Below are 115,343 nucleotides of genomic sequence, written 5' to 3'. Positions count from 1 at the left end.
GATTTTAAGTGGCGGCTTTATAACTACCCGGTCAACCAGATGTATGGTGGCCATTCAATGGTGGCTTCATTCCTAATTAATCAGCACCAGATTGGCTCAATCGATGATGCGATCGCCTATATCAGTAGGTTAAATGGGGTACCCAAATATTTAGAACAACTTCAACAAGCATTGGAAGAGCGGGCTGCCGCTGGCATTATTGCGCCTAAATTCGTCTTTACTCATGTACTATCTGACAGCCGCAACATCATCAGCGGAGCTCCCTTTGATAGCCAAAAAGACAGCGCATTATGGGCTGACTTTCAACGTAAAGTAGATAAACTCGATGCCAGTGCTGATAAAAAACAGCAACTATTAAGCCAAGCCAAACAAGCACTAAGTAACAAAGTGCTGCCAGCTTATAATAGACTGATTAGTTACATTGGCAATCTTGAACAACGCGCAGGAACGCTCGATGGTGTATGGCGCTTTAAAGAGGGCAAAGCCTTTTACGATAATGCCTTAGCTAGAACCACTACGACGTCAATGACAGCAGAACAGATACATAAACTTGGCTTAGCAGAGGTTGCCCGTATCCATCAAGAGATGCGAGCAATTATGAAGCAGGTCAATTTTGAGGGCGATCTGCAAGCCTTCTTTAAATATATGCGCGAAGATAAGCAGTTTTACTACCCAGCTTCAGATGAGGGCCGTGACGCCTACCTGAATGACGCCACAGCTCTCATCGATAACATCTCATCTCGGCTTGATGAAGTGTTCTACGTTAAGCCCAAAGCTCCCATGATCGTTAAGCGTGTCGAAGCATTTCGAGAAAAATCTGCAGGCAAAGCTTTCTATAACCAACCATCACCCGACGGCAGTCGTCCTGGTACCTATTATGCGAACCTCTACGACATGGAAGCTATGCCTAAGTATCAAATGGAAGCACTGGCCTACCATGAAGGAACCCCGGGTCACCATATGCAAATTGCTATCACTCAAGAGCTCGAAAATGTCCCTAAGTTCAGAAAATTTGGTGGCTATACCGCCTATATCGAAGGCTGGGGCTTATACAGTGAATTCTTTCCTAAAGAGATGGGACTTTATCAAGACCCCTACTCAGATTTTGGCCGTTTAGCGATGGAACTATGGCGTTCATGCAGACTTGTGGTCGATACAGGCATCCACGCCAAGCAGTGGACCCGAGAGCAAGGCATCAACTATTACGTTGAGAATACGCCAAATGCTAAATCTGATGCGGTAAAAATGGTCGAACGCCATATTGTGATGCCATCTCAAGCGACGGCCTATAAAGTCGGTATGTTGAAGATTTTGTCCATTAGAGAGCAAGCTAAACAAGCTATGGGCAACAAGTTTGATATACGCCAGTTCCACACCTTACTGCTCAAAAACGGGCCTTTACCATTGGATGTTCTTGAACAAGAGATAATGCAGTGGGCACAACCTAATAACGCCTCTTAATTTAGCCTACATACAACAAAGTCACCGCAAGGTGGTTTTGTTGTATTTCCAATCAGCCTAGTGCAAATTGGGCTACTCACACTTTGAGTAAAAAATGTCGCTACACGCTGGAAAATCAATCAAATTAATGACTTTTAGAGAACACTGAAATGAGAGTAGTGCGAAGAAAAATCACCCCAGCAGAATTTGCTGGGGTAAACCAAAACTAGGATGATGGTTTTAAGGCTAGCATTGTTTTAGTTCTTAAACCGTTGCCAGCATTGAATCAAGATTGCAGTAACGCCAACCCGAATAAGCTAAATTAAGAGGGGTCATTCTTAACTAACTTATCTGTTTCAGGTTATCCCAAATCAACTGCAACCATTGTATTAAATTAAGAACGAACTGCAACGTGAATTGTTTTTAATTATTAGCCCAAGCTAAATAAGCCATTGATTTAAGAAATAACAAAAATTATACAAGTAGCTGTAATAAAAAGAAAAAGCCCGAGAATGTTAAATTTTCGGGCTTATCGTCTCTAAAACAAAACAATGTTTTTAACTTTTAGATAACTCATTGATTGTTAATTGACCAACAATTTAAGTTAGGAACAGTTTATTGTTGCTCACCATCTACTTTCTTTGAGCGTAAAGCGATGCATAAGGGGCATCCCAATAGGGTGGTGAACCAATATGGTCTTTAATAAAGTCGATAAATGCACTGACCTTAGGCGCCAAATGCTTTCTACGAGGATAGACTGCTTGTAAAGGCAGATGATGAGTTAACTGCCACTCTGGTAGCAACGGCACTAAGGTGCCTTTGTCTATCTCATCTTCTAACAAATAGCTGGCAAGATAGACAACACCAAGGCCACTTACTGCTGCAGACTTTAATGCTGGTGCGTTATCAACCCTAAAGTTACCGGCAACCCCTATTTCACAATAGTCATCGCCCTTTTTAAACTGCCACACACTGTGCTCATGCCACTCACCTTGGTACACCAAACAGTTATGGTCAACCAATTGCTCTGGACGATCTGGATAGCCATGCTTAGCGACATATTCAGGTGAAGCCGCTAACAAAAACTGGCACTTCATCAGCGGTCGAGCCACCATCCCCAGTGGAAGTTGCTCAGACATGGTTAATAACAGATCTAAGCCTTCACTAACGACATCGACTTTGTGATCTAACAGGCTGACCTGCAACTCAAGTTCAGGGTGCTTTGCCATAAACTCAGGCAACGCCGGAATGATGTGCATGGTACCAAAAGACTGTGATATGCCGACTTTCAGCACACCTCGGGTCGCATCATTGAGATTATGGACGCTAGCGACCGCTTGTTCTGCATCGCGAAGAAGCTCCTCTCCCTGAGCATATAACAGCTGCCCAGCCTCAGTTAAACTCAAACTACGCGTGGTACGCTGGATAAGTTGAACACCTAACTTATGCTCTAAATCAGCCACCTGAGTACTAACCTTAGATTTAGATATCCCCAACTTTCGCGCAGCGGAACTGAAGCTCCCCGCACGAGCAACATGAGTAAAAATTGCAATAGGTTCTAAAAGTTCTAACATTTGAATAGCCTTAAGGTGTTTGCGACCCTATATATACTAATTATAAATCAAAGAGTTAATGTACTAAAAGCACTTCTTTGACAATTAATGATTTTTCTAAGAGTAGAGTCAGACTGGTGCCCATTTCTAAATCGAAATTTCGTCAGCATTGTTATTATTTTTTACAAGTATACCAAAGATTTGCACTTTGATTCTAATACCTATTTTTTAGCTACTATACACGCTCTTAATAAAAGAGGAAAAGTAATCGCTGAACTGCGGAGATCTGTAACGAAAAAAGCCCTACACCCAAGGAAAGTGTAGGGAAATTGCTGGTTGGTTAAACCTAACAGGGAGAGTGTTACACGTATAAACTATTCAAGCAGTTGTTGCTTCGGTGCTTTAATTAATGGGTACTTATCTAACTCTGGAACTTGGGCACGGAGTTTCGTTTCTAATGCCACCAGCTGTTGAAAGTTATCACACAGCTTGTCCGCTCTCGCTTCAAGATCTGCAGATTGTTGTTCCAACTGAACCTCAATGTCTTTCCCCACATTGTCCATTTTAGCCGCGAATGACTCCATTTTCTGCTCAAATGAATCACCATCACCGCTCATCATCTGACTGCCTAGCGTCATCATCATGTTGCCAATAGAGCTTTGTACTAATTGCTCCATCTCCTGCTCAAACTCTTGGCCGAATGTATCTTCCAAAGAAGACTCTGTCGCACCTAAATAGAACTTATCGCCATGTTGATACGCAACATTGTCGATACGGTCACTTAGACTCGCCATCATTTCATCAATTTTGGCTCCACTGGTGTCACCGAGAAGCGGGGTAAGCGCCATACTTACGGCTGTGGACGCAATATCGACTGCATCATGGACCAAATCGATAACTTCAGGAAGTTGAGCTGAAACCTCATTAGCATATTGATTAACAATCACTTGCTGCTGATTATTTAAACTCACCTGTTTACCGTCGATATACAACTCACCGAGTTCAATACGGTAAACTTCTTTTTTTGATTCACTAATGGTGAGTTTCTTAGGCTCTACAGCCACATCATAATTTAACGAAACTTCACACTGATGCCCGTCACTGCCAAAAGAGAGGTGATTATCATCATCGCCACCATGGGCCCATGCTGAACTGGTCGTTGCTAATACTAATGCGGTTAATCCTAACGAAGCGGCTGTCTTTTTCATTTTAATCATCCTTTATGACTTATCTGTTATCCGCATTACTCCATAAGACTACAGCATGCGATATAAACAATAGGAGTACACTTATCATGCCAATGTTAAAATTAGAAGCAAAAACAATAACTAACACCAATATCGCTCTAAAGTAAAGAATAGAGAGTGGTCACTTCTGCTAGATGTTAGCCTAAATCACCACTGAATGAGGTTAGAAAATAGAACGCCCTAAGGACTGAGATAAGATTTCTAGCGCAGCAGTACCTGCCAATGAATTACCATTTTTGTCCAGCTCTGGGGACCAAACACATACGCTCATATCGCCCGGAATCACAGCAATAATACCGCCACCGACACCACTCTTACCGGGCATGCCCACTCGGTACGCAAACTCGCCCGCGCCGTCATACAGACCCGATGTCGCCAATAACGCATTAAGCTTGCGAGTTTGTATTGGCGATACGATTAAGTCACCAGATAGGCTCTTACCGCCATTAGCTAAATAAAGCATCGCTTTAGAGAGATCAGCACAACTCATTCGCAGAGCACAGTAATGAAAATAGTTTTTGAGTACTTTATCAACATCATTATTAAAGTTGCCAAAAGACTTCATTAAGTATGCAATGGCCGCATTTCGGGCACTGTGTTGATACTCTGATGCTGCAACTTTTTTATCGTAGACAACATGGCGGTTATCGCTCAGTGCGCGAACCACTTCGAGCATGCGTTGTTTTGGAGCCCCTAACCTTCCTTGAAGCAAATCCGCAATAATAAGTGCGCCAGCGTTAATAAACGGATTTCTGGGAACGCCTCGTTCCAACTCTATTTGCACCAAAGAGTTAAACGACTGACCAGAAGGCTCTTTGCCAACCCTAGACCAGATCTCATGTTCTTCATATAAAGTCAGCGCCAGCGTAAGGCTAAAAACTTTTGAGATACTCTGAATTGAGAAAGGTTCGAGATAGTCACCCGCGCCAACGGTCGTGCCATCAACGGAAGTAACCGCTATACCGAATTTATTAGGATTAACTTCAGCAAGTGCAGGAATGTAATTGGCAACCTTCCCCTGACCAAGCAGGGGCGAACTTGCTCCACCACCTGCTCAAGCAGTGCCTTTTCAGGCATTAGTTCCACCAAATATCGTACAGCTCGCTAACGGTTACGTTAGAGGTTGGTTGCTGTTTCCAAAAGGCACTAACGGCTTCACGATCTTCTTCGGTACATTTGCCAATAGTTTGGGTGGCGATAATGCCTTCCCACTCTTTATGGCCACCACCATGAAAACCTAGTTTTCTGGCGTCGATTACATCTAAGATAAATTGATCAACGATTGCATCGATCTGCTCTTCAGAAACCGATTCATTAAAAGTCCAATTGACGTCAAACCCAAATTCTTGGAATTCATCAATACGTAATTTCTTGCGAAGACGACGGCTACGTGTTGCCATGTTTATACCCCATTTATTAAATAATTAATTTTATTCAGTTCTTTCAAACATCAAGTCCCAAACACCATGCCCTAACCTATGACCACGTGCTTCAAACTTAGTTAGCGGACGGTGATCTGGACGAGGCACAAAATCACCCGCCTGCGACTGGTTCATATAACCTGGCGCCGCACTCATCACCTCTAACATATGCTCACTGTAGTTTTCCCAATCTGTTGCCAAATGGAATACACCACCGATCTTTAGGCTATTACGGATCATTTGAGCAAACTCGGGCTGCACGATACGACGCTTATGATGACGCTTTTTATGCCATGGATCGGGGAAAAACAGCTGCACCCTTGCAAGAGAGTTAGGTAAAATACTATTTTCTAACACCTCAATTGCATCATGATGAAAAACCCGTAGGTTAGTAACCCCCGCTTCAGCGGCTTCGGCCAAACAAGCCCCTACTCCAGGCTTATGCACTTCAATACCGATGAAGTTTAATTCCGGTGCTGCCTTAGCCATCGCGACTAATGAAGCGCCCATGCCAAAACCGATCTCAAGTACCGTATCGGCTTCTCGACCAAAGACTTGGGTTAAGTCGAGTGGCTCAGGCGAATAATCAAGCCCCATTACTGGCCACTGCTGCTCCATTGCAACCGCTTGCCCTTTAGTTAAACGCCCTTCTCGTAAGACAAAACTTCTCACTTTACGAAGGTATTTACCCTCTTCATTAAATTCAGCGGTTGTAACGTCGCTCATTATCTTTGCCTCAATATCTACCATAGCGGGCCATATAGCATCTAAATAGCCGCGGTTTGAGGTCATATCAAGATGACGCCTCCCGAGCAAAAGACCAAATATGGCCCAGATACTTATATGATTGGATTTATAAAAAGAAGGGCATTATCCAAAGTTAATGGAGCAGTGCAAGCCCTATTGTTGCCAAAGTATACCAATAATCCTCACAGGTGCGAGCAAAGCGATAACGATAAGCCTATTTAGGTTGAGAATTCCTAGGCTGATGGCTACACTGGCGCGATGAAAACAGCACTATTTAGCCAGCGGATCACCGACTGGTATGCCCAATCAGGGCGAAAACACCTCCCTTGGCAACAAAAGAAGACCCCTTATAAGGTTTGGGTATCTGAGATCATGCTACAACAAACGCAAGTCAGCACCGTGATCCCCTACTTCGAAGCCTTTATGAAGCGATTCCCAACCATTGCTTCATTGGCTAATGCCCCACAAGATGAAGTGCTTCACCACTGGACAGGTCTTGGTTACTACGCACGCGCCAGAAATCTACACAAAAGCGCTCAACTGATCTGCAGCGAACACGAAGGTGATTTTCCAATTCACTTCGAACAGGTGTTAGCCTTACCTGGTATAGGTCGGTCTACCGCGGGTGCTGTGCTGTCGCTTTCTCTTGGCCAACACCACCCAATACTAGATGGCAATGTTAAACGAGTGCTTGCTCGCCACGGTGCCATTGAAGGGTGGCCGGGTAAGCGAGACGTTGAGCAACAGCTTTGGCAGCTGACTGAATCGTTGACGCCAAAACAGGGTGTAGAACAATATAATCAGGCAATGATGGATATTGGCGCAACCATCTGCACCCGTAGCAAACCTAAATGCGAATTATGCCCAGTTGCGATAGATTGCAAGGCCCAGTTGATGGGGCGTCAAGCAGAGTTCCCCGGCAAAAAACCTAAGAAAACCATCCCTGAGAAGCAAGCCTTTATGCTAGCGGTCTTAGATGATAGTGGACAGACATTAATGACTCAGCGACCGCCCACTGGGATATGGGGCGGACTCTGGTGTTTCCCACAATTTAACAGCCTAACAGAGCTACACGAATATGCGGAAACCCACGGCATAGCTGTTCAGGCCGATGATGCTATCAGCTGTTTTCGCCATACCTTTAGCCATTTCCATCTCGATGTGACGGCAATAATTGGTTCAATTGAGATAACTAAAGCCCGAGAGATCATGGAAGATAGCGCATCACTCTGGTATAACATAGCCAATCCACCTAAAGTTGGTTTGGCTGCGGCAACGGAGCGCATTTTATCTAGCTTAGGTTCTGTATTAAATAAGGAGTAATCATGGCTCGTACCGTTAACTGCCAATACCTAAAAAAAGAAGCCGCTGGTTTAGGTTTTCAGCTTTATCCAGGTGAACTAGGTAAGCGCATTTTTGACAATATCAGCCAAGAAGCTTGGTCTCTTTGGCAGTCAAAGCAAACCATGCTTATTAATGAGAAAAAACTCAACATGATGAATGTTGACGACCGTAAGTTCCTCGAAGAGCAGATGATAAACTTTCTGTTTGAAGGGAAAGATGTCGAAATTGAAGGATATGTTCCTCAAAAAGATGACCAGTGATCTGAGTTAGCTGGTGAGTCATTAATAAAAAAGCGCCAATGGCGCTTTTTTATTAATTAAGGTAGAGAGGTATACCTATTGCTTAATGCCTTCAACCACAAGATCAAGCGTGACATGACTAGATGCAGGTCCCAGGTCCATCTGAATATCAAAATCTTTTAGCGCAAATTGAGTGTGCCCGACAAAGCCAACGCGATATCCACCCCAAGGGTCTTTACCTTCACCAATATAGTCAGCATCAATTGCCACAGGCTTAGTCACACCGTTTAATGTTAAATCGCCATTTAGCACAAACTTACCATCCCCTTTATCAACCACTGACTTAGAAACAAAGTCAGCTTGAGGGAATTTGGTGACATTCAAGAAGTCAGCACTGCGCAGATGCTTATCACGTTCAGCATGATTAGAGTCTAAGCTTGCCGTATCAATAGTGACATTAATCTTACTTGCCTTAATATCGTTTTTGTCGAAGCTAAATCCACCTTCAAACTGATTAAAACGACCGACAACGAAGCTGTAGCCTAAATGGCTTACTTTAAATTGAATTGATGCGTGTGCACCTTTAGTATCGATGACATAATCTGCGGCATTGACACTGCCAGCGACCAACATCACTCCAGCAATTAAACTCCCTAGCAAACGCTTTTTCATTTTATCTCCTTTATCCTAGTCATTCGAATTAATGTTAAATCTTTATCGATGAAATGATGCTTCATTGCACCAAGTGCATGTAACAGCACCAACCCCATCAAACTGTATGCAAAATACTGATGCACCAATCCTGCGATGTCAGCCTGATCATCAAACAACAGCCCTAAACTCGGCACTTCAAACCAACCAAAGACTTCAATGCCGCGATCATCTGCAGTTGATATGAGGTAGCCACTGACCATGATACTGATCAGTAGTAAGTAAAGTGCTTGATGGACTAACGCCCCGATTCGCTGCTCCCAAACTTTATGGTGCGCTAACGCTTTTGGTTTAGGATTTAACTTCCCCCATATCAAGCGAATTAGCGTGGCAACAAACAGCAACACACCAAGGCTCTTATGGATATCGGGCGCTGTCTTGTACCAACTGCTATAATAGGTCAGTTCAACCATCCAGAAACCTAGTCCAAATAAGCCAAACACAACCAAAGCAGATACCCAGTGCATTGCAATGCTGGTGAGTCCATATTGGTTTTCGCTATTTCTAATCACGCTTTTACCTCTTCAATCTGTTCACTACACGATAGTTTCGATTTAAGTTGACGTATATCGTTAAATTTAGCCCATAAGGTTCTATTTTTTAGAATATGAAAGCTTTGGCACTGCTTACATACCAGTTAACAGCGGTAACTAGGTTTAAAAAGAGAGGAAATACGACTTAAAATAAGTGGCAAACGGCTAATCATTGTTGGGTTATTACTCACCCCAGACAAATTTTAAACTTTTTGCACATTAACTAACCATGCAAACCAATTTATCTAAAAAAGCACTTGCAGGATAAATATCATCGCTATATTATACGCGCACTCCAGACGAGACGGGTCACATAAGACCTAGTTTGAAGTAGATTGTTAAACGCTTAGTTTAGCTGCCCGAATAGCTCAGTCGGTAGAGCAGAGGATTGAAAATCCTCGTGTCCCTGGTTCGATTCCGGGTTCGGGCACCACTATTTAGATATAAAAAGTTAAGCCGGCATAGCTCAGTTGGTAGAGCAACTGACTTGTAATCAGTAGGTCCCGAGTTCGACTCTTGGTGCCGGCACCATATAAAATAGCCTCGACATTGTCGGGGCTTTTTTATATCTGCAATTCAACAACAGCCGATGCAACAATTACAGTATGTTATGGCTCGGTCAGCCGCAGTGGCATTAACATCACAGCGAACACCGCTCCCGCCTAAACGTTTATTACAGACTAACGATTAAAAACTAACTATTAGAGGCTAACTGAGTATTCCTCTATTTTATTGTGCGCAGCATCGCTAACCTATGCCTAACGATTAACCCTGTTGCATAGTCTCATTGGCGGGGCATAAATCGCTGAATGCGTCTACCAAAGTAAAACCGTTTTTCATTTGCAGCACAGCTTTATGGGTTACAACGCTCTATACAAAAAGAAAATCTCACCTGCCAGCCAACTTTGAAAAAAAAATTAAGCGCTACAGCTCAATGTGGTCATGCACCCTGTAATAAAAAATACTCACCTATTGCAGACAAAAAAAGGAGCCAATAGGCTCCTTTTTTAATGGCGGGTTTGTATTACTTCCAGCTTCTCATTTTATGACCCTTGACGGCATAAAATAGGATAAATAGGTAACATGGGAGCATCACCATGTAGCCCCCTTGCTGGCCTAAAGAAGTTGCTGAACTGGTTAAACCCCAGAACAGAGGTCCAAACGCACCGCCAGCAATACCCATTACCAATAGCGCTGAACCTGTACTGGTCAATTTCCCCATACCCGATAACGCTAGCGGCCACACTGCGGGCCATACGATAGCGTTTGCAAGGCCAAGGAATGCAATCATCAACAAAGTGTCTGGTAACATAGCACCACCAAACGGCACCAATAATACATTCGCAATCGCATAAGAGTTATTATCGCCAAATAGAATCCCTAAGGTCAGCAACAGGCCCAATATCGCCGAAATCATTAGCGCCGTTGGTTGAGAAATAAAACGCGGGATAGTTAAAATACCTAAGGTATAACCCAGCACCATACATATCATGGTGTAAGACGTCATAACACCGTAATTCTCAACCCCTAATGACAATGCAAAGGTGCCAATGGTATCACCGGCTATGACTTCGACAGCAACGTAGAAAAATAATGCCACCACCCCCAATGCGAGGTTTGGATGCGACAAAGCTTCACGGGTATGGCCTTTACCCCCTTCAACTTGATCATCTTCCTTTTCAAGTTCAGGTAATGGTGACTTCTTCACTAAAATCGCTAAGAAACCGATAAATAGCGCCATGCCCATATAAGGATAAACTAAGCTATTAGCCATCTCATCGATTTGAAGTTGAGAGAGTTCCATACCAACACGGTCTTTAAAACTATCCAAAATCAATGCGGTAAATACAAGAGGAGCGATAACCCCAGCCCCTTTATTTAAAATGCCCATCACACTGACACGTGCAGCCGCTGACTCTTCAGGGCCAATACGCACCACATAAGGGTTAACGGCCGTTTGTAGCAACGTTTGCCCAGCCCCCATCACAAGTTGAGCGAACAGAAACAACCCAAAGACCTGGGTTTTAGCCGCTGGAATAAAGAGTAATCCGGCAACCATCATAATGCCCATTCCCAGCGCCATACCTGTCTTGTAACCCACTTTACGTATTACCCATGCCGAAGGCAGTGCGGTAAAGGTCACAGCAATATAAAAGGAGAAAAGGATGAGAGAGGCTTGAAACGGAGTGAGCTGAAGGATCTGTTTAAGGTATGGCATCAAGGAGCCATTTAGCCAAGTTGCAAACCCTAAGATGAAAAAGAGCCCTGCAACGATTGCCATGGGGATCACGCTACTGCGCTTAGATTCACTATTTAATGTCATTTCCATAAGCCTGTTTTCTTATAGTAATTAATATATTGATATCAGGTTGGCTGACATCGGCTTTATCTTATAGTGGTACAAAACTCAACTGAGCAGGTTTCCATTTAGTAATGAATTTAGCTCCGTTGTTTCACTGATGTTAAAACATAAAACCCAAAAAGACAACGCTGTCATTTTGGGTTTTACATAAAATTCAGCTAACTTGCAGATTTAGCTGGTCAATTAGTTGCTCAAACATTGCAAACTAAACTTAAACCTTAATGAATATGTTACGTTTATACATCCAATAGAGTAACAACCACTGCACGGTTAACAGTGCAAGAGTACCCGCCAAAAGGTGCATAGACTCAGGCAACGCTTGGATAAAACCACCAAATATACTGCGAGCGACATAGCTCCAATTTACTAGACTCGATGCCAAATAGATAATGATCGCATTGCAGCCAATTACCACAAAAACAAATGCCAAACGTTGTAGTTTAAGCACATCAATCAAGGCATAAAAAACACCAAGTAATAATAGGCTCCAACCCGTCGTCACCAACACAAATGAGCTGGTCCAAAGGTCCTTATTGACAGGTAAGAAACCGTCGCACAGCCAACCGATCGCCAATACAGCTGCACCAGCTAGCATCAATATACCGACTTTAACCCAATCCCCTTTAGGGTGTTGCTTAACAATAAAATGCCCTGTAAATACCCCCGCGAGGGCATTCACGACAGCTGGTAAGGTCGATAAAACACCTTCAGGATCGGTAGGTTGACCTTGGTAGCTAATGCCGGGTAAGAGGTGACTGTCCACATAAGCGTTGATTGAGCCTGCCATCGACAAGTCACCCGCTACGCCACCGGGTACAGGCATGAATAACTGCAAAAACGCATAACCCACTAATATCAAAATAGCGATAATAATCTGCGTACGTAAAGCTGTGTGCCAAACTAACATGGCAGCAAAAAACCAAGCGAAAGCAATACGTCCTAATACGCTGGCATAACGTAGTTCGTCAGCGGCAGCTGGTGCGCCAACACCCCAACCATGGTTATAAAGTACACCAAAAATTAACAGCAAGCCCAATCGCTTAAATGAATGACGATAGAGAGGCAAGCGTGCTGACATAGGAAGTTTATCTAACCGCTTGGGTGATAAACCCAAAGCGACACCAGACAAGAAAATAAATAACGGAAAAATAAGATCATAGAACGTGAAACCATGCCATACGCTGTGTTTCATCTGTGCATCAGCAATTTGCCACCCGTGCCAACCAGTCCAAGCCAATAAGCCAACAAACAGTGCTTCGCCTCCTAAGATCCAAAACATATCAAAACCACGCAGCGCATCGAGTGACATCAACCTAGGCTTGCTGATTTTTGGTTGGTTTGCATCCATTTAAACGATTCCTATTTTTATTGTTTTTATTAAACCAAAGCCCCAAAAGCGAGGCTTTTAGGGCTTTTTCTTTAATCGACGTTAGGCTTCATAGACCAGCGCACCGCCTATATAGGTACGCGCCACACGGCTGTGTTGGTCAAGCAGCACCATATCCGCCTGGCAACCTAACGTAAACGCCCCACGTGTAGCCTCATGGCCAAGAAACTGCGCAGGGTACAATGCCGCCATTCGTAACGCTTCATCCAAAGATAAACCAAGCATATTAACGCTATTGTTTACAGCGCCAACCATGTCGAGTACACAACCAGCTAACTCTCCCGTTACCGCATTGAGCCGGTCTCCTTGGCGAACGACCTGGGTGCCAAATAGCTCAAAGCTCGCATCTTGTGCCATGCCAACGGGTGGCATGGCATCAGTGACCAACATCACCTTACCTCGTGGTTTTGCGTAAATCGCGACTTTCGCCGATGCAGCATGAACATGATGGCCATCCACAATCAGACCACACCATGCATCCCGACTTTCAATCGCCGCACCAACCATACCAGGATCCCGCGAGCCCATTGGCGACATGGCATTAAACAGATGAGTAAAGCCTGTCGCCCCCGCCTCTAACGCTGCCACAACCGTTTCATAATCGGCATTTGAATGACCCAAGCAAACCCTTACATCCTCTGCCACTAAGGCTTTAATAACCTCTACAGATACGTTTTCTGGTGCAAGAGTAACCACTTTAGTGCCTAAATCTTTGCGACAAAAAATCGCTAATTCCGCATCTGAAATGCGGCGAATATGCGATTGAGGATGAACACCTTTTTGGGGGACTGAAAGATGTGGACCTTCGAAATGAACTCCAAGTACTCCAGAAGCCCCCACATCAATCGCTTTAGCAACTGCATCAGCGGCAGTTTGCATCACATCAATATTGTCGGTAATCAGCGTGGGAAGAAACCCTGTGGTGCCAAACTGTGCGTGCGCCTTACCTATCGTTTCAATACACTTAACGCTGCGGTCAGCATTTAACAATGCACCGCCTCCACCATTGACTTGCACATCGATAAACCCTGGTACTAGTGTGCCGCTCACTTGCTGTGGCGTCACACCTGCGACACAGTCAAAGGCAACTATTCGGCCATCTTCAAAGGTGATTGGTAGTTCACGATGAAATTTTTCACCATCAAATACCTGTTCTGCGATCAAGGTTTGTTTCATCACTCTCTTTCCTAATCCCCTTTAAGCATTTACAGCATAAAGGATTACAGTGGACAGTATTTCCCGAAGGTTTTATTAATTACCTATAGCTAGCTGTTGCCTTGCATAATATACGGCACCCAACTCTGGTGGCGCTAAAATTGGAGAGATTTTGCTAACAACATCGGTATCTAACCATGCTGCCAATGGCTCAGCAAGCCCACCTATCATTGAAAATCTTGGTGGGGCTACTTTAAACAGTTTACGGGCAAGCTCGCTAATATATGCAGCGCCTTCCACGACAATCGCTTTAGCCACCGCGTCTTGCTCATTGGCGCACTCAAGCACCAGCCTCGCTAAGCTTGCATAGCAACTTGAAGACTTACCAGCTAAGTGTTCAACAATGCCCATCGCATCGTGCACATTAAAATGATTAAGCAAGCGCTCTGTGAGCGCTGTTGCGGGGGCGAATCCGTCGAGGTGCAATAACACTTGCTCGGCAGCCTTTAATCCTAACCAAGCGCCACTGCCCTTATCACCCAATGCAAAACCATGACCACCAAGACACAGATGACTCTCGCCAACATGTGCATAGCCGCAGGAGCCCGTTCCTGTGATGATCACGGCACCATCACCGCCACGATGGGCACCAATGCAGGCAGTATGCAGATCAGTGGTGACATACATTTTGGCGAATGGATGAGCCCAATTGCTAATATCTTGATGTAGGCGTGGCACATTCACCCCAGCTAAACCCAATCCGGCTATGAGCAGCTTGCTATCACCAACTGTTAATCCAGCATCTCTTAGTGCAAGTTCAGTAGACTGCTGAATCGACTCGAAAGTTTGCGCTAAGCCATGAAGCGGGTTAGCCCGCCCAGCAACGCCGGTACCAATGACGGTATCGTCGCTAGCATAGATGGTTGCACGACATTTACTTCCGCCACCGTCGATGCCAATAAATAGGGGGGTTTCCTTTGCCTGGTTTAATCCCATGACCGACCTCTTCCACAGTTCTATTATCCAGAGCAATGAGGTAACACTCTTTGCCCTGTCTACTGAATTAAGTTAACTCTATGTTACAATATAAATGACAGCGTTGTCATTTATATTTTCATCACTGTTGTTTTTTAGCTGAGAGCTAACTCATTGCTGCCAACGACAGGGGCCAAAGAGGCTGCTAATCAATAAGTTAACGGCCGCCTCAATATTAACTAGCTGTTAGTTAACGAACAAACTTCGCCCTTTACGCAGACCATCTGCCGCCACAGCGCGAACTTCAACCTTACCATTAACTTTTACCGTCTTACTGTAAGGTTGCCATTGTCCACCATTGACACGGTACTCCACTGCTAAGCCAGGATAGATAACATTGGTGTATAAGCTGCCTTCGTGAATATGTGCACCGACCGTTGGCACACGGTAGGCGATATTGGCACGATCTAGCTTGAGCAACTCTTTATGCCCTAAAGTATTAGCAAACTGCGCCCATTGCTCGGCCTGTTTTGCACGCATATCTTGGGTAAAGTAACCACTGTCTTGATTGTAAATAGCGCCTTGATAATTGTATTGCACCTCCCAATCCGCCTGATGCCAAGCGCGTTCAGCCAACACTAATAACCTTGGAAAAACCATGTATTCGACAACATCGTCACTACGAATGGTCTCGCTCCATATCTGTCCTTGGATGCCAGTAAACTGAACATTCTTTGCCAGTGGTCCGCTAACCTGTTTGCCCGCTTTATCTAACTTAATAGTGTCATCCGCCTCAAATGGGCGTCCTTCAATGTCGGTCCATTGTTCTGCGTTAGCCGGTAAGTTAGCCGACATAAAGCTATACAGATGTCGCTCGTTGCTCGCTCTGCTAGCCCAATAATAACCATGCTCTTTAGGGTCGGCCTCATAGGGAAAATCAAAGTAAAGTACCTCAGGGTTACTCAATACCGCATCCCAACCTAAGTTAGCTTGGCTATGGGCACGTTTAAACCCATCATGCGATACGACATCCCAAATATTGCTCTGGTTAATTTCAGGCATACGCTCTGGACGAGTGTGGCTCATACCATCACTCCAACCAGCTGCTTCTATCCCTTTCTCGGCCAGTAGGTTTGAAACTCGTTCAATAAAATACGCGCCATACTCTTTCTCATCGCTCACGCCATGCTCATTATTTTGCAAGAATGCTTGGCAGATTGGCGATTCAATCCATGCTCCCGCAGTTTCATCGGCCCCAATGTGGTACACGTTTAATGGCTGCCCGGCTTGATGATGTAACGCGGCAATCTCATTAATCACTTTGTCTACAAAGTGGAACGTTGATTCCATGCACACGTTAAGCGTGTTGTCATCATAGTATTGAATAGAGGCATACTTTGTTTTGTCCTCTGGGTCGATTAGACGATACTCCTGCGCAGCAGCCTCATCCCCCTTTGCACTCAATGAACGGTAACGTGCTTCCATCGCTTTGATTGCAGCGCGCGAGTGACCAGGCATATCCATCGACGGGATCACTTGAATTTGGCGCGCACTTGCATAGCGTAATATCTCGATATAATCGGCTTTGCTGTAGTAACCATCAACCTTAGCATTGGCATTTGGTCCACTGCCCAGTTGCGGTAACAGGCAGGTATCTTCATTGAGATCGTGACAGCGCTTACTCCCTATATCGGTTAACTCTGGCAGGCCATCAATTTCAAGGCGCCAGCCCTCATCGTCAGCCATATGTAGATGCAGTTTATTCAGCTTATAAGCCGCCATTTGATCCAGCAGATTTAACACAAACTGTTTACTGTGGAAGTTGCGTGCGACATCCACATGCATACCTCGGAAATCGTAGCGTGGGGCATCGGTAATGGTCATGGTATTAAGTGTTAAGTCATTAAGACTTACCAAACTGGCTAACGATGACAATCCGTAGGAGTAGCCAGCATCATCAGACGCTTTAATTACAATCCCTTTCACATCGACCATTAACTCATAACCACCAACAGCTAGTTGAGTGTCTGCCGGCAACAAACTTAATGACACGCCAGTTTCAGAGGCTTTCACGCCCAAACGCGCTAGACGATTCAACGCCGCTTCGACCTTTATGCGCTCAACATTACCTAAGGCCAACACATAACCGTCGCTGAGTGACACGGGTCTACCTGTTGAGGTAACCGTTTGCATTTGTGGCGTTGGAATAATGGTATCAATGGCTAATTCTGGTTGAATATCTACCCCTTGATTGGCTTGGAAGAGCACTTCAGGTTTTGCCCACTGCAATTGATCTGTGACGCTGCGACGATATTGAGTCCTTGCATCGGTAAACGATTCAACATAGGGACGCAACTCCATCCCTGTTTCGGCATCTTTGCCAACCATGGTGCTTTTTATCACCACAGGTTCAAGTCCATCGGCAACAATGTAATAGTTCGGCATTGCATCCGTTTCAGATAACTGCCAGAGCTCACCAAGAAAATCGATCACCTTTGCTTCATTCTGCTTAATGCCTGTGAACGCATCGGTTGGGCTAATCTTATGCAGATCGCCTTTTATATGGGAAATGGAGAACTCTTTAGATAACACCTGTTTAACGGGGCGCATCTGACTGAAATAGATAGACCAGTTGTTATCTTTAATGTCGATGGGAGACAATAGCTCTATTTGCGCCTGAAAACAGCGGCCATCAACACCTGAAGTCGTGCACTGTTCAGGATAATTGGTAACGGTACGGTAAGTGATGGCTAACGAATGACCAATGCTTGTTAAAGTCGCCTGAGAAAGTGACTGTGCACTTGAAGGATCGTCAACCGAAGTAGGTACTGACTTACTGCATGCTGTGCCTCCCAGCAAAACCAATACCGCGACTGCCACAAGATTTCTATTCATTACATTCCTCTTAATCTTTAATCTATTAACCTTATTTTATTGAAGGTTAATTAAGGTGCCGCAGCCTTCCCCCAAGCAACGTCAGTAAATGTTTTCATTACTGAATCTAGACAGTGGCTTTTAATCATTTTAACAACTAGGAGCTGAGTGACTTCCACTGCGCCCCACTATAATCAATCTTTACTCACCCCAAACCAACCTAACCTATGTTTAGCTAAGCGGTAGCTAAAACTTAAGACTCTGTCGACACAACCAGTCTGTTGCAAATAGCGTTAAGTACTTTAGCATCAACGAATTGAGAGAAACAGAGAGTGTGAAAAATTGACTAATGATATGAATACAGCTCTCTGCGTACAACGCTTAATCGTCGAGCGTTTAAGATACTAGACAACGTATGGTTAATAAGTTGCTTTGAGATTATCCATCCCCCTTTCAGGTAAAAAAAAGGCCAGGTGCTTTGTCTATCAATCATTAGATAAAACACCTAGCTATCTCTAGTTTCTGGGGAGAGACTATTGGATAAATCAAACACAGTTGTACATCAATCCTCGATGTACAACTGCCAAGAGCATGAATTAGGAGACCTCTTCCTAACAATGCAAACCTTACAAAACAACCGCGTCACACAAGCAAATGACAACGCTGTCATTTGCAAACATACACAAGCACGAACAGAATATCTACATTTTTTTGACAAAAAACAGAATTTATTTTGAGCGAAAAACTTCCAAGCCTCAATGTTAGCCCCTCGCAAGTAAGCGCGCACTAACGTCCAAAATCGAACAAATGACAACGCTGTCAACAACTGGTAACATCCTAGCTAAATTCGATAGGCACACATGCAGAAAACGATTACTATCTAGCCTAATGATTAAAACAATTGCGAAAATAAAACAACTTCCAGCTAAATACCAAGTGCTGATTCTGCTGCTCATTACAATGTGGGGGATTTGGCTATCACGCTATCCAGACACCTTTGGGCTATTAAGTAATTACTTGCAGTACAGTCTGCTCGGCATAACGGGCGCTATTTTCGCCAACGCCACAGGTGCCGGCGGTGGTGTTATCTTTATCCCTGTGTTTAATAACCTCTCTTTTTCAGCAGAGCAAAGCATTGCCACCTCTTTCGCTATTCAATGCTTTGGTATGACAGCCGGTGCATTGACCTGGCGACACCACTATAAAACTTTGCAGCAAACATCAAACCTATGGTCTCAGTTGCCAACACTCCTTTTACTATGCACTCCGCTATCAATCATGGGACTATGGACGACGTTAACATTTGAGCTTCCGCCCCCCAGTACCTTAGAACATAGCTTTAGCCTGTTTTCGATTATATTGGGGCTAGCGATAATCTATAGCAGTAGCAAACTAAAACCCAACGCCTGCTACCGTCGCCTCGGCTCATTAGAACTCGTCATACTCGGCGTATTTACTTATCTCGGTGGAATCATTACCGCTTGGCTATCGGTAGGCGTCGGCGAAATCATCGTGATCTATCTCATGCTAAGACGAGTCGACCCCACCCTCGCCGTTGCCACAGGCGTCATTGTGACCGCCATGACGGTGTGGACAACAAGTTTCATCCACTTTGGCGAGCACAGCGATGCCTATTTTAATGTAGTTCTATTTGCAGGGCCAGGTACTGTGATCGGCGGCATACTGGCTAAAAAATTGGCTCTATATCTGCCTGTTAAACGATTAAAATTATTTTTTGCAAGCTGGATTATATTATCTGGGGTTGCAATGTTACTCATTCAGTAAGAGGTCACCATGAGCGATAAACCAATCAATTCAATTACAATTGTCGGCGGTGGAAGTTCGGGTTGGATGACCGCAATGTACCTGCAAAAGCTTTATAATCAATCTGGTGGCGATGTTAAAATCACCCTAATAGAAAGCCAAGATATCGGCACCATAGGCGTGGGTGAAGCAACCGTACACACTATTCGCTTCTTTTTCGCAGCAATGGGACTTGATGAGGCTGAGTTACTTAGAGAAACTAATGCAACACTAAAAAGTGGCATTATGTTTCGTAACTGGATGAAACCTAAAGTCGGCAACACCCATGAATATTTTCACCCCTTTGAGCAACAACGCCCATTGGGCCCCATCGACAACGCCAGTACTTGGGTCCACAGTCCTGAGGCAGAGTTAAGCTATGCTGATGCCACCAGCATCTCGGCTGAACTGATAAAACATCAACGTTGCCCTAAAGCCCCTAATTCTCCGCCCTACCAAGGTGTAGTACCTTACGGTTATCACCTCGATGCAACGTTGATGGGTCGATACCTCAGAAAGAAAGCTTGCGAAGCGGGAGTGATTCATGTGGAAAGCATAGTCACTGATGTCAACACCGATGGCGAGAGCATCACCTCAGTGACCACCCCAAAGGGAGAGTTTAGCTCAGACATTTTTATTGATTGTACGGGTTTTAAAGGCTTGCTAATTGAGAAACTGCGCAGCGATAACTGGCAATCATTTGAAAAAGAGTTACCCTGCAATAAAGCGGTGGCGATTCAACGTAAATACCCGCAAGACATGCCGCCTAAGTCTTACACTGTTGCTACCGCATTAAGCAACGGCTGGGTTTGGGAGATAGATCTGTCAAACCGCCAAGGGACAGGCTATGTTTACGACGGTAATCGCTTAACAAAAGAGCAAGCTGAAGCTGAGTTAAGGGCACACTTAGGTGATGAATTAGAGATCCTACGTACCGTACATTTAGATATGCGCATTGGTTGCCGCAAAGCGTTTTGGGTTGGTAACTGTATTGCAATTGGACTGTCTGGTGGGTTTATCGAACCATTAGAATCGACAGGGTTGCATATCGTTAATGTTGGCGCTCGCTTACTGGCCACCCACCTTTCAAGCGCAAATCCACCTCAGGCAGTAAGAGACTCCTATAACCGCACCTTAAATGGCGTTTATGAAGATTTACGTCAGTTTATCATTCTCCATTACTGTTTAACCGACCGAGACGATACTGAGTTTTGGAGGGAAGCGGCAAAGACCGCAAAGTATGCCAAAGGGCTACAAGACAGAATCGATATATGGAAACATAAAACCTGCGAATATATGGATTTAGCAGGCAGCTTCAATACGATTTTTACCGATGAGAACTACCGCTTTGTATTGTACGGCATGGACCATGTTCCCGCCATTACCCTACCAACAACCAGAGAAGCGCTCACCGCAACGCTTGCTCGGCTTAAAGCACAGCAACAGCAAGCACTTGATGCATCAATGTCTCATGAGGCCTTTTTAGCTAAACTGGCAAAGTAAACACGCTCAAAACAAAAAACCGCCTATTGGCGGTTTTTTGTTGCCGAAAATATGTGTGGCGCTACACCTTAGAAATACCATACTGCTTAATACGTGCAATCAACTCCCTATGCGGCAGTAGTTGTTTACGTGCCGCTTGGACATATTGCTGCAACTGAGCTTGTTGAGCTTGGTATTTAGATTGCTGCGCATCGGTTACTGTCCAAGGTGCAATGTCAGTGTCAAAGTCCATTCCATATAGAACATAGAGATAGTTTTCTAAATTAAAGATCTCCATGGTAGAGGCAAACTCATATCGGCTAGGCAGTTGATAGCGCCATAAAGCCAACTTTTGCTGCAGCGACTCAGGGATGGTGTTAGTTTGCCGATTATCTAACCAAAATTGGCTATCACTTCTTTTAGATGCCACATAATGCAGCTTAATAAAATCAATCACTTTATCCCATGTGTGGGTGATCCGCCGGTTAAACTGCTCAGCAACTAATGGCATGGCATCGCGATGTGCAGGAAAGCACTCAGCAAGCATTCTTGATGTCACATCAAAGACCAGTAACCCCGTCGCCTCAAGTGGTTCAACAAACCCAGCTGATAACCCGATGGCGACACAGTTTTGATGCCAAGCGCGTTCTCTATAGCCAATACGCATTTCAATCTTGCGCAACGCTAACTTATCGCCCGCTGTACCTAAATACTTCCTTAAGACCTGCTCAGCCTCAGCTTGAGTACTATGACGACTCGAGTAGACATAACCTACCCCCCTACGCTCGGTTAAACCTATGTCCCAAATCCAGCCCGCCTCTTGTGCTGTTGACAGCGTAAAGCAGGGAATTGGCGTATCACTTTGCTCGTAAGGCACTTGTACTGCAAGCGCTGTATCGACAAACAGCACATCGCCCTTATCAACAAAGGGCACCTCGCAGGCTTGCTCGATTAAGCGCGCACTAAACCCGGTGCAGTCAACATAAAGATCGGCTTCTAATACCCCATGGTTAACTGTTGTTACAGACTGAATCTGTTTCGCATCATCCACCAGCACATCCGTGACATCATCAAGGATATGACTAACACCAAAACGTTTAACCGCATTGTCACGCAATAATACTGAGAATTTATTGGCATCAAGATGATAAGCGTAGCTCGTTTCACCTTGATACTGAGGTTGGGTCATCGTCTTAGGCCCTAAGCCCAAGTCAGCAAAGTAACCTTGAGGGGAGACACTGTTTGCGTAGCTGGTCGATTCTGCCGACTCGTTCAGCCACATCAACGCTGAATTGTCCCATTTAGGATAGTCGAATAGGTGGTGATAATAGGTGGGATTATCTGGCTGTGGATTATCAGTCCAGTTAATAAACTTAATGCTCTGTTTAAAGGTCGCATCGGTTTGGCGTATAAAGTCGCCTTCATCAATCCCCAAATAACGCAATGTATCGCGCATCATTGGAACTGTGCCCTCACCCACGCCAATATTAGGAATGTTAGGGCTTTCGATTAGCGTGACCTCAACACTGAGACCCTCTGATGCTGAAAACTTCTTGCCTAGATGGTTGGCGGCCAACCATCCCGCTGTACCACCGCCAACAATTAGCACTTTCATCGGCCGCTTACTATTATCAGACATCAAACGGTCTCCTATCTTACTTTAGCCTAGAGTTACGCTGACGCCTCTGCGCGAGCTAGACGGTGTACCTGATGTTGTGAAGTTAGGTGACCATAAATAGGGCCCAACAAACCACGCTTGCGTAAGTCGAGAAAGTCTTCATCTGACAGTTCATTAAGCTTGGCCTCACTGATCATGTACAGACCGTTAATGTTGCGCTGCTCACCATTGACATTGATGGTAAGTGCTTGCTGCACGAACAACTCTTTTTTCGCTAAGAGTTGTAAAATCGCCTTACTGGCTTGGTCTTCTTCGAAGTGCCTGACAATCGCTTCACGGCGCTGAGTGAAAAAAGGTGTTTCTTCGCCATTAGCAAACAGTGCTTCACCCTTTTCTGTGCCCACTTGTGGACAATTCTCGCGAATACCGATCCAAATTTTATCTGGTTGATCGGCATTAAGCACGACACCCAACGGATAATCTTTTGCCACGTTAGGCACATATTGGCCCAACCACAGGCCTTCAGCCACACTTAAGTTTTGCCCTGGTTTTAAACCAAGCATAACAACAGCCTGAAACTCACCAGTTTCAGCATTCTTAACAAAGACAATGGGGTATTCGGTCGCAGCACGGGCAAATTCATGTAAAGAGATAGGTAAGATGTGCTGTTCGGCTAGATGATTAAAATCGGCATTACCAATTTTTAGGTCTGCATGTTTACTTGGATCTAACAGGGTTATTTGATTTGACATAGATAAAAGGTCCTTGGGGGCTTCTTATTAAAATCATTAAATTTTTGATATAAAAAAGAGGAGATAAACTCCTCTTTTTTTATACAGTAAATCCTATCAAATTAGAATCTGAAACTTGCACCTAATGTTATGCGGCGAGCCATTTCATATTCATACAATGGGAAACCTTCGACGAAGCCGCTATAGCTAGTTGGATTTTGGTTATTACCAAATTGCTTAGAAGACTCTTCAAGTAAGTTATTACCATCAAGTTTGATATCGATGTTTTCAGTTACATGCCAAGTAGCACTTAAATCTAAGCTACCGTAGTCTTCGTGTAGACGGTTACCGTATGAACCAGACTCACGTAACATGTACTCACTACGCCAGTTGTACGCAAGACGCACTTGGAATAGTTCGTTTTCAAAGTAACCAGTTAAGTTATAAGAATGCTTAGAGCTATCACTGAGGAATGGATTTCCATCGGTGAACGTATCAGCATCTGTTTCTGTATCTGTGTAGGTATAGTTAACAACAGAGCCGAAACCATTACCGTAATCTTGTTGATACTGAAGCTCTAAACCTTGAATGAGTGCAGACTTACCGTTGTTCTTCTCTTGAACAGTCCAGCCATTAGCAGCTTCATCAGGTGGCAGAGGGAAATCAATTTCATCTGACGTAGCATGGTACTCACTAATGGTTACGAAGTTTTTAACATCCTTCATAAATAGTGCAGCAGATACTAGTGAATCAGAGTTGAAATACCATTCGATACCAAGATCAATTTGGTTAGCCACAAAAGGCTTAAGACCGATATTACCTGTCACCCAGTATTGGTTGTTTGGTGTATCGTCATTAGCACCCAATACATTTGGGTTAACGTACATATCAACATATTGCGGACGAGCCATAACACGGGCAGCAGAAGCACGCATAATGACATCGTCAGCAAGGTCAAAAGCAACGTTTAAGCTTGGTAGCCATTCAGCATAATCGGCATCAGTAGAGGTTTTCTTGCCTTCAACATAGTAGGTTGAAGATGCATTAGTACCTGCATAACGTACACCGAAGTTACCGCGAATACCGTCGCCAGAGAAATTTGCCATCACATAAGCAGCATAGTTATCTTCTTCGATTTCACTGTAAGAGCCAAGGTCCTCATGCTCACCAGTTATGCTGCTACGTGCCCACGCTTTAAGCGCTTCTGGATCGAACTTAGCGATTTGGTAATCACCTGCACCAACATCAATGGTACCAGCGCCAATATCCGCAGTTGAAATACGTGTATCGAAGTTTGCATCTTGCTCATATTCAAACTTACGGCTGGTCGTATTGTGTTTAGCATACTTAATACCAGTCTTAACTGAATCGATTACGCCCCAATCAACGTCAAACTTGATATCAGCTTGTGCATAGGTTTCATCATCAGTTTTTGGCGTACGGTTGAAGTTTGAACCTGTACCCATAGTCAATGAACCTGGATCATAAGTGGCCATATCGAAGCCATTTGTATCCCAAGTTTGTCCGCCACCGGTAAAGTCGTAGCTTCCGCCAGGAATTGGTGTACCACCAGTTCCGTCATCTACAACCATTTCAAAATCAGTACCACCAGATGAAGTGGTATCACCGATTTGCGCACTAAAGTCATAACCGTTACCCGCGTATTCCATTTTTAAATCGAATACTTGTGACTTCATGGTCGCTTCACGAGGACGAGCCTGCCAATATGCTACATTTAGCGGACCTTTAACCTGAGTACCTTGGTTGGTAATGTTTCCGTCAGCGTCAGTCGTTTGACCTAACCACTCTTCAGTAACGCCGCCACCCCATGAGGTATCAGCTTGCGTTAACCATAAAGCATAGTTAGTGTTATTTGCTTTCATTTGCATATCCATCGCATTGAAAACAAAGTTTAATTCGTCTGTTGGTGCATATTGGAAAGTTGCGGTTAGCGCTGAACGCTCACGCTCTTGCTCAAATGCAACAGGGCCTGCACCCCACTCCCAAAACGCTTCATTACCTTGGCGCTGCAGGCTACGCTCTTGCAATACGCCAGAGACTAAAACACCGAATGTTTCAGAATCATTCTTCCAGCTAGCAAGACCTGAGAATTGTGGGTCGGTTTCTTCAGAATCTGATTGGTACTGACCTTCTACAGACCCGTAGAAAGAGAGTGAGTCCATATCGAGAGGCTTACGAGTGTTAACGATTACCGTACCACCCACACCACCTTCAGCGATATCGGCTTGTGAAGATTTGTAAACTTCGAGGTCACCAACCAACTCAGAAGGAAGAAGCTCGTAGTTAAAGGAACGCTTGGCAGGCTCCAGAACAAACCAGCCAGTAGACGCTACGTTCTGGCCGTTAAGTGTTGTAAGGGTCAAGTCTTGCCCAGCACCACGGATCGATACACCTGCACCTTCGCCAAATTGGCGCTGAATGGTGACACCTGGAATACGCTGCAGAGATTCAGCAACGTTTTTATCAGGGAACTTACCAATATCTTCTGCAGTAATGGCATCAACGGTACCATCAGAGAAACGCTTGGCATTTAAGTTCGCCTGTTGTGAGGCACGGATACCGCGCACTTCGATTTTTTCGATATTATCTGTATTGACGGCTTCTGCCTCTGCTGCAATAGCAGAAACAGACATTGCACCACTCATGAGTAACGCAATATTTGTAGCTAGTACACTTTTCTTAAAAGTAGATGGTCGCATCTCGTTTCCCTTCCATAACTTTATTATCGTTTTATTTTCCATGCCCATTCCTTCAATCAGGAATGACAACGCTGTCATGTGAGGTTAAAGATTACACAACAATTAACAGATGCGCCACAACAAAATAACCAAAAAGGAGAAAATAGACTTAATTTTACACCTAGGCAACAGTGTTAGCCAATTGCGCTAAGTAGATAACCAACTGTATTTTAATAACTAAAATTACAAATAGATTTTTTCAAACTAAAGTCAGCTTTTCTAAATTAACTGAATAAATTAATTTGGTGATTGCTTAATGGGTTAAAAGTTAGCAATATTGTCGCCAGGGGAAGCGTGATTTGCTGGGTATTTATACAGCATGTCGTTTGAATGATGTTAAGTTTTGTAGTTTGTCTAGCTGACAGCTACCACAACGAGTATCCGCTAGATGAAAGTAACCATTAATGATGTCGCAAAGCATGCTGGAGTATCCATAAAAACGGTCTCTAGAGTGACCAATAAAGAGCCTTCAGTAAGACAAACCACTATCGACAAAGTCAATGAAGCTATTGCGGCATTAAACTACCAACCCAATGTGGCAGCAAGAAATTTAGCAGGCACTAAATCCTATGTCATCGCATTTGTTTATGACAACCCTAATGCTTACTATGTCATTGATATGCAAAACGGTATTTTATCCTCCTGCAAGCAGCGAGGTTATGAGCTGCTGATCCATCCATGTGATGCTAAATCAGATAGCATCTGTGAGGAACTTGTCGATCTGGTTCGTCATGCAAGGCTATCAGGGCTGGTACTTACTCCACCACTATCTGAAGACCCGAATGTACTTGCCGCATTAGATAAAATTAACGCCAATTACGTGCGAATTATTGCTGGCGAAGCAGCCGATCAACATGGCGGACTATCGGTATTGGTGAACGATAAGCATGGCGCCATCTCAATCACGCAGCACTTAATTGATTTAGGCCACAAGGAGATCGCTTTTCTCGCTGGTGATCATCAACACGAATCGACTAAAGAGCGCCTAGCTGGATTCCGGCAGGCTATGCTAGCGAATCAACTCAATGTAGATGAAAAATATATAATCAGTGGTGAATATTCATTTGAATCTGGTGTGAGCGGAGCAAAGAGTTTACTTAGCAACTCAAACAAACCGACAGCGATTGTAGCCTGTAACGATGAAATAGCCGCGGGGGCACTTTTTGCCGCCAGATTAGAAGGTGTACAAATTCCAGCTGAACTCTCTATTGTTGGTTTTGAAGATAGTCCATTTTCGAGACAAACTTGGCCAAAACTCACCACCGTACATCAACCGAACCAAAAAATTGCACAAATTGCCACTGAACTGCTCATTGCCAAACAAAGTAAAAGTGAAGACAACCTAACAGATCAGGTGTTTATACCAGAGCCAGTGATTAGAGACTCGTCATCGGCCCCCGATTTAGTCAAACACAATTAATGACAATACAAACAAAATAAAAAAGCCGTTGATATGATTCAACGGCTTTTTTATTTTTAATTGTTTAAACAGCTTCTTCGTTCTCTTCACCAGTTCGTATGCGGATAACTCGCTCGACTTCGGTTACAAATATTTTGCCATCACCAATTTTCCCGGTTCTGGCAGTATCGACTATCACTTCCAACGCTTGCTCGAGAAGTTCATCTTGAATAACCAGTTCAATCTTAACCTTAGGCAAGAAATCAACCATATATTCAGCACCACGATACAGCTCTGTATGCCCCTTCTGACAGCCAAAACCTTTGACTTCAGAAACCGTCATGCCAGTGATACCAATTTCTGCCAGAGATTCACGCACATCATCTAACTTAAATGGCTTAATAATGGCCTCAACCTTCTTCATCAAACGCTCCCTTTAAAATAAAACTGTAATTGTGTTTAGCTTACCATGCCATCAGCGTGCACAGAAGTTGATTATATCAAGATGTAAACAGAAGCATTATTCATAGAGCAGAACAATATAAAAACCTAACGCTAGCCACAGCACAGCTTACTATAATTGGATATTGCGAGGTGATATTCCTCTCAAATTGCTTGCAGGACGCGAGCGATAAATTAGATCAAGGGACGAGCCATGAAATACCATTACGGATTTACCTTAGTAGAGTTAATGACAACATTAGTCGTTGCTACGACACTGATTAGTATCGCTGTACCGAATCTTTCAAGTCTTTATGAAGCCCAACGCGCTAACTCCAGCATACGAGTTATTCAACAAACACTGCAATTTGGCCGAAATGCCGCCATCAGCTATGGCGTGAGAGTCACTGTGTGCCCAGTAAAAGATAATCAATGCGACAGTAACTGGGGAAATGGATTAACAGTCTTTACCGATAGCGGTGACAGAAACCAGTTAGATGGTAATGATGCGATTTTACTGCAAACCTCTCCATTCAACTCAAAAGATATCGTCAGCTATAACCGCTCTGCGGTGAGATTTCAGCCTGATGGCCTAGCCTCTGGCACCAATGGTACACTAAGGTACTGTCCGAATTCGGCAACCAGCTCAAACTCAAAGGCTGTCATCGTTAATCAAGCAGGAAGAGTTCGGTTTTCAAATCAAAAAACGATTTATTGTTCCAATTAGCGCATCGTTAAGATGGTGTCAAACAACCATTATTAGCCATTATATTGGCTATAAAAAGAATAGCTTATATATACTGAAATCCGTCTGTATCTCGCATATACTTACTCAAGGCTTCGCGAGGACAAAGAAACATGCGTAAACATTTACTAGGATTCACCTTAGTCGAAATGATGGTGACAATTGTGATAGCAGGAATTCTACTAACAGTAGGGGTTCCCTCAATGGTGTCTATGTATGAAGGGTTCCGAGCAAACAGTAATGTCGAAAAAATCCATAATATCTTAGCGTTCTCACGCAACCAAGCCATAAGCTATGGGGCTACGGTTAATGTCTGCCCATTTGCGAGTGCAACCTCTTGTGGCACAGGAACAGACTGGAAAGGTGGCATTAGAGTCTTTATCACCGATGCAGATGACAACGATCATGAATTACGGGCTATAGACAGCTTTCACAGCAATGACAAAGTTAAGGGTCCCTCGGGCACCATCACCTTCTCCCCAGAGGGATTATCATCTGGTGGAACTCTTATCTACTGTCCTGGCGGAAAAACGGCTGAGTCTCAAAGCGTCGATATTAGCACTAGCGGAAAAGTCTCCTATGGTGTCGATGGTGGCTCTTGCTAAACCTTACAGCATCCAAATTTAACCTCCAGAGCTCCAATATGACAAAAAGCCCTGCATCGCAGGGCTTTTGCTTTACTATCTATAAGAGCGACTTAAACCGTCATCTTAAGGTTTGCTTATCTTTCGCCTTTGCCCGCTTACTACTAAACTCTTGGCTCAAGGGAACACATTCTTCCACTTCTTTAATGAAGTACTTCTTGCCCTTTTTATCAGTCAGCTGCTTACCAGGTAAACTAGCCGCTCTTAAGCGAGCATCTTTTTCATCCCAGCGATAAAACACCACTTGCTCGCCCTTTTTAGTACTATTGATATAGCATTTATAGTCTTGCTTTGCTGCCAAAACTGGCATCGAAAAGCTGTATAAAACGACGCAAGATAAAGCACATATAAATTTCATCATTTCCAACACTCCGTAGAGGGGCCTTTAACCCCCGCAGATGTCATGGTAATTGTCGCGCATATCGAATCACGGGCAGCTTGGCTGCCTTGAGCTGTAGCTGTAATCGTAAAAGAGCTAGTCCCAGCCGAAGCAACACTGTAATGACCATGCTCTGTAACAAAGGGATTAGCAAGACCAAGTTTAGACATGTCGGTCGCATAAGTACGATTATCCAAATAGTATTGCTCTTGCAGGTTTGCCACCCGCATAACAGCCGCAACCCCCTCAGAGCGACCACTCTTAGTGATGTAATCGATGTAAGAGGGATAGGCAATCGAAGCCAAAATCCCAACAATTGCTACAGTTATCATCAATTCTATTAGGGTAAAGCCGTTCACTTTTTGCATTACTAATTATTCTCATCTTGATGATAGTAAAGTTTATTGGTGTTTAAACAGGCATCAAGGTTAATGGTTCCTGTACAATTAAATCCATTGTCATCACAAATACCTTTACCAATGATCAACATAATCTGGCTTTCGCAATCAGGCTCAGGAGGTTTTGGACACTCCTCTCCTTCACAAGGTTTTGGACACTCCTCTCCTTCACAAGGTTTTGGACAATCCTCCCCCTCGCAAGGAATCGGCTTATCTACTGGCGGAGTGATAATTTTTGGAGGTTGCGGAATACAATTATCACATACGTCAATAACATACTCTTCAGAATAACGAGCCCCTTTATGTAGATCTAATGTATACAATCTACCAACAGAAGAAACGGTACATACATCTTGATCAGCCGCTGGTTGTGTCGGAATAAAGGACGTAAAATAAACCTTTCCTTTAATGATGATTGAAGGCGATAAACTTTTTTCCCCTGCAACGGGAAAGTCATAATACCAACCTTTCTTAGTGCCAAATTCGATATTTTCAGCTTCTGTAGTCGGTGATGCTGATGTCACATTGTAGAGATTCGAAAAAGTAATCGCTTCAGGTACGGCCGAACCTCCAGAACCAAACTGTTGAGTAATTACGTTCCTATCTTGTAAGACATAAAACATATCATTAGTTGTTCGTTCTAATGGTTCTGCCCTATTACCTGTTCCTATAGTCACAGCATCATAAGGAACATTTTGATAGGCGACAGTTGATGTCGTACCTGACGCATCGGTAACAGTGACTTTAGTCGTGTTAGTAAAGTAGGTTTGGGCAACAATTGGCTCATAAAAGAAACGACGATCGTTACTTAATGTACCACCCAAATCAGCAAACTTAAATCCACTCCAAGTACTCTTATCATCAGATGGCATATCCATGCGCCAAACTTTACCGCCCAAATCGGATGCATACAATCTATCTGTATAGCCGTCACTATCACTATCCAACGTCGCGATAGATCCAACGACGGAATCTTCGATACCACTTAATATGGTATTACCACTCGCTCCAAATTTATGCACTAATGAGCCTGTTTCTGCATCAACAATAAAAACAGCACGTCCGTCGGAGTTTTCTCCCGTACCAGAATCATAGCCATTATTATAACCACCGCCGAAAATTACTACTGGTTTGTCAGAACCAGGGATTCTAGTCACAACTGGGGTTGACCAAGTTTGTCCTAAATCGGTGAATCCATCGGTACTATTAGACACTTTCCACAATAATTTGGGTTGAACTGAAGGATCTGTCACATCAAACGCAAAGTATGTTTCACCACCTCTTCGCATACCAATAAATAACCACGCTTTAGTTATTGCACCACTAGAGTTTCTCTCTAAATACGCGACAGGTGAGCCATCCATTCCATACACACTATGACCTAGAGCATAATTATTCCCTCTAAGAGTCGTGACATTGGGAAGCAATTGATAGGGCATAAATGCCCAGCTCTCAGAAACTGATGAACCTGTATCTTTAAAGGCGTGAAGCATCCCATGATTTGTCCCAAAAAATATAACCACATTTGAACCATCACCGCCGTAGTCAATGGCTAGAGGTTGCGAATGCAGCGGATCCCCCACAATATCCCCTCGAACGCCAGCAAAGTCTTCGGATGTGAATTCCCCATCATCAGCTTTATCAACGTTGTTACCTTTAATCCATTCAAACGCTTTAGTTAAGTCAGCAGTCGAATCTGGCAATGACATGTATGTCGCTAAGGAGCTCGTTCCTCCAGCATATGATGTCGCATTAGCCACAGAGAAGGCAGTAACTGAGCCACCGGAGCCGATATCACTGTATAAGTTACGTTTGTCGGGAGAAATAGTTCTAGCGGCCCCTCCAAGAATAACATCATTACCATCAGGTGTTCCTGCACAATCACTCCAAAAACTACAAGCAGTTTCGGAAATCCCCCCAGAGCTATCAATCGCTAACTTACCTTTTGCATCAACGAGAGCTCCACTTGAGTTAACCTTCAATTTTTTGAGATTACCAGCCCACTTTGGACTTTGAGAAGGGCGAAAGAGTGCATAATATGCAGAATCCAATGTTCTTGTAGGGTCTGCGTTACTAAAAGCCACACCAGGAGCGGAAAAGCGCTGACCTGTCTTGGTGATTTCATCAACTATATTACTAATTTTTTCTTGTAACTGTGCGGTATCATTAGCAGCAAAGTACTTACCACCACCGCGTCTAGCAGTTTCAATCAATAATGGCTCAGCTTCAGAGCCCTCTGCTAAACTAAAACCAATTGAATGAGTAATAACTCTTTGAAAATTATCTACATTAGGCAGGATATCATTGTTATACATATATCCTGCTAATGCAGGTAAATAGCTAGACCTATTCCTAACGGTGTCATATTCATATGGTGCATCATTTAATGCTTTTATAAAGTCATCCGCACTGGTGTCAACCGTTGGCGCTCCATCTGTAATATAAATCACGTACGCAATTTTAGCGCACTCAGTCAATGGAGATTTATAACTACCATTCACTTCAATGCTTGAGTCATAGGGCGGCCTGTTAGCTCGGTACCAATTCGAATATTTACTATCAGAATGCCCAAAGGTAACTCCCCCTCCGCTAAAATACTTATAAGCCTCAAATAAGGTTTCACACAAAGGAGTATTTGTTTCAGCGGGTATATTCTCAACTGTACTAATCAATAAATCTTTTTCAGCACTTGTTCTTTGCTTAATGCCCGCGACAATACGCCCGCCATCTCTATCACCTTCATCAGGATAGTTTAAATTAAAAAGAGCCAAACCAAAATCGACAGAGGGGATAGAGCTAATCACACCTGTAATTGCACTCTGCGCCATTTCTAGCCGAGTTGGTGGAGTTTCGTCGGGTGGCAGCAAACCACCTTTATACAGTGTGTACCAACGTAGATAATTATCAGTATATAGACTCACTAACTCTCCGGTGCCGAAGCCTATAGCTTTTGCCGTATCTTGCGCAGCAGAGTCTGTAGCACCATAGGGGATATAAGTATTGCCAGATTTAACACTATCCTGGGGATAACCAAGTTCATACCCAGTTAAACTCTTATTATTATCAGTTATGCCCGCTTCAATATCTTCACCACAGTCTACTGGGTTGTTTTTTTCAGCACCGCTATTTTCTTTAATTTGCTGCCATGTGCCTTTACCATTCCCGGTAAACTTAAACTCACGAATATAGCCTGTAAAACGACCATATTTATCCAATGCTGTTTTTGCCGCAGCACAACCATTGATTAATTCATTAAATCGCCGAGATTCAGAAGGACTATCTGGCACTGGTAATGAGGACTCGTCCATCCCTGTGCCTACAGTAAAATAGATCATTCGTCCTTGATACGAATTAGAGCTACCAACAGCAGGGTAAGTTACGGTAGGGTCATAGCCCTTTTGCGCCCCCTCAACCTCTGCATCCATACTGCCAGAGTTATCAAATATAATTAAAACTTTACTACGGTTTTGAGTTAACTCTGGATTTAAATACAAATCGGTATCGTCAGCCAGTGATTGCCCCGGCAGTGTCAATGCAGCAACAAGGCTTGCACATAATATTTGACTAAGCTTCATATTCCACCCCTTTTGAGCACTTCCTGCTCAATACCTGTAACCACTGTAAGTTGACCTAAATTATCCCGACCAAAACTTACCGTACTAGATATCTCAATACGTCGACATTCCAAATTCGAGCTGATCAACTTAGTACGTTGACAACTCACATTTTTAGGCTCCACCTTAAGACCACCAGCCCCATCATCGACTAAAGGAAGTGGTACTAATACCTGTGTTCCGCCAGATAAAGCATTGCTGTTGTCGATATCAGACATGGTTGCTAAAAATGCTGGAGTCTTATTCAACAATACGGCAGCCACACCGCCATCAGCTAAAGCCTTGGCCTCTATTCGCTCAGTTCCAGCACCAGCCATACGCAGCGATTGGGTTGAATTCACCGCAAGTGCCACACCAATAACAGTCATTATAATAAGCAAAATAAGTGAGAAAAATAGCACAACCCCTTTCTGCTTTTGCATACTCATCTTAATCTAACTCCGAATTAACACTGGATTCTCAAGAACGACAGTAGTCGACATCACTTTTCGCCTGAAATTATCCTGTGGCGGATTAATAGTCTTATCACCAAGTAAATATTTGGTTTCGTTTGTATAAGTGCGATCTTGCTCTACCGATCGCACTAGAACATATAATTTAACTGCAACAACACGTTGAAATGATTGATTATCCCACATAACAGTGTCCACACTAGCGACTGGAACATACCGGTTTGGTATATCATCGCCATCATCATCAATACCATATAGAACTCTAAAATTTTCAATTCCCTCAACCAATTGCTCTTCATTATTCATCCCATTTGCAACGGTGAGTGTCCGACGCCTTAAAACAGGAATATCACCATCATCTCTGATAAAGTATATGTGATGCTGATATTCCCAATACCGACTGCTTGCAAGCACTGGCGTAACTTGGTTTCCAGTGAAGAATATTGCCTGGCTCGATGTTGTCGCAACATAATGTCTAGAAGCGGTAGTTGGTGATAAAGTATTTGGCCCAATAAATCGCTTAATTTGTAGTACATCCGTATTTATCTTAACACCACTTAGACAATTAAAGCTGCCCCCACTGACACCAGCTTCATAGCCCCATATCCGACGAAAATGAGATGCTGTCGCATTTGGTAATGTCGCATTATTAACACCTCCACCCACACAGTCATTTGGCACCGCAGCAGAATTAATCGTAGTGTTGCTACCAACGACAAAATCGGTTCCCGTCATGTCCCCCATGAACGCTAGTTGGCTTATATCACGCTCCATAATAGCCAATGCGATCCGGCCGTTTTCTTGTAATTGATTAAACTGACTGGTTGTCGTCACATTAGATGACGACATACTAAACATAGTAAACACGCCAGCAGTTAAAAACAGGCCGATGACCATAGCGACCATTAACTCAACCAGCGACATACCTGATTGAAATGTTTTCAAATTTTTAGCCATATATTTCATCTAAATGATCACTGTTCGAATTGAAAATATGCGGCGATTTTCTTTACTCGCAGCGCAAGATGTCGAGGTATCAACGATGGGAGAACCTGTATCAATTGTCGTCTTTCGAATTCCTCGCCATGCAAGTACAACGGTCACAGTATTGGTATTGGTCACAGTATCGGTATTAACCTCTATACAAGCTGTAGGCGTATCTAACCCACCAACATTTTGGCTGCCTACAGTCTCGTCAGCTCCAGTGAATGACGATTGCCACTCATAAATGTCCCTCAATTGCATCTGAGATGGTGTACAAGCCGCAGCATTACAAGCCGTTGCAGAGGAAGGTATTCCACTGTAAGTGCCTGCGTAGCTTGCTAGTTGAGTTGAATTCAGCTTCATCCTGTTGATGATATCATTGGCATAATATGAGGCTTGGGTCTGCTGGAATGATTCAAAGCTACCGCGTTTCGCGACTATATGAAGGTTAAAAATCCCTATTAAGCCGATAACCATTATTACCAGTGATACCATCACTTCGATGAGGGAAAACCCTTTCCCACTATTTTTCATGGTGTCAAATCTCCGCTATTCGCCATACTTTTGACAGTTATATCAGTCATTTACTCTTTAAAAATCTGAAAGTTAGCGCAACTTCAAACTATACTAGTTAATCATAGATTAGTCGAATGTTACTCGCTAGTAATATTAGCGTCTAAAAATGTAATTCCATATATCATGTATAATTTTTAGGCAAAAATAAAGGAGGCATAAGCCTCCTTTATTAATATAAACAATGTCTTGTTTACCTGAGTTCTGCAGGGACAGCAAAAACAGTATCTTCTTTGCGCCCTTCAACTTCAGTGATAATACTCGGGGCTAAGGTAGCAATGGCATCGATAACTTGTTTTACCAAGACCTCAGGTGCTGACGCCCCCGCTGTAACGGCAACTTTCGCAACCCCATCAAACCAAGCAGGAACGATATCGTCTGCATTATCGACTAAGTAAGACTGCGTGCCTTTTTTAATCGCCAGCTCTTTGAGGCGGTTAGAGTTAGAGCTATTTTTTGAACCCACGACAATGAACAGATCCACATCATCAGCAACATTGCGCACAGCATCTTGACGATTCTGCGTTGCATAGCAAATATCATCTTTACGTGGCCCTTGAATCGACGGAAAACGTGTTTGCAAGGCGGCGATGACATCTGCTGTGTCATCCATAGACAACGTTGTTTGGGTAACAAAACATAAGTTTTCAGGATCTTTAACGACAAGAGCTTCGACATCAGCGGGAGACTCAACTAATAAAACCCCACCTTCGGGGTTATCATACTGCCCCATAGTCCCCTCAACCTCAGGATGCCCAGCATGACCGATAAGGATACACTCAATACCCTTTCGGCTCGCTCGAGTAACCTGCAGGTGCACTTTAGTCACCAGCGGGCAAGTCGCATCAAACACTCGTAATCCGCGCATTTTAGCTTCGGTTCTCACAGCTTGTGAGACACCATGGGCACTAAAGATCACAATACTGTCATCAGGAACTTGGTCAAGCTCATCGACAAAGACCGCACCTCTATCTTTTAAATTTTGTACTACGTAGCGGTTATGAACCACCTCGTGACGCACATAGATAGGTGGAGAAAACAGTTCTAACGCACGCTCTACAATACTGATTGCACGGTCGACACCCGCACAAAAACCACGGGGGTTAGCCAGCTTAATCTGCAAGTTTTGTGGCGGATTGACCATTGACATAGTTAGTGCACCTCAACGACTTCTAGTTCAAAAGTAACGGTTCGCCCTGCAAGCGGATGATTAAGATCAACCGTTACAGAATCACCTGCAACCTCACGGACGATACCGGGAATTTCGCTACCACCAGGCCCGGCAAAACTGACTATAACACCAGCCTCTAAGCTCATATCGGCAGGAAACTTGCTCCTGTCCATATGATGAATTGCATCAGGGCTTGACTCACCAAAAGCATCAACGGCTTGTAGAGTAAAGCTATGCTTATCACCCTCTTTGAGGTTTACAAGTTGAGCTTCAAAAGCTGGGCTTAAGGTTTCATCGCCTATATTTAGCTTAGCTGGCTTACCTGATGCTTTCGTGCTATCAGCAGTTGACCCATCTTCCAATAAAATATTCATGTGGCATAACAATGAACGAGATACTGACACTTAACTACCCCTTGGCGGCATTTTCGCCATCCGCTTTGCGTTCGGTGATAAACGAATCAATGATAATCAAACCGGCACCTATGCAAATTGCGGAGTCGGCAATATTAAAGGCTGGGAAATGACTGGTGTTCCAATAGAAATCAAGAAAGTCGACCACAAAACCATGTTGTAATCTATCTATTAAGTTCCCAAGGGCACCACCGATAACAAGCGTATAAGCTAGGTTTAAACGCCACATTCCACTAGGCTGTTTACGCAGCCAAACCGTTAATAGCGTACTAAAACCAACGGCAACGACTGTAAATAGCCAACGTTGCCAACCGCCTGCATCACTTAAAAAGCTAAATGCCGCCCCGTAATTACGTACGTACGTAAAATTAAAAAACGGCAACAATTTAATTGACTCATAAAGGTCAAAACTGGCTAGTACCCATTGTTTAGACAGTTGGTCGGCGATAAACACCAACACAACTATCCAATACCAACGTAAGCCACTCTCTTTCCAGCTAGATGGCATCAATATATCCCTTAAGCAAACTGACGAGCTTCGCCGTCACCTTCGATGTTAGTCACACAGCGAGTACAAAGAGTTGGGTGTTCAACGACTTGACCAACATCTTCTCTATGATGCCAACACCGTTCACACTTTTCTGCCGCCGATTTGTTAAGACCAAGTTTGAGCGATGACAACTCAGTATCAATAGCATCCGCAGGTGCTTGGGCTAGATCCACCAGTGTCGTTTTAGAGGTTAATAGTACAAAACGCAGTTCGTCGCCCAGAATAGCTAATGCAGATGAAAGCGCTTCATCTGCATACAAAGTGATCTCAACTTCTAATGATCCGCCTACGGTCTTTTCACGGCGGGCATTTTCGATCACTTTATTAACTTCAGCGCGCACACTGAGTAATTGTTCCCAATAGGTGTCGCTCAAATCAGACTCAAGTGTCACTGATTTAAGGCCTTCATACCAAGTCTCGGTAAATACATACTCAGCTCGTTCACCTGGAAGCAGCTTCCAAATTTCATCGGCAGTAAAGCTTAGGATTGGTGCTATCCAACGCACCATAGCTTCAGAGATCAAATATAAGGCTGACTGACAACTACGACGCGCATTGCTATCGCCTTTAGCTGTGTATTGTCTGTCTTTAATGATATCTAAGTAGAAACTACCTAGTTCAACTGAACAGAACTGCATCAGTTTTTGTGTCACCAAATGGAAGTTATATTGCTCATAGGCTTCGAGTAGCTCTTGTTGCAATGCAGCAGCACGGCGAACAACCCAACGGTCTAGCGCAACCATATCATCGATGGCAACCATATCTTTCACTGGATCAAACCCATTGATATTGGCTAACAGAAAGCGCGCAGTGTTACGAATACGACGATAAGCATCAGCACTACGGTTAAGGATTTCGTCTGAAACTGTCATTTCACCGCTATAATCGGTGGCAGCAACCCATAAGCGAAGGATATCAGCACCTAATTTATTGGTCACATGCTGTGGTGCAATCACATTACCGACAGACTTAGACATCTTACGGCCTTGACCATCAACGGTAAAACCATGGGTCAATACTTGTTTGTAAGGTGCTTTGCCATTCATCGCAGTGGAAATCATCAAGGATGACATAAACCAACCACGATGCTGATCGCTACCTTCTAGGTATAGGTCAATAGGATGACCATTAAACTCAGGGCGTGACGCAACAACAGATGAGAAAGTTGAACCTGAATCGTACCAAACATCTAATGTGTCGGTGACTTTACGGTATTGCTCAGCTTCATCGCCAAGCAGTTCTGATGCATCGAGATCCCACCAAGCTTGAATACCTTCTTGCTCAATGCGGTTAGCGACACGTTCCATTAATGACACACTATCTGGGTGAAGCTCTTCAGTTTCACGATGTACAAATAAGGTAATTGGAACACCCCAAGTACGTTGACGAGAAATACACCAATCTGGGCGGTTCTCAACCATCTTCTCGATGCGGCTTTGCCCCCAATCAGGGATCCACTGCGTCTTTTCAATCTCGCCTAGCGCTTGATTTCTTAGACCTTTTTGGTCCATCGAAATAAACCACTGCGGCGTAGCACGGAAGATAATTGGCGTTTTATGGCGCCAGCAATGCGGGTAACTGTGCTTAATCTGCACGTGATTAAGTAGCGCGCCCTTTTCACCTAGCAGCTCAACAACGTTTTTATTTGCTTTGAATACGTGTAAACCGGCAAAGATTTCGGTATCGGCTTTATAAACACCGTTATCACCAACTGGGTTAGCGACTTCTAGACCATACTTTTGTCCAACCACGAAATCATCTTGACCATGACCCGGAGCGGTATGCACCACACCAGTACCAGAATCAACAGTGACGTGCTCACCCAAAATAACTGGCACGTCAAAGTCGTAAAACGGATGACTAAAGCGCAATAACTCAAGCTCACTGCCTAACACAGTGCCTAGAACAGTATGCGACTCAGCACCGAATCGCTCGATACATGACTCGTAAAGATCGGTTGCTAAAACCAATGCTTGAGTTTCGCCATCTTTAACCATCTCAACCAAGGTATACTCGATATTACCCGCGACGGCTAATGCTCGGTTAGCAGGCAACGTCCATGGCGTAGTTGTCCAAATAACCATTGAAACAGTATATGCATACTCATTCAGACCAAACTTAGCGAGTAAGGCTGGCTTATCAACCGCAGAGAATGCGACATCGATTGCAGGAGACATCTTGTCTTCATACTCAACTTCAGCTTCAGCCAACGCCGAACCACAATCGGTACACCAATGCACAGGCTTAACACCTTTATGCAAGTGACCACTGTCGATAACTTTTGATAATGAGCGAACAATATTCGCTTCAGTACTGAAGTCCATTGTTAAATATGGGTTTTGCCAATCACCCAACACACCTAAACGGATAAAGTCGTCACGCTGGCCATCAACTTGCTTAGCGGCATACTCACGACATTTTTGGCGGAACTCAGCTGCAGTGACTTTGTGACCAGGCTTGCCGACTTTCTGCTCAACTTTCAATTCGATTGGCAGACCATGGCAATCCCAACCAGGGATATATGGCGCATCAAAGCCCGACATTGTCTTAGACTTAACGATAATATCTTTAAGGATTTTGTTGACTGAATGCCCAATATGAATATCACCATTCGCATAAGGAGGGCCGTCGTGCAAAATAAAAGGTTTGGCACCGCTGCGACTTTCACGAATCTTCTGGTACAGACCATTTTTGGTCCAAGATTTCAACATCTCTGGCTCACGATTAGCCAAGTTACCACGCATCGGAAACGCTGTTTCCGGCAAATTCAAAGTAGATTTATAGTCGCTCATTGATCCTATACCATTTTGTTAGCTAAACAATTAGCTTGCATCGCTGCCAAGTAAAGCTCTCGCTCTATCAGCATCATTTTTAATTTGATCTTTCAGCGCATCTAACGATCTAAATGGCTGTTCATCTCTAATTTTTGCCACCAATTCAACTTCAACGGTCTTCCCATATAGATCACCTTCAAAGTCAAATAAATGGACTTCTAATTGACAGTTTTGACCATTAACGGTTGGCCTAAATCCAACATTCGCAACACCTTCATAGATGTCGCTACCTTCCCAATAAAGTTTGACCGCAAACACACCTCGGACAGGTGATACTTTGCGCTTCAAAGCAATATTTGCGGTAGGGAAACCAATTGTTCGCCCTATCTTCTCACCGTGTGCAACTCTGCCGCATAAAGTAAAAGGATGCCCGAGCAAACGCCTTGCTTGTTCCAAATTACCTTTGGCTAACTGCGCCCGAATCTCGGTAGAACTTACGCGCTTGTCTGCAAGGGTAAAACTTTGTGTACTGACCACGGCAAACCCATATTGCTCACCAGCAGCCTTAAGCATATTAAAGTCGCCCGCTCGCTGTTTACCAAAGCAGAAGTCATCACCCACCACTAAATATCGAACACCCAACTGTTTGACCAATAATTGCTCAATAAAATATTCAGGCGGCATAGACGCAAACTTCTGGTTAAAGTTCACACACAGCAATCTATCTATGCCTAACTCTTCTAGCAGTACTATTTTATCACGCAGCAGACTCAATCTCGCGGGGGCATTTTCTCCCCGAAACAACTCTTGAGGCTGCGGTTCAAAGGTCATTAACGTTGCCGGAACACCGTGTAGGCGGGCTTTTTTCACCAAAGCGCTGATCACTTCAGCATGACCCCGGTGAACGCCATCGAAATTTCCGATAGTCAGCACACAGCCAAGATGTTTGGGTAAAATATTGTGTATACCGCGGATCAGTTCCATTACATTCAATAACTAGCAAGCATAAGTTCGCGGATTATATACCAGCTAAGCACGATAATCAGCCTCAAAAGCCAGCTTTAATCCTCCAAGGACGAATTCCCAACAATAACATACACAATAGATACGCCACAGCACCCGCCGCGATTAAGCCAAATAAGTAAGTTGCGCGATCAATAAAACTAAAATTGAGCCAAGCATTTAAGTCTGGAAGCAATTGGAATAGTACGAAAATCATAACTACTGATGCACAAAGTGCTTTGCCAAAAAACAGTAGTGTTTGACGGCCAACTTTATAAACACCAGCAATGTGTAGCCCTCGATATAACAAACTAGCATTTAATAGTGCAGACATAGACGTAGCAATTGCTAAGCCGACATAACCAAAAGGAAATACCAAGATTAAATTAAACACCATGTTACTCACCATCGCGATGATGCCATAGCGAACGGGTGTTTTAGTGTCTTGACGAGAGTAATAGCCAGGAGCTAAAACCTTGATCATCATAAAGCTGAGTAAACCACTGCCATAGGCCATCAGACTCATGGACGCCATATTGACATCATCGATGGTAAACGCTCCCCGCATAAACAGTACCATCAGCATAGGTTTTGCAAGTACGATAAGGCCGCACATGGCAGGTAATCCCATTAACAAAATGGCTTTAACGCCCCAATCCATCGTCTGTTTGAAGCCCTTACCTTCATCATTGACATGCTTCTTTGACAAGGCAGGTAAAATCACCGTAGCAATTGCAATCCCAAATAACCCCAGAGGAAATTCCAGCAGACGATCAGAATAGTAAAGCCAACTAATAGACCCCGTAACCAGAAAACTGGCTATAAAGGTATCCAGCAGCAGATTAATCTGAGACACCGACACCCCAAACAATGCAGGAATCATCAGAGTTCTAATTTTTACCACCCCAGGATGCTGCCAGCCCCAAGCGGGTTTGACTAAGGCCTTTTCACGCATTAGAAAAGGGATTTGGAATAAAAACTGAATCAGTCCACCAGCAAAAACGCCCCACGCAAGGCCGATTTCAGGTTTCTCTAGATTGGGGGCTAAATAGATAGCCGCTGCAATAATAGCAATATTAAGGAAAACAGGGGTAAAGGCTGATACCGCGAAACGACCACGCGTATTCAGAATAGAGCCTGCTAATGCCGTAAAGGTAATAAACCATAAATAGGGAAACGTTATTTTAAGCATCAAGGAAGCCAGTTCAAACTTCTCTCCATTCGGCTCATCATTGACCCAAGCTAAAAACCACCCTCCACCAAAAAGTGCGGTGAGCACGGGCGATGCAATCACCCCCACTAGCGTAACTAGGGTAACAATTAAACCAAGTGTACCGGCGACTTTAGCCAACAGAACTCGCACCTCTTCATCACTCTGTTTCTCCTGATATTCAGTCAAAACCGGGACGAACGCTTGAGCAAAAGCCCCTTCGGCAAATAATCTGCGTAAAAAATTAGGGATTTTGTTAGCAAAAAAGAAAACGTCTGCGCTACTACCTGCCCCCATTAAATTGGCAATAACCACATCACGAACTAAACCTAAAACACGAGAAATCAACGTCATAGCACTGACAATCATACCTGACTTAAATAGTTTCCTGCTCAAAAGACCCCCTGAAGCGAGCGAGAACTAGCGACAAAATCAACCGAAAAGTCGATCTACCCCCTGTCACCTGGCAGCATTTACTGCTAGAATTGCGCCCATATTACACGAGTTAGGTTGAAGAACGCCAAGACTGCTCCGATTAATTTATCTTTAAGATAAAGATCTGATCATTGTCATTGACAAAGTGACAGAAAAAAGGCATATTCCTCGACCTTTAAAAATATCTAACCCTTTTAGGAGTTGCACCTTGGCTAATAGCAAGTCTGCAAAGAAGCGCGCGCTTCAATCTGAAAAACGTCGTCAGCATAACGCTAGCCGTCGTTCAATGTTACGTTCATACGTTAAAAAAGTAATCGCTGCTATCCATGCTGGCGATCACAAAGCGGCGACTGAAGCATTTAATGTTGCACAACCAATCGTTGACCGCATGGCGACTAAAGGCCTTATTCACAAGAATAAAGCTGCTCGTCAAAAGTCTCGCTTGAACACCAGAATCAAAGCACTAGCTGCTTAATTCTGTTAGCGACATAAAAAAACCGGCTTAAGCCGGTTTTTTTATGTCCAAAATTCGCCCAAAGCTAACGCCGCTTTAGTTTTCTCTTCAAGCTTAGCAACCTATGGCCGCAATATCCGGCAAACTTCAGGCACAAAAAAACTGATAGAGCCTAAGCCCTACCAGTTTTCACTTAACCACTAGATCAATTAGTGGCAATAGATAGTGTTAAGTAACTTGATGATCTCAGACACCTCTTTACTCTTAAGCGAGTAAAATACTGTCTGAGCTTCTTTACGAGTCTCAACTAAATTATCTTTTCTTAACCACGCTAAGTGCTGTGACAGCGCAGACTGGCTCAACCCTAGTTTTTTATTCATCTCACCGACACACATCTCGCCTTCACTAAGAAGGTAACACAAGATAAACAGTCGGCGTTCATTCGCCAAAGCCTTTAGCAACACAACAGCATTGTCTGCTCGTTGCTGCATTAATTCTATATTCATTACGAGCAATTTCTCCTAAAACAAACCCCGGCACTAATATAGCGTTGACTTAAAGATATAGTCGGGACATAAAGCACACTTTTTGCTAGATTGTTTTAAAAAATGGGACATACGTAATAAAAATAAAGGAAACTCATGAAAAGCTCCCCTCTTATCCTTCTTAGCAGCATCATTTTTGCGGCCATAATTGGTTGCCAGCACACCCCTACCACAGACCGAAATCAAGGTGTTAGTGCACAATTGCAGCAAAAAGCACTCAGTTCACCGTTAGCATACGATATCGTTGAGTCATTAACCGTTGAAGTAGGCCCAAGACTGCCTGGCAGTGCACAAGATTTAATTGCCGTGCAATGGGCCGAGGAAAAACTGTCCAGCCTAGGCTTTGATAAAGTCTACAAAGAACCAGTCCAAGTTCCTGTATGGCTGCGTGGCGAAGCTAAAGCAGCCGTTGTATCACCGTATCCTCAACCCATAGTTATTACAGCCTTAGGTGGGAGTGTTGGGACCCCTGAACAAGGCATTAGTGCGCCAATCATTAGGTTTGCAACGTTAGCAGAGCTCAAGCAAGCAACCCCCGATGATGTAGAAGGGAAGATTGTCTTCATTGATCACATCACACCACGCTTTAAAACCGGTAAAGGTTATGGCATGACTGTCGGTGGACGCTCTAAAGGTGCGGTGGCAGCCGCTGAAAAAGGCGCGATTGCCATTGTGATAAGATCAATTGGTACCGATCATGACAGAATGGCGCATACAGGAATGATGCGCTATCAAGATGGCATACCTAAAATCCCTGCGGCCGCAATGTCAAACCCTGACGCCGACTTGCTGACATTAATGTTAAAGCGCAATCCAGATGTTGTTCTTAACCTGAACATGTCACCACAGAACAAAGGCTATGCCACCTCTTATAATGTGATTGGAGAGGTGACGGGTAGCAGCAAACCAGATGAAATTGTGCTGATTGGAGCCCATCTGGACTCGTGGGATGAGGGCACTGGAGCCATTGACTATGGCGCGGGAGTGGCGATAGTGACCGCAGCAGGCCACCTTATTTCTCAGCTGCCTCAAAAACCAGCGAGAACCATTAGAGTGGTGCTTTATGCAGCAGAAGAGGTGGGGCTCGTTGGTGGAAAAACTTACGCTAAAGCCCATCAAGCAGAGTTGAGCAATCACTACATAGCAGCAGAATCCGATTTCGGTGCAGGGCCTATTTATCAAATAGACTTTAAAGTCGCTGACGATGCCTTTAAGGACATACAAACATTAACTGCAAGCATGGCAGCCAATGGCGTCGCCGCCGGCACTAACACCGCCTCAGGAGGCCCTGATGTATCAATGTTGCCAAGCTATGGTGTGCCTGTAGCATCACTTCGCCAAGATGGTACCGACTACTTTGATTATCATCACACGCCTAATGACACCCTAGATAAAATTGATCCTAAAGCGCTCGCGCAGAATGTAGCGGCTTATGCGCAATTTGCCTATTTGATGGCACAATCCAACATTGAACTAAGGCCGTTACCCGAGCCCGAAACAGACTAATCGATTCAATAAAAAAGCAGCCTATTGGCTGCTTTTTTATTGACCTATAACTGAATAAACTCAGTCACTCATGACCAAATATGCTATTGCTCTTCTCGCAAAAACACGGGTTCATTGGAGCTCGATTCAGTGTCGCTATAGTAATAACCCGCAACATCGAACTTGATCAGCTGTTCTATGCTATTAACTTCATTATCAAGCATGTAGCGAACCATCATACCGCGCGCTTTTTTGGCAAAAAAACTAATCACTTTATACTGACCATTTTTCTTATCCTTGAATACGGGCGTGATAAGCTGACCTTTGAGTAATTTAGGTTTAACCGCTTTAAAATACTCATTAGACGCAAGGTTAACGATAATCTCATCACCTTGTTCAGCCAACGCACTGTTTACTTGCTCTGTAACAATGTCTCCCCAAAACTGATACAGATTACTTCCCCGAGGATTTGCCAAACGCGTCCCCATCTCCAACCGATAAGCTTGCATGAGATCAAGCGGGCGCAATAAACCATAGAGACCTGATAATATTCGCAGCTGATTTTGCGCCCGTGCCAGGCTCTCAGGCGATAAATTATCTGCATCTAATCCTGTATACACATCGCCACGAAACGCAAACAAGGCTTGTTTGGCGTTATTTAAGGTGAAGTCAGGTTGCCACGATGCAAACCGAGCAGCATTCAGCCCTGCAATCTTGTCACTCACCTTCATCAATGATGCGATATCGGCGGGCGTGAGCTCACGGCAAACCCCAATAAGCTCTTGGCTATGTTGCAGCAGATCCGGCACTGTATACGCTTGGGTACTTGCAGGACTATCATAATCTAGCGTTTTAGCTGGAGAGACTAAAATAAGCATCCGTTTTCCTTGATTAAATACAACCTAATTGCGACCTATGATACTAATGGTTCCATAAAAAAACCACGCATAAACAGCGTGGTTTTTTAGATAGTGCTAATTCAATTACTCGATTCTGTTTATCTTGCGAACTTAACTTTTCTATTCAAAAAAATAAACAGCCTCGAGTTAACCCAACCCCACTTTCGCCTAAACTTCTGGCACTGCGCCTGGTTTAGTCGGCTCATTAGTCAACACTGTAGGGGTGTGTTTACCTTTCCAGATACCACCTTCTAAACCATCAATTTCAGGAAACTTAGACGAATCAAATGTAGGTGTCATGCCAGCTTTTACCTGACGTTCGTAATCTTTTATCACAGCAAAGGCTACCTTAGAGAGCATCACAATCGCAGCAATGTTAACTAGTGCCATCATTCCCATAGACACATCAGCAAAGTTCCATACTAACTGCAACGATGCAACAGAGCCTGCCATCACCATCCCAAGAACAAGTCCACGGAATACATAAAGTGCCTTTTTGCTCTTAGTCAAAAACATCACATTGCTTTCAGCATAGCTATAGCTGGCAATAATCGACGAGAAACAGAACAAGATAATAGCAAATGCCACAAAATAGGCAGCCCAACTCCCCATCTCATTGGTCAATGCTAGCTGTAATAGCCCAATTCCTTTTTGATCGCCAGGGTTATCTAGTACGCCTGATAACAAAATAATAGCCGCCGATGCACTACAGATAACCAAGGTATCAACGAATACACCTATCATCTGTACAAAACCTTGCGATGCCGGATGATTAGGGTTTGGTGTCGCCGATGCAGCAATATTGGCAGCACTACCCATGCCCGCTTCGTTAGAGAACAAGCCACGTGCAATGCCCGCCATCATAGCCCCCATGGCACCACCGGCAGCTTCTTCCCAACCAAACGCACTTTTTACTATCAAGGCTAGTGCGCTGGGTACTTGCTCGATATTCATCACCAAAACAACCAGTGCAATGGCTAAGTAAGCAACTGCCATAACTGGCACAATTAATTCAGATGCTTTAGCAACTTTTTTCAACCCACCAGTAATGATGTATGCCGCTGCTGCCACAATGATCAGTCCGACAATGGTTTTATCTAAACCGAACGCATTATTCAGCGCATCTGTCATGGTATTGGCTTGCGCTGCATTGAAAGCAAAGCCAAATGCGATAATGAGTAAGATAGAGAACACTGTCCCCATCCAACGCTTACCTAAACCTCGCTCCATGTAGTATGCAGGGCCTCCACGGTATTGACCTTCGCTGTCTTTAACCTTGTATACTTGCGCTAAAGTCGACTCAATGAAAGCGGTTGCCATACCAAGTAGTGCAATTAACCACATCCAAAAAATAGCACCAGCACCACCCACAGTTATCGCAACAGCAACACCTGCCATGTTTCCCGTACCAACTCGCGCCGCCATAGATGTACAAAAAACCTGAAATGATGATATGCCATCAATTTTTTCGCGGCCTTGAATAACCAGTTTTGCGCCATGTCCAAACATGCGTAACTGAATAAAGCCTAGGCGTATTGTAAATAACACACCGGCTGCAACTAACACATAGATCAGCACACTACCCCATAACATGCCGTTTAATGTGTTAACGGTCGACTCGACCAAGCTTAATAACGATTCCAACATAGTACTCTCTAATCCCCGTGACGACTTCACATCAAGCTTACTGATATGAAACGGTCTGTATTTAAATTCCTTCCTAATTTGATCCAAGAATGTCAGCAGATTTTTCTTTTCGAATTATCCTTCACCTTGCCAAAACAAGATGCCTGCCGCACTCGACACGCCAAAATAGCATAGCATTAAAAATAGTCAGCGTGATACAGATCACAATTACCCATTTACATGACACTAGCATCACGCACAAAAACAAAAATAAGCTACTGTATTAACACTGGTAACAGAGATTTTACGACCAAAAAGTTAACACAAATCTAAATTAACGACTTTCAAAAAGTAAGATGTGGGACACATTTTTGTAATAAAATTACAAATATAGTGCACCACATGAGCTTTGATTAACTTTTTGCTTACTATAAATGGGGTTATTTATGTCACAACAGCAAGAGATCGGCGCATTAAAGAAATTTGTTAGAGCCACTAACTTCTTAGCGACGTCACAAATTTACTTGAAAAAAAACGTGCTTTACAAGCGACCTTTAGAACATAGCGATATTAAGCCTAGACTGCTTGGGCACTGGGGTACCTGCCCCGGTATCAACTTTGTCTACGCTAACGTTAACCGTCTAATTAAAAAGCACAATCGTTCTTTCGTTTACCTAGTCGGCCCAGGCCACGGATTCCCAGCAGTACAAGCTAACCTCTTCATGGAAGGCTCTTTAAGCCACTACTACCCAGACATTATTCCTTATAACGAAGATGGTATTACTGATATCTGTCAGAAGTTTTCTGCGGCATATGGTTATCCTTCACACGCAAACCCTGAAGCTCCTGGTCAAATTCTAGAGGGTGGTGAATTAGGTTATTCACTTTCAGTTGCGTGGGGTGCTGTACTTGATAACCCAGATCTTATCGCTGCATGTCTAATTGGTGATGGTGAGTCAGAAACCGGTCCATTAGCCGCTTCTTGGTATGCTAACCGCTTAGTTTCTCCTAAAAACAATGGTGCTGTACTGCCGATTGTTCATATTAACGGTTATAAAATCTCTGGCCCAACACGTATGGGTAGAATGAGCCACGAAGAGTTAGACCTTGAATTTAGAGGTCTAGGCTACTTCCCAATCATCGTAGATGATGAGCTTGAAGAAGACGTATACGTGCAAATGACAGCGGCTATGGATAAATCATATGAAATGATTAACGATATCCAAACTCGTGCTCGTGCAGGTGAAGACGTTGTTAAGCCACGCTGGCCTGTTATTCTTATGCGTACCGCCAAAGGTTGGACAGGTACAGCTGAATTCGATGGCAAGAAGCTTGAAGGCAACTGTGAATCACACCAAGTTATTGTTAATAAGTGTGCAACTGATAAAGGTCACCTTGCCGCATTAGACACTTGGCTAGCCAGCTACAAGTTCGACGAACTTTATAGCATGAATGATAAGGGTGAGCTGATTTTCGATGAAGATATTCAGTCACTACTCCCACCAAAAGAGCTAACCTGTGGTCGTCAAAAGTTAAGCTACGGCGGAGAAGTCGTTCGTGCCCTAGCACAACCTGATCTAGAAAAGCTCGCTTACGGTGCAGAAACACCTCGTGGTCAACGTGGTCAATCTATGTACAAGATGGGTGAGTGGATGCGCGATGCGATGAAACTCAACCGTGATCAGCGTAACCTACGTATATTCTGCCCTGATGAAACGTATTCAAATCAGCTTCAAGCCGTATTTGAAGAAACAGATCGTGCATGGCAATGGCCTATCGAGAGCTGGGACGAAGATATGTCTCGCGATGGCCGCGTCATTGAATTGCTTTCTGAGAACCTGCTATTCGGTATGCTTCACGGTTACACAGTAACGGGTCGTCATGCAATGTTCCCAACTTACGAAGCATTCTCGCAAGTGGTTTCATCAATGGCTGACCAGTACTGTAAGTATGTCTATGCGAGCCAAGGCGTACATTTCCGTAAGCCAGTACCTGCGTGTAACGTTGTACTATCGTCGCTACTTGAGCGCCAAGATCACAATGGCTACTCACATCAGAACCCATCATTCTTGGGCGCGATGCTAGAGAAACACCCTAAGATCATTTCAGCGTATCTTCCTGCTGATGGTAACAGCACACTGGTTTACACCGAGCGTGCTTATGAAGACCGTGACAAACTCAACATCTTAGTCGCAGGTAAAAAAGAGCTACCACAGTGGTTGACACTTGATGAAGCACGTCAACAAGCTAAAGATGGTGTAATGGTTTGGGACTTTGCCTCAGATGAAAACCCTGATGTTGTACTAGTAGGTTGTGGTGATTACGTAACCCAAGAGTCGATGGCATCACTGGTTCTAATCAGAGAATTACTACCAAAAGTACGTATCCGTTTTGTGAGCGTAACTGAATTAACCAGCAGCGGCTTAGGTAGCTTAGAGTTCCAAAGCAAGCCATGGTTGATGGATGAAGTATTTACTGCCGATAAAGGTGTCGTGTTTAACTATCACGGTTATCCAAATACCATCAAGAAACTGGTATTTGATTATAAAGGCAGCCATAGATTCCGCATCAAAGGCTACGAAGAGGAAGGTTCAACGACTACACCATTTGATATGGGTGTTCGTAATGGTACTTCTCGCTACCACCTCGTTATCGACATGGCTTACAAGCTATTCCAACAAGGTGTTATCGACGAAACCCAACACGTAGGTATCACTACCGATATGTTGCAACGTCTTGTAGACCATAGAAACTACATTAAGGCGAACGGTGTAGACCCAAGCAACATCGAAAACTGGGTATGGACTCGATAAGTCACAAGTAGTACTTCTTAAGGCGCTTTCATCAGAAAGCGCCTTTTTTATTGCAAATAACTAGCAGATGAAAAAAACTCGTTAATAAAATTGGAATTATCACTCTAAGCATAAGATAATATTGCTGCTAGCGATAAAACTAAAGGATCCCTCCTCAAAGTGCTGGCTTGTTTCTACAGATAGTGAAACAGCATGAGGGAAGAGACTAATCAAAGGATTTGGAAAATGATGAATAATACTTTAAAAGCTATTCTGCTTACCTCAATGCTCCCATTTGCAGCGAATGCTGCGCAAGAACTCAGCCCTTGGTATGTCGGTGGTGGTTTAGGTCTAAATAACTATGAGCCTAACTGCGATCAGAAGACCATGAAGGTGTGTGGCGAAGATGAGCCCTATGCCTGGGACGTTTTCGGTGGTTACCTATTCAATGACTATTTTGGTGTTGAACTGGGTTACCGCGACCTTGGACGCGCGGAGTGGGTGGATTATGCCGACAAACTTAATGATGCAGGTGCCAAAGGCATGACTCTAGGTGTTGTCGGTTTTTGGCCCTTTGCTGAGCGCTGGAGTCTTTCAGCTGAAGCTGGAGCCATGAACTATCTACTGTCTAATAACAAGCAGTGGGGCAGCGAATATTACAGCGACAGTGGTATAGCCCCATATGTTGGTGCAGGTATCGGGTATAACTTCACTGAAAACCTAAAGCTTCAAGCGAAATACCGTCGCTATGAAAACTTAGATGAAGATAAGTGGAACACCCTAGAGATGGAAAGCAACTACTATGGTCTAGAGCTTAGCTATCGCTTTGGCAGCTCCGCACCAGCAGCAGTCGTTGCACCACTAGCAGTCATTCCAGTCGATTCTGACAATGATGGTGTCACCGATGATAAAGATCAGTGTGCAGATACCCCTGCAAACCATCAGGTCGATGCCAACGGTTGTACATTGTACAAAGAGGTCACTGAACAACGTGATGTCGGCTCAATTCTATTTGCTAATAACTCTTCAGTTGTTAAGCAGGAGTCATATGAGCGCATCGAGAAACTTGCTGCTTACATGAATGAGCATCCACGTTCAACAGTGCTAATCTCTGGCCATGCATCAAATGTCGGTAACCCTGACTACAACATGGATCTTTCGGAGCGTCGTGCCGATGCGGTCGCCGAGATCCTAGTGAGCAAATATGGTATCAGCCAAGATCGTGTTTCTTCAAAGGGTTACGGTATCACCCAACCTATTATTGAAGGTAGCTCTGCTGAAGCCAACAAAGCAAACCGTCGTATTGAAGCCCATGTCACTGGTGTACGCAAAGAAGCACTAATTAAATAGTTGTCGCACTCTAACAACTTAAACTTAGGCTAAATAAAAAATCGCTGCATTGGCAGCGATTTTTTTTACTGTAATACTTTAAGGGTTATACTCTTAGACCATTAGATACAAACCAACGAGTTAACTAAATGGCGTTTTTAAATTCGACTTTTACTGATATTTAGCAACTTTTCTGTAATTTTTTTTCATTCATGGTTGGAAATATCAGCAAAATCGCGTCTAATACTCGTTAGTAAACTTCATAACTTAAGCTGCTTCTTAAGAAGGATGTAATTTTCATGGCTAATACACTAGAGCAATTCAAATCCATTACCACTATTGTTGCCGACACGGGCGATATCGAAGCCATCAAGCGCTATCAACCACAAGATGCAACAACTAACCCTTCACTTATCCTAAAAGCAGCACAAATTCCCGAGTACAGCCACCTTATCGATAACGCCATTGCTTGGGCAACATCTCAAAGCGATGATATCGCGCAACAGATTGAAGATGCAGGCGACAAGCTCGCCGTCAATATCGGTTTAGAGATCCTCAAAATTGTCCCAGGCCGCATCTCTACTGAAGTAGATGCAAGACTCTCATTCGACAAAGCTGGTTCTATCGAAAAGGCACATAAGTTAATCAAACTTTATGAAGAAGCTGGAATCGATAAATCAAGAATCTTAATTAAGCTAGCCTCTACTTGGGAAGGAATTTGCGCCGCGAAAGAGCTGGAACAAGAAGGCATCAACTGTAACCTCACGCTACTTTTCTGCTTCGCTCAAGCCAGAGCCTGTGCCGAAGCGGGTGTCTACCTTATCTCACCATTTGTGGGTCGCATTCTAGACTGGTACAAAAAAGACACGGGTCTTGATTACAGTGCCAGCAATGATCCGGGTGTTGTCTCAGTGACCAGCATCTACAACTATTACAAGCGTCATGGCTTCAACACTGTTGTAATGGGAGCGAGTTTCCGTAATACAGGTGAGATCATCGAACTTGCCGGTTGTGACCGTCTAACTATTGGCCCTGCACTACTTGAAGAGATGGCGAACTCAGACACCCCAGTGATACAAAAACTTAAACCTGCAACAGAAGTTGTCGCACCCGATGTGCCAATGACAGAAGCTGAGTTCCGTTGGGAGTTCAACCAAGATCCAATGGCAGTTGAAAAGCTCGCTGAGGGCATTAGAAACTTTGCAATCGATCAAGGCAAACTAGAGCTCATGTTGAAAAATCAACTTCAAGGTTAAAGGTCACTAATACCATGACACAGTTAACTAAAAGTACGACGTGGTCAGCACTTGCGGCGCACACAGAGCAACTTGCTCATATGCGTAGCCTATTCAATCAGGACTCACAGCGTTTTAATGACATGTCCTTGTCGGCTTGTGGTTTGTTTCTAGACTACTCTAAAAATAGAGCAGATTCGAAAACGCTAGCATTGCTATTTTCACTTGCAAAAGAGACCCAACTGCAAGCAAAAATTAAAGCAATGTTCAGCGGTGACATCATCAATAACACCGAAAAGCGCGCAGTACTGCACACAGCGCTTAGAGCCGATGCGTCCCAAGAAATCCTTGTTGATGGGAAGAATATTGTTCCTGAAGTTCAACAGACTCAGAACAAAATGGCCAAGTTTGTCGATGCCGTTACGACTGGCCAGTGGAAAGGCTACACAGGCAAAACCATTACCGACATTGTAAGTATTGGTATTGGCGGATCATTCCTTGGGCCTAAGATTGTCACACAAGCTCTTCGTCCCTACTGGAACAAATCACTTAATTGTCACTTTGTGGCTAACGTTGATGCAAGCTCGATCACCGAAAAGCTGCGTTTGGTCAATCCAGAAACCACCCTGTTTGTGATGTCATCTAAATCATTTGGCACACAAGAGACCTTGACTAATACCCTGAGTGCCAAAGAGTGGTTTTTGGCCAACGGCGGTACCCAAGCTGATATCGCAAAGCACTTTGTAGCGGTGACCTCAAATGTCGCTAAAGCAACAGAGTTCGGTATGGATGCTGACAATATCTTCCCAATGTGGGATTGGGTCGGTGGACGTTACTCATTGTGGTCAGCCATTGGATTACCCATTGCTTTGCTCGTTGGCATGGATAACTTCCAGGCATTACTGGCAGGCGCTAAAGAGATGGATGAACATTTCCTTAATGCACCACTGGAACAAAATATGCCAGTGATCATGGGATTGTTCTCATTGTTATACGGCAATTTCCATAATGCCCAGTCCCATGTAGTACTTACCTATGATCACTATTTACGAGGCCTACCCGCTTACTTCCAACAACTCGATATGGAGAGTAATGGAAAATCGGTCACGCTTAGTGGTGAATGTGTGCAATACAACACAGGGCCGGTTATTTGGGGTGGCGAAGGTACCAATGGTCAACATGCCTATCACCAACTGATACATCAAGGTACCGCGTTGATTCCCGCAGACTTTATTATGCCACTGCAGAGTCACAATCCACTTGGCGAACACCATGTGCAATTGGCTTCCAACTGCTTTGGGCAAACCCAAGCGATGATGCAAGGCCGTACTTTTGAAGAAGCAATGGCAGAGCTAAGCACCAGTGGTTTAAGTGCTGACGAACAAGCCCTAATCGCTAAACATAAGGTGATGCAAGGTAACAAGCCGAGTAATACGATTTTGATGGACAAACTGACGCCATCAACGCTCGGAGCCCTAATCGCCCTGTATGAACATCGTACATTTGTTCAAGGCGCACTGTGGGATATCAACTCCTTTGATCAATGGGGTGTTGAACTCGGCAAGACCCTAGGCAACGATGTGTTGATAAGACTGCAAGCGGATAAAGATGCCAGCGAACTGGACAGTTCAAGCAATGGCTTAATTAATATGTTCCGTGCAAATCATATCTAACAGTTAAAAATCTGATATAAAAAAGCCAGTTTCCACTGGCTTTTTTCTTTTCTACAGTTCACAACACTAGTTTCGCTCACCAACTAGACGTATTCTGCACAAAAACACCGCATCAACCTTCATAAAAGATTTACCCCAACTTAACATTTTTGAAACATTTCTCTTGCACCATAAATTGGAAATGTGATATTTAATTGTTGAGAAAAAATACAACAACAGGAGGTTGCCATGAATCGTTTAGATTATGGTAGTGCGCTAGAAGATGCTGTTATTGAAAGACCAAATAGTCGTTCGCGAAGCTCCAATAAAAAGCGCAAATGGCGTGAGATTGAAGCGATAAAAGAGAAGCAACGTTTACTTAAAGAGTTACAAGATATCGATAGTAGCTTTGGCAATGATTTCGATAATCTCCTGATGTAATAATCATAAAAATAGCGCCTAAGGGCGCTATTTTATTATCGGTTAATCCTCCGCCTTTTGCAGGTATTCTCGCAACTCTTCGAATAGCAAATTATCATCATCGTTAAACAAGGGGTCTGTAATAAGGCGTTCTTGACATTGGTCGTTGATTTTCTGCCAATCTTCCAGTGACAGCATTGCTTGCCATTTTGGAAACAGGGTCGTTTCTTCAAAAATCATATGTTTTTTTTGCAGCGCAACATAATCTCGCAGCAGTTCACTTAACTGTGCATTGGCAACAGGCACATCACTTAAGATCAAATTGATCAAACTCATTAGTTGCGTCGACGTATCAATCAATAGATGATGCTCGTCAGTAAGCTGAGTAACAGGAGCGCCTTCGGGGTGACACTGCTTAAAATAATCATCGATCAAATCTTCTAAAGGATGATGGCTGTGCTCGGCATAGCTTTGCATATACTCAACAATATCCCGAATAAGATTAAAATTGACCGGCTCAGCGCTTTCAAGTCTCTGCTGCTTGTTTTGCAGGATTTTCAACAATATCGCGATATGTTTATGGTCATTATGCAGTCTCGCTAACATCTTCACCTTCATATTTTTATGCGCCTCTAGTTACTATAGTCAATTGTAGAAATTTTACTCACACTAATCTGTTACCACACCAAGTGAGCTGACCAAGATCAACAAAATGAACATTAATCTAGCGCGTCACTTCATAATTAGATCCATCACTATAGTCCGAGATATATCCCAACCTTATCAGCACGCTACTCAGGCTTGCTGCAGTTAAACATCCATACTCGCATCATGTTACTATGACAAAACACTAGGGGCTGCTCCCTATAATCTGCGCGCTGATAAAGCGCTTTTAACCATAATGGCCAACTCACAAAATTATCTATGTCAGAAACTCATTGGATCGGCGCACACGTTAGCGCAGCGGGTGGCATCGCCAACGCCCCATTAAACGCTAAAGCAATAGGCGCTAATGCCTTTGCTCTGTTTACTAAAAATCAAAGACGCTGGCAGGCCGCACCACTTTGCCCACAACAAATAGCGTTATTTCAACAACACTGTAACGATGCTGCCATTCCTGCCGAGGCGATACTCCCGCACGACAGTTACCTTATCAACTTAGGGCATCCTGGTGATGAGCAGCTTGATAAATCACGCCAAGCTTTTTACGACGAAATGGGTCGATGTGAACAGATGGGCCTCAAGCTACTCAATTTTCATCCTGGCAGTCATCTTAAGCAGATCAGCGTAGACCAATGCTTAGCAAGGATCAGTGAATCGATCAATTTTGCCCTAGATCGTTCAACTGGCGTCACAGCAGTTATCGAAAATACCGCAGGACAGGGTTCAAATTTAGGCCACAGTTTTGAACAATTGGCGCAGATCATCGACGGTGTAGAAGACAAGGCTCGTGTCGGCATCTGCATCGACACCTGCCATCTGTTTGCTGCAGGCTATGACCTCACCTCACAAGCAGCAGCTAAACAAAGTTTTAATCAGTTCGATAATATAGTTGGGTTTCAGTACTTAAAGGCGATGCATCTCAACGACAGTAAAACACCACTGAATAGCCGCGTCGATAGACATCAATCGCTAGGGGCCGGCTATATAGGCAGTGAGGGGTTTAGTTATATTATGACTCTCCCCGCAACACAAAACATTCCACTTATTTTAGAGACGATAGAACCCGCAATTTGGCCGCAAGAGATAAACTGGTTGCGCAGCCAAGCTAAGCGTTAAATCAAGCATTTATACACAACAGCGACCACTCGTGTCTGGTCGCTGTTTTCAATGTGGTCAACATGCAACCATACAATATGCGTGCCTAATAACTCCTCTCCCTGCTTTTTAGCACTGTTTTGTGCATCGCTTAGCCCTGTCTCTCCACGTCCAATGCCAGTCACCAAAGCAAAGCTATCACAATGCGTCACTTCAAAATCATATGCTTCATTGATTCTGGAATAAAGCATGGCCTCATCCGATGCGCAGGCAGTCAATAGCAAACAAATCAATAGAAAAGTGGCCTGTTTTAACACTTGGTAGTCTCTAAAATGAAAAACGGGTGAAAGATAATAAAATCATAGAATTAAATGAGTGAAGCTGATCACACTAAGACAGGTAAGCCAGATACACTTGGATACACTGGTTTGGTTTAAGAAACGATGAAAACAAAGCTACGCAGTTATCATTAAAATGCTAATAAGCCACTCAACCTAAGCGAAGAATAGCAACAATTAGAAAGAAAAAGCGCCAAGATGAGATAACCCACCGAGACGCTCTTTGTCGATAAAACTTAAAGAATAGCGAAGAGGTGAGCCTTAAGCTCATCAAAATCAGCCTGCAAACTTGCAGACAGAATAGGTTTATCTTTTACCGCGGCTAAAGCTGGCGGCAACTCGATTGCTCTTGAGAGGGTCTGCTCCACGACGTCTTTAAACTTAGCTGGGTGTGCTGTGCCAAGAAATATCCCCATCTCATCACTAGTCATGGTCAAACTGAGCGCGTGCGCTGCAATCGCAGCATGGGGCTCGGACAAGTAACCTAGATCATCGAGTTGACGCAATGCACTCGCCGTGTCCGCTTCAGACAAACCGACACCTGTGAGATCGCTCAAAGACCAGCCCATAGCCGACACAATCGCTTCGACGCGCGGCCAATTGCTCGGCTCAGCGACATCCATAGCATTTGACATGGTCGCAACGGTTTGCTGTGGTAACCATTCCCCCTGGGATAAATAGCGTGGCACGGTATCGTTACTGTTGGTGGCCGCCACAAAACGCTTAACTGGTAATCCCATCGCTTTAGCAAAAAGCCCCGCAGTGAGGTTACCAAAGTTTCCACTGGGTACAGCAATAACAGGATCATCTTGATTAGCTTTTTTAAACTGCGCAACCGCTTCAAAGTAATAACAGATTTGCGCCAATAAGCGGCTAATATTGATCGAGTTAGCAGAATTAAGGTGCAAGCCATCCCTGACATCAGCATCTTCAAATGCCGCTTTAACTAAGTCTTGGCATGCATCAAAGTCAGATTCCACCGATACCGTGTGAATATTGCCACCTAAGGTTGTGAACATCTTTTCCTGTAGCACACTAATCTTACCTTTAGGGTACAAGACAACCACTTGTATTTTGTCTAAACCATAAAAGGCATCGGCTACCGCTGCACCAGTATCGCCAGATGTCGCGGTTAAAATGGTGATTTTTTCATCGGTGGCCAGCACGTTAAGGCACTGTGCCATAAATCGAGCGCCAAAATCTTTAAACGCCAGGGTTGGACCATGAAATAGCTCTAAGCAATAACACTTATCATCAGCTTTAACCAGTGGCAACTCGAAGTTAAAGGCATTATCGACCAGATTATCAACCTGCGCTTGCCCAAGTTCCGATGCTAGCCAAGCGCCGAGGATCTGCTTTGAGCGCGCTACGAAAGGCATCGCCAATAACTCATCGATATTATCGAGCTTAGGTATGCTCGTTGGGAAAAACAGGCCTCTATCTTTACCCAGTCCCAACTTAACCGCTTCAGTAAAGCTCACGACCTGCGACGGGTGTTTTAAATTATATAGTTCCATCTGTTTTACCTTAATCTTATTTAAATGCTAATCTACTCTACGTGTGCCTAATGTATCTATCTGACATACATGAGAAAAACCATTACCTTGCTCGACATAATGCGTATCTAGCCACTGCTTCGCACGCTCAGCCACGGCTAAATCATCAGTAACTGAGAACAGCGTTGGCCCACTACCAGAAATACCTGTAGTTAACATGCCCAGCTTAGCTAATGCGTCGCGAGCCGCTTCATAACCCGGTATCGCCTGAGCACGATAAGGCTCAGCTAACACATCTTTCAGCATGGCAATCGCTAACTTGGCATCTTGACGATAACTGGCATGAACAAAAGCACTTAAATAGCGACCAAAATCTATGGTTGTGCACTGATCGTACTGTTCTGGAAGCAGCTGTCTCATTTTTGCTGTCGACAGTGAGATACCGGGATACGCGACCACCCAATACCACTCTTTAAATACCGGAATACCTTCACACACGGAATGCGGTGCATCAAGCATCAACTGCATGCCCCCCAGATAACTCGGGGCGACATTATCATAATGGATAGATCCACTGATGCGGCCTTCAAATTCTCCCATCAAGCGCAGTAAGGCTTGCTGATCAAAAGGGTGAGCGAAATGTTCATTTAACGCGTAAAGAGCGGCAACAACTGAACTAGCGCTAGAGCCCAGTCCACTGCCAACAGGCAGATTTTTTTCTAAGGTCATCGCGACCCCAGCCGTTGACCCTAACTGCTCTAAAAAGAACTCGGCACACTGATAAACGATATTGTCTTCTGCATCGCTTGGCAATTTGTGGGCCCATACGCCAGCAAGCCTCAGCTGTATGCCTTGTTCGCTCGCAGCAATAGTGACTCTATCACCCAGTAAGCTGCCATCAATTGGGGATAAAGCTGCCCCTAATAGATCGAAGCCAACACCAACATTCCCCATGGATGCTGGTGCATAAACCGTCAGACTCATACGCCCATCTCCCGGGTCCAATTTAAGGTTCTTAGTAGATCGGCAAACGCCCCTGCTGCCGTCACTTCTGTACCAGCCCCATAGCCCCTGAGCACAAAAGGAATGGGTTGATAGTAACGGCTGTAAAACGCAAGGGCATTCTCGCCGCCTTTAACGCTGTATAGTGGATCGTTGGTATCAACTTCAGCCACTTTAACTCGGCAACCCTGTTCATCTATTTGACCGACGTAGCGTAAAACTTTGCCCTGTTCCCTTGCACTTTCGACACGCTCCGCAATGGCTGCGTCGAGCTTGGGTAGGTTAGCCATAAACTGTTCAACATCACCTGATGCATCAAAGTCGTTGGGTAAAACAGATTCAACATCGATATCAGCGAGTTCAATTTCCATCCCCACTTCACGGGCTAAAATAAGCACCTTACGAGCGACGTCCATCCCACTAAGGTCGTCACGCGGATCCGGTTCAGTAAAGCATTTATCACGCGCGATGCCAGTCGCTTCTGAGAGGCTCATTCCTTCATCTAACATACCAAAGATGAAAGACAATGACCCCGACAAAATACCGTTAAATTTTTGCAGTTTATCACCAGCAAACAACAGCTTTTTAAGATTATCGATAACAGGTAATCCTGCACCGACCGTCGTTTCATAAAGAAACTGGCGACGCTGTTTCAATGCCGCTTGGCGAAGGGCTCGATAGTAGGCAATATCACGAGTATTGGCCTTCTTATTGGGGGTCACGACATGCAAGCCTGCATTCATCACATCAATATAGCGATCCGACACATTTTCACTGGAGGTACAATCTACTAACACAGGGTTAAGTAACTGCTGGTCTTTAGCCCAGATCAACATAGCGTCGAGATCACAAGGTGTTTGGCAATCGCTAAGTAGCCCTTTCCAGTTATTTAAATCAACGCCTTGAGCGTCTAGCAACATATGGCGCGAGTTAGCAACACCGCAAACACGGATGGTGATATGTTGCTCCTTTAGCATTTCGGCTTGCGCTTTCACTTGATCTAATAGCCCAGCCCCTACGTTGCCACAACCCACTAAAAACAGATCCAGGTAATGTTGAACATCAAAAAAGCTTTGGTGACAGGCAGCAATGGCATGCTTAGTTTTGCGTAATTCAACGACAGCTGAAATGGAACGCTCTGAAGACCCTTGGGCTATCGCAACAATGTTAACGTTGGCTTGAGCGAGTGCTTGGAAGAATTTTCCCGCCACGCCTTTATGGGTGCGCATACCATCACCAATAAGCGACACAATGGCTAAATGATGACGCATCTCGATAGTTTCTAAAATCTCACTTTTAAGCTCTAGTTCAAACTCAAGCTCCAAAGCTTCACGCACCTTAGGTGCGTCTTCTGTCGCCACACAGAAACTGATGCTATATTCCGATGAGCTTTGAGTAATAAGTGAAACAGAGACTCCAGAACGCGAAATAGCTCCCAGAGTGCGACTCGCCATACCAACCATCCCTTTCATACCAGGGCCTGCGATATCAAACATGGTTTGATCATCGAGATTGGAGATAGCTTTAACATTCAATCCAGTTTCATCGGCTTGATTAGAGACTAATGTACCGGGCGCAGCAGGATTAAAACTATTACGGATATAACAAGGGATATGATACTGAGCAATAGGCGATATCGTTTTTGGATGCAGCACTTTAGCGCCAAAATAACTTAACTCCATCGCCTCTTGATAACTTAGTTGAGTGAGCAGTTTTGCGTCGGTCACCACCCGTGGGTCAGTATTGTAAACACCATCAACATCTGTCCAGATCTCGCAGCAACTAGCATCGATGCAGGCAGCAAGGACCGCAGCGGAGTAATCGGAGCCATTACGCCCTAACGTTACGATACGCCCATCTTTGTCACCAGCTGTAAACCCAGGCATTACCCAGACACGGTGCGCATCAAGCGACAAATTGGCAAATCGTTGTTTACTCGCGCTGATATCAACCACAGATTCTAATACTTCCCCCCCCGCGACAAACAATGTTTCGGGTACCAACTGGTTAGCACTGATCGACTGAGCAAACATTAATTGCTCCATCAATGCAGCGGAAAGCTTTTCGCCACCGACAACAATTTCCGCTCTAACATAATCAGGGCACTCACCGAGCAGCAGGATCCCTTGTAATTTGTTACGCCAAAGTGTCAGTTGTTTATCTAAAACCAGCTTTAAACCGGCGCATTGAGATGAAGAGAGCACTTCCTTCTCAGCTTCTTCTAACAGGCCAGCAAACACTAACTCGACCTTAGTTAGCGCATTTGAAAAGTCTTTACCCTCAACCGCAATATCGACCATTTCCAGCAGACCATTCGTTACCGTAGCTGGCGCAGACAGCACAACTGCAACACTTTCTTGCTTTGCACTTTGAGCCACAATGTCTGCAGCGCCACTAAAGCGTTGCCAATTGGCTAGCGAGGTACCACCAAACTTCATCACTTTCATATTTTCTCCTTGTACCACGCACCCTAGAAACAAAAAAGCCCGCTCCTTGGTGTGGGAGCGGGCTTATCAAATTACTTTTTAATTAAGTATGCTTAGCCCGCCCCCACGTTTGTAATCGTGGTGGTTGTAATAATGGTGGTTACTACAAGATTATGGCTATGCATGAATTTTTGTCGTCAGATCGTCTCTGTATTAAGTGGTAACAGAATTGCTTTTTTTCTATGCAACTGTCAACCCCAAATTACAAACTTTATTAAAAATAACCATCAAGTCGATTTTGGCGGACAAAAGCCGAGTTATCTCATAAGCTGTCGATAATATTCTGCGTGTATCAGCATTAAAATCATATTTAGTTTACGTAAACGTAATGCTCGTTAGAAATTAAAAATGCTTTAAATTAAACAGTTATAAAAATCTAGACGGGTAAATATAACGAGAAAGCACTTAGTGACTATGCTGTCTCGCAAACCAACAAAAGCCCAACTTCTATTGCAGGCAGACTCCCACAAGCAAACAGAATAAATACCCATAAATTATGAAATTATATTTACAAATAATATGACAACACAAATCCAGTGACACAGCAACGAATGTGAGCTATCCCTTAATTAGAGCATCTTTCGGTGAAGAAGCGGAGCTAGGTCATCGCCAATCCTTAAAAACCAAGCTAAAATGCCGCCACATTCTGAATTGGAGGCGATATGATAATCACCCAACACACTGCCGTTAGCATTCACTACCGTTTAACCAACCAACAAGGTGAATTAGTCGAAAGCTCTTTTGAAGGTGAGCCAATGCTCTATCTTCACGGTGCAGAAAACATGATCCCAGGCTTGGAAGAAGCATTAGAAGGTAAGAGTGTTGGCGATAAGCTTGATGTTACCATCGAAGCTGAGAAAGCCTACGGCGCATATCACGACGGTCTACGTCAAGAAGTGCCTTTATCAGCTTTTGGTGACATTGAAGATATCGTCCCTGGCATGCGCTTCATCGCAGAAACAGAAATGGGTCAACGCCCAGTACAAGTGACCGAAGTCAAAGACGAAGTGGTTGTTGTTGACGGTAACCACCCATTGGCAGGCCAATCACTTAACTTTAGCGTCGAAGTGCTTGCTGTTCGTGAAGCCACAGCGGAAGAGATCAGTCACGGTCACATTCATGCCCATGGCGGTAGTTGTGGCGGTCACGAGCATAGTCACGAAGGCGGTTGTTGTGGTGGTGAAGGCCACTCTCATGAGGGCGGTTGCTGCAATGATGAGGCAGACAAAGAGCCTAAAGAAGGGTGTGATGGCAATGGTGGTTGTGGCTGTCGTCACTAATACCTAGCACTATTAGTTGAATTTGATATTACTACTTTAGTACTAAGGTAGTAATATTCTAAGCTGGCACCCTTTTTTTGGGTTTTGCCAGCTTTTTTCATTTAGACTTATTGTAAGTGCAGCAGGATGCTGATAGGTAATTTAGGACACAGTTATGATAGCCAGATCTATATATGAGATATTACCCACCAGCTACCTACTTGTAGGCGGTTCAACCATAGTGTTACATCAAGAATCCATCGCAGTGGTGTTGGCCTTGTTGGTGTTTGTGTTAGGTGCGCGTATTTACAACTTACGCTCTAAAAACCGCCGCACTGATCCCAGAAAAAGGCGTAAACATGGATTATTACCAGAAGCCCTCTATGATCAAGTCCCCTTTATTTATCTGTTGAGTGCCGCACTACTGTTGAGGTTTTCACCTGTTGGTATTGGTGGCTACGTTGCAGCAGCGCTACTTTGTTATGCCCTTTACCTGCTCATGCAACGCAGTCACTACCGCAAACACCAATCCACGGCTACCAATAAAATTTTTTAGATAATATAAAAGTTACAAGATTAGTGCTTTAATTGCTTCTCGCTGCCCTGCAGTCATATGCTTCAGGTAATTAGAGCACCGTGTAATTGTCGCAATACTTATCTCGTATTCCGCGGCAATTTGCCGTTGACTCATGTTGCCCTCAAGTAACGCTTTAAACACGGTTAAACGGCCAGCTATAGCGCTCCGCTCCTCTTCTGTCAGCAGCAACTCAAACAAATCGACCAACGCACTATGATCTTGCAGCCCGACGACTTTCTCTAAAACAAGGTCCCAATTAGCTCGCACAACCACCTCTTTCGTACTTGTGTACCATTACGTGAAGTGTAACAACAAACGGTTAATCGTGGCTACTGCATCGTTGCTATAACTTCGTGAGCAAACTCCCAAGACACACTCAGCAACAAATTACCTAGAAGCATCAATAAAAATGATTAGTATCTGATAGTTGATTATGATTAGAATACTGCGTCAGTTCACAAAAACAACCTAACACGTGAGAGCAGTCCCAATGAAAAAACAGCTTAAACTTACTCTACTTGCTATCGCAGCAACAGCAGTTACCGCTACCGCAGTGCACGCTAATAACTTCAAAGAAAGCGATGATGCGATTCATTACCGTCAATCTGCGTTTGGTTTAATCGCTCATAACTTCGGTGACATGGGTGCCATGCTAAAAGGTAAAAAGCCTTTTGATGCAGAGGTATTTGCAATGCGCGCACAAAATGTTGCCGCCTTAAGCCAATTGCCAGCTGAAGGTTTTGTAGCAGGTTCAGACAAAGGTGAGACTGAAGCATTGGCAAAAATCTGGGCGGAGAAAACAGATTTCGATGCCAAAATGACGGCTTTCCAAGACAATGCAGCTAAGCTAGCTATTGCGGCAAAATCAGAAGATAAAGATGCTATTAAAGCGGCATTTATGAACACAGGCAAAAGCTGTAAAGGCTGCCACGACGTCTATAAAAAAGATTAATCTTATTGAGTTAAGTTCAGTTTACCTTTCTCGCTTTAGCGGCTCTTAAGCCGCTAAAGCTCATATTATCTATAGCATCGCGGTAAGAGGTAAAATAAGAAAGTTTGCTGTCACGCCAGCCAATACGCACACTAAAATTAATGCAATAACGTTAGATCTAAACTTAACCTCACCTTTAACTTCATGAGTCACAAATTTATAGCCGGTTATCATCGCGCCAACCAACTTATCGCCTTTTAGACCGTGTACTATGACAGCTAAGACGTGCAGAACAACCAAACCTAACAAGATATTAAAATTACTCTTATGCAACGACGTTAAGGTACTACTGACATCGCTGCTCACAAAACTATAAAGCGGGCCTTCGGTAAAGATATCATCGGTTGCAAATAAACCACTGACAAGCTGAAACAACAAAACCGCAATCATAGTCACCACCATATAACCACCTATAGGGTTATGGCCAATGCCTATATGCTTAGGCTGCTTAACGTATGCCATCACATATCCAGGAGGTTTAACAAAATGACTAAATCGCGACGTATCACTGCCGATGAATCCCCACACCAGACGAAATACAATCAGTACCATCAATGAGTACGCAAAAACTTGATGCCACCCCATCTCACCATTCTCAGCGGTCCACCACAGCGCACCAAGTAGAACTATCATGACCCAATGAAATACGCGCGTAGGCAGATCCCATACTTTCACTTTGATTTTACGAACAGGGGTTGAATCGTTAGCAAGCATCTAATTTCTCTAACTACGGAAAATGATGTCACAGATGATATTTGAAGCGATCAGGAGAGGCAAATAGAATTAAGCTTAAGCGGTTATTCAGTCAAATATGAGCCCTTATTCAGAGAAATACAAGCCATTACTAATGTTTATTTAGCAAATTTGTCTAAGGGGTCAAATAAAGAGCGAACAGTAAAAACAGCCCGCCAAAACGTGACACGCATCACATTTTAAGGGCGTGAAATTGGTAATCTGAACTCAAGGAAACAACGAAAGGTTCGACATATGATTAAGATTACCAGTAAAGATTTCGACGTCACAGCACCTATCCGCGAACGCATTGAGAGCCGATTAGAGAAGTTAAGCAGACACGATATTCAATTAATTAATCCACACATAATCATAGTTCAAGAGAAGCAAGGATTTAAAATAGAAGCTTCAGTTGGTATTCCAAATAATAAACTATTTGCTCAAGCAACAGACAAAGATTTATACGCAGCGATTAATGCCATGGGGCAGAAATTGGAGAAACAACTTAATCGCTTGAACCACAAACCAGAAGGCTTACGCCGCGCAGCAACAGTAGTAGAAACAGAAGCAGCAGACGACTTCGACGATGAATATGACGAAACACTCGATAAGGAGTATGTCGCGTAACTCAGAGGAACACCGATGCAATGTCAGCCCAGACAGAAACTGGAACATTAGCTACCCACGTAGCATTATCATCGGTCACCTCAGTTAGTAAAAATGTGGAGCATAATTAATATTTAAACAATGTGTTAAAACGTCTTTCAATAGCAGGAATAAGGGGCGGCAATCATATCAACCCAGATAGTTACTCAGTAACTAAAGGAAATTAGCTAACGAGCTAGCGATGTTGCCATCCCTTGTTATACTTATAAAAGACAGATGTAATATGCTCGTTTAGATGGCTTACACTAGGCAAAGGAGATCGGTACCACTTGAATCAGATTTTGCACAGTAACAAACATAGGCGACAACAATAGCCGTAAAGTTGTTTTAGTAACTACACGGAATTAGCTAACATGCTACACAAGGTCGCCTCTCTTATAACTGATCGGTTTCTGCTTTTGGGAAACATATGAAATAAGGAGAGATAAGAGTTTTGATATCTGATTTGGTAAGTTATGTAGGCGATATTTGAAGCCAAGCCATACGACATAAAAACGTCGCACTTGGAACACTGCTAATATAATAGCAACTTCGCCTGAGCAATCACTAGGGTTACCTATCCTGCTAGCATAGAAGCCATTTTTGAAAGCTAGTCATCAATAGGGAGGAAAGCGAAGTTTTGAATGATTTATCCCTGATCCAACTAAGCGCACCCCACGGTGCGCTTTTTCATGCCGATAGCAAACCGATAATTCCTCATATTGCATAATTTTTCATTGACACTCTGCACCGTGCGATCTACTTTGAGGGCTATGAAATTTTTAAACACAATATTTTTTACTTTCTTTTTTATTCCACCCTTCTAGGGAGGCGGAATTTCGGTGTAAAAACGAAAGTAAAAATTCCAAAGCCTCCCATTATGGGGGGCTTTTTGCTTTATACCCTTAATCAAGAATTGTTCAAAAATAGAGGACAGCATGACGAAACCACATCCCTTGAATCACACCCGGGAACAGATCACCGCGCTCGACAATGAACTTCTCGCATTATTAGCAAAGCGTCGTGATTTGAGCCTAGATGTAGCTCGCAGTAAAGAGGTGGATATTCGGCCGATCCGTGATACCCAAAGAGAAAAAGAGCTGCTCGCAAGGCTCGTGCAGCAAGGGAGAGAGCAAGGTCTAGATGCTCACTATGTGCTTTCCTTGTATCAGAGCATCATCGAAGACTCAGTGCTCAATCAACAAGCATACCTGCAAGGCCGAGCAAATCCCGACCTCCAAAAACAGCAATACTCTATCGCGTACTTAGGTGCCCGAGGCTCATACTCCTACTTAGCGGCGACCCGTTACTGCGAACGTCGCCAAGTAACAATGCACGATTTAGGTTGTAAGAGCTTCGATGAAATTGTGCAAGCGGTAGAGTCTGGCCACGCGGATTACGGCTTTCTTCCTATCGAAAATACCTCTTCGGGATCGATAAATGAAGTCTATGATGTCTTGCAACATACCAGCTTAGCCATCGTTGGTGAAACCACCATTGAAGTCGGTCACTGTTTATTAGCCAAACCGGGCTGCACGCTTAAACAGATAAAAACGGTTTACGCACACCCTCAACCCATAAGCCAATGCAGTCGATTTCTCAGTCAACATGGCAATGTCAAATTAGAGTACTGCTCAAGTAGCGCCGAGGCGATGGAGAAAGTCACCGAGTCCCAGGATGATAGCGTTGCGGCAATTGGCAGCGCCGAAGGCGGTGCTCTGTATCAACTTGAAGCTATTGAACAAGAGCTGGCTAATCAAAAAATAAATCAGAGCCGCTTTATTGTCGTCGCACGAAAAGCGATTGCAGTTCCCTCGCAACTGCCAGCCAAGTCGACATTAATTATGGCTACAGGACAAAAACCGGGAGCATTAGTCGAGGCATTGTTGGTGCTAAAAGCACATAACCTCAACATGAGTAAATTAGAGTCTCGTCCAATTCCTGGCACCCCATGGGAGGAGATGTTTTATCTAGATCTTGATGCCAACCTTGCCGATGAATCAATGCAAAAGGCATTAAAAGAACTTGAACGGATCACCCGTTTTATCAAGGTGCTGGGTTGCTACCCCTGTGAAACGGTTAGTCCTACCCAACTCACTAACAGCCAGTTAATGATTGAACCAACCACCAGTCGCCAGCCTCAACCGCTAACATCGGTGACATCGGTGACATCGGTGACATCGCAAACAGAACAGCCTCGCTACAGTAAAGCCAATAAGCATACCGCTACTGAAGTTGTCCATGGATTACTTGCTATTGGCAGCCAACATTTTGGTGCCATCGCACAAATAGATTTAGCAGCAACCAGCGGCAGTGCTAATCAAATAGCGAGCCAAATAAAGGAAGCGGGGTTTCAAGGCGTTAATATAACGGGAATAAGCCAAGCACTCGATGCAGATATGCAGCTTAGTGACCTGACCCGAGCACTCAGCCAGTTTGACCTAGCCTGTATCATTGCCGTTGAGCAAGAGCTAGACCTAAAATTAGCCAGCGACCATGCAGATCTGTTGTTAATCACCGGAAAAGAGATGTTTAATAAACCGCTACTGAAAAAAGTCGGTGCTATGCATAGTCCCATAATCTTGGAGCGCAATACTATGGCGAGTGTCGAAGAATTTCTGTCAGCGGCAGAGACGATTCTGACCAAAGGCAATCAGCAGCTAGTGCTATGTGAATCAGGCATTCGCACCTTTAATGATGCACTCATGCCGGCGCTGGACCTTGCTGGACTTGTGAACATCAAAGCTTTGAGTCACCTGCCTGTGATCATTAATACCAGTTACGCCTGCGCACCTGCAACGGTCAATGCCCAATCTTTAGCAGCTAAACAGCTAGGTGCCGATGGATTGATCTCGCTTATCGATGCAACCCAAGATCTGCCCACCCAGTTGCAGCAACAAAACATCACCCTCAGAGCGATTTACCAATAGACAATAAAAAAGAGGACCTAGGTCCTCTTTTTTATATCGTTTGGCCATCGAGCAGTTGCAGCCAACCTTTAATTATTCGGTGACAAAACCATAAAGCACCTAATATAACTAAGCATATCGCTATCCACACCTGCGTCACCATAGTCGCTAAAATGATAATAGATAGCATTGTCACTATTGACCAACGCTGCCAACGAATATGCGAATAGAGAAGCGGACTCATATGATCTCTTTTTTGAGTAACATTAATCAATAAGCCCAACAACGGCGGTAACAATAACAGCGGAAACGCTGCCATCATGGCATAAAGCAGATGCCCTAAGCTATGGTCATCAATAGCGACACTGGGTGAAGTGGTCGAATGCATAATTGGCGACTCCATATAGTGCAAAATAGCAGTTCTACCTTAACCATACTTTGTCACTTACTATTGCGCAAATTTCCTCATCGAATAATATCGGTAAAAACCCCCGATTTAGAGATGCTCCCAATGCACACTAGCCATTTAACGATAACAACACATCTGATTTAAGTGTTGTTGAGCACGCTAAGATGTAACCTTGCTCAATCTCATCTGGAGTTAATGTCATCGAGCTGCTTGATTGGGTTTCACCGCGCTCAACTTTGCACTTGCACGCCCCGCATACACCAGAACGACATGCGGCAATAATAGGTAAGCCTTCGGCTTCGATGCCTTCCAGTACTGTTTGCTTTGCGGACAGTGGCGTCTTAACATCCCCGATATGTAGCATAAATTTGGCTGAGTCAGCCACTGCCGCTGAAGGTAAAGGCACAACAGGTGCATCGCCAAAGCTTTCTTGATGATAACGGCTCATATCGAAACCCGCTTGCTCAAGCATAGTTTTAACCGCCTGCATATAAGGTGCTGGGCCGCAGACAAATATGGTTCGCTCTTTATAATCAGCCACCGCAGAGACTAAAGAAGCTAACGATATACGTCCTTGGTAGGTATCGGTGTCGTTAATCTCTCCCTCCTCTAGGCAGTAGGTTAACGAGAAGTGCTCATTGCGCTGTGCTAACTGCTGCAGTGGTTGGTGAAAAATCAGATCTTGTGGCGATTTAGCACTATGGAAAAACGCTATATTACTGCCTACCTGTGTATCGGTCAGCCAGCGAGACATTGAATACATAGGGGTTATTCCGCTACCCGCACTTAAAAACAGATACTTATCTGCATTAATATCCACCAAATTAAACGCACCATCGGGTCCGTGAGCAGTAACACTATGCCCAGGCTGCAGATGATCCACTAAGTAATTTGACGCCACTCCGCCCTCTATCCGCTTTATAGTTACCACGATAGAGTAAGGACGAGAAGGTGATGAAGAGATGGTGTAGCTGCGCCCAACGGCTTTACCATTAATGTTAAGCATTAAGGTGATAAACTGCCCAGGCTTAAAGTGGAATTTGACACTCTGTTCGCCCTGAAAGCGGAAACTGGTGACATCATGTGTTTCTTGCCAGCGCTCGACGCATCTTAAACGCACTTCGCCATGCTGCCAGGTCGCTGAATGATATTGTTGGCTATTCATTAAGAGAGTTACCCTGAAAATAGAACGCCTATGACTTTAGTCATAGGCGTTTAAACGAGTTATGCGACGCTGAGGATTTCCTTGAGATCGGCTTCGACAGTCGTTGTGGTCCGTAGACCAAACTTGTCTTCTAAAATCTTAGCCAGATTTTCAGTCAAAAATGCAGGCGCAGTCGGGCCAGTACGGATGTTTTTGACTCCCAGCGATAGCAGAGTCAACAAGATCACAATCGCCTTTTGTTCAAACCATGATAGAACCAAGCTCAATGGCAGTTCGTTGATCTCACACTCAAACACTTCTGACAGTGCAATCGCTAGCTGAATTGCCGAGTAAGCATCGTTACATCGACCGATATCCAATAAACGCGGAATACCGTTAATGTCGCCAAATGCAAGCTTATTAAATTTATACTTACCACAACCTAAGGTCATAATAATGGAGTCTTTTGGCGCCGCTGTTGCAATATCAGTAAAGTAGCTACGCTCAGACTTATCACCATCACACCCCCCCACAAGGAAGAAGTGTTTAATTGAACCATTTTTCACATTCTCAACCACGGCAGGCGCAGCAGCCATTAACGCATTTCGAGCAAAACCTATGGTGATAAGATGGGGGATCTCATCATAGATAAAGCCTTCTAGCGATAAAGCTTTATCGATCACTGCGGAAAAATCTTCTCCTTCGATATGCGTTACCCCAGGCCAGCCAACAATGCTGCGAGTGTAAATACGGTCGGAGTAATCACCAACGTTTGGATCGATAATACAGTTAGAGGTCATCACTACCGCACCAGGGAAGTTAGCAAACTCTTTCTGTTGATTCTGCCACGCGCTGCCGTAGTTACCGACGAGGTGTGGATACTTTTTGAATGCGGGATAAGCCAGCGCGGGTAACATTTCACCATGGGTAAAGACATTAATGCCCTTACCTTGCGTTTGTTCCAAAATCAGCTCTAAATCTTTCATATCATGGCCAGAGACCAAAATAGCTTTGCCTTTCACTGCAACCGTGTTGACTTGCGTTGGCTCAGGATGACCAAATGATGCTGTTTCACCAGTATCAAGCATCGCCATTACTCGATAGTTCAGCTGGCCAATCTCCATTGCGGTTGCAAAAAGTTTGTCGGCATCCTCTGAATCTGAGCCAAGAAACGCCATGATCTCATGAAAGCTCGCGGCAACGTCGCTATCGGTTTGCTCAAGAACACGCGCATGCTCCATGTAGGCCGCAGCGCCTTTTAGGCCATAAAGACAAAGTAAACGCAGACCCATAATATCTTCATGAACACTCTCTTTACCGCGGTTAGGCGCAGCTTGAACGGCTTGAGCAAGCATTTCAGGTTTCGATGTCGCCAATACCAATGAAGCCGCAGGAATGAGACTATCAATCGCTTTACCTGACTCAGCGCAAGCACTTTCATAAGCTGCTTTTAATCGGTTGCGGTAGAGGTCGGCTTGATTCACATAATCGATGAGGCGATCGTCATCAAAGTTGACGTTAGTCAGTGTGGCGAAAAAAGCTTTAGGAACAAAGTTATCAACTTCACTATCAATAATATCAAACTCTCTTGCCTTAACCGCATAGGCTGAAACGCCCTGAAGCAAGTAGATCAATAGGTCCTGCAGATCTGAAGTATCTGACAACTTTCCGCACATGCCTTGGGAATAACTACAACCATTACCTGCTGGGGTTCTAATCGTTTGCTCACACTGAATACAAAACATTACAACTACTCCTATTTTTAATCATGCTTTTATTTTGCATGTTTTAAGGGAGTCTACTGCGCCTTTGTCATCAGCTAAAGCGATTTATTGGATCAATGCGACAAACTATGAGGCAGATCAAATTAGCAAAGGCGCAACTAAGTAAGGAACTTTACAGCACCAGAACACAAGAAATATAAGGAGAAAAGGACAATAATTTGCTTAAATCCCATAAAAAGGCCTGAGCTAGATAGCGTTAATCTAAGCTCAGGTTTTAGACTAAAGTTCGGTATCGATAAATAGACTGACTGGCAATAACTACCCCGCTTTCATATCATTAACCGATTGCAACATCGCGCGACTCTCTCGCTGAAATTGCGGTGCAAAATCACCAAACCAATTGGCGACTTCTTCAAACTGATCGATAAAGCCTTGACGATTTCCAGACTTTAATAACTCCAACGCTTGCCTGTAATTATCTAAATAATCACCGATCGCCGTCAGGCTTTCGCGCTGAGCATAGATAATATCGGCATAAAGTTCAGGACTCTGAGCAAAAAGACGCCCCACCATCGCCAGCTCTAAACGATAAATTGGTGAGCTAAACTGCAATAGGTTATCGATATCTGCCGCTTCTCGATAAAGGTTGAGACCATAAACAAATGATGAAAAGTGACGCATCGCCTGCACTAATTGCATCGCCTTGTCATGCTTTTGCGCATCAGCCTCAACCAGACGTGCTCCCCAAATCTTAATCTGCTCCATCAACCATTGATAACTTTCTTGACCACGACCATGACAGACAACAACAACTTGCTTAGCAAGGCTGCCTACATCAGGGCCAAACATTGGGTGCAGACCGACCACAGGGCCTTTGTGCACCGTTAGCATCGCATCAAGCGGTTTTGCCTTAATTGATGTTAAGTCGGCTAAAATGCAGGACTCAGGCAATTGCCCTAGTTTGCTTGCAATCAGCTCACAGGTGATACTTATAGGCACAGTCACTATCACTAAACCTGCACCATCAAAAATCGCTTCAGCACGCTGCCAGTCATCTTTGTCTAACGACTTCACTTGATAGCCAGATAAACGCAACATCTGACTAAACAGGCCGCCGAGCTTACCTTCACCACCAACAATAACCACATGGCCCAGGTCAGCTTTCACCTGCTTAAAGCCAACATCTTTCTCATTAAGGTAAGACTCTCGCATTAAACGACGTAGAATATCCTCAATTAGCTGCGGAGAAACATTCATGTTCGCCGCTTCTTCACGACGCTTTGCCAGCATAGAGGCTTCGCGTTCTGGCGCGTAGATGGGAACACCGGCAGCATGTTTAACAGCTCCAACCTGACCAACTAAATCGAGTCGTTTACGCAGCAGGTGCAATAACTGCTGATCAACATTATCAATATGCCCGCGCAGCTTTTCTAAATCATCGGTTGTCTTTTCATTCATTTGTGGTTTATCCATCAAGCGTTTACTGCCTTGAGCATATCAAATCTTGTCGGTAAAACCGATGCCAATTGTGCAGCACCTTGCCGAAGCAATTGCTCAGTAGTCTGCCAATTGATGCAAGCATCGGTGACCGAGACCCCGTAAGCCAATTCATGCAAGGGTTTATTGCTACTTTGGTTACCTTCGTTAAGGTGACTTTCTAGCATAACGCCAATAATAGACTGATTACCTGAAACTATTTGATTAAACACATCTTGGCAAACAGCAGGTTGTTTACTGTGGTCCTTAGAAGAGTTGCCATGACTGCAGTCAACAATTAGACGAGCATTAAGTTTGGCAGCATGCAGCTGATGTTCGCACTCTGCCACACTCGCTGCATCATAGTTTGGCGTCTTACCGCCACGTAAAATTACATGTCCATCTGGATTACCTGCGGTTTGCAGTAGCGCGACCTGCCCCTGTTGGTTGATCCCCATAAACCTGTGACCGCTGGCAGCCGACTCTAACGCATTAATTGCTACCCCCAGTTTACCATCGGTGCCATTTTTAAACCCAACAGGCATAGAAAGGCCTGAGGCCATCTCTCGGTGAGTTTGCGATTCAGTAGTACGGGCACCAATCGCTGACCAAGTCACTAACTCCGACAGATACTGTGGACTAATCGGATCGAGTGCTTCTGTTGCGACTGGGAGTCCGAGCTCTGCTAACCAAATCATTAGCTCTCGCGCCATTTGAAGCCCTTTTTGGACGTCAAATGACTCATCCATATCTGGGTCGTTTATCATGCCTTTCCAACCAACGGTTGTACGCGGCTTTTCAAAATACACACGCATCAAGATGTAGAATTCATCTTGTAATTCATCATGAAGTGTTTTTAGTTTAAGGGCATATTCTTTGGCTGATTCGATGTCGTGAATCGAGCAGGGTCCGCTGACCACTAATACTCGGTTATCCCGCTTATGAACGATATCGGCCACTGTTTTACGAGCATTCAACACATATTGATAGGCTGCAGTGGATAGAGGTAGTTGCTGCTTTAACTCTTCTGGCGTTACCAATACTTTTTCAGAACTAATATGGACATTGTTAATTGTGTCTTGCTGCATACCTTTCACCAACTTATCTATGTTAATCACTCACTAATCTGTCTAAATGTTATCGACGTAGACACCCTGCAATACTGTAATGGTACACCATTACGACTGAGAGCTAACTATGCCAGCGGATCACCGTCAGATCAAGTGGAAATTCTCATCAATAGCAAAATTCAACTTAAATGGTATTTTGGAGCTTGGGAGCTTGGGAGCTTGGGAGCTTGGGAGCTTGGGAGCTTGGGAGCTTGGGAGCTTGGGAGCTTGGGAGCTTGGCAGATTTTCAGCTTCACCTGTTCAAAGGCAATCTATTGTAATGCTAATCAGTATAAAGCACTTATGCTAAACAGCATTTATGCTCACCCTAAAACACAAAACCCCGCCATAAGGCGGGTATTTGTGCGAACACTGCATCTTGTTTTACTTGAAGCGATTGCTTACTTAGCAAGCTTCTCACGGATACGTGCAGACTTACCTGAACGATCACGTAGATAGTAAAGCTTAGCACGACGTACACGGCCGCGACGCTTAACTTCGATGCTAGAGATGATTGGGCTGTGAGTTTGGAACGCACGCTCAACACCTTCACCATTAGAGATTTTACGTACTGTGAATGCAGAGTGCAGACCACGGTTACGTTTTGCGATTACAACGCCTTCAAAAGCCTGTAGACGCTCTTTACCGCCTTCAACAACACGTACTTTAACAACTACAGTGTCACCTGCACCAAACTGTGGTACGTCTTGCTTCATTTGCTCATCGTTGAGCATTTTAATGATGTTATTCATGAATAAACTCCATACTAGGTATAACTGATCAGTCTTTCTCACCAACTTGGGTGGATTTAACAAACTCCGCTAATAGCTTTGTTTGTTCGTCAGTCAGAGCTAGATTTTCAAATAATTCTGGTCGTCGTAACAAAGTTCTTCCGAGACTCTGTTGCAGACGCCAGCGTCTAATATGTTCGTGGTTACCACTTAACAACACTGCTGGTACGTCAATACCATCTAAGCTTTCAGGTCGAGTGTAGTGGGGGCAATCCAGTAACCCACCAGAGAAGGAATCCTGCTCTGCTGATGCTTGCTTTCCAAGAACCCCTGGAACCAAGCGTGATACTGAATCAATCAGCGTCATCGCTGGCAATTCACCGCCGGAAAGCACGTAATCGCCAATTGACCACTCTTCATCCACTTCAGCTTGAATAATGCGTTCATCGATACCTTCGTAGCGACCACACACTAAAATCAAACTCTCTGATTTAGCTAACTCTTCGACGCCTTGCTGTGTCAGCTTGCGTCCTTGAGGAGAAAGATAAATCACCTTCGCCTTATCTCCAGCAGCCGCTTTAGCTGCGTGGATAGCATCACGTAGAGGCTGCACCATCATTAACATCCCAGGTCCGCCGCCGTAAGGTCGGTCGTCCACAGTGCGATGTTTATCATGGGTGAAATCACGAGGATTCCACGTTTGCAACTCCAGCAAGCCGTTGCTAACGGCCCGACCCGTTACACCAAAGTCTGTTACGGCACGAAACATCTCTGGAAACAGGGTTACTACCCCTAACCACATCTGTTGTCCCTCGACTTAGAAGTCCGGATCCCAATCCACTAAAATTTGTTTTTCCGTTAGGTTCACCTCAAGGACGAACTGCTCGGTAACAAAAGGAATCATACGTTCCGTTTTGCCAAAACCATCTTTTGCGTTAGCTTTAACAAGTAGCACGTCGTTTGATCCTGTTTCCACGATCTGCTCAACTTTGCCCATGTTATAGCCTTTGGTATTCACTACGTCACAGCCGATTAAATCACGCCAATAGAACTCGTCTTCTGGCAACTCTTTCATCAACTCTGCAGGAATGGCAATCTCACAATTAGTGAGCATTTGCGCTTGGTCTCGAGTGGAAACACCTTCGAGTTCGGCAATTAATGCCTTACCCTGAAAACGCCACTGTTCAACCTTAACCTCACGCCATTCGCCTTGCTCTTTAACCAACCAAGGTGAATAACTAAAAATGTCTTCGACAGAATCGGTATAGCTAGTGATCTTCAACCAACCTTTAATGCCGTGACTGGCGCCTATTTTGCCCAGTACAACAGGTTCTTGGTGACTACTCATCAATCTATACCTTAACGCTATTAAGCAGCAGCTTTACGAGCGTCTTTGATCAACTTAGCTACACGATCTGTAGTAGCTGCACCGTTAGAAACCCAGTGCTCAACACGATCAAGGTCTAAACGTAGTGCTTCTTCTTGGCCACGAGCCAATGGATTGAAGAAACCAACACGTTCGATGAAACGACCGTCACGAGCATTGCGGCTATCAGCAACAACGATGTTATAAAATGGACGCTTTTTTGCGCCGCCACGAGCTAAACGAATGGTAACCATGCGTCTTTTATCCTCTAATGATTTGCCCCTTAAATGGGGCAAAAATAAAAACTGGAACCCCGTGTTCGCGAAGAGTCCCAGATAGAAAGCCGCATGATTCTACCTGAATCGGCGACGAATGCAACGTTTTTACACAAAAATAGAAAGCCCATGAAGGGGGGGAACCACTTCACGGGCTTAGTTAACTCTTTAAAAATAAAATGGATTAACGCCCAGGCATCTTCATTCCTGGTGGTAACATACCACTCATACCGCGCATCATTTTTTTCATGCCGCCTTTCGCCGACATCTTCTTCATCATTTTTTGCATCTGAGTAAACTGTTTCAATAAACGGTTTACATCTTGGATCTGGGTACCTGACCCCATGGCAATACGGCGCTTACGAGAACCTTTGATAATATCCGGGCGCTTACGCTCAGCAGCCGTCATGGAGTTGATAATTGCTTCCATCTGACCTGTCATCTTACCATCTTGAACCTGAGCGAGAGCTTCTGGCGGCAATTGACCAACACCAGGTAGCTTTTCAATCATGTTCATCATGCCGCCCATGTTTTTCATCTGCTGCAGCTGCTCACGGAAATCTTCCAGATCAAAGCTACCACCCTGCTTCACTTTAGAAGCTAGTTTCATCGCCTTGTCTTTATCTACGCCGCGCTCAACTTCTTCAATCAGCGATAAGACATCGCCCATACCTAGAATGCGAGACGCAACACGATCGGGGTGGAATGCTTCTAACGCGTCGGTTTTCTCACCAACACCCAAGAATTTAATTGGTTTACCCGTGATATGACGAATGGATAATGCTGCACCACCACGCGCATCGCCGTCGACTTTAGTCAGTACCACACCAGTGAGGGGGAGAGCTTCATTAAACGCTTTAGCCGTATTTGCCGCATCTTGACCTGTCATGGCGTCAACCACGAATAGGGTCTCAATCGGTTTCACTGCGGCATGAAGGGCTTTAATCTCGTCCATCATGCTTTCATCAACGTGCAGACGACCCGCGGTATCGACAATGACCACATCAATGAATTTTAATTTAGCATGCGCGAGTGCAGCATTAACAATGTCGATTGGCTTTTGACTGACATCAGATGGAAAGAACTCCACCTCAACTTCTGTCGCTAAGGTTTCAAGCTGCTTGATTGCCGCTGGACGATAAACGTCGGCACTGACCACAAGAACGGATTTCTTTTCACGCTCACGCAAAAACTTTGATAGTTTGGCGACACTCGTGGTTTTACCCGCACCTTGCAAACCCGCCATCATAATAACCGCTGGCGGCTGAGCCGATAGATTTAGCGCTTCGTTGGCTTCGCCCATGGCGTTTTCCAACTCGCTTTGTACTATCTTAATAAAGGCTTGGCCGGGGCTGAGGCTTTTTGAAACCTCTTGGCCAACTGCGCGCTCTTTTACACTGTTAACGAAGGCACGAACTACAGGCAAAGCAACATCGGCTTCAAGCAGCGCCATGCGCACTTCGCGTAACGTTTCTTTAATATTGTCTTCAGTTAAGCGACCACGGCCACTGATGTTCTTCAGCGTGCGTGATAATCTGTCGGTTAGGTTCTCAAACATTATCGCGTTCTTTACCGTTTAGAATTTACATGATTGGGGCAGTATTATAGCGATGCCCAGATATTATGCTACCGCACAGACCAAGTTATCGCTCTCGATGTTTAGCTTTTATGATAGATAAATGTTCAAAACTTAGGAGTAACGCTCAGAAAGTGCTAATTTTTGTGTGTAAAGCCTCTGCCCAATAACACACTCATCGTGTTATTCTAACTATTAACTTAGGAACATACTGATCCAAAGATGTGGGCAGTATTGCAAAGAAAGCTAACATAACGATAGGTTAATTTTCGATGGTCATTTTTTCGGCTTCAGCCATATTTTTTTATAGTATCGCCCTTGTTTTGGTCGTCAGCCGTCTATTTCATGCCGATGGGCCAAACCGTAAAGCTGTTGCTGGCTTTGCTGCGGTGGCCGTTGTATTACATGCGGCAGCGCTATCTCAGGCCATATTTACCGGAGATGGTCAAAACTTTAGTCTAACCAATGTCATCTCTATGGTTAACTGGATCATCGCGTTTACCTTCACCATTTTAATGTTTAGGTTAAAAGTGATCGTTGTGGTGCCAGTTGTCTATGCCTGCTCGGTTATCTCTGTCGCCCTGCTGTGGCTGCTACCACCTGAGTTTATTACTCACTTTGAGCTCTATCCGGAAGTACTCGCTCATGTGGTGTTATCACTGATGGCCTACAGTGCCCTGATGATTGCAGCTTTATACGCCATACAGTTAGCGATGATCCAGAGCAAGTTAAAGAAAAAACAGTTAATGTTGAGCCCTGCTATTCCTCCCTTAATGACAGTTGAGAAACAACTCTACCATTTAGTGATTATAGGTGTGGTATTACTTAGCCTCTCCTTAGCAACCGGCTTTATCTTCCTTGATAACATGTTCGCTGAAGGCAAGGGCCATAAAGCACTGCTTTCTATCGCAGCTTGGTTCACCTATATCGCGATGCTTGCACAACAATACTGGGTTGGTTGCCGTATCCGCACAGCCGTCATCTATACGCTCACTGGTGCGACATTACTCAGCTTGGCCTATTTTGGCGCTCGAATTGTAAAAGAGCTCATCCTCAGCTAAATATCATACTCTACCTAGGTTTGAGCCCTTATCAAACCTAGGTTCACTTGACACTGCTCAAAAATCGCTGTAATTACTACCCTTTGCAGTTTTATTCTATCTACCAACGCCATAGCGGGGCCACTTTTTGGACGCGATATCCACCAGCGTACTCTTTATCATCCTCTTCATCCTGATCATTATCTCAGCCTACTTTTCTGGCTCTGAAACGGCCATGATGTCACTCAACCGCTATCGGCTTCGCCACCTTGCCAATAATGGTCACAAGGGCGCCAAACGCGCAATTAAACTGCTTGATAGACCCGACAGACTGATTGGCCTCATCTTAATTGGCAATAACTTGGTCAACATTCTCGCCTCAGCCATTGCCACCATTATTGGTATTCGTCTTTTTGGTGATGTTGGGGTGGCAATCGCCACAGGCGTATTAACCCTTGTGGTTCTAGTCTTTGCCGAAGTGACCCCAAAAACCGTTGCGGCGCTGCATCCTGAGCAGATAGCTTTTCCCTCAAGTGTCTTGCTTAAAGTGCTGCTCACGGTATTGTCACCATTGGTAAAAGTAGTAAATTTAATCACCTCTACCTTTTTGCATATTCTGGGTATTCGCTCGGTAAAAGAAGATGATGCATTAAGCCAAGAAGAGTTGAGAACGGTTGTGCATGAAGCTGGTGCACTTATCCCGAGGCGACACCAAGAGATGCTACTCTCCATCATGGACCTGGAGAAAGTAACGGTCGAAGATATTATGATCCCCCGCTCAGAACTCTATGCCATCAATATTAATGATGACTTTAAGAGCATTAACAAACAAGTGATCCAAAGCCCTCATACACGGGTGTTGTTATACCGAGATAACATTGATGATGCGGTCGGCTTTGTGCATCTGCGTGACGCACTGCGACTGCAATCGAAAGAGCAGTTCAGCAAGTCCTCCCTACTACGGGCGGTAAAAGAGATCTATTTTGTGCCAGAAGGCACCCCACTAAACGTACAGCTCGCAAACTTTCAGCAAAACAAAGAGCGTATCGGTTTAGTGGTTGATGAGTATGGCGATATTCAAGGGTTAGTTACATTAGAGGATATCCTCGAAGAGATTGTCGGAGACTTCACTACCTCTATGGTTACCACCCCAAGTGAAGATATAACTAAACAACCCGATGGGAGTTTTGTTATTGACGCGACTATCAATATTCGCGATCTCAATAAAGAGATGGATTGGTATTTTCCCATTGATGGTCCAAAGACCCTTAATGGATTGATATTAGAGTACTTAGAAGAGATCCCAGAATCTAACACCTCAATGCGATTATATGGTTATCCGTTAGAAGTCGTTGAAGTGGGTGAGAATATGGTTAAGTCAGTTAGAGTGTTGCCACAACACTACAAAGCGCCGAAAGCGAGTAAACGTTAGCGCTAAACCAACCTATGATGCTTAATTCCTTCCTATAAAAAAGGCGCTCAATGAGCGCCTTTTTTATGATATCCATTTTATTAAGCCGATTTTTTGCTGGCTTCTATTGCCCTTCGCTTAGTGATTGCTAGCGGTGTTATCGTCTTATCCAATCCCTTCTCTAATCCCAGCATAAAATAGAGTTCTGCCATTAAAAAGAACGGACCAATCAATAACTGGTTTAAATCATCCACAAAAGCAGGTTTAGCCTTTTCGTACTTATGACCAATTAATTGAAAAACCCACCCAATGACAAACACACTCACTGCAATCAACCATGCAGGCTCCATTTGTGACACTAAATATGAGGTGTACAGTACGGGTAAAATAAACAATGCCAAACCCACCGCCAGCTTAAGGTGCAATTTGGCGTAATAGATCAACACGCCGATGGCAAATACACCTGCAACATTAAGCACTAAGGTTGGATCGTCTAACTTTAAAAAACTAATTGGGATAGTGTTTAGCATCACAAATGCAGACCAAATAATCAGTGGAATCCCCACAAAATGGGTCTTTATATTGGTTGGATTAAGGTGAACACTTTTATAAGTGGATAACTGCTCTACAGCGGATTTCATCAATATGCTCCATCATTTTATTATTTTTATTACATCAACCAGTTGTATCTCTACTAGCTATAGCGCCAACAGCTGAGTCCTATACAGACACCTTCAACTGCAGTGACATGTGACAGCGGCATCATTTAGCCTAACCTAAAGCATTACACATCGCTTTTCTAGAGCAAAACGTTAGGGCTCTGCAACTTTTCACATAGCACTGCTAGCATGTACTTGAAGGTAAGTGGTATTGCGCAGACAAGAATGGTCGTAAGAAGATGGGCAAAGTTTTGAGGGAGAAGCAGATATTTTTTTTAAAAAGTGATTATTGGCAAGTTAACCGACTTGTTGTTAAGACTCAATTATCACCGTCGCTGTGGCATAGTCCTTCTCGTCTGCAATCGACAGATGCCCCTTAATACCACCTAACAAGGCTAACCGCTCGGCCGCACCAGCAGTGAAATTCACTAAAGGCGCACCGTTAGTATCATTACAGACCTCAATATGCTGAAAAGAAACGCCACGGCCAATACCTGTGCCTAGCGCCTTAGCAGCTGCCTCTTTAGCAGCAAAACGCTTGGCTAAATAGCGAGCAGGTTGGGCGGCATTAACGAAAATCATCAACTCAGATTCAGTGAGTACTCGCTTAGCCAAGCGGCACTGTGCAAGCGCAGCATGATCGCCAGCCTGAGGTACTCTCTGCTCGATACGTTCAATTTCAACAATATCAGTACCTAAACCAACAATCATAACCGCTCCTGTAAATGCCTTAGAATGTAAACAACGAACCGCTCAAACTACTCGCCATTACGTCCCGCTATCATCAGCTGCTTCATATCACGCACAGCAGTGTCTAAACCATCAATGGCAGCGCGGGCGATAATGGCATGGCCAATATTGAGCTCATACAGCTCAGGAATCGCTGCTATCGGCTTAACGTTGTGGTAGTGAAGTCCATGACCTGCATTAACCACTAGCCCCTTACCGTGCGCATAGGTGGCCATTTTGGTGATACGCGCCAACTCCAACGCTTGAGCCTCATCGGTTTCAGCATCTGCATAACAACCGGTATGTAACTCAATCACTGGAGCACCAACGGCGACGGTAGCATCGATCTGCGTCGGATCAGCATCGATAAACAGTGACACTTTAATACCGTGTGCAGCTAAACGTGTTACTGCAGCGCGAATTTTGTCTATTTGGCCTGCGACATCTAAGCCGCCTTCGGTAGTCAACTCTTCGCGCTTTTCTGGCACAAGGCAGACATAAGTTGGCTTAACGTCACACGCAATATCCAACATCTCTTCAGTTACCGCCATCTCGAAGTTCATGCGGGTTTTTAGAGTTTTAGCAAGCAGATAGATATCACGATCTATGATATGACGTCTATCTTCTCTAAGGTGAACCGTGATCCCTTCAGCGCCCGCGTGTTCGGCTACCGCAGCAGCGTGCACAGGGTCTGGATAGTTTGTGCCACGGGCCTGGCGTAAGGTTGCGATATGATCAATGTTAACGCCCAAATGAATACGGCTCATGGAGTGTCCTTTAGTTTGTAGGGTTGTTTGCGCTTATTGTACTTACGCCAAAGGGAAAAACCAGTTGAAACTGCTTAGGTTCGACGCAAATTACGTATGATACGAGGATTTCTTAACGCCCTTGTTAAATAACGCGCGCGATTTAAGAGGTTTGTCGCCCAATATGATAGACAGCAATTGCCGCATCAGTAACTTGGCCTGTTTAAAATGGACCTCTTGTAGGCAACCTGTTTCCAGCGCCAATAACATCTCACCGCTATAATGGTTAGTTTTTGGCCCGAGAGCCGTGCTAAAGCCCTCTTCTGAAAGAATACGGTAGTAAAAGTCTGCCACTATCGGCGCCTGCTCTATGTCACTATTCAGCGACGGCATAACCCCTAACTCTTTAAGTAACTCCACCTCAAAATAGCGTAATTGTGCTTGGCTAAAGCCTGCTGCCATTGCCATTAAGGTTTTATGGTAAACAAAGAAAAACTGTTCGCCACCATGTTCCACACTTAAACAACGCACCAGCAGTTCATTGAGATAAAACCCAGCAAAACTCACATCGCCAATTAACGGCACTGGTGGGCTTGCGGCTTCCACTTGATAGAGGTTTTTCAGGGTGCTTCGGCCCGACAGCTGAAACAGTAATGGTTGGAAGGGTTGTAAAATGCTCTTAATCGATGTTTTTCCATTGCCGACACGTGCAACACAATCAATTCGGCCTTGACCATCGACCAATAAATTAACGAGCACGCTAGACTCTTTATAAGGACGAGTATGTAGTACATAGCCTCGCAGCATTAACCCAACTCTCTTAATGAACGGTAAAAACAATAAAGGCCAAGATAATCAATCACAACCTTTGTTGCAATCCACCATCTCAGCCTTTGATTAATGAGTTATTTTGACGTTATTCTTCGCCATAACCCAATGACCGTAGTGCACGCTCATCATCAGCCCAACCAGATTTCACTTTGACCCACACCTCTAAGAACACCTTATTATCAAACAAGACCTCCATATCAAGACGTGCTTGGGTGGCAATAGTACGAATACGTTCACCTTTGTTACCGATCACCATCCGCTTTTGGGTTTCTCGCTCAACCAAGATTAAGGCATTAATCTGATAGACGCCATTTTCCATCATCTTAAACTGTTCAATCTCAACGGTTGCATCATAGGGCAATTCGTCCCCTAAAAAACGCATCAGTTTTTCTCGGACAATTTCAGACGCCATGAACTTTTGCGAGCGGTCAGTCACGTAATCTTCTGGGAAGTAATGCGGTGACTCAGGCACAGACTCAATGGCCATATCCATGATGCGCTGTACGTTGGTCCCTTGGGTTGCCGAAATCGGTAAAATCTCATCAAACTCAAATTTGGCCGAAAGTTCCTGCAGATGCGGAAATAGCGCTTCTTTATCTTTGATGTTATCCACTTTGTTGATGGCCAGCACGGTTTTTCGGCCATCGTCGCGACTCTGTAACTTTTTCAGCACCATCTCATCATCAGCAGTCCAGTTGAGGCCGTCGACCACAAAGACCACTAGGCTCACTTCAGCCAAGGAGCTTGCCGCCGCACGGTTCATCAAACGGTTGATGGCGCGTTTCTCTTCGATGTGCAGACCCGGCGTGTCAATAAACACCACCTGACGTGGCCCAACGGTATGGATCCCCATAATGCGATGGCGTGTTGTCTGTGGTTTCTTAGAGGTAATGGATATCTTCTGCCCCAGCAACTTATTCAGTAATGTCGACTTACCGACATTGGGTCGTCCCACGATAGCAACCATGCCACAGTAGGTCACATCATATTGACTACCACTGGCACCGCTATTCATACGCGCCAATAGTTCATCTAAACTTGGCTCGTTACTGCCTTGCGGTTGCTCTGGTTTGTTACTCATCGTTTAATACGCTCCAACACTTCTGCTGCGGCAATCTGTTCCGCTTTTCTGCGTGAATTGGCAATACCAATCACTGCATCTTTAAGTTGCTCAACTTTACACTCAACGGTAAAAGTTTGCGCATGGGCTTCGCCACTGATATTAACAACCTTGTATACAGGTAGCGGTTTTTTAAAGCCCTGAAGTTGTTCCTGCAGCAGGGTTTTGGGATCTTTTTGGTTAACGGGTTCAATCGTCGCCAAACGGCTCTTATACCAGTTTAGTACTAACGCACGGCAAACTTCGATATCTGAGTCGAGATAGATAGCACCAATAATGGCTTCCACTGCATCGGCCAAAATCGATTCGCGGCGAAAACCACCACTTTTTAATTCGCCAGGCCCTAATTTTAGGTAATCACCTAACTTAAACTCTTTGCCTATTTCAGCCAACATCTTGCCGCACACTAAAGTCGCACGCATACGACTCAAATCGCCCTCAGTTGCCTTTGGAAACTGATGGTACAAGGCATCTGACACCACAATAGAGAGTATCGAATCACCCAAAAATTCTAGCCGCTCATTGTGCTTACTGGCCGCACTTCTGTGGGTTAATGCTTGTTCCAATAGCGCAATATTATTGAACTCATAGCCTAAAGTTCTGCACAAACGTGGAAAATTCTTAATCGGTTCCATGTTACACAATACCGCCTACACGATTAAAACGAACGCCTGTTGGGATCCACGTTGGCAAGAAATCGGCTTTACTACGCTCAAATTCGAAGCTAATCCAAATAGCCACGGCTTTACCAACAAGATTCGCTTCAGGTACAAAGCCCCAAAAACGAGAATCTGTACTGTTATCACGGTTATCACCCATGACAAAATATTGTCCTTGAGGCACGACAAACTCACCAACTGACAGATTGTTCTCACGGTAATAATAGGATGTTGGCTCACCACGACCGGGATTAATTAAGATGTCATGAGTCACATTACCTAACTGCTCTTTGTAACGCAGAAGCGGGATATTATCTTGGTTAAACTCACCTTGGTTAACGCCAACACGTTCAATCTTCACAAGCTTAGGACAATCAGTTTCGCCCGTCGGACACGCTTTTTGAATATAGAGATCTTTATTGCGATAAACGATGCGATCGCCAGGTAAACCGACCACACGCTTAATGTAATCAATCTTTGGGTTTTCTGGGTATTTAAACACAGCTACGTCGCCGCGTTCAGGCTTGCCCGTTTCCACAAGCTGACTACGCCAAACCGGATCTTTCAATCCGTAGGTAAACTTCTCAACTAAAATAAAATCACCAACAAGCAGTGTCGGCATCATAGAGCCCGATGGTATCTGGAAAGGCTCGTAGATGAATGAGCGTAAAATCAATACAAAAGCGATCACTGGAAAAATGGAACGCGACGTTTCGACAATCGCCGACTCACGTACAATTTTTTCAGCACTCTCTTCACTGATATCCGCTTGTCCCGCTTGAGCAATTGCCAATTTTTGCTGACGTTTAGGCGCCAACACAAAGGCATCAAACATCCAGATCAACCCACTGCCTAAGGTCACCAAGACTAAAATAAGGGAAAAATAAGCTGCCATAGCTAACTAACTCCTGAAAAATAAGAATATTGGCATAAGACTCGTTATCTTACGCACGAATAACTCATTTATACTTTAACAACGAAAGCGCCGCAAACCGCGGCGCTCTATATCAATCACTATTAACAAATATTAACTCAACAGTTACTATTCGTTCAGCTTAAGCACCGCAAGGAAGGCCTCTTGTGGCACTTCAACGTTACCCACCTGCTTCATGCGTTTCTTACCCTCTTTCTGCTTATTAAGCAGTTTCTTCTTACGCGATACGTCACCGCCGTAACATTTAGCCGTTACGTCTTTACGTAGCGCTTTAACCGAAGAACGGGCAATAATTTGGCTACCGATAGCCGCCTGAATGGCAATATCAAACATCTGGCGTGGAATAAGCTCTTTCATCTTATTCACCAAGGCTAGACCTTGGTAACGCACATTCGTCTTATGCAAAATCATCGCTAACGCATCGACGCGGTCACCGTTAATCAACACATCAAGACGTACCATGTCTGCAGGCTCAAAACGCTTGAAGTTATATTCAAGCGACGCATAACCCCGACTGGTTGACTTTAGGCGATCGAAGAAATCCATCACAACTTCAGCCATTGGCATATCATAGGTGATCGCCACTTGATTACCGTGGTACACCATATTCGTTTGCACACCACGCTTTTCAACACAAAGGGTGATCACGTTACCTAAATACTCTTTAGGCACCAAAATGTTGGTTTCAACAATCGGCTCACGCATCTCTTCGATATTATTCAGTGCTGGCAGATCTGACGGGTTGTCAACGTAGATAGTGTCACCTTTGGTGGTCACTACTTCGTAAACCACTGTTGGCGCAGTAGTGATCAGGTCAAGATTATATTCACGCTCTAGACGCTCTTGAATAATCTCCATGTGCAGCAGACCGAGGTAACCAATACGGAAACCAAAACCAAGCGCTGATGATGTTTCTGGCTCAAAAAACAGCGATGCATCATTAAGGCTTAATTTATTGAGTGCATCACGGAAGTTTTCATAGTCATCAGTTGAAATAGGGAAAACACCGGCATAAACCTGCGGCTTAACCTTTTTAAAACCAGGTAGCGGCTTTTCTGCACCATGCTTGGCTAAGGTTAAGGTATCCCCCACTGGCGCACCGTGGATCTCTTTAATACCCGCAATAACAAAACCGACTTCGCCAGTGTTCAATGCACCAGTATCGGTTTGTTTCGGTGTAAAAATGCCAACACGATCAGCGGTGTGAGTTTGACCGGTCGACATTACTTTAAACTTATCGCCTTTCTTCAGCGAACCGTTCTTAATGCGCACCAGCGATACAACCCCCAGATAGCTGTCAAACCAAGAGTCAATGATCAGCGCTTGCAGCGGCGCTTCTGGATCGCCCTCTGGTGGTGGAATTTGTGCAACAATTGTCTCTAGGACTTCGTTAATCCCAACACCGGTTTTAGCAGAGCAACGCACAGCATCGGTGGCTTCAATCCCAACGATATCTTCAATCTCTTCGGCTACGCGCTCAGGATCAGCTTGCGGTAGGTCAATCTTATTCAAGATTGGCACCACGTGTAGATCCATTTCCAATGCGGTATAACAGTTTGCTAACGTTTGGGCTTCTACACCTTGTCCTGCATCCACGACTAACAGTGCGCCTTCACAGGCCGCAAGTGAACGCGACACCTCATAGGAAAAATCCACATGGCCAGGCGTATCAATAAAATTAAGCTGATAAGTCTCACCATCGTTCGCCTTGTAATCGAGTGTGACACCCTGGGCTTTAATGGTAATACCACGCTCACGTTCAAGATCCATAGAATCCAAAACTTGCGCCGCCATTTCGCGGTCAGACAAGCCACCGCAATCTTGGATAAGACGGTCAGATAGGGTTGATTTGCCGTGGTCAATATGGGCAATAATCGAAAAGTTTCTAATATGCTTCATTATGCGAAATGACTAAACTCAAGTTGAAAATAATCTAAAAGTGCCGAATTGTACCCGATCAGGCCACTAATACCAATTGGAATCATGCCTAGCGATAAAAATTTGGCAGTAATTAAGGGTTAATTTGATGTGGAAAGCGTCTGTCCCAAACGTCCCAGAATGATGGGCTGGCTATTGGTTTCTAACTTACGCGCCCAGCGCCGTCCTAACAACCATGCACTAACGCCCCCAAGAAGGGCTGCAAGCACAATCAAACCATCTCCTGTAGCAATGTCTAACACAGGAAAAGCAAAACGCGCCACACTCGCGCCCACAAAGAATCCAAGCAGTGGCAACAGATACACGATCGCTGCCGCTTTAAGAATGACGCTTTCAGGTAATCCTAACTTAAGTAGCTCACCAGTATGGTACTCGCCTTGGGCTTGCACAGAGAATTGCTGAACTTTTGGTGAAAAAGCCTTAGACACAGCAGAGGTGCCACAAGATTCATTGTTCTCACAATGATTACATGCGTTTTTAACTTTAACTTCGACCCTAACCCAACCGTCAGCGTCGCAATCAATGACCTTAGCCACCTCTTCCATCATCAGGTATTTACTCTATGGTAATGCTTTTAGCTATTCGGGTTAAGGTTTCTGCAGGCACTTTACCCACAGCAACCACCTCTGCATTACCAACTCGTTCGGTCGCTAGAGACAGGCCGTTACGGGTCATCAACTCTTCTGGCATGGCTGTATCTCCCGCCCGAGCGACATATACAGAAATGTTGGCTAGCCCGTCACTGAGCGCAATATATTCCACCGATTCATGACTGCCAATCAATCTATGATTATCTTTGACTAGTATTTTAAACCCTTGTGGTAACCATTTAAATTGCCAGTTATCGCCTTTTTCGCGCGTTGGTTGCGCCATAATTGCAGGCCAATCTTGCTTATAGGCTTCGTGTAAAATAGCAGGGGCTTCTTCTAGCACAATCAACTCGACAACCAATATCTGCTCAAGTAACTGTTTATCAAGATTAAGCATGTCATAGCGCAATGGCAGATAAGTATCCATATCAAGCCACACTTGATAGCCATAGCGATTTTCATCGTTTGGGATAATACGTACAAGTTGACTAGGGCGCCCAGCAAGGCGACTTCTTCCACCTAATACAAACTGGTAGCCTGCTTCTAATACTGAAATATCACCGGCAAATGCTGGCGGTAACACACCTTGAATTCGGTTGGCTTGTACGCTATACGCAGGCTGATCATGCTCAATAAACGTAACGGTATCACCGACTCTAACAGCATTCTTTGGCGGTCCATTGAGATGTTCGAGGAAGGCAACTTCCTGTTGCTCAACTTTTCCGTGGATATAAACGAGGGGACGAATGTGATCCGCTTGCAGCTGGATCAAAGACATTTTGAACTCTTGCCCTTTTAGGGCCAGACTCATATTTTCCAACCAAGCTTTTGCAGACAACTCTTCAGCAGAGCTGGGCAGAGCAAGGACAATCAGGGCCAACCAGATAAGACGCAAGCTAACTCCTTAAAAAATGCACCCCCTTGTACTGCAATTTAGCAAGCACAAGGGATTGTAATAGCTTCTAGTGATTCACCGGAACCGGCACTAAGTCACTATTGTCCTCTATTTTGTCACTATTATTCAATCTTTGTTGGAGCATATGATCTTGAATGTAGGTATTAATGCGATGACGCTGCTCCATCATTTGATCGTTAGTGAAGCTTTGATTCTGTTGCACTGGCCCCGTTTGCAAGCTGACTGGCGACGCGCTACCAATCAATGGACGCGTATTTAATACAGGTAAAGGCGACGCGTCGATTTCTGGCGATTGATTATAATTTTGCACACCAACGACAGCGACTAATGCAACACTTGCAGCGATGGCATACTGCCCAAACTGCTTAAACATTGGAATCACATTGGCTAACTTCTTCGTCGCGACATCAGTCTGCGGCGCAGCTTTTGGTGCGATAATCGTAGGTTCGTTTTCAATAGCTGCAGCAATGTTGGCACTCAAGTCGAGATCGAGCACCTTGGGCAGTTCGCCACGCATTGCATCACCTATGATGTGATAATCACGCCACTGTTCATGTGAATCCGTATCGGCAGCTAATTCAGCCATCATCTGCTTGTCGACTTCGCCATCGACGGCAGCGGATACCCACTCCTGACCTAATTTATCCATTTATCACCCATTCAAATTTAATGAACTTATATAAACTATTTAGCGCTCCAGCAACGGCTGTAGCTGCTTATCAATGGCTTCCCGAGCACGAAAGATCCGCGATCTCACGGTACCCACAGGACACTCCATCACATTAGCAATCTCTTCGTAGCTCATGCCATCAAGCTCTCGCAGCGAGATTGCCATTTTTAACTCTTCAGGCAAGTTGTCTAATGTATCGAAAACCACTTTCTGAATTTCATCTGACAGCATTAAACGCTCTGGAGAGGCAAACTCTTTAAGCGCATCACTGCCATCATAATATTCGGCTTCTTCTGCATCGACATCGTTGGCTGGCGCTCGCCGGCCTTGTGCCACTAAATGATTTTTTGCAGTATTGACTGCAATTCGGTACAACCAAGTGTAAAAAGCACTTTCCCCTCTAAAATTAGGCAATGCGCGGTAGGCTTTAATAAACGCCTCTTGAGCCACATCTGCCACATCGGCCTGATTACGTACATAACGTGATATCAGGTTGATGACTTTACTCTGGTATTTTTGTACCAGCAGGTTAAAGGCGTTTTTATCTCCTTGTTGAACACGTTCAACTAGTTGTTGATCACTTATCTGTCCACTCATCCGAGCCGACTACTCCTAAATCTAAAATGCTGATTTCTCAGTCGCTCGAATCATATTCACATATGTAGACTAGCCCACATCGAAAAAGTTCTAAAAAAATTGGCATTAATTGAATTTATTTTCTAAAGCCACGCCTATATCCATATTTTTCATCATGGTTTAACATAGCCAATACTCGCATAACTTACCATGATACCTGATGAAACAAGTAGTTGAACACCAATCTGACGTTTTGGTTATCGGCAGCGGTGCTGCAGGTCTAACTTTAGCTTTGCATCTCGCTGAAAAAGCAAAAGTTATCTTATTGTCTAAAGGGCCACTAAGCGAAGGGTCCACCTATTACGCCCAAGGCGGCATCGCCTCGGTGTTCGACGCAGAGGATACCATTGAATCCCATGTCGCCGATACGTTAGTTGCCGGTGCGGGGCTATGTGACAAAGAAGTTGTGACCTTTACCGCCGAAAATGCCAAAAGCTCAATGGAGTGGTTGATCCAGTGCGGCGTAGCCTTTGATAAAGAGGAAGGTTTTGAGGGTGACGCTAGTAATGCCCCCTACCACCTGACGCGTGAAGGTGGACACAGTCATCGCCGTATTTTGCATGCTGCAGACGCCACGGGTAAGGAGGTGCAAGTCACATTGCAAGAGCGTGCGCTCACTCACCCTAATATCCAAGTGCTTGAACGTTATAACGCAATCGATTTAATCACTTCTCGAAAACTTAAACGCCCCGGCAACCGCGTACTCGGCGCTTATGTGTGGAATCGCGACCAAGAGCATGTTGAAACGGTCAAAGCACGATTTGTAGCCTTAGCCACTGGTGGCTGTTCTAAAGTCTATCAATACACCTCCAACCCGGATATTGCTTCTGGAGATGGTATTGCTATGGCATGGCGCTCAGGTTGCCGCGTAGCCAATATGGAATTCAACCAGTTTCATCCAACTTGCCTCTACCATGCCGATGCTCGTAACTTCCTACTTACCGAGGCACTTCGAGGTGAAGGCGCTTATTTACGTCGCCCAGATGGCAGTCGCTTTATGCCTGAATTTGATGAGCGTGGCGAATTAGCACCGCGAGATATCGTCGCTCGCGCCATTGACTATGAGATGAAACGTCTAGGTTCAGATTGTGTCTATCTAGACATTACTCATAAACCCGCCGATTTTGTGATTAAACATTTCCCAACGATTCACAAGCGCTGTTTGGAACTGGGTATCGATATCACTAAAGAACCGATTCCAGTGGTACCCGCCGCCCATTACACTTGTGGTGGTGTCATGACAGATCTACACGGACAAACCGATCTCAATGGTCTTTATGCTATCGGCGAAGTGGCGTATACAGGTCTTCATGGTGCCAATCGTTTGGCCAGTAATTCACTATTAGAGTGTCTGGTGTTTGCTCGAGCAGCAGGCGAAGATATCGAAAGCCAACTTGAAAAAATCCCAATGCCAGGCGAGCTTCCTGCATGGGATGAAAGCCAAGTGTCTAACTCTGATGAAGAGGTGGTTATTGCCCATAACTGGCATGAATTGCGTTTATTCATGTGGGATTATGTCGGCATTGTTCGCTCTGACAAGCGATTAGAACGTGCCTTGAGACGCTGCGCGATGCTACAACAAGAGATCCAGGAATATTACAGTAACTTCAGGGTCAGTAATAACTTGCTCGAACTGCGTAACCTTGTGCAGGTTGCCGAACTGATTATTCGCTGCGCAATGGAGCGTAAAGAGAGCCGAGGCCTCCACTACAACATAGATCATCCCAATAAGTCAGATGATCCGACCCCAACGATTCTGTTGCCAGATTAACCATGGGCTAACACCAGACGACACAGGTGACGATAACTTGTGTCGTCTAACATGTCTCGCCACACAATCACAAAATGGCTGCTTTGGTCATTTTCAAGTTGAAAAACCACCGCAAATGGGCTCACCCAGAAACGTTTCAGTTGGCAGGAGATGTTAGGCTTGCTGAGTCCCGCCTTGCCCGCTTCATCAATCCAGAAGCTACAATGCCAGGTCTTTAATTGATAAAACTGCCAGCCTAAGTAGCTTAATAGCAGCATCGCACAGGCATAGCGTAAAATGATATACCAAGTGATGGTAAATGATGGCCAAGCAAGAAAGGAGGTTAAACAGATTGAAGTAAAAACGACCAACGACAAGCGTTGGTCGATAGAAGCGGTAATGCTAAAGTTATGGCGCTGGACGACCACGGACTTGTACTATCATCGCGGCAAGCTCTGCATCAGGACAGGCTTCATGACCCATAAACCATGCAAACAATTCAGGATCTTCACACTCTAATAACCGAATAAAGATGGCTTTAGCTTGGTCAGACAAGCTTTCATATTGAGTCTCAACAAAGGGTTGAAACAACACATCAAGCTCTAACATACCACGGCGGCACGCCCATCTTACTCTGGCAATGTTCATCGTCTCTAACACGCGACTACTCCCTTATCTACTATTGGCGCTAGTGTACCAGCAACCCTTTATGCTTCACACCGTTTTTATAAACGTTGAACTTGCAAATCTTTACCTGCAAACAGGTCGGTAAAGTCAGTTTCAAGCAAGCGTTTAACTGCTGGATGTTGGATCATTCGCTCGGCAAACATAACATGATAAACCTCTTTAATATCAGTGGTCTCACCCAGTAAGAACATATCATGCGCCAAGATATCTTGCTTATAGATAGAAGGAGCAACAAAAATACCTTGATGAAAATAACCAAAGGCTTTCATCATCGCTGCATCATCAAACTCGCCAAGGATAGTCACGTTGAGGCCATTTTCATCAAACCAATGATGTAACTGCTGGCCCAGAGAAGTTCGCTTACCTGGAATAAGCAACTTACCTAACTCCAAACACTCAGGAAAAGGCTTGTCATATTGCTCAGAAGAGAAGAAAGCGACACCACACTCACCCAACTTTTTCGACAAAATCTCAGGGTACTTAAGAGACTCGCCAGCACAATCTGACAAGATCATATCTAACTTATGAGCACGTAAGCGCTCCATTAAGCTTTCGTGAGTGGCTTCAAAACACGCTAAGTGCATCGAGCCATCGCTTGGCACCACAGATAACAACACCCGACTGGCGAGTGCTTTCGACAACGCATCGGCAATCCCCACTTCAAACAGGATGTTATTATCTTTTTGATAATTTAAGAGGTCCAACATCTCATAGCTAAGGCTGAACATCTTATCTGCATACCGAAATACCAACTCTCCCAGTTCAGTAGGTTCCAGTGATCGCCCCGCTCGTTTAAACAAACTGCCATTTAAGCGGTTTTCCAGTACTCGAATTTGACCAGTAACGGTTTGTGGTGTGAGGCAAAGAGCCTCGGCAGCCTTAGCTACCGAGCCTTTCTTATGAACCATCCAGAAATAATACAGATGGTTATAGTTAAGGTGTGACATCAAATCAATGATTCCAGTTACTGAAGACGCTGACAATCCATCAAGCTATACATCACCGCGTTGAGTTCATCGATATTACTAATACTCCCCTCTGAAAACGCCTCGGCTAATCCGGTAACCAACACCTCTCTATCGGGGATACGACTTTCACAATAGGTACGGTTAGCTTCTTCAAAACGCTTACCACTGCGATATTTCAGCGCTCTAGATTCATAACCATCAGATTCTATGCGTTTACCTGTGGCATTTGGCTTATACATCAAGGCACCATCGACCACGCCTTCTAGGTAGTAGTGGCACGACACACTGTTGATATCCGTATTACATGCTTCAAGTTGAGTGGCTGATGCGCCAGCAACCATCCCCAATGACAACATTGCAGCGACTATGTGAGTTTTCATACTTTTTCTCCTTTCTCAGGTAGAACCTTCGATAACCAGAAGTAACCGACTACCGCAGACAGAATCGAACCAGTCAAAATGCCTAACCGTGCTACATCACCATACACCTCCCCTTCGCCGACAAAGGCAAGGGATGAGATAAACATCGACATGGTGAAACCTATACCACACATCACTGCAACTGGAGCAATGTGACGCCAGCCCATTCCCTCAGGAAGTACTGCGAGTTTCAACTTGACAGCAAGATAACTAAAGAACAACACACCAAGTGGTTTACCTAGGAATAAACCTAATGCAATGCCCACTGGTACTGGTGATAATAGATCACTGACGCTCATCCCGCTTAAATCAACACCAGCGTTCGCAAAAGCAAAAATCGGCAGAATCATAAAGGTACTCCAAGGATGCAGGCCATGCTCTAAGCTCTCCGAAGGTGAGCTACCATCTTTGGCTCGTAATGGAATACAAAACGCAATAATAACGCCGGCTAGCGTTGCATGAACGCCAGATTTAAGTACAGCAATCCAAAGAATAAGCCCAACGACACCATAAGGGCCGAGTGCCGTGACTCCTCTGCGATTTAAGGCTATTAATGCCATAATAGCAACCGCCGCTATGATCAAACTAATGGTTGATAAATCAGTGCTATAAAACATAGCAATAATCACCACTACACCCAAGTCATCTATGATTGCCAGTGCAAGTAAGAACACTTTTAGAGCAACCGATACACGACTGCCCAGCAGCGCCATGATCCCTAGAGCAAACGCAATATCGGTGGCCGCAGGAATTGCCCAACCAACCTGAGTCAGCGAGTCGGAATAGTTAAAAATCAGATAAATCGCGGCCGGAAAAACCATACCACCAATCGCGGCAAACGTCGGCAAAGAGGCCTGTTCACGGCTAGACAATGCGCCTTCAAGTAGCTCACGCTTCACTTCAAGTCCAATAAGCATGAAAAACAGTGCCATGAGTCCGTCATTAATCCAGTGGATTAGTGTTTTATCTATGTCTAGGCTGCCCACACGGATCTGCATCTCTGTGTGTAAAAAGCCCTGATACACTCCAGAAAGTGGCGAGTTCGCCATCAGCATCGCCAACAGGACGGCGCCCATCAACAAAATACCACCTGCAGATTCTTGGCTTAAAAAATTCCTAATAGCCTTTTCCATAACAACACTCCATTAAAACGTAATGTATTGAGTCTAGCGGAATGCAATCGCGCTGAATAATCGTTTGCATCGGCATTAAACATCGGTAATTCCGAAGTATTGAGTGTAGCTAGCTAACACTAAGTAATCAACTAAACATTCTTTGAATGGAGAACGGTGTACTTGAAAAGGTTTATGTGAGTGACTTCACATAAAACAATGAAGTAGGAGTGGCATATTTTTATGCAGTTAAAACAAATAAAGCGCCATTAACTCATCAAGTATAATGGCGCTTTACCTCAGTATTTTCGGGATGTTGTACCAAGATGGCTCAACATGAGTCTAGCCAGTGGGCATTACACCGAAAAAGGATATTTTATCGCTTCGTGATGTTCATAACCGGTGACCTCAAAATCATCCATGGTCACCCAAGTTTCAATGTCATGCAAAGACTTGATGTCAGGATTGATGTGCAGTTGCGGTGATGGCATGGGTTCGCGCTTTAGTTGCACATTTTGCATCAGGTCCAGTTGATCTTCATAAATGTGGGCGTTAACAATCTTATGATAAGCCGTGCCTGCTTTCTTGCCAGTAATTTGCGCAATGAGGGCTAGCAGGGCAAAGACTTGAACCTGATTAAAGTTCAACCCTAGAGGTACATCACAAGAGCGCTGGAAACTGTTTAAATAGAGTGTATCGCCAAGCAGTGAAAAATTATGGGTATGCATACAAGGGCGCAAGCAACCCATATGAAACTCCCCAGGGTTATAAAAACTCAAGATCTCACCACGATCATCAATCCCCTTAGAGAGGTTATCAACGATCTTCTTCAGTTGATCGATACTACCGCCATCAGGTTTGCTCCACGCCCTTCCCTGCACTCCATAGACTCGCCCCATATCATCCAAGCCTTTACGGTGAGAATTGTTGAGCCACGCACTATTTTCATTGGCATTAGCATCCCAGGTTTTCGCTCCCAGCTTTCTAAAGTCTGCCGCATTATCATAACCGCGCAGATACCCAAGCATTTCAGCAATAGCACCTTTCCAAAAACTCTTCCGTGTCGTGATAAGCGGAAACTCGTTACGGTCAACTCGATACACCAAATCGGCATTAATCACGGTTAGGCAACGCTTACCAGTGCGTTCGTTTTCAACCCAAACACCCTCATCGATAATTCGGTGACAAAGATCCAAATACTGTTTCATTATTCCATACTCAAAATGTCAAAAAGTTGTTCACACTGCCTAATACCACTGGCAACATCAAAAATGTGCGCTAGCTAACGACGAGTTTCAATCCCGTTAGAATCAGCATCAATGCAAAAATACGTTTAAGCCTTGCTATCGGCCATACACTCGCCGCCTTTGCACCCACAGGGGCCATTAACATAGAGGTACTAACGATACCCACTAACGCAGGCAGATAAATATAACCAAGCATATAATCGGGTAGCCCAGTGGTGCCCCAACCAGCGATAATATAACTAATACTGCCAAACGTGGCGATCATCAATCCTGTCACCGAAGAAAACCCAATAGCTTGACGCATCTGGGTGCCACACCAACACAGAAATGGGATCAACAAAATACCGCCACCTATGCCCATTAATGCTGCGACCACCGCGATAACCATCGCAGCCACAAATAGGTATGGAGCTTTGGGAAGTTCACGTTCCGCGGCTTTAGGGCTAACAGGAAACATCATCTGTATCGCCATTAGGATCACAAATACCGCAAAGGTTTGTTTCAATGCACTGGCAGAAAACATCTCGGCAATAAAACCCGCTCCCAATGCTCCAATGACAAAAGCAGGCAGCATAATTTTTAGCAGTGGCCAAGGAATATTGCCACGGGAGTGATGCGCGCGAGCAGAAGAGAGAGAGGTTAAAATAATGGCTGCGAGCGATGTAGCAATAGCCACATGAGTCAAATATTCAGGGGCCACACCTGCTTTGGGTAATAAATAGAGCAGTACCGGGACGGCAATAACACCACCGCCAATGCCAAGCAACCCGGCCATAAAGCCAATAAAGGCACCCAGGGCAATACAACTCAACAATATGGTTAACATAACTTCTCAATAGCCCCGACCAAAAAAGAGCTTTAGCTTAAAGTAAAAAGCCCCTGAATGAAAATCTCATATTTGGTTATAAAAACTCATCTAACTGTGCAGCCTTTAAGTAAGCGGTGACCAATTGACGAACTTCTGTACCATTAGTAAGAGAGAGCGCCTTATCGAGCAATTCACTTAAATCCGCATAGGAAACACGGCGGATCAGATAGTTAATTTTTGCCAAGCTGCCTTGGTTCATACTCAGCTGATCATATCCCATGGCCACCAACAAAATGACCCCAATAGGCTCACCCGCCAATTCGCCACACACGCTCACAGGCAACTGGTATTTATCGCAATCAATGCGTGCATGCTTGAGTGCCCGCAATATGCCAGGATGATAGCAGTCATACAGGGTACTGACTCTAGGGTTATTGCGATCCACCGCTAACAAGTATTGCGTTAAGTCATTCGAGCCCACCGAAACAAAATCAACTCGTTTTGCCACTTCTTCAAGTTGAAACAATAATGCTGGCACCTCTAACATAATGCCAATCTTGGGTCGAACCAGATGAGGATGCAGATCTTGCTTTACTTCAAGGTAAGCCTGCTCCAAATAGGCAATAGCCTGATCGATCTCGTCGAGACAGCAAACCATTGGCAGCAATATATGCAGCTGATCTCTGGCGGCAGATGCATTCAACATTGCTCGTAATTGCACTAAAAACAGCTCAGGATGATCTAAGGTCAAACGGATACCCCGCCAACCTAAAAATGGGTTTTCTTCAATGATCGGCAAATAAGATAATGGTTTATCGCCACCAACGTCGAGGGTACGCATCACTACTGGTCGCCCTATCGCTGCATCGAGCACCTGCTTATACACCTCAACCTGCTCAGATTCGCTGGGAAATCTAGGCTGAAGCATAAACGGAATTTCGGTGCGATACAGTCCGATACCATCAGCCCCTTCTGCAATCTCTGATGCTAAACTGCTTAATAGCCCAGCATTTAGATAAAGGTGGACTCGTCGCTCATCTAAAGTTTTTGCCGGCAAGGGTAATTCGTCGCTAAAGCGTTTTTGTAAGGCTTTCTCAGCAGAAATAAGCTGGCGATACTCGCGAATGAGGGTAGGAGTGGGGGAAACAAGCACCTACCCCCGAGTGGCATTCAACACCAGTTGTTTGCCATCTATACCTGCGTTGAGTACTCCCTCAACCCCTATGATTGCAGGAACCCCAAACGCGCGAGCTAAGATTGCAGCATGTGAATTCACTCCGCCTAGCTCTGTGACAATCCCGACCAATTTATGCTGCGGGAACTCGGCCAACATGGTAGCGGTCGCTTCTTTAGTCACTAAAATCACAGGCACATCCAGCTCGATGTGCATTTTTTGTGGTTCAATTAACTGGCGTAATACTCGCTGACCTAAATCACGAATATCATTGGCCCGCTCTTGCAAATAGGGATCTTGCATCTGCTGGAACTGCGCAATATAGCGCAAGGACACGCGACTCACCGCCGACACGGCACTTAGACCTTGTGCAACCTCCCTAGCATATTCGCCTCCCAAGCTCGTGTCATCAAGCAGTAGCAACAGCGCGGAGAATATCGATTGAACCTCTTTCTCATTCTCGCCATCAAAACGCTGTGACAAACCACTAAGGGTATTACGACACGCAGAGAGTGCTTGCTGCAGCATAGCTTGCTCAGCGTTAATATCGCTAGCAAAAGTGTCAGGTTGTTCAAGGGGAATGTCGGCTCCCAACACCATAGCATGGGCAATGACCACACCGTTCGCTGCAGTCGTGCCGCTGTAGTACAGCTGGTTTGGTGCTGATGCAACTTCGGCACGCTTGCGCTGCTCGCGGACCGTCATTGCCAACTGCGCCGCTAAGGTCATTAAGAAAGCTTCTTCTGCTTCACTAAATTGACGCGCCTCAGCTTGCTGTACAACCAGTACACCAATGATCAATTTTTGATAGATAATGGGCACGGCCAAAAAGGCACGGAAGCTATCTTCAGCGACTTCACTGAAGAGCTTAAAGCGAGGATGCAGATGTGCATCGGCAACGTTGACGGGTTCTTCACGCTCGGCAACCAAGCCGACCAAGCCTTGAGTCACAGGCATCTTAACATTGCCAATGGCATTAGGATCTAAACCATCGGTGGCAGACAGCACCAGCTCATGCTCCTCTAAAATATAGATAGAGCAACACTGGGTTGCCATAGCGAGTTTTGTTTGGGTAACCAATAGAGATAGGGCTGATTGAAGATCATCGGCAGATGCAACTGCCTGGGTGATGTCTCTTAGAGTTTTTAACACAGCCTAAATCTCCATATCTATTATCTGCGGCGACCTCTTCTTCTGCCACTGTGGGAATGCTCTTGCATCTGAAACGGCAATGCCGTGGGTGCAAACTCCTTCATAACCTTACGGTATACATCACGTTTAAAGGAGACGACTTGCCGCACTGGATACCAATAACTGACCCAGCGCCAATCATCGAATTCAGGGTGACCACTGGCAGCCAAATTAATCGCCGACTCTTGACTCTTTAACTGTAATAAAAACCACTTCTGCTTTTGACCGATACACAAAGGTTTACTGTCTTGCCTAATTAATCGTTTAGGTAATCTATAACGCAACCAGGAACGAGTTGAGGTTAAAATTTGAACATGTTCAGGTCTTAACCCAACCTCTTCATACAACTCCCGATACATGGCTTGCTCGGCGGTTTCGCCTTCATCAACGCCACCCTGCGGGAATTGCCAGGAATGCTGACCAAATCGTCTAGCCCACATAACCTGCCCAAAGCGATTACAGATAATGATGCCTACATTTGCACGAAAGCCGTCACTATCAATCACATGGACTCCAAATTGAAATATTCTAATGGATCGATTGTTTCACAAAGCAGCGTCCTCGGCAATTGTCTCTTATCAGATATTATTTGGATAAAAAACAAAAATATTTTATTTTATCAACAGAGGCTGGGCGATGGTCATAAGGATATCCACAAAATCTGTGGATATCTCTGTTTGAAACTCTGTTGAAAATGTTATTTATCTCTATTCCGCTTAAAATAACAACGATCCACAACCCTCTCAAAAAACAATTAAACCCATGTTTAATATAGATAATTAAAAAGGATCTGAGCAAAAAGCAAGCAGTGCAAACTGGATCGAACGAAATTTAACCACCCTGTGGGATTGAGAATATCTGTAATAACAAACCACAAGGTTATTCACAGGTAAATATTTTTATCCATCAAAATGTGAGTAAAACTTGCCTTACTTAGGCTTGACAAGCGGTTGCAAAATGCTTTTCACGATCTTTTATCACAGTTATCCAATATTTCTGTGGATAACTATGTTGGAAACGCTGGGGAAATAAAAGAGTAACTATAATGAACCTAGCCTAAGCCCTATGCCACAAACAAATTACCATTTATATTTCAACACTTTAAGCGCAAAGCTTTCAATAAAGATTATTATTTACTGATGGTGTGTGATTTTTAACCACGATTGATTAACTGACTAACTTAAGTAAAATTATCCCATGATAACCAATCCATGCCCCCCACAATCTGTTGCAGAGCTGATGCAACGAGCTCATGAGATGGCAGGCCTAACCTTAGGCCAGCTGGCGAACCTGCACAATATCCCAGTCCCTAATAATCTTAAACGAGATAAAGGTTGGATAGGCCAACTCATTGAACATGAACTCGGGGCAATAGCGGGTTCAAAGCCCGAACAGGACTTTCTCCACTTAGGAATAGAGTTAAAGACAATTCCAGTGGATGCGAACGGTAAACCCATGGAAACCACCTATGTTACCGTCGCCCCTTTAATCGATATCCAAGGGCTGAGATGGCAAGACAGTGTGGTTTATCATAAGTTGCAGCGTGTGCTGTGGATACCCGTCGAAGGCGATAGATCGATTGCGGTGGCCGATCGACATATTGGCACCCCTATTTTATGGACACCTTCACAACAAGAGTTTGAGATGATCCGCCAAGATTGGGAAGAGATCATGGAGCTGATAGCGCTAGGAAAAGTAGAACAGATCACCGCACGCCATGGTGAGGTGTTACAACTGCGTCCTAAAGGGGCAAGTAGCCGCTCAGTGACACTCAGTATCGCTCAAGATGGTCAAAATAAATTAACCAATCCTAGAGGCTTTTACTTAAAAATCGCCTTCACTCACCAAATACTCTGTAAGCATCTTAAATAAAAAGGACTCAATAATCCCAAAAAGGCATAAGTTATCCGCAACCGCGGGGATTTATGCTGCTTTTTTAACGCATATGGACTTCATTTGACTTAGATCACAAATATCACTGGAAATTGTAGGGGTGTTTTCTATACACTAGCGCATCCTGAATTATCAGCTGCATTAGGGTATTACTTTCACTGTGAGAGCGCGCATTCAAGCAAAAAAGCTTATATTTGCCATTTTCGCTTGGGCAATTGCCATGGGGGCATTTGTCTTTTTCCGCTATGCGCAAAGCCCTGAGCTACCTCAGTGGGCCGTAGGCACCGCCGATCTCGCCACCCTTGCAATCTATATGGGTATTATCTTTGGTAGCTTGCACTGGATGTCCAATCTGATTGCTGACTTCAGCGCAATTAATCGTCTTCCCTATCTGTTTTCGGTGATTTTCAAAGGTCTGTTCCTCCTGCTAGGCGCCACCACACTGGCTTACATGACCCAATTTTTAAATATGTGGGCGATTGAAAACCACATGGCAACCTTGAGGCAGATGCTAACAGCGCATATTCTCTATAGCCCATCATTTCAGGCGCTTATCATCTACTTGGTGGTCGTGCGGGTTGGATTAGCATTTATCGAGCAGATGGCACTCCTTGTGGGGCCCAGAGTCTTGCTGAATATTGGCTTAGGTAAATACCATAAACCACGCTATGAACAGCGATTATTCCTCTATCTAGACATGGTCGCGTCAACGACGCATGCCGAGTCTTTAGGTGATTACCGCTTTAGTCGTCTCATTCAAGACTGTTTCAGTCTGCTGTCTGATACCGTGGTCAATAATGATGCTGAAATCTATCGCTACATGGGCGATGCTGTACTGATCCACTGGCCATTAGAGAACGGTATCATCGAAGATCGCAGTTTTAATATCTACTACGACTTTAGTCAGCAGCTTAATTGGCAACGTAAATATTTCGAAGAACAGTATGGCTTTGTGCCTAAGTTCAAGGCTGCAGCCCATTGTGGACAAGTTGTTGCTGCGGTCGTAGGAGTACAAAAGCAGGAGATCAGTTTCTTTAGCGATGTACTAAATACCTTAGCTCGCCTACAGGATCAGTGTAATCCCCTTGGGCAACGCATGTTGATCTCTGGCACGTTACAATCACTGATCGATACCAGTACCAGCCACTTTGATTTCAATAACCTCGGGCCGATAAAACTTAAAGGGAAACAATACTCAATTGAAGTATTTGGTGTTTCCCCTAAAGGGTCAAATCAGTAATTAAGCTTTAGGCTTTGCCAACAACTGCTCAATCGCACTGCCCAAGGTTCTAAAGGTCATAATGCGACTCGACGTTTGACGCCAAACTAAACCTATATCTCGGTATGGTGTTTCGCCCGGTGGCGCCATCACGGCTAACTCAGTATCGTTCAATATCCCTGCATCAATCGCCATTTGGGGTAAAAATGTAGTTCCAAGCTTGCTGTTCACCATCTGTACTAATGTATGCAAACTGGTTGCGGCAAACGGGTTAATTTTTTCACTGTCTCCCAAACGACAAGCACTAATAGCATGACCCGTAATACAGTGTTCAGACTGCAGTAAAAAAATACTCTCATCGGGTAAATTTTTGTAGTCGATAGGCTGCACCGTTTCGGCCGATAGCTCCTCGTGCATCACCATCTTAAATGGATCAATCCCCACCTTCATGCTGTGGTAGCCACTAGTGTCAGCAGGCAAAGCCAATAGCAACAGATCTAACTCGCCCTTACCTAACGCATCGAGTAATCGCTCTGTGGTATCTTCTTTTAAAAACAGCGTTAATGCGGGGTATTCGCTCTGACAATGCTTCACCACACGGCTAAGCAAAAAAGGCGCAATAGTTGGAATACAACCCAAGCGTATATCGCCAGTCATTGACTCGCCTTGATGTTTCACCAATTCCACTAAGTCATCGACATCCGTCAGTAACTTACGCGAGCGCAGCACCACCTCTTCGCCAATAGCAGTAAAGATGAATGACTTATGGTCACGCTCGATGAGCTGATGTCCTAACTGCTCTTCAAGGTTTTGAATACCACTGGATAGGGTTGACTGGCTGACATGACACAACTTTGCCGCTCGGTTGAAATTTTGCTCTTGATAGAGATTAACTAAATAGTAGAGGTTCTTTAAACTCGGAAGATGTTTCATAAAATCGATTACCAACTTTAATTTACATTCAAATAATCTATCTAACTCTAGCATAAAGTGCGAGCAAACTTGCCATGGCCTTTAACTTATTTGCGATAACGAGCACACAATCTGTAGCCACGACCACTCAGACTCAGCCAATAGTTGTATAGATGCGCTATCCCTTTGCTGCAGGTAATAAAAAGCCCCTGAAGATTACTCTTCAAGGGCTTTAGCGATAATCCAAAAATCAAATTATGCTTTTGATTCTAAATACTGTTTTAGCTCTGCTAAATCTTTGCTCGCATTGTCTACAATTGCTTGCAACCAAGCGCCATGGCCTTGAGACCATTCGGCGGCTTCACCATGTTGCAATAACTGTGCATACTGCTGAATACGCTTCAAACCTACAGATCCTGCAGCGCCCTTAAACTTATGAGCTTCAGAACATAAGGTATCTTTGTCTTGTGCTTCTTTAGCATTGACCAGATTGCCGACATACTCAGGCATTAGCTGTTCAAATAAGACGACACTTTTCAGCAACGTACCAGCGCCAATTGCACTGCAGTACTGCTCTAGTGTGTTAAGATCCAATATTGATTCTAACTCAGCTGTTGCCATATCAAGGCACCTCTCGAAATAATGCTTACTTTATAAGAACTAAATTTACTCCATAATACCTTCTATAATTGCAGGTGCAACTAATTGAAGCATATGCTAGTAAAAACCTCTGTTATTTAACGAACTCGCAACTTTACATTAATTTATTTACTTAAACTTTTACGAATATGACCCAATTTTCTACGCCTTAACCTTATGTTCCAGCAGGTAATGTCCTTGCCCACCCTGCTGTTTTAAGTTGTCCTCAATCGCCACTAAACCATTCCAACGGTAGCCACACCAACTTGGTGCAAGCAGTACTGGTTTCTTAGCATAGGCAGTAACTCTGTGAAAAATAATCTCTTTGGGCGTATACCTAATCAGCTCTGATGCAGAATAGGCATAATCCTCTAATGACAATAGCGGTAATCGACCTGCACGCCAGGCTTTAGCCATGGTGCTGCCATCGACCACATGCAAAGGGTGTAACTTCAATCCATCGACACCCGCCTCCAACACCGCTTGATGGGTGTGTAAAAAGTCGGCGTGAGTTTCACCTGGTAAGCCCAAAATAAGATGAGTGCAGACTTTGATGCCAGCACCTCTTGCCCGCTTGACTGTATCCTGATAGTCGGCAAAGCCGTGGCCTCGATTAATCCGCTTAAGGGTGTCATCGTTGGCGGTTTGCAGTCCAAGTTCAAGCCAGACTTCCAAACCTCTTTGCTGATAACTTACCAACAGCGCAATCACCTCATCGGGGACGCAATCGGGACGAGTACCCACGCAAAGGCCGACAATGTCATCATCTTCTATTGCCTGATCATATTTCTCTTTTAATACCTGATACTCGTCATAAGTACTGGTATAGGCTTGGAAATAAGCGATAAATTTACTGCTTTTGGCTTGGGAGCGCTCACGCCCTTTCGCTAGCTGAACACCGATAGAGTCAATCGTTCCGTGCTCATGGCTAAATGACTCAACATTACAAAATGTACAACCTCCTCGTCCTAAGGTGCCATCTCTATTTGGGCAGGTAAATTTGGCATCTATGGTTAACTTCTTTAATCGCTGGCCATATCGCAGCTTACACTGCACACCAAACGTATTGACGTAACTATCCAGTCCCACACTAAAAATCTCTACTCACTCTCAAGCAGGCTATTTTACCTAAGCTGAGCCATTCAAACTTAGGGATATCTCAAACAACACACGATTGAAATGTGTGGTCAATCACATTAGTGATAAGTAAACTGACAGATTGTCTCATTTATTGTCCTTTCCGCATCACCAGTTGTTAAAAAATTCACTGTGCCTGCAATAAAAATCACTTTTTTAAAAAGCAAAACAATCCGACATTTTGTTACACATTAGTAAACAGAAACAACACCAACCTTCAAAATTCTTTTTATTCATAAGGTTATACAGCACTTTCATCAGTTTACGTTAACGTAAAGCCTGCTAAACGCTTGTATGAAACAGTAATTAGCAAGCAGATTTTATGCAAAAAATAGGTTTGACCTTTGGTAATGCAAAAGTTAATTTGGTTGGTTCGGGTGGCTATCAAACACAACAATTTCCCCGAGTAGTAATAGTGAGTATTAGGGAGTTTTTATATGAGCTTGTATCACCCCAGTTTTGAACGGGATAACTGTGGCTTTGGTTTGATCGCCCAGATGGATGGCGAAGCCAGTCACAGAATAGTGCGCACCGCGATTCACGGCTTAGACCGTATGAAACATCGTGGTGGTATTGCAGCTGATGGCCGCACTGGCGATGGCTGTGGTTTATTAATGCAGCTCCCCATTAAATTCTTCGAAGCGATCGCGGCAGAGAATGATTGGCACCTTAGCCGCAAGTTCGCGGTTGGCATGCTGTTTCTCAGTCAAGATGAAGAAAAGGCTGCCCAGGCTAAACTGCTACTCGAACGTGAACTTGAAAAAGAAACCTTAAGCGTTGCTGGCTGGCGTGAAGTCCCCGTTAATGCCGATGTGTTAGGGCCAATAGGGCAAGCCAGTCAACCTCAAATATTTCAAGTATTGATTAATGCCCCTATCGGATGGCGAGAGAAAGATCTTGAGCGACGCCTCTACATGGCGCGTCGGCGCTTAGAGCAACAGATGCTCGATGACCAAGACTTCTATGTAGCCAGTCTCTCAGGTCAAGCCATTGTCTATAAAGGGCTAATGATGCCCGCTGATCTGCCAGCTTTTTACCCTGACTTAGCAGACATTAGATTGCAAAGCGCCATCTGCTTATTCCACCAGCGCTTCTCCACCAATACATCACCTAAATGGCCATTGGCACAGCCATTTAGATACTTAGCCCATAATGGCGAAATCAACACCATTACCTGTAACCGCCAGTGGGCACGTGCTCGTGCGTATAAATTTAATGCACCACTATTACCCGATCTTCAACAAGCGGCGCCTTTTGTTAATGAGAGCGGTTCAGACTCATCATCGCTAGACAACATGCTAGAGATGTTACTCGCCGGCGGGATGGATCTCTACCGCGCCATGCGCTTGCTTATCCCGCCTGCATGGCAAAGTAATCCAGAAATGGACGAAGAGCTCAAAGCCTTCTACGACTTTAACTCCATGCACATGGAGCCGTGGGATGGCCCCGCAGGTATCGTCATGACCAACGGTCGCCATGTTGCCTGTGCCGTTGACCGTAATGGGCTTCGCCCGTCACGTTATGTGATCACTAAAGATAGAATTTTGACCTTGGCTTCAGAGGTAGGTATTTGGGATTACGCACCTGATGAAGTGGTTGAAAAAGGCCGCGTTGGTCCAGGGGAGCTTCTGGTACTAGACACCTTAAATGGCCAACTCTATTCATCTTTTGAAATCGATAATGACCTCAAGCGTCGCCACCCTTACAAAGAGTGGATGGCAAAGCACAGTCAAACCTTGATACCTGCCGAGCAGATGCCAAAAACAGCCCAAGGGGTATGCGAATTCTCTAACGACACACTCTTACAGTACCAAAAGCAATTTGGTTACTCTCGTGAAGAACTTGAACAAGTGATTTGGGTGTTGGCTGAAAAAGGCGAAGAAGCCACAGGCTCAATGGGTGACGATACCCCAATGGCGGTGTTATCGAAGAAGTCTCGCACTCTGTATGACTACTTCCGTCAAAAATTTGCTCAGGTGACCAACCCCCCCCATAGATCCTTTGCGTGAAAAACATGTGATGTCGTTGGCTACCTGCATCGGTCGCGAGCAAAACCTCTTCAACGAAACCATGGGCCATGCATACCGTGTTATGTTTGACTCGCCTGTTCTGCTGTTTAGTGACTTCAACCAGTTACTGGCGTTAGATTCAACCTATTACCGTGCCAACACCGTCGATTTAAACTATGACCTAGCAGAAGGGCTGGAAACTGCAATTAAACGCGTGTGTGATGAGGCTGAACGCCTAGCTCGTACTGGCACTACCTTGTTGATCCTCTCAGATCGAGCCACGAGTAAAAATAAGCAAGTGATCCCTGCGGCCATGGCCGTCGGCGCCGTACAACGTGTTCTGGTGGATCAAAGCCTACGCTGCGACACCAACATCATAGTTGAAACGGCATCTGCACGCGATCCGCACCATTTTGCCGTGTTACTGGGCTTTGGCGCTACCGCTATTTACCCTTATTTAGCTTACGAAAGCATCTCTGCACTTTCGCTCAAACATGGTGTCACAGAAACCCAAAAGTTGATGCTCAATTTCCGTCAAGGTATCGATAAAGGTCTGAGAAAGATCATGTCTAAGATGGGGATCAGTACCGTTGGCTCATACCGCTGTAGCCAGCAGTTTGAAGCCATTGGCTTATCCACTGATGTGGTAGAACTCTGCTTTAAAGGGGTGATCAGCCGTATCGAAGGCGCTAATTTTGATCTACTAGAAAAAGATCAGCAAGTATTGCAAAAGCTAGCCTTCCAAAAGCATCAACCACTGCCGCAAGGTGGCTTGCTTAAATATGTAGAGGGCGGCGAGTACCACTGCTTCAACCCCGATGTGGTTAACACTCTGCAAGCCTGTTTGCGCGACAAAGATTATCCAACTTACAAGCGTTTTACTCAATTAGTTGACGACAGAACTATCGCCACATTGCGCGATCTATTTGTGGTCAAAGGCGATAAGGACGCGATCACCATTGACCAAGTAGAAGGTGCAGACACCCTCTACCCACGCTTTGACAGTGCCGCCATGAGTATCGGCGCATTAAGCCCTGAAGCTCATGAAGCCTTGGCTGTTGCCATGAATCGTCTGGGTGGCCGCTCAAACTCTGGTGAAGGTGGTGAAGATCCAAGTCGTTTCAATTCGGTGCGAAATTCGGCCATTAAACAGATTGCATCGGGCCGATTTGGCGTCACGGCGCACTACTTAGTCAATGCCGAAGTGCTGCAGATTAAGGTGGCACAAGGCGCTAAGCCAGGCGAAGGTGGCCAACTTCCCGGTGACAAAGTCAGTGTCGAGATCGCAGCGCTGCGTAATGCCCGCCCCGGCGTCACACTCATATCGCCACCGCCACATCATGACATCTATTCGATTGAAGATTTGGCTCAGCTGATTTTTGACCTTAAGCAGATAAATCCCAAGGCACTGATCTCGGTCAAACTGGTCTCAGAGCCAGGTGTGGGTACCATTGCCACTGGTGTGGCCAAAGCCTATGCCGATATGATCACCATCTCAGGTTACGATGGCGGTACAGGTGCCAGCCCAATTACCTCAGTCAAATATGCCGGCAGCCCTTGGGAGCTCGGTTTGGCAGAGGTACATCAGTCGCTCGTGGCTAATGGCCTGCGTCATAAGATCCGTCTCCAAGTCGATGGCGGTCTTAAGACTGGCGCCGACGTGATTAAAGCAGCCCTACTCGGTGCTGAAAGCTTCGGTTTTGGTACCGTGCCCATGATTGCCCTGGGCTGTAAATACTTACGTATCTGCCATCTCAACAACTGCGCCACAGGTGTCGCGACTCAAAACAAGCAACTACGTGATAACCATTATCACGGTCTGCCTGAGCGTGTTATGACCTATTTTGAGTTTATGGCACAAGAGATCCGCGAGTACATGGCAGCACTTGGGGTCAGCGAATTTGAACAACTGGTTGGCCGCAGTGACTGGCTTAGCGCGTTAGAGGGCGTGACGGAGAAGCAGCAACAGTTAGACTTATCTGCCATCCTATTTAAGCCAGACATACCAGCAGGCTGTGCGCTAACGTGGCAAGAAACTAATCCAACATCCGATCAAGGTGAGTTAAACCAAACTATTATAGCTGCGGCTAAAGAGGCGGTTGAGCAGGGTGAGACGTTTAAAGCCTGTTTCAACATCAATAACACCGACCGCTCTGTTGGCGCGGGGCTATCTGGTCATATTGCCACCACAGTGGGCTTACAGGGTGCTAAAGCACCAGTAAACCTCCGCTTCAATGGCAGTGCAGGCCAAAGCTTTGGCGTTTGGAATGCGCCAGGATTAAACATGGAACTGTGCGGCGATGCTAACGATTATGTCGGCAAAGGGATGTCAGGCGGTAAACTCACCGTCTACCCACCGCTGGGCAGTATGTTCCAAAGTGAGCGTAGCGTCATTCTAGGTAATACCTGCCTCTATGGCGCCAGTGGCGGCAAACTGTTTGCAGCAGGCAAAGCAGGTGAGCGCTTCGCTGTGCGTAACTCAGGTGCAATCGCTGTGGTTGAGGGTTTAGGAGATAACGGCTGTGAATATATGACAGGCGGTATTGTGGTGGTGCTGGGTAAAACTGGAGTGAACTTTGGTGCGGGCATGACAGGCGGTTTCGCGTATGTGTTCGACCGCTTTGGTCACTTTAATCGCCGGGTAAATACCGAAATGGTCGATACCCATAAGGTGTCCTCACCGATACAACAACAGCACCTAAAAGGACTCATTGAGGAACACCTCAACGAGACAGGCAGTGAACATGCCAAGATGTTGTTAAATGATTTTGAAAACTGGATCGATTGCTTCGTATTAATTAAGCCAAAAAATGTTGCGCTTAACGATCTATTGCGACTCGAACAGTCACAACCAGAACTTTCAGTAGTAGCGGGGTAACTTCAAATGAGTAACGATTTTCAGTTTATTGAAGTGGGCCGCAAAGATCCTACTAAACACGCAGCCGCTAAACGTGCCACACAGTTTATCGAGATCTACCAGCCGTTTGCCCAACCTCAGGTGAGTGAGCAAGCCGACCGTTGCCTCGATTGCGGTAACCCCTATTGCGAATGGAAATGCCCTCTGCATAACTACATTCCCAACTGGCTAAAGCTGGCACAGCAAGGACGTATTTTAGAAGCTGCCGAACTGGTACATGAAACCAACACCCTGCCGGAAATCTGCGGCCGAGTCTGCCCCCAAGATAGACTCTGTGAAGGCGCCTGTACCCTCAATGATGAATTTGGTGCAGTCACCATCGGCAATGTCGAAAAGTACATTACTGATACCGCCATCGCCCAAGGCTGGCGACCCGACATGAGTAAAGTCACCGCACGTTCCGAGCGCGTGGCGATCATCGGTGCAGGCCCAGCGGGTCTAGGTTGTGCCGATATCCTCGCCCGCAATGGCGTAAAAACCGTGGTTTATGATAAAAACCCACAGATCGGTGGTCTACTGACTTATGGTATTCCCGCCTTCAAACTCGACAAATCGGTAATGGCCACCCGCCGTGAAGTGTTAGAAGGGATGGGGATTGACTTTAAACTCAATGTCACTGTCGGCCAAGATATTGGTTTCGATGCCTTGCTTGAACAATATGATGCTGTGTTCCTCGGCATGGGCACTTACACCGCCATGCAAGCAGGCCTGGACAATGAAGATGCACAAGGCGTCTACCAAGCACTGCCTTACCTGATTGGGAACACCCATCACATTATGGGCACCGAATCTACAGAGTCCCCTTACCTGTCACTTGAGGGCAAGAAGGTCGTGGTACTCGGTGGCGGAGATACCGCCATGGATTGTGTGCGCACCGCCGTGCGTCAAGGCGCAAAAGAGGTGATCTGCGCCTACCGCCGCGACGAAGAGAATATGCCTGGTTCACGCCGTGAAGTGCAAAATGCTCGTGAAGAGGGGGTTCAGTTCCTGTTTAACCGCCAACCTACGTCGATAAAGATTGAAGCAGGCGTGGTCACTGGCATCGAGTGTATTGAAACCCAGTTAGGTGAGCCTGATGACTCAGGTCGCCGTCGCCCACAGCCCATCGAAGGCAGTGAGCAACTTATAGACGCCGATGCCATCATCATCGCCTTTGGTTTTCAGCCAAGTCCTGCCAAGTGGTTTGCCGACTACGATATTGAACTCGATCAATGGGGCCGAGTAGTGGCTCCTAAAGTCGCCGATAACCCTTTCCAAACCAGTAACCCGAAAGTGTTCGCTGGCGGCGATATGGTCCGTGGCTCAGATCTTGTCGTCACCGCTATTGCCGAAGGACGCGATGCGGCGCTTGGCATACTCAATAGCTTCGAAGGTTAATCTTGTTCGGCGCTTGCCTAAGCGCCTTATGAGGTAACTTAACCCGTTTGCTTGTGATTTCGCGCTTCATGCTTTGAAGCGCTTTTTTTTGTCTCGTCAAAACGAGGGTTGTTTTGTTTTTCGGTTAACATTAACCCGAGTTTTAAAAGTTTGTTTGAGTCGTGTTTGGCTGAGCCTTTTTTGGTATGTGTGTTTCAAGGTCGAACCTTCAATGAGGGTTAATGGCCTGCCGCAGGCCTTATGTGCAAGCGATCTTTTGGCACGGTGAGTGAAGCATCGCTTCATGCTAACGAACGAGAGGCAGGGATGCCGAACTGGCTTTTAGATAGGGATATTGTTGTGAATATGTCCCTAAACGCTCCACAGCGGCACCTGATGTGAATGGATTCACAAATGCCGCGATGACATGAATGTCAGAGAGCGGCCCTGCCAGCAACGTCCGCAGTTGCATCTGCACTAGGTTATTTTCTCTCTTTGATTTAACTTCATTTGGGACTAATAACGCATTAAAAGCTAACTTAGTTTTTCCCCAAAGTGGGTTGGCCTTGGAATGAAGGTTTGGCATTTTTTGGATTAGCTTATGTAGCGTTTGGCAGGGGGGAATTAGTTAAGTGAGCTTGAAGGTCGTACCTTCATAGCAATCAATCACCTGCGGTGAGCTTATGTGCAAACACTTCTGCGACACGCCGCAAGCACATCCTTGTGGGCTCTACGCCAGCATCCCTGCTGGCAAAGGCCGCAGCCGCGTTTACACTTGGTTTCTAACGTTTCTTCGATTAAGCTGCATTTGGTGTGAGTGGCGAGTAAAAAGCTAACGTGCTTTTGCCCCAAAGTGAGTTGGCCTTGGAATGAAGGTTTGGCATTCCTTGGATTAGCTTATGTAGCGTTTGGCTGGGGGGGAATTGGTTAAGTGAGCTTGAAGGTCGTACCTTCAATGGGAGTTAATTGCTTGCAGCAGACTTATGTGCAGATACTTCTGCTCCACGCCGTGAATCCATCC

The 115,343-nt window shown here is 44.7% G+C and carries 97 protein-coding genes, 2 tRNA genes, 3 pseudogenes and 1 other annotated feature (1 of these 103 running past the window's edge); of the genes and pseudogenes, 30 read left to right on the top strand and 72 right to left on the bottom strand.

Annotated elements, in window-relative coordinates; genetic code table 11:
* On the top strand, positions 1-1,461 hold the 3' portion of the coding sequence (locus L876_RS0105130) for a DUF885 domain-containing protein (RefSeq protein WP_028762817.1). It extends 390 nt beyond the left edge of the window; the window shows 1,461 of its 1,851 coding nt (coding positions 391-1,851); the start codon falls outside the window, past its left edge; the stop codon is at positions 1,459-1,461.
* Between the two features lie 611 nt (positions 1,462-2,072).
* Here the strand turns inward: L876_RS0105130 and L876_RS0105125 are convergent.
* The 5 genes and pseudogenes from L876_RS0105125 to trmB form a co-directional block, all read right to left on the bottom strand.
* On the bottom strand, positions 2,073-3,014 hold the full coding sequence (locus tag L876_RS0105125) for a LysR family transcriptional regulator (protein WP_028762816.1): 942 nt from the start codon (positions 3,012-3,014) through the stop codon (positions 2,073-2,075).
* Positions 3,015-3,367: 353 nt separating this feature from the next.
* The gene (locus tag L876_RS0105120; RefSeq protein ID WP_028762815.1) at positions 3,368-4,201 is read right to left on the bottom strand and encodes a YggN family protein; all 834 of its coding nucleotides are present in this window, start codon (positions 4,199-4,201) and stop codon (positions 3,368-3,370) included.
* 202 nt (positions 4,202-4,403) lie between these two features.
* A pseudogene (glsB, locus tag L876_RS21120) lies at positions 4,404-5,317 on the bottom strand (glutaminase B).
* Entirely contained in the window at positions 5,317-5,640 is a 324-nt protein-coding gene (locus tag L876_RS0105110; protein ID WP_028762814.1) for a YggL family protein, read from the bottom strand. The pseudogene glsB and the gene L876_RS0105110 overlap by 1 nt, the downstream one beginning before the upstream one ends.
* 30 nt (positions 5,641-5,670) lie before the next feature.
* A complete protein-coding gene (trmB, locus tag L876_RS0105105) occupies positions 5,671-6,387 on the bottom strand; it encodes a tRNA (guanosine(46)-N7)-methyltransferase TrmB (protein WP_028762813.1) in 717 nt (238 codons plus the stop codon).
* Positions 6,388-6,666: 279 nt separating this feature from the next.
* On the opposite strand from trmB, the gene mutY reads away from it, so the two are divergent.
* Positions 6,667-7,731 (top strand): A/G-specific adenine glycosylase, encoded by a 1,065-nt coding sequence (mutY, locus tag L876_RS0105100; RefSeq protein WP_028762812.1) that lies wholly within the window; start codon positions 6,667-6,669, stop codon positions 7,729-7,731.
* 2 nt (positions 7,732-7,733) lie between these two features.
* Entirely contained in the window at positions 7,734-8,012 is a 279-nt protein-coding gene (locus L876_RS0105095) for an oxidative damage protection protein (RefSeq protein WP_028762811.1), read from the top strand.
* A gap of 75 nt (positions 8,013-8,087) precedes the next feature.
* Here L876_RS0105095 and L876_RS0105090 read toward each other — a convergent pair whose 3' ends face one another.
* Positions 8,088-8,663, bottom strand: coding sequence for a YceI family protein (locus tag L876_RS0105090; RefSeq protein ID WP_028762810.1), 576 nt, complete (start codon positions 8,661-8,663; stop codon positions 8,088-8,090).
* Entirely contained in the window at positions 8,660-9,214 is a 555-nt protein-coding gene (locus L876_RS0105085) for a cytochrome b (protein ID WP_028762809.1), read from the bottom strand. The genes L876_RS0105090 and L876_RS0105085 overlap by 4 nt, the downstream gene beginning before the upstream one ends.
* 378 nt (positions 9,215-9,592) lie before the next feature.
* Between L876_RS0105085 and L876_RS0105080 the strand changes: the two genes are divergently transcribed.
* Both L876_RS0105080 and L876_RS0105075 read left to right on the top strand, forming a co-directional pair.
* Positions 9,593-9,668, top strand: a tRNA-Phe gene (locus tag L876_RS0105080).
* 22 nt (positions 9,669-9,690) lie between these two features.
* A tRNA-Thr gene (locus tag L876_RS0105075) sits at positions 9,691-9,766 on the top strand.
* Between the two features lie 493 nt (positions 9,767-10,259).
* Here the strand turns inward: L876_RS0105075 and nagP are convergent.
* The 5 genes from nagP to L876_RS0105050 form a co-directional block, all read right to left on the bottom strand.
* Positions 10,260-11,564: an N-acetylglucosamine MFS transporter NagP gene (gene nagP / locus L876_RS0105070; protein WP_373316135.1), complete on the bottom strand. Its 1,305-nt coding sequence runs from the start codon at positions 11,562-11,564 to the stop codon at positions 10,260-10,262.
* A gap of 244 nt (positions 11,565-11,808) precedes the next feature.
* Positions 11,809-12,945 (bottom strand): transmembrane glucosamine N-acetyltransferase NagX, encoded by a 1,137-nt coding sequence (nagX, locus tag L876_RS0105065; RefSeq protein WP_028762807.1) that lies wholly within the window; start codon positions 12,943-12,945, stop codon positions 11,809-11,811.
* A gap of 81 nt (positions 12,946-13,026) precedes the next feature.
* Positions 13,027-14,160 (bottom strand): N-acetylglucosamine-6-phosphate deacetylase, encoded by a 1,134-nt coding sequence (gene nagA, locus L876_RS0105060; RefSeq protein ID WP_028762806.1) that lies wholly within the window; start codon positions 14,158-14,160, stop codon positions 13,027-13,029.
* 75 nt (positions 14,161-14,235) lie between these two features.
* Positions 14,236-15,135: an N-acetylglucosamine kinase gene (nagK, locus tag L876_RS0105055; protein WP_028762805.1), complete on the bottom strand. Its 900-nt coding sequence runs from the start codon at positions 15,133-15,135 to the stop codon at positions 14,236-14,238.
* 225 nt (positions 15,136-15,360) lie between these two features.
* Entirely contained in the window at positions 15,361-18,009 is a 2,649-nt protein-coding gene (locus L876_RS0105050; RefSeq protein WP_028762804.1) for a family 20 glycosylhydrolase, read from the bottom strand.
* An 867-nt stretch (positions 18,010-18,876) separates the two neighbouring features.
* On the opposite strand from L876_RS0105050, the gene L876_RS0105045 reads away from it, so the two are divergent.
* Positions 18,877-19,773 carry a sulfite exporter TauE/SafE family protein gene (locus L876_RS0105045; protein ID WP_037428036.1) on the top strand — a complete coding sequence of 299 codons (897 nt, stop codon included), beginning with the start codon at positions 18,877-18,879 and terminating at the stop codon, positions 19,771-19,773.
* A 9-nt stretch (positions 19,774-19,782) separates the two neighbouring features.
* Positions 19,783-21,294 (top strand): tryptophan halogenase family protein, encoded by a 1,512-nt coding sequence (locus tag L876_RS0105040; protein ID WP_028762802.1) that lies wholly within the window; start codon positions 19,783-19,785, stop codon positions 21,292-21,294.
* Between the two features lie 61 nt (positions 21,295-21,355).
* On the opposite strand, the gene L876_RS0105035 is transcribed toward L876_RS0105040, so the two are convergent.
* The 3 genes from L876_RS0105035 to L876_RS0105025 form a co-directional block, all read right to left on the bottom strand.
* Complete coding sequence (locus tag L876_RS0105035) at positions 21,356-22,912, bottom strand: tryptophan halogenase family protein (RefSeq protein WP_028762801.1); 1,557 nt, start codon at positions 22,910-22,912, stop codon at positions 21,356-21,358.
* Positions 22,913-22,944: 32 nt separating this feature from the next.
* On the bottom strand, positions 22,945-23,643 hold the full coding sequence (locus L876_RS0105030; RefSeq protein WP_028762800.1) for a SapC family protein: 699 nt from the start codon (positions 23,641-23,643) through the stop codon (positions 22,945-22,947).
* Between the two features lie 101 nt (positions 23,644-23,744).
* On the bottom strand, positions 23,745-26,342 hold the full coding sequence (locus L876_RS0105025; protein WP_028762799.1) for a TonB-dependent receptor: 2,598 nt from the start codon (positions 26,340-26,342) through the stop codon (positions 23,745-23,747).
* Between the two features lie 427 nt (positions 26,343-26,769).
* Here L876_RS0105025 and L876_RS0105020 point away from each other — a divergent pair, with 427 nt between their 5' ends.
* On the top strand, positions 26,770-27,801 hold the full coding sequence (locus L876_RS0105020; protein ID WP_028762798.1) for a LacI family DNA-binding transcriptional regulator: 1,032 nt from the start codon (positions 26,770-26,772) through the stop codon (positions 27,799-27,801).
* Between the two features lie 64 nt (positions 27,802-27,865).
* Here L876_RS0105020 and L876_RS0105015 read toward each other — a convergent pair whose 3' ends face one another.
* Positions 27,866-28,204: a P-II family nitrogen regulator gene (locus tag L876_RS0105015; RefSeq protein ID WP_028762797.1), complete on the bottom strand. Its 339-nt coding sequence runs from the start codon at positions 28,202-28,204 to the stop codon at positions 27,866-27,868.
* A gap of 231 nt (positions 28,205-28,435) precedes the next feature.
* On the opposite strand from L876_RS0105015, the gene L876_RS0105010 reads away from it, so the two are divergent.
* Entirely contained in the window at positions 28,436-28,948 is a 513-nt protein-coding gene (locus L876_RS0105010; protein ID WP_028762796.1) for a GspH/FimT family pseudopilin, read from the top strand.
* A gap of 131 nt (positions 28,949-29,079) precedes the next feature.
* Positions 29,080-29,571, top strand: coding sequence for a GspH/FimT family pseudopilin (locus L876_RS0105005; RefSeq protein WP_028762795.1), 492 nt, complete (start codon positions 29,080-29,082; stop codon positions 29,569-29,571).
* Between the two features lie 100 nt (positions 29,572-29,671).
* On the opposite strand, the gene L876_RS0105000 is transcribed toward L876_RS0105005, so the two are convergent.
* From L876_RS0105000 to murJ, 12 genes are all read right to left on the bottom strand, one after another.
* The gene (locus L876_RS0105000; RefSeq protein ID WP_028762794.1) at positions 29,672-29,971 is read right to left on the bottom strand and encodes a TapY2 family type IVa secretion system protein; all 300 of its coding nucleotides are present in this window, start codon (positions 29,969-29,971) and stop codon (positions 29,672-29,674) included.
* Positions 29,968-30,357: a type IV pilin protein gene (locus L876_RS0104995; RefSeq protein WP_028762793.1), complete on the bottom strand. Its 390-nt coding sequence runs from the start codon at positions 30,355-30,357 to the stop codon at positions 29,968-29,970. Before L876_RS0104995 ends, L876_RS0105000 begins: the two co-directional genes overlap by 4 nt.
* Positions 30,358-30,359: 2 nt before the next feature.
* Positions 30,360-33,962: a pilus assembly protein gene (locus L876_RS0104990; protein WP_028762792.1), complete on the bottom strand. Its 3,603-nt coding sequence runs from the start codon at positions 33,960-33,962 to the stop codon at positions 30,360-30,362.
* Positions 33,959-34,423: a pilus assembly PilX family protein gene (locus tag L876_RS0104985; RefSeq protein ID WP_028762791.1), complete on the bottom strand. Its 465-nt coding sequence runs from the start codon at positions 34,421-34,423 to the stop codon at positions 33,959-33,961. The genes L876_RS0104990 and L876_RS0104985 overlap by 4 nt, the downstream gene beginning before the upstream one ends.
* Positions 34,424-34,435: 12 nt before the next feature.
* Positions 34,436-35,419 (bottom strand): PilW family protein, encoded by a 984-nt coding sequence (locus tag L876_RS0104980; protein WP_028762790.1) that lies wholly within the window; start codon positions 35,417-35,419, stop codon positions 34,436-34,438.
* Positions 35,420-35,971 (bottom strand): type IV pilus modification protein PilV, encoded by a 552-nt coding sequence (gene pilV, locus L876_RS0104975; RefSeq protein WP_028762789.1) that lies wholly within the window; start codon positions 35,969-35,971, stop codon positions 35,420-35,422. It abuts the gene before it with no gap.
* A 232-nt stretch (positions 35,972-36,203) separates the two neighbouring features.
* Entirely contained in the window at positions 36,204-37,133 is a 930-nt protein-coding gene (gene ispH / locus L876_RS0104970) for a 4-hydroxy-3-methylbut-2-enyl diphosphate reductase (protein ID WP_175427354.1), read from the bottom strand.
* 29 nt (positions 37,134-37,162) lie between these two features.
* Complete coding sequence (gene fkpB, locus L876_RS0104965) at positions 37,163-37,585, bottom strand: FKBP-type peptidyl-prolyl cis-trans isomerase (protein WP_028762787.1); 423 nt, start codon at positions 37,583-37,585, stop codon at positions 37,163-37,165.
* 4 nt (positions 37,586-37,589) lie between these two features.
* Positions 37,590-38,102, bottom strand: coding sequence for a signal peptidase II (gene lspA / locus L876_RS0104960; protein ID WP_028762786.1), 513 nt, complete (start codon positions 38,100-38,102; stop codon positions 37,590-37,592).
* An 11-nt stretch (positions 38,103-38,113) separates the two neighbouring features.
* Positions 38,114-40,936 carry an isoleucine--tRNA ligase gene (ileS, locus tag L876_RS0104955; protein WP_028762785.1) on the bottom strand — a complete coding sequence of 941 codons (2,823 nt, stop codon included), beginning with the start codon at positions 40,934-40,936 and terminating at the stop codon, positions 38,114-38,116.
* Positions 40,937-40,966: 30 nt separating this feature from the next.
* Positions 40,967-41,902 carry a bifunctional riboflavin kinase/FAD synthetase gene (gene ribF / locus L876_RS0104950; RefSeq protein ID WP_028762784.1) on the bottom strand — a complete coding sequence of 312 codons (936 nt, stop codon included), beginning with the start codon at positions 41,900-41,902 and terminating at the stop codon, positions 40,967-40,969.
* Positions 41,903-41,966: 64 nt separating this feature from the next.
* Positions 41,967-43,526 carry a murein biosynthesis integral membrane protein MurJ gene (gene murJ, locus L876_RS0104945; RefSeq protein WP_028762783.1) on the bottom strand — a complete coding sequence of 520 codons (1,560 nt, stop codon included), beginning with the start codon at positions 43,524-43,526 and terminating at the stop codon, positions 41,967-41,969.
* 247 nt (positions 43,527-43,773) lie between these two features.
* On the opposite strand from murJ, the gene rpsT reads away from it, so the two are divergent.
* Positions 43,774-44,040 carry a 30S ribosomal protein S20 gene (gene rpsT, locus L876_RS0104940; protein WP_028762782.1) on the top strand — a complete coding sequence of 89 codons (267 nt, stop codon included), beginning with the start codon at positions 43,774-43,776 and terminating at the stop codon, positions 44,038-44,040.
* A gap of 188 nt (positions 44,041-44,228) precedes the next feature.
* Here the strand turns inward: rpsT and L876_RS0104935 are convergent, their stop codons facing one another.
* A complete protein-coding gene (locus L876_RS0104935; protein ID WP_011864899.1) occupies positions 44,229-44,525 on the bottom strand; it encodes an ArsR/SmtB family transcription factor in 297 nt (98 codons plus the stop codon).
* A 135-nt stretch (positions 44,526-44,660) separates the two neighbouring features.
* Here L876_RS0104935 and L876_RS0104930 point away from each other — a divergent pair, with 135 nt between their 5' ends.
* Positions 44,661-46,070, top strand: coding sequence for a M28 family metallopeptidase (locus L876_RS0104930; RefSeq protein ID WP_028762781.1), 1,410 nt, complete (start codon positions 44,661-44,663; stop codon positions 46,068-46,070).
* A gap of 83 nt (positions 46,071-46,153) precedes the next feature.
* Here the strand turns inward: L876_RS0104930 and yaaA are convergent, their stop codons facing one another.
* Both yaaA and L876_RS21115 read right to left on the bottom strand, forming a co-directional pair.
* A complete protein-coding gene (yaaA, locus tag L876_RS0104925; RefSeq protein ID WP_028762780.1) occupies positions 46,154-46,927 on the bottom strand; it encodes a peroxide stress protein YaaA in 774 nt (257 codons plus the stop codon).
* A gap of 189 nt (positions 46,928-47,116) precedes the next feature.
* A complete protein-coding gene (locus L876_RS21115) occupies positions 47,117-48,595 on the bottom strand; it encodes an alanine/glycine:cation symporter family protein (RefSeq protein ID WP_037428027.1) in 1,479 nt (492 codons plus the stop codon).
* 425 nt (positions 48,596-49,020) lie between these two features.
* Between L876_RS21115 and L876_RS0104915 the strand changes: the two genes are divergently transcribed.
* From L876_RS0104915 to L876_RS0104895, 5 genes are all read left to right on the top strand, one after another.
* The gene (locus L876_RS0104915; RefSeq protein WP_028762779.1) at positions 49,021-51,387 is read left to right on the top strand and encodes a phosphoketolase family protein; all 2,367 of its coding nucleotides are present in this window, start codon (positions 49,021-49,023) and stop codon (positions 51,385-51,387) included.
* A gap of 225 nt (positions 51,388-51,612) precedes the next feature.
* Positions 51,613-52,716, top strand: a complete 1,104-nt coding sequence (locus L876_RS0104910; RefSeq protein WP_028762778.1) for an OmpA family protein — start codon at positions 51,613-51,615, stop codon at positions 52,714-52,716.
* Positions 52,717-52,994: 278 nt separating this feature from the next.
* A complete protein-coding gene (gene tal, locus L876_RS0104905) occupies positions 52,995-53,951 on the top strand; it encodes a transaldolase (RefSeq protein ID WP_028762777.1) in 957 nt (318 codons plus the stop codon).
* 14 nt (positions 53,952-53,965) lie between these two features.
* Positions 53,966-55,603 carry a glucose-6-phosphate isomerase gene (gene pgi, locus L876_RS0104900; protein ID WP_028762776.1) on the top strand — a complete coding sequence of 546 codons (1,638 nt, stop codon included), beginning with the start codon at positions 53,966-53,968 and terminating at the stop codon, positions 55,601-55,603.
* A 228-nt stretch (positions 55,604-55,831) separates the two neighbouring features.
* Positions 55,832-56,023 (top strand): DUF3545 family protein, encoded by a 192-nt coding sequence (locus tag L876_RS0104895; protein WP_028762775.1) that lies wholly within the window; start codon positions 55,832-55,834, stop codon positions 56,021-56,023.
* A 42-nt stretch (positions 56,024-56,065) separates the two neighbouring features.
* Here L876_RS0104895 and L876_RS0104890 read toward each other — a convergent pair whose 3' ends face one another.
* Positions 56,066-56,620 carry a hemerythrin domain-containing protein gene (locus L876_RS0104890; RefSeq protein WP_028762774.1) on the bottom strand — a complete coding sequence of 185 codons (555 nt, stop codon included), beginning with the start codon at positions 56,618-56,620 and terminating at the stop codon, positions 56,066-56,068.
* 306 nt (positions 56,621-56,926) lie between these two features.
* Here L876_RS0104890 and nfo point away from each other — a divergent pair, with 306 nt between their 5' ends.
* Complete coding sequence (nfo, locus tag L876_RS0104885) at positions 56,927-57,781, top strand: deoxyribonuclease IV (protein WP_028762773.1); 855 nt, start codon at positions 56,927-56,929, stop codon at positions 57,779-57,781.
* Here the strand turns inward: nfo and L876_RS0104880 are convergent.
* The 4 genes from L876_RS0104880 to thrA all read right to left on the bottom strand — a co-directional run bounded on the left by L876_RS0104880 (position 57,778) and on the right by thrA (position 63,043).
* Positions 57,778-58,077 (bottom strand): hypothetical protein, encoded by a 300-nt coding sequence (locus L876_RS0104880; RefSeq protein WP_028762772.1) that lies wholly within the window; start codon positions 58,075-58,077, stop codon positions 57,778-57,780. The two genes, nfo and L876_RS0104880, sit on opposite strands and share 4 nt — an antisense overlap.
* Positions 58,078-58,334: 257 nt before the next feature.
* On the bottom strand, positions 58,335-59,615 hold the full coding sequence (gene thrC, locus L876_RS0104875; protein WP_028762771.1) for a threonine synthase: 1,281 nt from the start codon (positions 59,613-59,615) through the stop codon (positions 58,335-58,337).
* A 27-nt stretch (positions 59,616-59,642) separates the two neighbouring features.
* Complete coding sequence (gene thrB / locus L876_RS0104870) at positions 59,643-60,578, bottom strand: homoserine kinase (protein WP_028762770.1); 936 nt, start codon at positions 60,576-60,578, stop codon at positions 59,643-59,645.
* On the bottom strand, positions 60,575-63,043 hold the full coding sequence (gene thrA, locus L876_RS0104865) for a bifunctional aspartate kinase/homoserine dehydrogenase I (protein WP_028762769.1): 2,469 nt from the start codon (positions 63,041-63,043) through the stop codon (positions 60,575-60,577). The genes thrB and thrA overlap by 4 nt, the downstream gene beginning before the upstream one ends.
* 701 nt (positions 63,044-63,744) lie before the next feature.
* On the opposite strand from thrA, the gene slyD reads away from it, so the two are divergent.
* Together slyD and L876_RS0104855 are read left to right on the top strand one after the other, a co-directional pair.
* Positions 63,745-64,362, top strand: coding sequence for a peptidylprolyl isomerase (gene slyD / locus L876_RS0104860; RefSeq protein ID WP_028762768.1), 618 nt, complete (start codon positions 63,745-63,747; stop codon positions 64,360-64,362).
* Positions 64,363-64,516: 154 nt separating this feature from the next.
* Complete coding sequence (locus L876_RS0104855) at positions 64,517-64,897, top strand: hypothetical protein (RefSeq protein WP_028762767.1); 381 nt, start codon at positions 64,517-64,519, stop codon at positions 64,895-64,897.
* A 12-nt stretch (positions 64,898-64,909) separates the two neighbouring features.
* Here the strand turns inward: L876_RS0104855 and trpR are convergent, their stop codons facing one another.
* The gene (gene trpR, locus L876_RS0104850) at positions 64,910-65,185 is read right to left on the bottom strand and encodes a trp operon repressor (protein WP_028762766.1); all 276 of its coding nucleotides are present in this window, start codon (positions 65,183-65,185) and stop codon (positions 64,910-64,912) included.
* A 223-nt stretch (positions 65,186-65,408) separates the two neighbouring features.
* Here trpR and L876_RS0104845 point away from each other — a divergent pair, with 223 nt between their 5' ends.
* A complete protein-coding gene (locus L876_RS0104845; RefSeq protein ID WP_028762765.1) occupies positions 65,409-65,870 on the top strand; it encodes a c-type cytochrome in 462 nt (153 codons plus the stop codon).
* A 69-nt stretch (positions 65,871-65,939) separates the two neighbouring features.
* Here the strand turns inward: L876_RS0104845 and L876_RS0104840 are convergent, their stop codons facing one another.
* On the bottom strand, positions 65,940-66,623 hold the full coding sequence (locus L876_RS0104840; protein WP_037428024.1) for a cytochrome b/b6 domain-containing protein: 684 nt from the start codon (positions 66,621-66,623) through the stop codon (positions 65,940-65,942).
* A 273-nt stretch (positions 66,624-66,896) separates the two neighbouring features.
* On the opposite strand from L876_RS0104840, the gene hpf reads away from it, so the two are divergent.
* A complete protein-coding gene (gene hpf / locus L876_RS0104835; protein ID WP_028762763.1) occupies positions 66,897-67,268 on the top strand; it encodes a ribosome hibernation-promoting factor, HPF/YfiA family in 372 nt (123 codons plus the stop codon).
* A 793-nt stretch (positions 67,269-68,061) separates the two neighbouring features.
* Positions 68,062-68,184: a sequence feature (Phe leader region), on the top strand.
* A 40-nt stretch (positions 68,185-68,224) separates the two neighbouring features.
* Positions 68,225-70,216, top strand: a complete 1,992-nt coding sequence (gene pheA, locus L876_RS0104830; protein ID WP_028762762.1) for a prephenate dehydratase — start codon at positions 68,225-68,227, stop codon at positions 70,214-70,216.
* A 31-nt stretch (positions 70,217-70,247) separates the two neighbouring features.
* Here the strand turns inward: pheA and L876_RS0104825 are convergent, their stop codons facing one another.
* From L876_RS0104825 to ffh, 10 genes are all read right to left on the bottom strand, one after another.
* The gene (locus L876_RS0104825; protein ID WP_028762761.1) at positions 70,248-70,583 is read right to left on the bottom strand and encodes a hypothetical protein; all 336 of its coding nucleotides are present in this window, start codon (positions 70,581-70,583) and stop codon (positions 70,248-70,250) included.
* Between the two features lie 130 nt (positions 70,584-70,713).
* The gene (locus L876_RS0104820) at positions 70,714-71,769 is read right to left on the bottom strand and encodes an FAD-binding oxidoreductase (protein WP_028762760.1); all 1,056 of its coding nucleotides are present in this window, start codon (positions 71,767-71,769) and stop codon (positions 70,714-70,716) included.
* A 59-nt stretch (positions 71,770-71,828) separates the two neighbouring features.
* Positions 71,829-73,493, bottom strand: coding sequence for a hydroxylamine reductase (gene hcp / locus L876_RS0104815; RefSeq protein WP_028762759.1), 1,665 nt, complete (start codon positions 73,491-73,493; stop codon positions 71,829-71,831).
* 297 nt (positions 73,494-73,790) lie between these two features.
* On the bottom strand, positions 73,791-74,930 hold the full coding sequence (gene tyrA / locus L876_RS0104810) for a bifunctional chorismate mutase/prephenate dehydrogenase (protein WP_028762758.1): 1,140 nt from the start codon (positions 74,928-74,930) through the stop codon (positions 73,791-73,793).
* Positions 74,931-74,944: 14 nt separating this feature from the next.
* Positions 74,945-76,036 (bottom strand): 3-deoxy-7-phosphoheptulonate synthase, encoded by a 1,092-nt coding sequence (locus L876_RS0104805; protein WP_028762757.1) that lies wholly within the window; start codon positions 76,034-76,036, stop codon positions 74,945-74,947.
* Positions 76,037-76,458: 422 nt separating this feature from the next.
* The gene (gene rplS, locus L876_RS0104795) at positions 76,459-76,809 is read right to left on the bottom strand and encodes a 50S ribosomal protein L19 (protein ID WP_028762756.1); all 351 of its coding nucleotides are present in this window, start codon (positions 76,807-76,809) and stop codon (positions 76,459-76,461) included.
* A 28-nt stretch (positions 76,810-76,837) separates the two neighbouring features.
* On the bottom strand, positions 76,838-77,590 hold the full coding sequence (trmD, locus tag L876_RS0104790; protein WP_028762755.1) for a tRNA (guanosine(37)-N1)-methyltransferase TrmD: 753 nt from the start codon (positions 77,588-77,590) through the stop codon (positions 76,838-76,840).
* 15 nt (positions 77,591-77,605) lie between these two features.
* Positions 77,606-78,136, bottom strand: coding sequence for a ribosome maturation factor RimM (gene rimM, locus L876_RS0104785; RefSeq protein WP_028762754.1), 531 nt, complete (start codon positions 78,134-78,136; stop codon positions 77,606-77,608).
* A 20-nt stretch (positions 78,137-78,156) separates the two neighbouring features.
* Complete coding sequence (gene rpsP / locus L876_RS0104780) at positions 78,157-78,408, bottom strand: 30S ribosomal protein S16 (RefSeq protein WP_028762753.1); 252 nt, start codon at positions 78,406-78,408, stop codon at positions 78,157-78,159.
* Positions 78,409-78,613: 205 nt separating this feature from the next.
* Positions 78,614-79,987 (bottom strand): signal recognition particle protein, encoded by a 1,374-nt coding sequence (ffh, locus tag L876_RS0104775; protein WP_028762752.1) that lies wholly within the window; start codon positions 79,985-79,987, stop codon positions 78,614-78,616.
* 290 nt (positions 79,988-80,277) lie between these two features.
* Here ffh and L876_RS0104770 point away from each other — a divergent pair, with 290 nt between their 5' ends.
* Positions 80,278-81,066: a cytochrome C assembly family protein gene (locus L876_RS0104770; protein WP_028762751.1), complete on the top strand. Its 789-nt coding sequence runs from the start codon at positions 80,278-80,280 to the stop codon at positions 81,064-81,066.
* A 127-nt stretch (positions 81,067-81,193) separates the two neighbouring features.
* Positions 81,194-82,477: an HlyC/CorC family transporter gene (locus L876_RS0104765; protein ID WP_028762750.1), complete on the top strand. Its 1,284-nt coding sequence runs from the start codon at positions 81,194-81,196 to the stop codon at positions 82,475-82,477.
* A gap of 80 nt (positions 82,478-82,557) precedes the next feature.
* Here the strand turns inward: L876_RS0104765 and L876_RS0104760 are convergent, their stop codons facing one another.
* From L876_RS0104760 to rpoE, 12 genes are all read right to left on the bottom strand, one after another.
* Positions 82,558-83,097, bottom strand: a complete 540-nt coding sequence (locus tag L876_RS0104760) for an Mpo1 family 2-hydroxy fatty acid dioxygenase (RefSeq protein ID WP_028762749.1) — start codon at positions 83,095-83,097, stop codon at positions 82,558-82,560.
* A gap of 330 nt (positions 83,098-83,427) precedes the next feature.
* Positions 83,428-83,826: a holo-ACP synthase gene (gene acpS / locus L876_RS0104755; RefSeq protein ID WP_028762748.1), complete on the bottom strand. Its 399-nt coding sequence runs from the start codon at positions 83,824-83,826 to the stop codon at positions 83,428-83,430.
* A gap of 47 nt (positions 83,827-83,873) precedes the next feature.
* Complete coding sequence (gene pdxJ / locus L876_RS0104750) at positions 83,874-84,611, bottom strand: pyridoxine 5'-phosphate synthase (protein ID WP_028762747.1); 738 nt, start codon at positions 84,609-84,611, stop codon at positions 83,874-83,876.
* Positions 84,612-84,701: 90 nt separating this feature from the next.
* Positions 84,702-85,397, bottom strand: coding sequence for a DNA repair protein RecO (recO, locus tag L876_RS21105; RefSeq protein ID WP_037428019.1), 696 nt, complete (start codon positions 85,395-85,397; stop codon positions 84,702-84,704).
* 109 nt (positions 85,398-85,506) lie between these two features.
* Positions 85,507-86,502 (bottom strand): GTPase Era, encoded by a 996-nt coding sequence (era, locus tag L876_RS0104740; RefSeq protein WP_028762746.1) that lies wholly within the window; start codon positions 86,500-86,502, stop codon positions 85,507-85,509.
* The gene (rnc, locus tag L876_RS0104735; protein ID WP_028762745.1) at positions 86,499-87,176 is read right to left on the bottom strand and encodes a ribonuclease III; all 678 of its coding nucleotides are present in this window, start codon (positions 87,174-87,176) and stop codon (positions 86,499-86,501) included. The genes era and rnc overlap by 4 nt, the downstream gene beginning before the upstream one ends.
* 1 nt (position 87,177) lies before the next feature.
* The gene (lepB, locus tag L876_RS0104730; protein ID WP_028762744.1) at positions 87,178-88,095 is read right to left on the bottom strand and encodes a signal peptidase I; all 918 of its coding nucleotides are present in this window, start codon (positions 88,093-88,095) and stop codon (positions 87,178-87,180) included.
* Positions 88,096-88,242: 147 nt separating this feature from the next.
* The gene (gene lepA / locus L876_RS0104725) at positions 88,243-90,033 is read right to left on the bottom strand and encodes a translation elongation factor 4 (protein ID WP_028762743.1); all 1,791 of its coding nucleotides are present in this window, start codon (positions 90,031-90,033) and stop codon (positions 88,243-88,245) included.
* A gap of 119 nt (positions 90,034-90,152) precedes the next feature.
* Positions 90,153-90,620 carry a SoxR reducing system RseC family protein gene (locus tag L876_RS0104720; protein ID WP_028762742.1) on the bottom strand — a complete coding sequence of 156 codons (468 nt, stop codon included), beginning with the start codon at positions 90,618-90,620 and terminating at the stop codon, positions 90,153-90,155.
* 7 nt (positions 90,621-90,627) lie between these two features.
* Entirely contained in the window at positions 90,628-91,557 is a 930-nt protein-coding gene (locus L876_RS0104715; protein WP_028762741.1) for a MucB/RseB C-terminal domain-containing protein, read from the bottom strand.
* 67 nt (positions 91,558-91,624) lie between these two features.
* Positions 91,625-92,227: a sigma-E factor negative regulatory protein gene (locus tag L876_RS0104710; protein WP_028762740.1), complete on the bottom strand. Its 603-nt coding sequence runs from the start codon at positions 92,225-92,227 to the stop codon at positions 91,625-91,627.
* A 39-nt stretch (positions 92,228-92,266) separates the two neighbouring features.
* Entirely contained in the window at positions 92,267-92,845 is a 579-nt protein-coding gene (gene rpoE / locus L876_RS0104705; protein WP_028762739.1) for an RNA polymerase sigma factor RpoE, read from the bottom strand.
* A gap of 199 nt (positions 92,846-93,044) precedes the next feature.
* Between rpoE and nadB the strand changes: the two genes are divergently transcribed.
* Positions 93,045-94,655 (top strand): L-aspartate oxidase, encoded by a 1,611-nt coding sequence (gene nadB, locus L876_RS0104700; RefSeq protein ID WP_028762738.1) that lies wholly within the window; start codon positions 93,045-93,047, stop codon positions 94,653-94,655.
* On the opposite strand, the gene L876_RS0104695 is transcribed toward nadB, so the two are convergent.
* The 9 genes and pseudogenes from L876_RS0104695 to rppH form a co-directional block, all read right to left on the bottom strand.
* Positions 94,652-95,062, bottom strand: coding sequence for a protein YgfX (locus tag L876_RS0104695; protein WP_028762737.1), 411 nt, complete (start codon positions 95,060-95,062; stop codon positions 94,652-94,654). The genes nadB and L876_RS0104695 overlap by 4 nt on opposite strands.
* On the bottom strand, positions 95,043-95,282 hold the full coding sequence (locus L876_RS0104690) for an FAD assembly factor SdhE (RefSeq protein WP_028762736.1): 240 nt from the start codon (positions 95,280-95,282) through the stop codon (positions 95,043-95,045). Before L876_RS0104690 ends, L876_RS0104695 begins: the two co-directional genes overlap by 20 nt.
* Before the next feature lie 77 nt (positions 95,283-95,359).
* The gene (gene nhaR, locus L876_RS0104685; RefSeq protein ID WP_028762735.1) at positions 95,360-96,268 is read right to left on the bottom strand and encodes a transcriptional activator NhaR; all 909 of its coding nucleotides are present in this window, start codon (positions 96,266-96,268) and stop codon (positions 95,360-95,362) included.
* A gap of 17 nt (positions 96,269-96,285) precedes the next feature.
* Positions 96,286-96,669: a VOC family protein gene (locus tag L876_RS0104680; protein WP_037428016.1), complete on the bottom strand. Its 384-nt coding sequence runs from the start codon at positions 96,667-96,669 to the stop codon at positions 96,286-96,288.
* On the bottom strand, positions 96,666-97,841 hold the full coding sequence (gene nhaA, locus L876_RS0104675) for a Na+/H+ antiporter NhaA (RefSeq protein ID WP_028762733.1): 1,176 nt from the start codon (positions 97,839-97,841) through the stop codon (positions 96,666-96,668). Before nhaA ends, L876_RS0104680 begins: the two co-directional genes overlap by 4 nt.
* Before the next feature lie 335 nt (positions 97,842-98,176).
* Positions 98,177-99,028 carry a thymidylate synthase gene (locus L876_RS0104670; protein ID WP_028762732.1) on the bottom strand — a complete coding sequence of 284 codons (852 nt, stop codon included), beginning with the start codon at positions 99,026-99,028 and terminating at the stop codon, positions 98,177-98,179.
* A gap of 70 nt (positions 99,029-99,098) precedes the next feature.
* Positions 99,099-99,893, bottom strand: coding sequence for a sulfite exporter TauE/SafE family protein (locus tag L876_RS0104665; RefSeq protein ID WP_028762731.1), 795 nt, complete (start codon positions 99,891-99,893; stop codon positions 99,099-99,101).
* A gap of 76 nt (positions 99,894-99,969) precedes the next feature.
* A pseudogene (ptsP, locus tag L876_RS21100) lies at positions 99,970-102,201 on the bottom strand (phosphoenolpyruvate--protein phosphotransferase).
* Between the two features lie 20 nt (positions 102,202-102,221).
* The gene (gene rppH, locus L876_RS0104655; RefSeq protein ID WP_028762730.1) at positions 102,222-102,746 is read right to left on the bottom strand and encodes an RNA pyrophosphohydrolase; all 525 of its coding nucleotides are present in this window, start codon (positions 102,744-102,746) and stop codon (positions 102,222-102,224) included.
* A 694-nt stretch (positions 102,747-103,440) separates the two neighbouring features.
* Between rppH and mutH the strand changes: the two genes are divergently transcribed.
* Both mutH and L876_RS0104645 read left to right on the top strand, forming a co-directional pair.
* Complete coding sequence (gene mutH / locus L876_RS0104650; RefSeq protein WP_373316136.1) at positions 103,441-104,112, top strand: DNA mismatch repair endonuclease MutH; 672 nt, start codon at positions 103,441-103,443, stop codon at positions 104,110-104,112.
* A 181-nt stretch (positions 104,113-104,293) separates the two neighbouring features.
* The gene (locus L876_RS0104645) at positions 104,294-105,373 is read left to right on the top strand and encodes an adenylate/guanylate cyclase domain-containing protein (protein ID WP_028762728.1); all 1,080 of its coding nucleotides are present in this window, start codon (positions 104,294-104,296) and stop codon (positions 105,371-105,373) included.
* Here the strand turns inward: L876_RS0104645 and oxyR are convergent, their stop codons facing one another.
* The 3 genes from oxyR to mnmL form a co-directional block, all read right to left on the bottom strand.
* Positions 105,374-106,285: a hydrogen peroxide-inducible genes transcriptional activator OxyR gene (oxyR, locus tag L876_RS0104640; protein WP_028762727.1), complete on the bottom strand. Its 912-nt coding sequence runs from the start codon at positions 106,283-106,285 to the stop codon at positions 105,374-105,376.
* Between the two features lie 234 nt (positions 106,286-106,519).
* Positions 106,520-106,885: an Hpt domain-containing protein gene (locus L876_RS0104635; RefSeq protein WP_028762726.1), complete on the bottom strand. Its 366-nt coding sequence runs from the start codon at positions 106,883-106,885 to the stop codon at positions 106,520-106,522.
* Positions 106,886-107,065: 180 nt separating this feature from the next.
* Complete coding sequence (gene mnmL, locus L876_RS0104630) at positions 107,066-107,992, bottom strand: tRNA modification radical SAM protein MnmL/YtqA (RefSeq protein ID WP_028762725.1); 927 nt, start codon at positions 107,990-107,992, stop codon at positions 107,066-107,068.
* Between the two features lie 485 nt (positions 107,993-108,477).
* Between mnmL and gltB the strand changes: the two are divergent.
* Both gltB and L876_RS0104620 read left to right on the top strand, forming a co-directional pair.
* Positions 108,478-112,927, top strand: a pseudogene (gene gltB / locus L876_RS21095) (glutamate synthase large subunit).
* Between the two features lie 6 nt (positions 112,928-112,933).
* Entirely contained in the window at positions 112,934-114,343 is a 1,410-nt protein-coding gene (locus tag L876_RS0104620; RefSeq protein ID WP_028762724.1) for an FAD-dependent oxidoreductase, read from the top strand.
* Positions 114,344-115,343: the final 1,000 nt, after the last annotated feature.

It is taken from the genome of Shewanella colwelliana ATCC 39565, from assembly GCF_000518705.1.
GTDB classification, from domain to species: Bacteria; Pseudomonadota; Gammaproteobacteria; order Enterobacterales; family Shewanellaceae; genus Shewanella; species Shewanella colwelliana.
The sequence above is the reverse complement of the archived record's forward strand: the minus strand, read 5'-3'. Positions and strand labels throughout refer to the sequence as shown.

Bases quoted from the DNA above. Each gene is read 5' to 3' on its own strand.
- L876_RS0104820 (WP_028762760.1), bottom strand. From the start codon at position 71,769: ATGAATAGCCAACAATATCATTCAGCGACCTGGCAGCATGGCGAAGTG.
- slyD (WP_028762768.1), top strand. From the start codon at position 63,745: ATGATAATCACCCAACACACTGCCGTTAGCATTCACTACCGTTTAACC.
- L876_RS0105025 (WP_028762799.1), bottom strand. From the start codon at position 26,342: ATGCGACCATCTACTTTTAAGAAAAGTGTACTAGCTACAAATATTGCG.
- L876_RS0104930 (WP_028762781.1), top strand. From the start codon at position 44,661: ATGAAAAGCTCCCCTCTTATCCTTCTTAGCAGCATCATTTTTGCGGCC.
- L876_RS0104895 (WP_028762775.1), top strand. From the start codon at position 55,832: ATGAATCGTTTAGATTATGGTAGTGCGCTAGAAGATGCTGTTATTGAA.
- L876_RS0105110 (WP_028762814.1), bottom strand. From the start codon at position 5,640: ATGGCAACACGTAGCCGTCGTCTTCGCAAGAAATTACGTATTGATGAA.
- pilV (WP_028762789.1), bottom strand. From the start codon at position 35,971: ATGAAAAATAGTGGGAAAGGGTTTTCCCTCATCGAAGTGATGGTATCA.
- oxyR (WP_028762727.1), bottom strand. From the start codon at position 106,285: ATGAAACATCTTCCGAGTTTAAAGAACCTCTACTATTTAGTTAATCTC.
- L876_RS0104980 (WP_028762790.1), bottom strand. From the start codon at position 35,419: ATGAAATATATGGCTAAAAATTTGAAAACATTTCAATCAGGTATGTCG.
- tyrA (WP_028762758.1), bottom strand. From the start codon at position 74,930: ATGAATGAAAAGACAACCGATGATTTAGAAAAGCTGCGCGGGCATATT.
- L876_RS0104915 (WP_028762779.1), top strand. From the start codon at position 49,021: ATGTCACAACAGCAAGAGATCGGCGCATTAAAGAAATTTGTTAGAGCC.
- nhaR (WP_028762735.1), bottom strand. From the start codon at position 96,268: ATGTCACACCTTAACTATAACCATCTGTATTATTTCTGGATGGTTCAT.
- L876_RS0104910 (WP_028762778.1), top strand. From the start codon at position 51,613: ATGATGAATAATACTTTAAAAGCTATTCTGCTTACCTCAATGCTCCCA.
- trmD (WP_028762755.1), bottom strand. From the start codon at position 77,590: ATGTGGTTAGGGGTAGTAACCCTGTTTCCAGAGATGTTTCGTGCCGTA.
- L876_RS0105120 (WP_028762815.1), bottom strand. From the start codon at position 4,201: ATGAAAAAGACAGCCGCTTCGTTAGGATTAACCGCATTAGTATTAGCA.
- rnc (WP_028762745.1), bottom strand. From the start codon at position 87,176: ATGGAACCGATTAAGAATTTTCCACGTTTGTGCAGAACTTTAGGCTAT.
- rpoE (WP_028762739.1), bottom strand. From the start codon at position 92,845: ATGAGTGGACAGATAAGTGATCAACAACTAGTTGAACGTGTTCAACAA.
- pheA (WP_028762762.1), top strand. From the start codon at position 68,225: ATGACGAAACCACATCCCTTGAATCACACCCGGGAACAGATCACCGCG.
- L876_RS0104680 (WP_037428016.1), bottom strand. From the start codon at position 96,669: ATGAAAACTCACATAGTCGCTGCAATGTTGTCATTGGGGATGGTTGCT.
- L876_RS0104690 (WP_028762736.1), bottom strand. From the start codon at position 95,282: ATGAACATTGCCAGAGTAAGATGGGCGTGCCGCCGTGGTATGTTAGAG.
- L876_RS0104760 (WP_028762749.1), bottom strand. From the start codon at position 83,097: ATGAAATCCGCTGTAGAGCAGTTATCCACTTATAAAAGTGTTCACCTT.
- era (WP_028762746.1), bottom strand. From the start codon at position 86,502: ATGAGTAACAAACCAGAGCAACCGCAAGGCAGTAACGAGCCAAGTTTA.
- nagK (WP_028762805.1), bottom strand. From the start codon at position 15,135: ATGGGATTAAACCAGGCAAAGGAAACCCCCCTATTTATTGGCATCGAC.
- trmB (WP_028762813.1), bottom strand. From the start codon at position 6,387: ATGAGCGACGTTACAACCGCTGAATTTAATGAAGAGGGTAAATACCTT.
- rimM (WP_028762754.1), bottom strand. From the start codon at position 78,136: ATGAGTAGTCACCAAGAACCTGTTGTACTGGGCAAAATAGGCGCCAGT.
- L876_RS0104770 (WP_028762751.1), top strand. From the start codon at position 80,278: ATGGTCATTTTTTCGGCTTCAGCCATATTTTTTTATAGTATCGCCCTT.
- L876_RS0105090 (WP_028762810.1), bottom strand. From the start codon at position 8,663: ATGAAAAAGCGTTTGCTAGGGAGTTTAATTGCTGGAGTGATGTTGGTC.
- L876_RS0104990 (WP_028762792.1), bottom strand. From the start codon at position 33,962: ATGAAGCTTAGTCAAATATTATGTGCAAGCCTTGTTGCTGCATTGACA.
- L876_RS0105040 (WP_028762802.1), top strand. From the start codon at position 19,783: ATGAGCGATAAACCAATCAATTCAATTACAATTGTCGGCGGTGGAAGT.
- L876_RS0104665 (WP_028762731.1), bottom strand. From the start codon at position 99,893: ATGTTAACCATATTGTTGAGTTGTATTGCCCTGGGTGCCTTTATTGGC.
- L876_RS0104855 (WP_028762767.1), top strand. From the start codon at position 64,517: ATGATAGCCAGATCTATATATGAGATATTACCCACCAGCTACCTACTT.
- nfo (WP_028762773.1), top strand. From the start codon at position 56,927: ATGTCAGAAACTCATTGGATCGGCGCACACGTTAGCGCAGCGGGTGGC.
- ffh (WP_028762752.1), bottom strand. From the start codon at position 79,987: ATGTTTGAGAACCTAACCGACAGATTATCACGCACGCTGAAGAACATC.
- tal (WP_028762777.1), top strand. From the start codon at position 52,995: ATGGCTAATACACTAGAGCAATTCAAATCCATTACCACTATTGTTGCC.
- L876_RS0104825 (WP_028762761.1), bottom strand. From the start codon at position 70,583: ATGCATTCGACCACTTCACCCAGTGTCGCTATTGATGACCATAGCTTA.
- L876_RS0104620 (WP_028762724.1), top strand. From the start codon at position 112,934: ATGAGTAACGATTTTCAGTTTATTGAAGTGGGCCGCAAAGATCCTACT.
- L876_RS0104935 (WP_011864899.1), bottom strand. From the start codon at position 44,525: ATGAATATAGAATTAATGCAGCAACGAGCAGACAATGCTGTTGTGTTG.
- rpsP (WP_028762753.1), bottom strand. From the start codon at position 78,408: ATGGTTACCATTCGTTTAGCTCGTGGCGGCGCAAAAAAGCGTCCATTT.
- acpS (WP_028762748.1), bottom strand. From the start codon at position 83,826: ATGATTGTTGGTTTAGGTACTGATATTGTTGAAATTGAACGTATCGAG.
- L876_RS0104890 (WP_028762774.1), bottom strand. From the start codon at position 56,620: ATGAAGGTGAAGATGTTAGCGAGACTGCATAATGACCATAAACATATC.
- L876_RS0105125 (WP_028762816.1), bottom strand. From the start codon at position 3,014: ATGTTAGAACTTTTAGAACCTATTGCAATTTTTACTCATGTTGCTCGT.
- thrB (WP_028762770.1), bottom strand. From the start codon at position 60,578: ATGAGTCTGACGGTTTATGCACCAGCATCCATGGGGAATGTTGGTGTT.
- L876_RS0104985 (WP_028762791.1), bottom strand. From the start codon at position 34,423: ATGCAAAAGCAGAAAGGGGTTGTGCTATTTTTCTCACTTATTTTGCTT.
- L876_RS21115 (WP_037428027.1), bottom strand. From the start codon at position 48,595: ATGTTGGAATCGTTATTAAGCTTGGTCGAGTCGACCGTTAACACATTA.
- L876_RS0105095 (WP_028762811.1), top strand. From the start codon at position 7,734: ATGGCTCGTACCGTTAACTGCCAATACCTAAAAAAAGAAGCCGCTGGT.
- L876_RS0105000 (WP_028762794.1), bottom strand. From the start codon at position 29,971: ATGATGAAATTTATATGTGCTTTATCTTGCGTCGTTTTATACAGCTTT.
- L876_RS0104840 (WP_037428024.1), bottom strand. From the start codon at position 66,623: ATGCTTGCTAACGATTCAACCCCTGTTCGTAAAATCAAAGTGAAAGTA.
- recO (WP_037428019.1), bottom strand. From the start codon at position 85,397: ATGCTGCGAGGCTATGTACTACATACTCGTCCTTATAAAGAGTCTAGC.
- thrA (WP_028762769.1), bottom strand. From the start codon at position 63,043: ATGAAAGTGATGAAGTTTGGTGGTACCTCGCTAGCCAATTGGCAACGC.
- L876_RS0104720 (WP_028762742.1), bottom strand. From the start codon at position 90,620: ATGATGGAAGAGGTGGCTAAGGTCATTGATTGCGACGCTGACGGTTGG.
- nagX (WP_028762807.1), bottom strand. From the start codon at position 12,945: ATGGATGCAAACCAACCAAAAATCAGCAAGCCTAGGTTGATGTCACTC.
- thrC (WP_028762771.1), bottom strand. From the start codon at position 59,615: ATGGAACTATATAATTTAAAACACCCGTCGCAGGTCGTGAGCTTTACT.
- L876_RS0105010 (WP_028762796.1), top strand. From the start codon at position 28,436: ATGAAATACCATTACGGATTTACCTTAGTAGAGTTAATGACAACATTA.
- L876_RS0105030 (WP_028762800.1), bottom strand. From the start codon at position 23,643: ATGTCAAATCAAATAACCCTGTTAGATCCAAGTAAACATGCAGACCTA.
- hcp (WP_028762759.1), bottom strand. From the start codon at position 73,493: ATGTTTTGTATTCAGTGTGAGCAAACGATTAGAACCCCAGCAGGTAAT.
- L876_RS0105035 (WP_028762801.1), bottom strand. From the start codon at position 22,912: ATGTCTGATAATAGTAAGCGGCCGATGAAAGTGCTAATTGTTGGCGGT.
- yaaA (WP_028762780.1), bottom strand. From the start codon at position 46,927: ATGCTTATTTTAGTCTCTCCAGCTAAAACGCTAGATTATGATAGTCCT.
- nagP (WP_373316135.1), bottom strand. From the start codon at position 11,564: ATGGAAATGACATTAAATAGTGAATCTAAGCGCAGTAGCGTGATCCCC.
- ileS (WP_028762785.1), bottom strand. From the start codon at position 40,936: ATGAGCGACTATAAATCTACTTTGAATTTGCCGGAAACAGCGTTTCCG.
- L876_RS0104710 (WP_028762740.1), bottom strand. From the start codon at position 92,227: ATGGATAAATTAGGTCAGGAGTGGGTATCCGCTGCCGTCGATGGCGAA.
- hpf (WP_028762763.1), top strand. From the start codon at position 66,897: ATGATTAAGATTACCAGTAAAGATTTCGACGTCACAGCACCTATCCGC.
- L876_RS0105015 (WP_028762797.1), bottom strand. From the start codon at position 28,204: ATGAAGAAGGTTGAGGCCATTATTAAGCCATTTAAGTTAGATGATGTG.
- L876_RS0105020 (WP_028762798.1), top strand. From the start codon at position 26,770: ATGAAAGTAACCATTAATGATGTCGCAAAGCATGCTGGAGTATCCATA.
- rplS (WP_028762756.1), bottom strand. From the start codon at position 76,809: ATGAATAACATCATTAAAATGCTCAACGATGAGCAAATGAAGCAAGAC.
- nagA (WP_028762806.1), bottom strand. From the start codon at position 14,160: ATGAAACAAACCTTGATCGCAGAACAGGTATTTGATGGTGAAAAATTT.
- L876_RS0105045 (WP_037428036.1), top strand. From the start codon at position 18,877: ATGATTAAAACAATTGCGAAAATAAAACAACTTCCAGCTAAATACCAA.
- nadB (WP_028762738.1), top strand. From the start codon at position 93,045: ATGAAACAAGTAGTTGAACACCAATCTGACGTTTTGGTTATCGGCAGC.
- lepA (WP_028762743.1), bottom strand. From the start codon at position 90,033: ATGAAGCATATTAGAAACTTTTCGATTATTGCCCATATTGACCACGGC.
- pgi (WP_028762776.1), top strand. From the start codon at position 53,966: ATGACACAGTTAACTAAAAGTACGACGTGGTCAGCACTTGCGGCGCAC.
- L876_RS0104670 (WP_028762732.1), bottom strand. From the start codon at position 99,028: ATGAAACAGTATTTGGATCTTTGTCACCGAATTATCGATGAGGGTGTT.
- mutY (WP_028762812.1), top strand. From the start codon at position 6,667: ATGAAAACAGCACTATTTAGCCAGCGGATCACCGACTGGTATGCCCAA.
- lepB (WP_028762744.1), bottom strand. From the start codon at position 88,095: ATGGCAGCTTATTTTTCCCTTATTTTAGTCTTGGTGACCTTAGGCAGT.
- nhaA (WP_028762733.1), bottom strand. From the start codon at position 97,841: ATGGAAAAGGCTATTAGGAATTTTTTAAGCCAAGAATCTGCAGGTGGT.
- L876_RS0104805 (WP_028762757.1), bottom strand. From the start codon at position 76,036: ATGCAGCAAGACACAATTAACAATGTCCATATTAGTTCTGAAAAAGTA.
- L876_RS0105005 (WP_028762795.1), top strand. From the start codon at position 29,080: ATGCGTAAACATTTACTAGGATTCACCTTAGTCGAAATGATGGTGACA.
- L876_RS0104845 (WP_028762765.1), top strand. From the start codon at position 65,409: ATGAAAAAACAGCTTAAACTTACTCTACTTGCTATCGCAGCAACAGCA.
- lspA (WP_028762786.1), bottom strand. From the start codon at position 38,102: ATGCCATCTAGCTGGAAAGAGAGTGGCTTACGTTGGTATTGGATAGTT.
- L876_RS0105050 (WP_028762804.1), bottom strand. From the start codon at position 18,009: ATGAATAGAAATCTTGTGGCAGTCGCGGTATTGGTTTTGCTGGGAGGC.
- ribF (WP_028762784.1), bottom strand. From the start codon at position 41,902: ATGGAACTGATCCGCGGTATACACAATATTTTACCCAAACATCTTGGC.
- L876_RS0104635 (WP_028762726.1), bottom strand. From the start codon at position 106,885: ATGGCAACAGCTGAGTTAGAATCAATATTGGATCTTAACACACTAGAG.
- L876_RS0104995 (WP_028762793.1), bottom strand. From the start codon at position 30,357: ATGCAAAAAGTGAACGGCTTTACCCTAATAGAATTGATGATAACTGTA.
- pdxJ (WP_028762747.1), bottom strand. From the start codon at position 84,611: ATGAGCCGTATTCATTTGGGCGTTAACATTGATCATATCGCAACCTTA.